Genomic DNA, 115,343 nt, shown 5'->3' with positions numbered 1-115,343 from the left:
GAGTTCCAGATTGCTTCCTATGCTTTCAACTCCCGTTTGCGTACCCTCGCACATAACGATGAAACACATACCTTGTCGCCAAAGGAAAACGAGTTGCTGCACATGCTGTGCGAACATAAAAACGACTTGTTACCCCGCGAGCTGGCACTGAAAAAAATATGGGGTAGTGATACCTATTTCAATGGCCGCAGTATGGATGTCTACATCGCCAAACTACGCAAGTACCTGAAAGACGATCCGGATATCGAAATCGTGAACATCCATGGGAATGGATTCCGGTTGGTGGTTAAGGAGTAGAAATATTTACGGATTTTGGGGTTTTGTTTCAATAGGAGATTTCTTGCTGAAACAAAATCCCAAAATCCGTAAATCAAAAAATCTCAAAATAACAAGGTGTTTTCCCCCCTGAACGGGGTTTTCCCTAAGTGGGTGTAGGCTTTTTCTGTTACTTCTCTTCCCCTTGGCGTACGCTTAATAAAGCCTTCCTGGATCAGGAACGGCTCATATACTTCTTCCAGCGTACCCGCTTCTTCACCTACGGCGGTAGCGATGGTGGTAATCCCTACGGGACCGCCTTTAAAGTTTTCAATGATCACCTGGAGGATACGGTTATCCATTTCATCCAGGCCATATTCATCCACATTCAATGCTTTCAGGCTGAGCTGTGCTATTTCAAGGTCAATAACACCATTGCCAACTACCTGTGCAAAGTCGCGTACGCGGCGCAGCAGGGCATTCGCAATACGGGGCGTCCCCCGGGAGCGGCGCGATATTTCAGCGGCAGCATCAGAGGTAATCTTTGTATGGAGTAATCCGGCGGCACGCCAGATAATCTTTTGCAGGATGGCGGAGCTGTAGTACTCGAGCCTTGACTTGATACCAAAACGCGATAACAACGGCGAAGTAAGCAACCCCGAACGCGTTGTAGCACCAATGAGGGTAAACGGTTGCAGGTTGATCTGTATAGAACGGGCGTTAGGACCGCTGTCTATCATAATATCTATACGGTAGTCTTCCATGGCAGAATAGAGGTATTCCTCCACCACAGTACTCAGCCGGTGTATTTCATCAATGAACAGTACGTCTTTATCTTCCAGGTTGGTCAGCAAGCCGGCGAGGTCGCCCGGTTTTTCAATCACTGGTCCCGAAGTTTCGCGGATGTTTACGCCCAACTCATTGGCCACAATACGCGACAGCGTGGTTTTTCCCAGGCCCGGCGGGCCATGGAACAATACGTGGTCAAGCGCCTCTCCCCGCATCTTGGCAGCTTTGATAAATATTTTCAGATTATCAATAATCTGATCCTGCCCCGAGAAATCAATGATCTCCCGTGGACGGATACTATTTTCAAACTCTTTCTCAGCGGCGCTGATCTTGTTTTCTTCTGGTCTTAAAGGCTGATTGGACATAATACTTCTTCAAAAATAAGCAAATAAAATCTTGCGGTTTTGTTATTTGGATAATTGCTTATTTTGCCTGGTAATCAATGCCTGCACATCAACCAAAATATTGCACCAAAGAAAAGATGTAAACGACTTATATGAAAGGAGTATTGTTATTATTACTGGCAACAGGCAGCTTTGCCATGGCCGGTTACACACAACAGATCGGGCAAAAGGAAGTATCCCGTATTATTCATACCCTGGCTGCCGACGATATGGAAGGTCGTCTGCCGGGAACACCCGGCGGCAATAAGGCAGCCACCTTTATCAGCGATGAATTTCAAAAGTGCGGTTTGCAACCATTGCCTGGTGAAGAGAGCTTGCTCCAATCATTTACCAAATACAGCCTGCAACCGGTTAGCGTTACGTTGAAGATTAATGGCGAAACAAAGGACTGGCCTGTTATACCGGTGGGTACTGCACGTGATATCAACTGGGAAAGCGATAGCGGTTACGCCGTTGTACATGCAAAAGATCCGGGGACACTGATGCGGGTTTTAAAGGGCAACAGGCTGAAAAAAAATACACTGGTATGGCTGGACCCTTCTATGGCCGGCTATCTCGGCGGATTAAGCGCCACTTTCTCCGAACATTTTCGTGATAGTGAAGAAGAGATAACGATGGACACACTGGCTGCGGGACAAAAACAGGTAGTGCTGGTATTTGAAACGGAGCCGGTGGCAGATACTGCCAGCTGGTCCATAGCGGTAACGCGGGAAATCCGAAAACAGACGTTTACCAATGTGGCAGGCATGATCAAAGGCAGCAGCAAGCCGGATGAATATGTGGTGTTTTCGGGGCATTATGATCATCTCGGCATATTGCCGGCTGTAGCGGGCGATACCATTGCCAATGGTGCAGATGATGATGCGTCCGGTACTACGGCGGTGATTGCGCTGGCGAATTATTTTAGCGGGCAGCACCCTGCGCGCTCCCTTATTTTCGTGGCTTTTACGGCGGAGGAAATGGGTGGTTATGGATCCACCTATTTTTCCCGGCAGCTGGATCCTGCAAAAGTAGTAGCGATGTTTAATATTGAGATGATTGGTAAGGAATCCCGGTTTGGTAAGAACAGCGCATTTATTACCGGATTCGATAAATCAGATTTTGGTCCTATCCTCCAACGGAACCTGAAAGGCTCCGTTTTTCAGTTTCATCCCGATCCATATCCGGAGCAGGATTTGTTTTACCGGTCAGACAACGCTACCCTGGCTAAACTGGGCGTGCCCGCACATACGATCTCTACAACGCAGATAGATAAAGATGAATTTTATCATACGGTAGATGATGAAGTAGAAACACTGGATATTACAAATATTACAGACATCATCAAGGCGATTGGAGTGAGTGCGGGGAGTATCGTTGATGGCACGGATACGCCTACACGAATTAAACCGGACTCATCAAAGTAATGATGATCATATGATGATCCGGTTATAGTAAACACAGCCGGATCATTATTTTAAAATTAATATACGACCCATATTTTTCCCCGATTTCTACTTATTTTTACTACAGTATTTTCCCCGTCAGTTATTTTAAAACCATATCAAAATGAAAACCGGAATCTTACATTTCTGTGGTGCCATCGGCATCGCATCCATGGTGCTTACATCTTGCTCCAGCAACGATATGGCATCACCTGATCAACCAATCGACAACACGGATGCTGCGAGCATTAATTATGAAATTTCGGCAGTCAATCCAACATCCACATTATCACCTGATGCTTCAGGGCGCTTGTCTGTCATCACTGGTGATGCAGCGATGGCAAAAGCTGCATCGGGCGGTTTTGATATTACGTGGGACACTGCTACAGCCCGTTTGAGAGAAATACGTTTTGATGCAAAACGTGGTAAAGATGAACTGGAATTTAAATTGAAGACAGACCGCCTGGTAGACCTGAAACAGGTACCTGCGGTATTGGGCGCTATCAAAATTCCCAAAGGCACTTATCAACAGGTAAAAGTATATGCGAGAGTAGAAGGGGATAAAAAAGATCCTGCTGTAAGATTGAAAGGCTTTATTACCTGGGATGGTAAAAAGATTCCAATGGAAATCCTGCTTTCGGGTATTATTGAACTACAGGCTAAAGGAAAAGATGTGGTAGTTACAGACACCAACATCGAATGGAAAGGACACCTGAAAATTTCTATGGATCTCATCCTCACCAAGCTACAGGTGGGCGACTTTACCGGTTCCTTTGCCGGCGGTAAATTACAGATCAGCATAGATGTAAATGGTAACCTTCATAACAAGGTGGTGGATGCACTGGAAAACAGCATGTCTGTAGAACATACACACGACTAGACCAGGATTAATGGATTAACAGGATTTAAAAGGATTTGACGGGGATGATCTCCGTCAAATCCTTTTTTATTTTAAATGTTTACCGGACAATTAATGGGTGTATTGGTTCAGCTGTAAAATGAGATCGGGGTCAGGGCAATTCTGGAGATATTTATCCCGCTCACTATAGCGGCATACACCGGGATAATCTCCCCTGAAATGCTGGATGTCTTCAATCAGTTGGAAGTGCAGATGTGCCGGCCAGCCCCCGTTTTCAGTGGTTGTACCAAAGTGGGCGAGCAGTTGTCCGGCCGCTACGGGCATATTTTCGTATAGCCCCTGTAGGTTAGAAATGCTGAGATGTCCGTAAAGGGTATGAAAGGTATGACCATCCAGTTTGTGTTGCAAGACGATGGTAGCGCCGTAATCCCCGAAATGATCATTGAAACGGAAACTGTGTATATGTCCGTTCAGCGGTGCATATACCTGGGTACCTACTGTTCCCCATACATCTATACCGAGGTGCAGTCTGCGCGGTTCTTCGCCGGCATCAAAATGAGGGCTTACCGCATAAATGGTACGATGCTCACAGTAGCCACCAATGCCCAGCCTGCAACCACTTTCAGCAAGGGTCTTATCAATATAGCTGCAAAATTTATGAATGTCGGTGAGGATGTTTTTGGTAAGCGTAGTATTGTTTGCCGTAAAATCCATTACCAGCAGTTGTTCATCCGGTTGTAAGAGAGAAATAACCGGTTTGAATGTAGACTGATATTTCTTTAATACTTCCTGTAACATATTATTTGGGCTTGACTTTCATCTAAATATAAATATTAATTCGTGTATAAAATAATTGCAGGGGCAGGGAATGTCCTTTTTGGCGTTTCTATCCTACCTGCATTTACCATTACACGCTGCTTATTCTTTCTTTAATAAAAATGCCCCCGGCATTACCGAAGGCATTTTATTGAATTTATCCAGTCATTTTCGTTTATACGACTACGTTAATCATCCGGCCTTTTACGATGATCACTTTTTTAGGAGGTTTGCCATCCAGCCATTTCTGTACAGCTTCGCTTGACAATACTTCCTGTTCAATGGCACTGTTTTCAGCATCGAGGGAAAAGCCCATTTCAGCGCGTGTTTTACCATTGATGGCAATCGGGTAGTTAAAGGCGCTTTCTTTCGTGTATTGCTCGTTATATACCGGGTACGCTGCATTCAGGATGCTTTCCTGGTGTCCCAGGGATTGCCACAGCTCTTCGCAGAGATGCGGGGCGTATGGTGTCAGTAAAATTAACAGCGGCTCCAGGATACTGCGCTTGTGGCATTTCAGGGTAGCGAGTTCATTTACACAGATCATAAACTGGCTCACAGCAGTATTGTAGGAGAAGCTGGAAGTATCTCCATCTATCTTGTGGATGGTTTTATGCAGGATCTTCAGTTCTTCCGGCTTGGGCGCTTCGTCACTGACAATGAAACCTTTGTTTTCATCGGAAAACAGGCGCCAGAGTTTTTTAAGGAAGCGGTGTACTCCTTCAATACCTTTGGTATCCCAGGGTTTGGATTGTTCTACCGGGCCCAGGAACATTTCGTACATACGGAAAGTATCGGCACCAAACCGTTCTACCAGTTCATTCGGATTCACGGTATTGTACTTGCTCTTACTCATTTTCTCTACCTCTGTACCGCAGTGGTACTGGCCATCTTCGAGGATAAAGGTAGCTTCACTGTAGTCAGGCTTCCATTTTCTGAATGCTTCGGTATCTAACGTGATCCCATCAACGAAGTTGACATCCACGTGCAGTTTATCCGTTTGGTACTGGTCTTTCAGACCGGCAGATACAAACTGGTGTGTACCATGAATGCGGTATACAAAGCGGGAAGATCCCTGGATCATACCCTGGTTGATCAGTGATTTAAACGGTTCGTCAAAACTGAGATGCCCCAGGTCAAACAGTATTTTGGTCCACATACGGGAATACAGCAGGTGACCAACGGCATGTTCGGTACCGCCTACGTATACATCCACCTGGTTCCAGTAGTCGGTGGCTTTGCGGTCGGCAAAGGTGGTACTGTTGTGTGGGTCCATGTAGCGGAGGAAGTACCAGCTGCTACCTGCGTAACCGGGCATGGTATTGGTTTCCCGCTTAATGCCGGGGGCTACGTTTACCCAGTCGGTTACATTGGCGAGCGGGCCCTCGCCTTCTTCTCCCGGTTTATAATTTTCCACATGCGGTAATTCCAGCGGCAGGTCTTTTTCGTCCATAGCGTAAGGAATACCGTCTTTGAATATAATGGGGAAAGGTTCGCCCCAGTAGCGTTGACGGCTAAAGCCGGCATCGCGCATTTTATAGTTGATCTGGCGTTTGCCGATACCCAGTTCTTCCAGTTTGGTGATCACCAGGTCCATAGCAGGGCGCATGTCCATACCATCGAGGAAGCCGCTGTTTTGCAGTTTCGCATCTTTGGTGGAATTGGCTTCTTCGCCGTTGAATGCATCTCCGATGATGTTGGTGATGGGAATATTAAAGTGATGGGCGAAGCCAAAATCGCGCTGGTCGCCGCAAGGCACCGCCATGATGGCGCCGGTACCGTAGCCGGCCAGTACGTATTCTGCGATCCATACCGGTATTTCACGGCCATCAAACGGATTGATGGCGTAGGCGCCGGTAAAGCAGCCGGTGATCTGTTTCACGTCGGCCATTCTTTCGCGCTCAGAGCGGCTTTGCACGTATGCGAGGTATTGCTCGATAGCGGCCTTTTGTTCCGGTGTGGTGATCTTTTGCACCAGTTCATGCTCCGGTGCAATGACCATGAAGTCTACCCCAAAAATAGTATCCGGACGGGTCGTATATACTTCCACGTAGTCGGGGGAGTTTTTCAGGGCGAATTTTATTTCAGCGCCCTGGCTTTTGCCGATCCAGTTGCGTTGCATTTCTTTCATGGCTTCGCTGAAGGCTACTGTTTCCAGTCCTTCCAGGAGGCGGTTGGCATATTCTGTAATGCGCAGGAACCACTGGCGCATTTTCTTTTTAATAACGGGATGTCCACCGCGTTCGCTCACGCCATTGATCACTTCATCATTGGCCAGTACGGTTCCCAGGGCAGGGCACCAGTTTACTTCGGCATGGGCGAGGAAGGCGAGGCGGTACTGCATCAGGATGGCCCGCTGCTCTTTTTCGGAGTAGCTTTGCCATTCGGCGGCAGTAAACTGGATAGTGCGGTCGCCGGGACAAGTGTGGGCGGCATTTCCTTCTTTTTCAAAAAGGGCCGTGAGGGTGGTCAATGGTTCCGCTTTCTGGCTGGTTCTGTTGTACCAGCTTTCAAAGATCTGTAAGAAGATCCACTGTGTCCATTTGTAATAGGAAGGATCGCTGGTGTTGACCTGGCGTTCCCAATCAAAGCAAAAGCCGATATTATCCAGCTGTTCGCGAAATGATTTCATATTTGCCGCGGTGGTAACGGCCGGATGCTGGCCCGTTTCCATGGCATACTGTTCTGCCGGCAGGCCGAAAGCATCGTAACCCATGGTGTGCAGCACATTATAGCCTTTCAGCCTTTTATAACGTGCATAAATATCCGTAGCAATATATCCCAGGGGATGTCCTACATGGAGGCCCGCACCGGAAGGATAAGGAAACATGTCCAGTACATAACACTTCGGTTTTGGGCTGTCATTACTTACCCGGTAAGCATGAGATTCCTGCCATTGCTGCTGCCACTTTTTTTCGATTGCCCTGAAATTGTATTCCATATTAGTTGTAGATGAACAGTAACCGGGCGGATCAAAACAATAGATCCGGCCATTACTGCGTTATCAGTTAGAATTTTAAAATTTTGTTATGTCTGTTCAGCAAAATAATGTTAAAATCATTAATACACCAATGTCATCCCCCAACATCTTTATATATTGCTGTTTTGTTTGCATAATCCTGTGGATTACAGGGTCGGGCTGGCAAAATTAAACACATAACTACTAATTTTTACTATTTTCGCCGATAAACTGCAGATTAATGGCGCAATCCGGGAAATCATCAGCAAAGAAGTCGAAACCATCGTACCTGTACTCCATCATCGGAGTGGCGCTGGTATTATTTTCACTGGGCACATTGGGCCTGGTGGTAATACATGCCAGTAAGCTCAGCAAGTATTTTAAGGAAAGCATTGAGGTACAGGTGATTTTAAGAGATAATGTAAAAGAAAACCAGGCAATGGCCCTGCGCGACTCTATCGCACATAAGCCATATATCAAGTCAATCGAATATGTTTCGAAAGACATGGCTGCCAAGCGTTTTCAGAAGGATTTTGGAGAAGACTTTATCCAGTTGTTGCAGTATAATCCGCTGTACGCCAGTATTAACATAAAGGCCAATGCCAATTATGTGAATAACGATAGCCTGAAGATCATTGAGAATAACCTGACGAAACAGAGTATTGTCAGGGAGATTTCCTACCAGCGTACGCTGGTGAGCAAGCTCAATGAGAACGTGAATAAAATCGGGACGGTGATTCTCATCATCAGTTGTTTGCTGGTGCTGGTGGTGATCTTCCTCATTGATAATACGATCCGCCTGGCCATGTTCAGCAACCGTTTCCTGATCAAAACCATGCAAATGGTGGGCGCTACCCGCGGGTTTATTGCCAAACCATTTGACCTGCGCAGTATTGCCAACGGCGCTATCAGTGCGCTGATCGCTATTGCAGGTCTCATTGCTATCCTGTCGTTTGCCGATAAGGCACTGCCGGAACTCAATGGGCTGCGCGATAACCTGATGATTGCCCTGTTATTTCTCGGCATGCTCGTTACCGGCATCGCTATTTCCTTATTCAGTACACACCGCTCCGTCATGAAATACCTGCGGTTAAAACTGGATGATCTGTATTAATTTAAAATCTTTAACTGAAGATCTATAATAACCAACATTATGGCTAAAACAACTATCAAACCCGCTGTTACAAAGGATGCACATGATGCAGTGGTAGACAGCCGCCCTATTTTCCCTAAAGAAAATTATAAATTCATGCTGGCTGGTATTGCCGTGATCGTGATAGGCTTCCTCCTGATGATGGGAGGAGACAGTAATGATCCCAATAGCTTTAAACCGGAAGAAGTATACAGTTTCCGCAGAATCACCCTGGCGCCGATCGTAATCGTGCTGGGCCTGCTGGTAGAGGTATACGCTATTATGCATCGTCCAAAAACGAAAGCATAAGCCGGCCGGATAGCAATATTTAACAGCGATGATCCCTCATCGCTTTTTTTATCACTTTTAACCATACTTGCGTCCATGAACTTTTTTCAGGCTATTATTATTGCTATTGTGGAAGGGCTGACGGAATTTCTTCCTATCTCCTCCACCGGGCATATGATCATTGTAAGCTCTTTGCTGGGCATCGGGAAAGATGAATTTACCAAACTGTTTGAAGTCGTGATACAGCTGGGCGCCATCCTCGCCGTAGTGGTATTGTACTGGAGAAAATTCCTGGTGTTTGATAAGAACCGGCTCAATTTTTACCTGAAGCTGATCGTAGCGGTAATACCCGCTCTCATCTGCGGTTATTTATTCGGTGATAAGATAGATATGATGCTGGAAAGTCCGCTTACCGTAGGGGTTACCCTGTTGCTGGGAGGTATTGTATTACTATTTGTAGATAACTGGTTTAAAGACGCCACCATCGATACAGATGAAAAGATAAGTATGTTTGCTGCCCTGCGCATTGGCTTTTTCCAGTGTCTGGCACTGGTGCCCGGTGTAAGCCGTAGCGCCGCCTCCATCATTGGCGGTATGCAGCAGAAACTGACCCGTAGTGTGGCCGCCGAATTCTCCTTTTTCCTGGCAGTACCTACCATGGCAGCAGCCACCGGCTATAAACTGTTGAAAGGAAGAGAACTGCTGATGGCCCACCCCGAAAACCTGAAACTATTGCTGGTAGGCAATATTGTGGCTTTCATCGTTGCCATGGGCGCTATTAAATTCTTTATCGGCGCCTTAAAGAAATATGGTTTTAAAATGTGGGGATACTACCGCATAGTAGTAGGCGCCATTATTATAGGCGCGATATTGATGGGGTATAACCTTGAAGCATAAAAATATTTACGGATTTTGGAATTTAGAGATTTAGAGATTTTGTTTCCGGAAAGGATTTTCCACTGAAGCAAAATTCATAAATTTCTAAATTCCAAAATCCGTAAATATTTTATCTATCCTTTCACTGCCAGCAGCAGCTCCAGGTCAGTATATTTCAGTTTGAACTTTTCACTTAGATGGTAGTTGGTCAGGGCGCCTTTATAGAGGTAGATACCGTTACGTACACCACGTTTGATCCATACCAGGTTTTCAAAACCGCCATCATCAGATGCTTCTATGAGCAGGGGCATCAGTACATTGCTGATAGCTTCAGAGGCAGTACGGGCAAAGCCGGAAGGGATGTTAGGGACACAATAGTGTATCACATCATACTTTTTAAACACCGGATTTTCGTGGCTGGTAATCTCTGATGTTTCGAAACAGCCGCCGCGGTCAATGCTGACATCTACGATAACGGAGCCGGCTTTCATATTGCTGACCATCGATTCGCTGACAACAATAGGCGTACGGCCACTTTGGGAGGATAATGCTCCTACGGCCACATCTGCATTACGCAGTTGTTCCGCCAATACTTTAGGCTGTATGACGGAGGTAAATACCCGCACCCCGATGTTGTTTTGCAGGCGTTTCAGTTTGTAAATATTATTATCAAATACTTTTACGGAAGATCCCAGTGCCAGTGCAGTACGGGCTGCAAATTCCCCTACGATACCTGCGCCGATGATCACCACTTTGGTGGGTGGGATACCGGTGATACCGCCCAGCAGAATGCCTTTTCCCCTGTTACCGTTACCCAGGTACTGGCCGGCAATGAGCATCACTGCACTGCCCGCAATTTCACTCATCGCCCTTACGATAGGATAAGTACCCGCATCATCTTTCAGGTTCTCGAATGAGAGGAGCGTAATGCGTTTATCCATCATTTTCTGCACCTGTGGCGCTTTTAAGGCAGCCAGGTGGATAGGGGAGATGACGATCTGGTGCGGATGGAGTAATTCAATCTCTTCATCGTTCAGCGGGGCTGATTTCACGATGAGTTCTGCCTTGAATACTTCTTTCTTATCATACACAATTTCAGCACCGGCTTCTGAGTAGTCGGTGTCATAATAATGCGACCCGTCGCCTGCTTTATGTTCTACCACTATATGATGTCCTTGGGCAGCCAGAATGCTTACTGCGTCGGGCGTCAGGGCGATACGGTTTTCCTGGAAAGAGGTTTCTTTTGGGATGCCGATATATAAACGGGAATTCTTTTGTGGTATATCCAGCGTTTCTTCCAGTGGTGAATAAGTAAAGCCAGCACTCACTACAGGTTTTTGCCTTTGCTCCATATACGGTCAGTATTGTTTTTTCTGTGTTAGTAAAGATACATTATTTGTAAGATGCAGCGATTTCGCGTAAAATCCTTTTCTGATCGGGTAGTACTTCCAGTTGCAGATGCACGGTATCCGGCGGTAGCAGCGGGGCAATCACCCCCGGCCATTCCACAAAACAGATGGCATCCTGGTAAAGGGTATCTTCTACACCTGCACTGATGGCGTCATCTTCATCGCGCAGCCGGTACAGATCCAGGTGGTAAATACGCCGGGGCTGTCCCTGTGCATCCCGGTAAGCATATTCATTGATGATCGAAAAAGTTGGGCTGGCGGTGGCATCCTGTACGCCCCGGGCGGCGCATAAAGCTTTTATCAGCGTTGTTTTTCCGGCTCCCATCAGGCCATCAAGGGTAAATACCTGTTTGTCAGCATAATATTGCCAGAAAGCAGCGGCTGTTTCCGGTAATTGTTCCAGCGTAAATGTCCATTGCATGAACAAATTTAGGGATTTAGTTATTTAGATATTTGAAATGCAGCAAAGATCTACCCGGAAATCTCCGCTATTTTCATCCGCTGCATTTCAAATATCTAAATTCCAAAATCTCAAAATCCCTAAATGCTTCGGTGTTGCATTAATATTTGCTGTACATCCCCCACCAGTGGATACCTTTGTAATAAGGAAAAAGAAGACAATGACACCAATCAGTTGCAAAGTAGAAGGGATGCATTGCACCAATTGTGCACTCAGTGTATCGAAGTACCTGGAGAAAAAAGGGATGCAGGACGTACATGTCAGCTTCGCTACAGAAGAAGTGAGCTTTGTGGCGCCCGCAGAAACCGATTCCAAAGAAATTCTGGAAGGGATCAACCAGCTGGGCTACCGGGTGGTGCATCCGGATGATGCGCCGGTGAAGGCCTCCTTTTTCTCGACCCTCTCCTTTAAATTCTTTTTCTGTCTCCTGTTTACCTTCCCTTTGCTGTTGCATATGTGGGTAAGCTGGTCGTGGTTGCACCAGCCATGGGTGCAGTTTGGGCTTACCCTGCCGGTATACCTGGTAGGTATGTGGCATTTTGGGCGTAGTGCTGTCCGTTCTATCATGAATGGGATGGCCAATATGGATGTACTGGTATCACTCGGCGCTTCGGCTGCTTTTGTATACAGTTTCGTGGGTACGGTGGTTTATGGCAATCCGGATTACATGTTTTATGAAACTACGGCGGCTATCATCACCCTGGTTTTCCTGGGTAATATGCTGGAAGAAAAGTCAGTGAAACAAACCACTACGGCTATCGCTGAACTGGCCGGTATGCAGGTCACCACCGCAAGGCTGATCAACACGGATCACGGACATGAACATATCAATGAAGTAGATAACCGGATACTTCGCCCCGGCGACTGTGTACTGGTGAATACCGGTGATAAGATTCCCATGGATGGAACAATCTACTGGGGTAGCGGACATGCCAATGAATCCATGATCACCGGTGAAAGTACGCCGGTAAGCAAACAGGAAAAAGATAAAGTAATCGGGGGCACTCTCCTCGAAGATGGCAGCATAAAAGTATATATCACCGCTACCGGAAAGGATACGGTACTTTCTTATATTATTGAACTGGTAAAGCAGGCGCAGAGCGACAAGCCACCCATGCAACGGCTGGCAGACCGGATCAGCGCCATTTTTGTACCGCTGGTACTGGGTATCGCCTTGATTACTTTCCTGGGCTGGTACTTTATAGGACACACTACGCTGGCTACTGCCATGATGCGGAGTGTAGCCGTACTCGTTATTGCCTGCCCCTGTGCTATGGGACTGGCTACACCGGCTGCTGTGATGGTAGGACTGGGGCGTGCCGCCCGGAATGGCATCCTGATTAAAGGCGGCCATACGCTGGAAATGTTCAAGAACATCAAACAGGTGGTATTCGACAAAACCGGTACACTGACTACCGGCAGGTTGCAGCTGGGCGCCTATGAGCATCCCGGTATGCCTGAAGACGATTTTAAGAAGATTGTATATAGCCTGGAAAAATATTCTTCCCACCCCATTGCCCGCTCTATTGCTACCCTGTGGAAAGCCGCCGGGGAAGTGCCTTTACAGCAGGTACGGGAACACAAAGGGCTGGGTATGCGCGCCAAAGACAGCAACGGAAATGAGTGGCAGCTGGGTTCTTTCAAAATGACGGACGGACTGGCCACAGATGATAGTCATAGTCTGTACCTGGTAAAGAACGGGCAACTGGCCGGCTGGATCGACTTCATTGATGAAGAAAGACCGGAAGCCGCCAAAGTAATCCAGCAATTACAACAGGCAGGTATCAAATCAATTTTACTGAGTGGAGATACCCACCGCAAATGTTATGAACTGGCAGAGAAGCTGGGTATTACCGAAGTGTATGCCGAACAATCACCGGAACAGAAGCTGCAGCAGATCGATCGCTTCATGAAAATAGCGCCTACCGCCATGGTGGGTGATGGGATCAATGATGCGCCGGCACTGTCCAAAGCAACAATCGGTATCTCTCTCAGCGACGCCACCCAGGTGGCGATGCAAAGTGCGAATGTAGTATTGCTGAATAATAATCTCGGCACCCTGCCGCTGGCACTAGGACTGGGTAAACATACTTATCTCACTATCAAACAAAATCTTTTCTGGGCATTTATTTATAACGTGGTAGCGATACCGGTAGCAGCCCTGGGATTTCTAAACCCCATTGTGGGCGCCGGTATCATGGGCCTTTCAGATGTAGTACTGGCCATCAATTCTGTCAGGCTGCGTTATAAAAGCGTTCATCGCTAATGGCGATTAGTGCGTCCTAAATAGTAAATTGCGAACGCACCATACATGATGACGATTTGAGTACACCCGTAGCTATACTGCAACAGTACTGGGGATATGACCAGTTCCGCTCTTTACAGGAAGATATCATTGATGCTATCCTGGCAGGGCAGGATACCCTTGCTTTGTTGCCAACCGGCGGTGGTAAATCTATCTGCTTCCAGGTACCGGCTATGATGAAACCCGGTATGTGCCTAGTGATAACACCGCTGATCGCATTAATGAAAGACCAGGTAGCCAACCTTAAAAAAAAGGGAATTTCCGCCTATTCTATCTATTCCGGTATGCCCTACCAGGAAGTGGAAAGAGTGCTGGAATCCGCCCGTCGTGGTGGTTGCAAGTTCCTGTATGTATCTCCGGAAAGATTACTGAGCAAACTTTTTCAGACCTATTGCGATGGGCTACCGGTGAACCTGATTGCAGTAGATGAAGCGCATTGTATTTCGCAGTGGGGATATGATTTCCGTCCTGCTTACCTGCAGATAGCGGATATCCGCAGTTTCTTTCCCGGCACGCCGGTGCTGGCGCTTACGGCGTCTGCAACGCCTAAAGTGCAGACAGATATCTGCGATAAACTGCTGATGAAAGATGCGAAAGTCTTCACCAAAAGTTTTGCCCGCTCCAACCTGTCTTACAGTGTACTTGAGGAAACCACTAAAATTGATAAAGTAAAGCATATCCTGGACCGCGTGCCCGGCTGTGGGATCATCTATTGCCGCAACCGTAAACGCACCAAAGAAATAGCCTCCCTGCTGGAAATGCAGGGCATTGCTGCCAGCTATTATCACGCGGGCCTGCCACAGACCGAACGTGCTGCCCGGCAGGAAGCCTGGATCAACAATGAAACACGCATTATGGTATGTACCAACGCTTTTGGTATGGGTATCGATAAACCTGATGTGCGTATCGTGGTGCATTATGATATGCCCGATGGCCTGGAAGCATACTACCAGGAAGCCGGCCGCGCTGGTCGCGATGAACAGAAAGCTTATGCGGTGCTGCTGTATAATGAGCATGAACTAACGGACATGCACGAACGAATTGCGCTGCAATTCCCCACACTGGAAGAGATCCGTGAAGTATACCAGGGCATTGTAAACTACCTCCAGGTGCCCGTTGGCAGTGCGGAAGGGATGTATTTCGATTTTGATATCAACGATTTTGCGAGAACATTTCAGCTCAACCTGACGGTGGCCTATAGCGCCATCCGCCTCCTGGAACAGGAAGGTGTACTGCAACTGAGCGAAAGCGTTTTTCTACCCTCCCGCATAGAATTTATTACAGATAAAGAATCGCTGTATGCATTTGAAAGCGCCTATCCTGCGCTGGAAGAGATCATCAAAACTTTACTCCGCACCTACGAAGGTATCTTTGATCATTCGGTACCAGTATACGAAAGACAGATAGGCCGGATTATGCTGATGGAAGATGACGACATCGCTGCACAGCTGCACCAGCTTCATCAGTACGGTATCCTTCGTTATCATGCCCGCCGCGATGAACCGCAGCTATCTCTCTTGCAGGAACGGGTATCTGCGCAGCATTTGCGAATCAATATGGCGAGGATAGAGGTGCGCAAGAAAGTATATACAGACAGGCTGCTGGCTATGTTTGCCTACGCCCGTAACAGGGATACCTGTCGTACACAACAACTGGTAACCTATTTCGGGGAAACAGACAGTACACCCTGCGGTGTGTGTGATAGCTGCCTGAATAAAAAGGCCAGCCCATTGGATGCCGCTGCATTCAAGCGTATATCCGATAACGTTATCTACCAGTTGAATGACCAGCCTTTATTATTGACAGAATTATTAAGCAGGATGCCTGACGTGAGGAAAAGCGACCTGCTGGCCGTACTCCGGTTCATGAATGAAGAGGGACTGCTGAAAAGAGATGCGGAAGGAAGATTAACAGCAGCTTAAACTGATAGCTCAGTTTAGGCTGCTGTCAGTTTTTTTATAGTGCTACTACTTTTCCTGTTTTGCTGCTTTCAACGGCCGCTTCAATTACGCGTATAACCTTGATCGCATCCTGTGGTGGTACAGGGTTGGCGGCATTGTTGACCAATGCTTCATAGATACCCTGGTAGTAATCCATGTAGTTACCGTTCGTACCGGGTAAGTATTGTTTTACGATTTTACCATTGATTTCGGTATGCAGTAAACCCCATTCGTGTGGTGCTTCTGCGCCCCAGTCAGGACTGTTGGGAAACAAGCCTCTTTGAAGTTGTGCTTCCTGGATGTCTGACTTTGTTTTGATAAAGGAACCGATGCGGCCATGCAGCTGATAAGCGGGTAATGCTTCGCGTACGAGGTAGTTACATTTAACGCGCACACGTAGTTTATCGTAGTAGAATACCAGTTCAAAATAGTCATCTACTACAGAGTCCTTACGGATGATCCGGATATCTGCCCATATGGATGTTGGGGTACCGAATAAAGTGAGCGCCTGATCAATCAGGTGGGAGCCCAGGTCGTAGAGTGCGCCGGTGCCGGGTAATCCGCCTTCTTTGTGTTTCTTGTAGCTCAGTTCTTCCTTGAAGCGGTCGTAGTGAATTTCCGCTTCGAGTATATCTCCCAGTAATCCATCATTGATTACCTGTCGTACTATTTTGTAATCGCTGTCATAGCGGCGGTTATGATAAACGCTGAGCAACAGTTTTTTCTCTTCGGCAAATGCGGCGAGTGTTTTACCTTCTTCAGATGTTACGGTGAAGGGCTTTTCTACAATCACGTTCTTGCCTGCTTCCAGGGCTGCTTTTACATAATCGAAATGCGTGTAGTTAGGCGTGTTTACTACGATGAGTTGTAGTTCCTTATCTGCCAGCATGTCCTCTACGCTCGTATATACTTTAACGTTAGGGTAGCGTTGTTTCGCTATATTTTTACTTCTTTCTACAACGGCTGCAAATTCAAAGCCCGGGTTTACATGCAGAAAGGGTGCATGAAAAATTTGTCCGGACATGCCAAAGGAGCAGATGCCCGTTTTGATAATTTTGCTCATATTTTTATTGTTTGAGATACCGCCTGGCCACAGTTGGACCAGGTATGATTATATGTTAAAACCAACTCTTTTTACTGCTTTTTCCACCAAGCCCCAGTGCACCCAGCAGGCTGCGCGTGATAATGTTGGCGGCCGTACGGCCAGCCTGTTTCATAGCGGAGCTTTCCAGTACCTGTTCGAACATGCCTTTTTCTTCTTTGCCTTTACCTGTTTGGGCGGCTGGTGCAGCGGCTGTTTTCTCCGCAGCGTCCTGCAATTTCGCTGTCAGTATTTCATAGGCGCTCTCGCTGTCAATTACCTGGCTGTATTTTTTCACCAGCTTGGAATTGTTAACAAGACCGTCTATTTCAGCGGGTGTTAATACATCCATACGTGACCGCGGCGAAGTGAGCATGGTGGCTGCGAGCGGAGTAGGCACCCCTTTTTCATTCAGGCAGGTAATGAGGGCTTCCCCGATACCTATCTGCGTGAGCAGGTCATCTGTTTTGTAGAAGTCGGACAGCGGATAGTTCTCTGCTGTTTGTTTGATGGTTTTACGATCATTGGCCGTAAAGGCGCGCAGGGCGTGCTGTACTTTTAAACCCAGTTGTCCCAGTACAGATGCGGGAACATCCATCGGGTTTTGCGTACAGAAGAAAATGCCTACGCCTTTGGAGCGGATCAGTTTTATGATGGTGTCTATCTGTTTGAGCAGTGCGTCGCTGGCTTCGTTGAAGATCAGATGTGCTTCATCTATAAACATAACCAGCTTGGGTTTGTCCATATCACCTTCTTCTGGAAGGGTGGCATACAACTCCGCCAGCAGGCTAAGCATGAAGGTGGAAAAGAGTTTCGGGCGATCCTGGATATCATTTACACGGAGTATGGAGATCATACCACGGCCATCATCGCTGATACGCATCAGGTCATCTACTTCAAATGATTTCTCTCCGAAAAATAATTCGGCGCCCTGTTGTTCCAGTTCTATGACTTTACGCAGGATGGTGCCGGTGGAGGTGGTAGATATTTTCCCATAGTCCTTTTCCATGTCGGCTTTACCTGCATCACTGCAATACTGTAATATTTTCTTGAAGTCTTTCAGGTCGAGGAGCGGTAGTTTGTTGTCGTCGCAATATTTAAACAACATGGCTACCAGGCCGCCTTGCGTGTCGTTCAGCTCCAGTATTTTAGTGAGCAGGACAGGTCCGAATTCACTAACGGTAGCGCGTAAACGAACACCTTTTTCCTGGCTCAGAGACAGCAGTTCAGAAGGGTAGGCCGCTGCGCTCCAGGTGCCACCTATTTTCTGGTATCGTTCTGCTATTTTGGGGTTGTCGGTGCCGGCGGCAGCAATGCCACTCAGATCACCTTTGATGTCCATCAGTAGTACGGGGACACTGGCATCGCTCAGACCCTCGGCAATGATCTGTAGGGTCTTTGTTTTACCGGTACCTGTGGCGCCGGCAATCAGCCCATGACGGTTCATCATTTTCAGTGGCAGGAATACATCAGCGCCGGTCACTACTTCACCATCCAGCATAGCACAGCCCAGTTTGAAATGCTCGCCTTTAAATGTATAGCCGTTCTTTATAGACTCCAGAAATGCATCTTTATTGGCCATGGTGTGAATTTTTTATGAAGATAATAAAAAGCATGGTGTGATTCCAGCCCTAGAGATTTTTTGATTTTGGAATTTTTTGATTTTGAGATTTGAAATGCAGCGGAGATTTATATTGATGATCTCCGCTGCATTTCAAATCTCAAAATCAAAAAATCTCAAAATCAAAAAATATTATTAAAGCTCGCTCAGCGCAAAGGTATTGCCTGCACGGATGCCTTTTTCTGTTTGTTGCAGGACGCAGCATTCTATAGCCGGATCGTGTTCAAAAAACAGCACATATTGTTTGTCTGCCGCTTCCTGTAAAAAGCTTTTCTTTTCGGTGAGGGTGGTCAGCGGAAACATATCATAAGCCATTACATAAGGCAGCGGGATATGTGCCACAGAGGGCAGCAGATCAGCCATATAGACAATCGTTTTATCACGGTAGCTGATCTGTGGCAGCATCATGGCATCTGTATGTCCATTGGCGAAGCGGATAGAGATATTATCCGTAAAAGAGATACCCTCGGTATGGTCAATAAATTTAAGCTGCCCACTTTCCTGTATGGGCAGGATATTTTCTTTCAGAAAAGATGCTTTCTCGCGGTCATTGGGGTGTGTAGCCCATTTCCAGTGATCGGCATTACTCCAGTACGTAGCATTTTTAAAGGCAGGCACCAGTTTGTCTCCCGTTCTTATAATGCTGCCGCCGCAATGATCAAAATGGAGGTGTGTTAAAAAAACATCGGTAATATCATCCCGGTGGAAGCCATGTGCAGCGAGGGATTTATCCAGTGTGGCATCCCCGTGCAGGTAATAGTGACTAAAGAATTTTGCATCCTGTTTATCGCCGATACCATTGTCGATGAGAATGAGCCGTTTCCCGTCTTCAATCAGTAAACAGCGTGCGGCCCAGGTACATAAATTACGCTCGTCTGCCGGGTTGAGTTTATTCCAGATGGACTTGGGCACTACGCCAAACATAGCGCCACCATCGAGTTTGAAGAATCCGGTTTCTATGGTGTATAATTTCATGATAAAGAGTTTAGTATTTTAATATTTGGTTATTCAGGTATTTAAAAAATAACTAAATACCTGAATAACCAAATGCTTAACTGATTTGTTGCTGCTTCCGTAACGCAGATATAATCCAGGTAAGCCCGATAACAAAAAACACTACCAGTGCCAGCACGGAGTTACGCATGTCATTGGTCAGGTCATCAATATACGCAAAAGAGAACATTCCTATTACAATGGATAGCTTTTCGGTAACATCATAATAGCTGAAGAAGCTGGCTGTATCTGTTGTTTCCGGCATCAGTTTCGCATAAGTGGAACGACTGAGTGATTGTATGCCACCCATTACCAGTCCTACGGCGGTTGCCAGCAGGTAGAAGTGCATGGCAGTCTGCATTTTATATCCGGCGATACAGATGCCTATCCATATGATGACAACGGCAATCAATACACGAAGATTTCCAAACCGGCCCGAAAGCCTTGCTATACTCCATGCACCGGCGATAGCCACCACCTGGATGATCACCACGGTGGCAATGAGCTTATCAGCAGGCAGGTGTAATACTTTGCTACCGAAGATGGTAGCGGCCATCATAACCGTTTGTACACCCATGCTGTAAAAGAAAAATCCCCGCAGGAATCTTTTTAGTACCGGCATCACCTTTACCTGTGCATATACTTTACGTAATTCGGTGAAGCCGTCTGTCAGGGTGCTGCCGGAATGTTTGCTTACCGTGCCTTTGCTGGTAGGTAGCCTTGCAAAGGTGATCTGTGCAAAACCTATCCACCAGATACCAACGAGTAAAAAGGTGAGTTGTACCGGCTTTACATCGTCCATACCAAATGGCTTGATCACAACGAGGGCAAAACCTATCAGCTGCAACAGCACACTACCTGTATATCCCATACTGAATCCCCGGGCACTTATCCGGTCACGGTCTTCGGGCGCTGCAATTTCAGGAAGATAGGAGTTGTAGAAAACGAGGCCACCGCAATAGCCTATGGTAGCGAGCATGAAAGCAAATACGCCTAACCCTAACGTGCTTTTATCAAAGAAATATAAAGCACAGCAGGAAACAGCTCCCAGTAGCGTAAAGAAACGCAGGAAATTCTTCTTGTTTCCCCTTGTATCTGCAATAGACGACAGGATGGGAGAGGCGATGGCTACGAGCAGAAAGGCCGCGGCCATGGTGTAGTTGTACAGGGCGGAGTTGACAAAATGCAATCCCAGGAAAGAAACATGTTCATCTGTAACCGCTAAGAAATAAATAGGGAAAAAGGTAGTAGTGATTACGAGGTTGTATACCGAGTTAGCCCAGTCATACATGGCCCAGCCATTAATCACTTTTTTACTCGCAGTCTGCATAAAGCGTACAGCTATTGGTTATTAGCCGATAACGAAGATAATAAAAGAATATTTTGGGATTTTTTGATTTTCGAATTTTGAGATTTTGTTATTTAATATCAGTGGCAGACCACCTTTGAAACCAAATAACAAAATTCCAAAATCAAAAAATTCATATATCACTTGTAGTCCGTTATATGCAGGTGGTGTTTGCACATGAAGTATTCCTGTTCATCGTTGGAGCTTACAATGATGAGGCGGTTGCCGCCATATTCATTGATCAGTTGCTGATAGAGTTGGATACCGGCAATGTCCAGGTTGGTGCAGGGTTCATCCAGCAGGAGTACCGGTACATCTGAGAAGATGGCCAGTGCCAGCTTGATACGCTGCTTCATACCGGAAGAAAAGTTGCGTAGCTGCTTTCCGGCGGCTTTTTCAAGTCCTACCAGTTGCATGGCTTTAGCGGGTGTGATGCCGGGAAGAAAGTTTTTGAACTGGAGGTGGAAGGTGATGATTTCAGTGAGGGTGAATTCTTCTACCAGTTCAAGATAAGGGGCTGCAATGGCACAATACCGGAAAAACGCATCGGGAGAGATGGGTTTTTCCGGTGTGCTGTATAAAAGGGTGCCTTCATTGTGTTGAATAGCGCCGCTGATCACCTGTAATAATGTTGATTTCCCTGAACCGTTAGGTCCCAGTATCGCATAATGTTGCCCTTCACTAAAGGTGAGGGTTACACGACGAAAAATCCAGTCGTAATTAAAGCGTTTACCGATCTGGTTAAGAGATATCGTCATTGGTACGGGAAGTATAACCTCGCATAATTCCGCGGCCGGACTCACGTATGAAGGAGAGTATTTCATCTCTTTCATCAGTAGCAGGAAATTCTGCTTCAATGATGCTGATGGCTTTGGATAATTTATATCCTTTTACAAATATCACACGGTAAATATCCAGGATATGATTGATTTTTTCCAGTGAATAACCCCTTCTTTTCAGTCCTACGGAATTTACACCCACATAAGACAGCGGCTCGCGGGCTGCTTTTACAAAAGGAGGTACATCTTTACGCACCATGGAGCCACCTGTAACAAAGGCATGATCGCCTACTTTACAAAATTGCTGAATGGCCACCATACCCGCCAGTACTACGTTATTACCAACGGTAATATGACCGGCGAGGGTCGTGTTATTGGAAAATACGCAGTAGTTACCTACTTCGCAATCGTGTGCAATATGGCTGTATGCCATGATCAGGCAGTTATTGCCGATGATGGTCTTCCATTTGTCTTTGGTGCCACGGTTAATGGTCACATATTCACGGATAGTAGTATTGTCTCCTATTTCCACCGTTGTTTCTTCACCCGCAAATTTCAAATCCTGGGGGATGGCAGCAATGACTGCTCCCGGAAAGATGCGGCAGTTTTTGCCGATCCGGGCTCCTTCCATGATAGTAACATTGGAGCCAATCCAGGTGCCGTCGCCGATTTCTACGTTTTTGTGAATAACGGTGAACGGATCAATTTTTACATTAGGCGCAACTTTGGCGTCCGGATGTATGTATGTAAGCGGGTGGATCATTGCTGTGATTTGCCTTCTCTTGTTTTTATAATTTGTGCTATCATGTCGGCTTCCGTCGCTACTTTATTGCCAATGAAAACCGTTCCCCGCATTTCTACAAGACCTCTTCTGATAGGGCTTAACAGCTCCATTTTCAGTATCATGGTATCTCCCGGAACAACTTTCTGTTTAAATTTACAGTTGTCGATTTTCAGAAAATAGGTATCATAGTTCTCCGGATCAGGAACGCGGTTCAGCGCCAGGATACCACCCACCTGCGCCAGTGCTTCCAGTTGTAATACACCCGGCATTACAGGGTTTCCAGGAAAGTGACCCTGGAAAAAGTGTTCATTAAAGGTAACATTTTTGATTCCTACCACACGCTCTTCACCCAGTTCGATGATTTTATCTACCAGCAGCATCGGATAACGGTGCGGCAGCGTTCTTTCAATACGTGGGGTGTCAAATACAGGTGGCTGGTTAGGGTCGTAAACAGGTACGTCCTTATTGTGCTTGTGCTTTTTGATATATGCCTTGATCTTACGGGCAAACTCCACGTTGGAAGCATGACCGGGACGGTTAGCGATGATATGTGCCTTGATAGGATAACCAATCAGGGCCAGATCGCCGATTACGTCCAGTAGTTTATGACGGGCAGGTTCATTCGGGAAACGCAGCTCAATGTTATTGAGGATGCCTTCACGTTGTACGGCAATGGTTTCGCGGTTAAAGGCTTTTGCCAGGCGCGCCATATCGTCTTCATTCACGGCCCTGTCTACGACTACGATAGCGTTGTTGATATCGCCGCCTTTGATCAGGTTGTTGTTCAACAGGTATTCCAGCTCATGCAGGAAGCAGAAGGTACGGGAAGAAGCTATTTCTGACCGGAACGCCTCAATCCCCTTCATTTTAGCGTGCTGGGTGCCCAGTACAGGGGAGTTAAAGTCGATCAGGCAGGTAACGCGGTAATCCACGGCAGGCAGTGCTACCATTTCCACTTTTTTCTGCTCGTCGTAATAGCTGATGTTGGTATCTATGGTGTAATAGATCTTTTTTGCGTCCTGATCCTGGATACCGAGTGCTTCAATTGCTTCAATGAAAGGCAGGGAGCTGCCATCCATGATAGGAATTTCGGGGCCATCCAGTTCTATCAGTACGTTGTCCACACCGGTACCTACCAGGGCCGCCAGCAGGTGTTCTACGGTGCTTACGCGGGCGCCGTTATGTTCCAGCGTGGTGCCGCGTGCCGTATCTACTACATAGTCTACATCCGCTTTAACAACTGGCTGGTTGGGCAGGTCTGTACGTTGGAATTTAATACCAAAACCGGGCGATGCCGGTTTCAGGATCATGTTTACACTGGTGCCTGTATGCAAACCCACACCCGAAATGCTGATATCGCCTTTCAGTGTGTGCTGATTTTGCATCTGTTGATTTTCAATCATATTAACTAATATATAACTGTTTTATCTTCAATATGTTACACACCTGCCCTTTCCTGGAGCAGTTGTCTAACCATTTCTTCCAATTCCTTTACTCTCTTTTCAAGGTCCGGCAAATTTCTAAAAATTGCCTGACTTTTTAGGGAACTTTTATAATCGTACGCCGGAGAACCGGTAAGAGAGGTGTTAGGAGTGGTGACAGACTTGGACAAACCGCTCTGTGCATTGATCTTGGTGCCATCCGCAATATGGATGTGACCCACCATACCTACCTGTCCGCCGATCACACAGCTCTGGCCTATTTTTGTACTGCCGGAAACGCCTGTTTGCGCTGCTATCACGGTATTGGTGCCAATGTCCACATTATGCGCTACCTGGATCAGGTTATCCAGTTTCACACCTTTGCGGATCACGGTAGATCCCATGGTAGCCCTGTCGATAGTTGTATTAGCGCCTATTTCCACTTCATCATGGATCACCACATTACCGATCTGGGGTACCTTTTTATAGGAGCCATCCGGCTGCGGCGCAAAGCCAAAGCCGTCGCCACCAATTACACAACCTGCATGCAGGATCACCCGGCTTCCAACAATACAGTTATCGTATACTTTCACACCGGGATATAATACCGCGTCGTTATTTACGATCACATTATCGCCGAGATATACGCCAGGGTATATTTTTACGTTGTTGCCAAGCACTACATTTTCACCGAGGTATGCAAAAGCACCCACGAAAACGTTGTCTCCCATCTTTACAGACTGGGGAATATATGATGGCTGCTGGATACCGGATTTGTTACCGGTCAGGTAACGGTATTGTTCCAGCAGCAGGGCGAAGCTGCTATAAGCATCTTTCACCCGGATAAGGGTAGCATGGATAGGCCGCTCTATCACCAGGCTTTCATTGACGATCAGAATGGAAGCATTGGTGGTATATATGAACTCTTCATACTTAGGATTGGCAATAAAACTGAGCATCCCTTCACCAGCCTCTTCGATCTTGGCGATGTTGCTCACTTTAACGTCCGGATTTCCCTCCAGCTTACCATCTAACATGGTAGCTAACTGTAATGCGCTAAACTGCATAATTTAAATTTGTAATGTTTTCCAGGCTACTCCGGATTGTATAAACTTATTCTTTAACATCTTAATGTTTAAGAAAACGTTGTTAGCCTAGATTTTTGGATGACAAATGTAGAATTTTTTTACCGGTATAGCCAGCGTATGACTAATCAGTGCATTGTCGATGGAGGAAATGTCTTTTACAGTTCCATCTTTAAAAAGGATATTGATCTTTTCATCGTTTACATTATAGGCCCGCAGGGAGGCTACATCTGAAAACACGAAATAATCAAGATCGGTTTGCTTTATGTCCCATTTTTGTGCCACCTGTTGCCGAAGGTGGTCGAGGATGCTGGTGTCAAACGGTTCATTATTAAGTACCACTTTGAATAAATCCCTGTTTATTAGCCATTTACACAATAGCGACAATACGCTGTCGCTATGTGTGGCCCACACTTTTATTGCACCCATCAGGTCATAGTCGTCCAACATGCAAAACAAACGCAGGCAATCCGGCTCCCGCTCAAAATTGTTTTTGGTAACGGTATTGTACAGAAAATATTCCAACGCAGGTGAACAGAACAGTTGTTGCCCGTCCTGTGCCAGTGCTTTGGCCCTTACCAGTATCTTTACCAGCATGTTTTCCGCACTCAGCACCGTTTTATGCAGATATACCTGCCAGTACATGAGGCGGCGGGCTATAATAAACTTCTCTATTGAATATATACCTTTCTCCTCCACCATCAGCTCCCCGTGATGTACGGTGAGCATTTTTATAATCCGGTCGTACCCGATAGTACCTTCGGCTACACCCGTGAAAAAGCTGTCGCGGTTCAGATAATCCATCCGATCTACATCTAACTGGCTGGAAACCAACTGATGCAGGAATTTCTTATGATACCTGCCATTAAAAATATCGAGGGTCAGCGACAAGGCGCCATCCATCTGTTTATTCAGGTCCTCCATCAGCCACTGGGATATTTCCTCGTGAGACACCCCCTCAATAATACCATTCTCCAATGCGTGCGAATACGGACCATGCCCGATATCATGCAGCAGAATGGCCATTTTGGCGGCTACTTCTTCTTCTGTGGAAATTTCCACGCCCTTGCTTCTCAACTCCTGCAGCGCCATCGTCATCAGATGATACGCACCCAGGCTATGATGAAAACGCGTATGCATAGCACCAGGGTACACAAGATGAGCCAGCGCCATCTGGTGTATACGGCGAAGCCGCTGGTAATATGGATGGGAAATGAGGTTAAAAATCAACGGGTGATCTATGGTAATAAAGCCATACACCGGATCATTAACAATTTTTCGCTTGCGTTCGGTCATTGCATCAAATTAATCAATCTGGGATGTTATCGCATCCTAAATCCTAAGTGCCAATATGCAAAACTACACTATGAATTAATTATATGTATTTTTTTTACTTATAATGACGCTTTTAATCTTCTAAACCCCTATTACAGTAAAAAAACAGTTGGTAGGTTACAGGTATGAATGGTCGTGTGTGCGAAGGTAAATAACTTTAAGACCCGCCCCGCGTTTTGCCGCTATCATTTTAACAGGATATTTTCTTTTTAACATATAATTACCGGCAAATGATCGACGGGGAACGATTTTTGCCAAAAATAAAGGGTAATTTTCTTTTTTAGGAACCTTTAAAACGAACTATGAGCCAGATAAATATACTTTGGGTAGATGATGAAATAGAGTCTTTAAAATCACAGATCATTTTTTTGGAAAGCAAAGGTTATAAGGTATCTGCCCTTACAAACGGCTACGATGCCCTGGAATTCCTCAAAGAACAGGTAGTGGATGTAGTACTCCTGGATGAGTCCATGCCCGGCATTACCGGCCTGGAAACGCTGGGAAAGATCAAAGAGATCGATCAGCAGATCCCGGTAGTGCTGATCACCAAAAATGAAGCGGAAAACGTAATGGACGACGCAATCGGCTCACAGATAACAGATTATCTCATCAAACCCGTTAATCCTAACCAGGTATTATTATCTCTCAAAAAAATAATTGACAACAAAAGGCTGGTAGCAGAAAAAACTACCATCGCCTATCAACAGGAGTTCCGCTCCCTGTTTATGGCGCTCAGCTCCAACCCCGACTATAATGAGTGGATGGACATCTACAAAAAGCTAGTTTACTGGGAAATGGAAATGACAAAGGCCAACAGCCCCGAAATGCTGGAGGTATTCCAGACCCAGAAAGCCGAAGCCAACACGGAATTTGCCAAATTTATCAGCAGAAACTATTCCGACTGGCTGCATCCAAAGGCAAAAGAAGCTCCCGTAATGTCGCATACCCTGTTCCGCGACAAAGTACTCCCCAACCTGGACCCGGAAGTACCCAATGTGTTTTTACTGATAGATAACCTGCGGCTGGATCAATACAAAGCCATCCTGCCCATTTTCCTGGAATCATTCCGGCTCATGGAAGAAGATACTTTTTACAGTATCCTCCCTACCAGCACACAATACAGCCGTAACGCCATCTTTGCAGGCATGTTGCCCATAGATATTGAACGGAAGTTTGCCGAAGAATGGCGGAATGATGATGAGGAAGGCGGTAAAAATATGTATGAAGAAACCTTCTTTGCCGCACAGTTGAAGCATCTGAAGATGGATCCCCGCTTTTCCTACACTAAAGTAACCAACCATGCGGATGCCCAGCATATGCTCAATAATATCCACAACCTGCTGGATTACCCGCTGAGCATCATTGTATATAATTTTGTGGATATGCTCAGTCATGCCCGCACAGAAATGGAAGTGCTCAAGGAACTGGCCAGCGATGAAACCTCTTACCGCTCCATCACCGCCAGCTGGTTTGAACACAGCCCCCTGCACCAGGCACTGAAACGGCTCAGCGATAAAAAAATTAACCTGATCCTGGCTACAGACCATGGCAGCGTACGGGTGAAAACACCGGTGAAAGTGATCGGCGACAAACAAACCACCACCAACCTGCGGTATAAACACGGCCGTAACCTTAACTACGACCCCAAGGAAGTACTGGCGTTCAGAGACCCGTCAGAAGCCGGTCTGCCAAAGCCCAATGTCAACTCTTCCTACATCTTTGCCCGCGGAGACGGGTACCTTTGTTATCCGAATAATTACAACTATTTTGTAAACTATTACCGCAATACCTTCCAGCACGGCGGTATTTCACTCGAAGAAATGATTGTGCCGGTAGCCAGGTTCGTGTCCAAGTAGTTCTCAACGTATCTTTGCGCGAACTTTTAATTATTTTTGTCAGATGAATATCAAGATCACACCGGGTAACCTTACCAAGCTGGAAAAGATTTTTGATGACGCCAAATATGTGCTGCGTTTCGAAAAAGGTACTTTTACCTCCGGCTATTGCATCCTTGAACATAAAAAGGTGGTAGTGATCAATAAATTCCTCAACCTGGAAGGGCGTATCAATACATTACTGGATATCCTGACCACCCTGCCGCTGAACGAGGAACTGCTGACAACGGAATCACACAAATTATATAAACAGATCCTCAACAGTAAACCAGTGCCGGATGCATCCGAAAACACGGATACATTGGAAGAAAATGCAGAATAGGTAAAAAAGACAAATGATATCGGGATGAAAGTTACATTTCTTGGAACAGGCACATCGCAGGGAGTACCGGTAATAGCTTGTAGTTGTGAGGTTTGCTCTTCTTCCAATCAAAAAGATAATCGTTTAAGGAGTAGTATTTTAATTGCGACGAATGAAGGAAATATTGTAGTAGATACCACCCCCGACTTCCGCTACCAGATGCTGCGTGCAAAAGTGAAACACCTGGAAGCCGTACTCATCACACATTCACATAAAGATCATATTGCCGGTATGGATGATATCCGCGCCTTCAACTATTTTCAGCGGGGCGCTATTGATATCTATGCCACTGAATTTTCACAGCATGTGATCATGCGTGAATTTGCTTACGCATTTACGGAATATAAATATCCCGGCATTCCGGAGATCAACCTGAAAACTATTGATGACCAACCTTTCCAGGTAAGCGGACTAACGGTAACGCCTATACAGGTAATGCATCACAAGATGCCGGTCATGGGTTTCAGGATCGCTGATTTTACCTATATCACAGATGCTAATTTTATAGCACCGGAAGAAAAAGAGAAAATCCACGGCTCAAAGATCCTGGTACTGAACGCTCTCCGCCGCGAAAAACATATCTCCCACTTTACGCTGGAAGAAGCCATTGCACTGGGCAAAGAACTGGAAGTACCACAGGTGTATCTTACGCATATCAGTCACCAGCTTGGGTTGCATGATGAAGTGTCGAAAGAGTTGCCGGCCGGAACGGCACTGGCTTACGACGGCCTGACGATAGAAATTTAATACCATTTAGTTTCCATTAACATACTCCTGCTTGCGGTCCTTTATTTTTGGGTAGAAATTGTTAACCCATGTGGAAGGATGTTGCAAAAGAATATTTCCGGTTCTCAAAGCGGGAACGTGCCGGTATCCTGGCCCTGCTTGTTCTGATGGTGGCTACCTGCGGCGCACCGGAGCTGCTTTTTTATTTTCAGCGTGTACCCGTTCCCGATACTACCGCATTCCGGGCAACCGTACAGGCATTTGAAGCACAGTTAACAGCGCCGGTAGCATTACCCTTGTTTAATTTTGATCCTAACACCTTGTCTGTGGCTGGCTGGCAGCAGCTGGGGGTAAGTGCGCGTACAGCAGGCACTATTCAGCAATACCTGTTGAAAGGGGGGCGTTTCAGACAGCCGGCAGATCTGCAGCGGATCTATGGCTTATCTCCTGGTTTATGCGAACGGTTATTACCATTTGTACAGATAGCAGACAGGAAATTTCCGGGAGATGACCGGCCTTTTGTCCGTAACTATGCACATAACACCTGGAACAGGCATGATAGCGCCCGCAATCAGTGGAAAGACTATAAAAGAGATAGCAGTGTGCGCAGGTATGGTCCCAGGAAAATGACAACGGGTTTCCTGGATATAAATACTGCCGATACCCTTTCCTGGCAGGCATTGCCGGGCATAGGTCCCGGCTTTGCGCGTCGCCTGGTGGCTTTCCGCGACAAGCTGGGCGGATTTTACGCTATAGCGCAGGTAGGCGAATGCTATGGCTTAGCAGACTCCACATTTCAAAAAATTCAACCTTTGTTGCGGATAGGTGATAGTTCTCTAAAAAAACTGGACCTTAACCTCGCAGATGAGAAATCTTTGGCAGCTCACCCGTACATACGCTATAAACTGGCCCGTTTGATTGTACAGTATCGCAGTGCCCACGCGGGTTTCAGACGTACAAACGAGCTCCTGAACCTGCCGTTGGTGGATGAGATTATTTATCGTAAAATTGAACATTACATTGAGATCACTTTTTAAACCTGCGCGTTATGAACTTTGAGCCTACGGATATGCAACAACAGATTGCGCAAATGATCCGCGATTTCGGAAAAACAAACATACAGCCACACGTGTTGGAATGGGATGAAGAACAGATATTCCCTGTTGCCCTGTTTAAAAAACTGGGTGAATTAGGACTGATGGGCGTTTTGGTGCCACAGGAGTATGGTGGCAGTGGTTTGGGATACCTGGAGTATGTAACCGTGATCAGTGAAATTTCCCGTATCTGTGGCGCTATAGGATTGAGTGTAGCCGCACATAATTCTTTGTGTACCGGTCATATCCTGCAATTTGCCAATGAAACACAGAAGCAGCACTACCTGCCTAAGCTGGCATCTGCGGAGTGGATTGGCGCCTGGGGGCTCACAGAACCGAATACCGGTTCTGATGCCATGAATATGAAATGCGTGGCAAAACAGGAAGGCGACGACTGGGTGATTAATGGTACCAAATGCTGGATTACACACGGCAAAAGCTGTGATGTAGCCGTTGTGATAGCACGTACCGGCGAGGTGCGTGATAGTCATGGTATGACTGCGTTTGTAGTAGAACGGGGTACGCCGGGTTTTAGTGGTGGTAAGAAAGAAAACAAGCTGGGTATGCGGGCATCTGAAACAGCAGAAATGATCTTTGATAATTGCAGGATACCAGCGGCCAATATGCTGGGAGGCGTTGGGGATGGCTTTATACAGTCCATGAAAGTGTTGGATGGTGGCCGTATTTCAATCGCAGCACTGTCACTTGGTATTGCGAAAGGTGCGCGGGATGCGGCTATTAAATATGCAAAGGAGCGTTACCAGTTTGATCAGCCTATTGCTAATTTCCAGGGGATTTCTTTTAAGCTGGCAGATATGGCTACAGAGATTGAAGCCGCTGAGTTGCTTACTATGCAGGCTGCGGATATGAAGAACCGTATGGTGCCGATGACGCAACAGGCGGCTATGGCGAAATATTATGCATCGGAAGTAGCAGTGAGGGTAGCGAATGATGCGGTGCAGGTTTTTGGAGGATATGGCTATACAAAGGATTTTCCGGTGGAAAAATTCTACCGGGATGCAAAATTATGCACCATCGGAGAGGGAACTTCAGAAATTCAGAAAATTGTGATTGCGCGGGAAGCATTGAAATAACAGGGGATACTATATCGATTTTGCAATTGATCCTGATATAATTGTAAGAAGATTGTTTTTTTAAATTAAAAAAATATACGCTACGAACCGTTCCTTGTTTTTTGACAAATAAATGAAATATTAACCCTTTAGTGTTATGTATTATTGCAAAAGGAACGTTAAATTTGGGTTAATTCATCACTCTTTACCGTTTATCAACCTTCACACAAAATCAAAGAAAGATTTGAAACAAACTTTACCCAAAAGAAAGGCACCTTAATCGGGTGCCTTTTAATAAAATAAGAGCAGCACTTCAACGTATTTTCACCAATAGTAAGAAGAGATTAAGATCTGTCATCCACGTTACGTTTTTTATCCCGTAATTCAGTGTTTATACTGATACCTGTAATTAGTATCCCTATTAGTTTTGCATCATAATTCTTTAGTATGTTCTCAAAAATTTTAAAGTGGGCCGGCATTGTTGTGCTGGGCCTTATTGTTGTATTAGTCATCGCTTTTGGTGTCTTCTCTTTCCTGTTTAATCAACATGCAAATAAGCAATACGCGATTGATGTAAGGGAGATAGAAATCCCTACGGATTCGGCTACTATTGCTGCGGGTGCGCATCTCTTCACCATTAAAGGGTGTGCGCATTGTCATGGTACGGATCTGGGCGGAAAGGTATTTGTGGATGACCCACCGATCGGGCGTTTTGCAGGTAGCAATCTTACCTATGGTAAAGGTGGCTTACCGGCGAGCTTTGATAATAAAGCCTGGTTAACCGCTATGCGGCATGGAGTGAGCCCGGCAGGTAAAACATTAATGCTGATGCCATCACCGGATTTTGTTAAGTTATCTGACCAGGATATCGGTGCTATCATTGCTTATTGTAAGGCACAACCTAAAGTAGACAGGCCTACCATCCCTTTCAAAGTAGGGCCTATGGGAAAAGTGCTGTCGGTATTAGGAAAGGTGCCGTTATTTCCCGCAGAGGAGATAGACCATACTTATAAACAACCAGCCGATGTTGTAAAAAGTGCCACAGCCGAATACGGTGAATATTTATCCGTATCCTGTATAGGTTGTCATAAGCCTTCCCTGAAAGGAGGCGATAACCCGATACCAGGCGGCGTTCCTGTGGCAAACATTACGTCAACAGGACATGTAGGCAAATGGTCGGAGGATGGTTTCATTACCGCGTTGCGTACCGGCAAAACACCGGAAGGCAAGCAACTGAAAAACGAAGATATGCCCTGGGGTATGACAGCCCAATACACAGATGTAGAATTGAAAGCGTTATATCTCTATCTGAAGAATTTATAAAAACAAAAACACCCTTCCGCATCATACGGAAGGGTGTTTTGTTTTAATTACTTTACCAGTACATCACGAAAAGGTTATGCACCTTTTTTATCTTTATTGAAGAAATCCGATACTTTATCCTTCGCATCTTCTGCCCAGTCTTCAGCTTTATCTTTTACATTTTCCAGAAAATCTCCGGCCTGATCCAGCAAGCCTTCTTTTTTCGTTTCTGTTTTATCGGACATGCCTGCAAACCAATTGTCTACAGTACCAGCAATAAATGGGGGCAGCTTACCTTTCACATATTCCTTGATCACCTCTATTGACTGAGCAGCCTGTTCAGTAGTAAGACCGGCTTTTGCCTGTAATTGTTGAATGAGTTCCTGCATAATAGTGGTTTTATTATAGTTACAAATCAGACCAGGATTAAACGGATAAAAAGATTAAACCTGATTGATCCGGGTCCTGGTCTACGCTACTTTCAATTTAATAAGCGTACTCTGTTCCAGTTTGGCCTGAGCATACTCTTTAGAAAGTACGAAAGTAGTTTCATTGGCAGAAGGCAATTCATACATTGCATCGCTCAGGACCACTTCACAGATGGAACGCAGACCGCGTGCCCCCAGCTTGTATTCCATGGCTTTGTCTACAATATATTCGATGGCATCCTGTTCAATCTGAAGATCAATATTTTCTATGGCAAACAATTTTTTATATTGTTTAACCAGGGCATTTTTAGGTTCTGTCAGGATCGCTTTCAGCGTATCCCTGTCGAGAGAGTTGAGGTAAGTAACCACCGGCAAACGGCCCAGTAATTCCGGGATGAGGCCAAATGATTTCAGGTCCTGGGAATTCACATACCGGAGGATCTGTTTCCTGCTTTCTTCTTCTTTTTCCTTGTTTACCGTAAAGCCGATAGAATGGGTTTGTACCCTTCTGCCGATGATCCTGTCAACGCCATCAAAGGCGCCGCCACAGATAAACAGGATATTATGTGTATTCAGCTTGATTAATTTCTGTTCAGGGTGTTTACGGCCACCTTGCGGTGGTACCAGTACTTCAGCGCCTTCCAGCAATTTCAGCAATCCCTGTTGCACACCTTCACCACTCACATCACGGGTGATGGAAGGGTTATCATTTTTACGGGCTATTTTATCAATTTCATCGATATAAACGATCCCTTTTTCAGCGGCTTCCACATCATAGTTGCATACCTGCAGGAGGCGGCTGAGGATACTTTCCACATCTTCACCCACGTAGCCGGCTTCTGTAAATACGGTAGCATCCACGATAGTGAAAGGAACGTTTAATTGTTTGGCAATGGTTTTTGCCAGCAGGGTTTTACCGGTACCGGTTTCGCCGACCATGATGATATTGGATTTTTCGATTTCCACTTCATCATCGCCAACCTGCTGATTGAGTCTTTTGTAGTGATTATATACCGCTACTGCCAATATTTTCTTTGCATCGTCCTGACCGATAACATATTCGTCCAGGAACTTTTTCATGTCCATTGGCTTGGCCACTTTGGGCATCACATTAGGAGCCGGTGCAGGAGCAGCATTCTTTTTGCCGGGAGCGAATAACTCCTGGTCAATGATTTCCTGCGCATTAGCCACACAGTTTTCACAGATATGTCCTTCGGCGCCCGCTATCAATATCTGTACTTCATCTTTGGAGCGGTTACAAAAGGAACAGCGAATTTTTGATTCTTTCATTTCGGAATAAATTATTTTTCGACGAACCTATCTTTTTCTTTGCCTGTAAAAAACAACATTACAGGGCTACAAATTTACGCTAAAAATCCCGGGGGATTTAAATAAAACAGTCCCGACAAGGCCGGGACTGTTAAAATATGACCGGGATTTGAAGGAATAAATCCTAAAAATCTGTTAAATCATGGTTTACTGAGGCGTATCCAGCTGTTTCTTAGGATTTTTCTGTAATACGTCATCGATGATGCCGTATTCTTTAGCTTCCTCAGCGGTCATCCAGTAGTCACGGTCAGAGTCTTTCTCTACTTTCTTGATGGTTTGTCCACAATGGGTAGCGATGATCTCGTTCAGTTCTTTTTTCAGTTTTACGAATTCACGTGCTGTGATTTCAATATCAGAAGTCTGACCTTCTGCACCGCCGTGAGGCTGGTGAATCATTACGCGTGCGTGTTTCAGGGCAGTACGTTTTCCTTTGGTACCTGCTACGAGCAGTACAGCGCCGAAGGAGGCGGCCATACCGGTACAGATAGTAGCTACTTCAGGAGAAATGATCTGCATTGTATCATAAATACCCAGGCCTGCGTAAACGCTGCCTCCGGGGCTATTGATGTACATCTGTATATCACGGGTACGGTCGGAAGACTCGAGGAACAACAGTTGCGCGGTAATTACGTTTGCCACGTAGTCGTTTACGGGATCTCCCAGGAAAATAATACGATCAGCCATCAACCTGGAGAAAACGTCCATCTGTGTCATATTCATCTGGCGCTCTTCAAGGATATAAGGAGTCAGGCTGTTGATCTGATGGCTTTTAGCATAGCTATCTACTACCAGGCTGCTGATTCCACGATGCTTGATGGCATATTTTCTGAATTCATCGTTATTAATGTTCATGATGGTGATGTTTATGAGGTAAATTAACAAAATCTTCTGCTTTGATTTCCTCTTCTTTCACGTTCACCTTGCCTTCAGCCCATTCAAACAGCTTGGCAGTGATCATTTCACGATAAGTCTGGTCTACAAATTTTTCATCCTGTAACAGGCGATCCAGGTAGCTATCCAGCCATTCTGCTCCATCAGCAGCGGCGCCACCATAATAACCCAATACTTTTTGTTTGGCACTTTCTCTCAGATCTTCGAAAGAAACTTCCAATTTATTATCACGAACCAGTTTATCGCTGATCAGCGTCCAGCGTAGTTGATGGTCGAAACTCGGGAATTCTTTTTCGGCTTCTTCGGCAGTTTTTGGTTTTTCACCACCTACCTGTAGCCAACGTTTCAGGAAATCCTTTGGTAACTCAATCGGCGTTTCATGTACCAGCACTTCAAACAGGTCGTTGTGCAGGTGGTTGCGGCTTTCGGAGTCCCAGTATTTGGCGATTTCTTCTTTCAGTTTACCACGGAAAGCTTCTTCTGTAGTGATGCTTTCGGCAGGATAAACTTCTTTGAAGAATTCTTCATTCAATTCTCTTTTATCAATCAGGGTCACTTTAGTGATGGCCAGTTTGAAATATTTTTTTGCCGCTGCTTTATCATCCGCTTCAAAGCCGAGATCTTTCAGGATCCAGCTCAGGCGCTGTTCATCAAAAGAAGTAGCGAGTTGCAATACGATGCTGTCACCAATTTTTTTGCCTTGCAGTTCAGCCTGGATAGCAGGTGTGAAGTATTTAACGAGCAGGGCGTTTTCTTTGTTGATACCACCTTCTATTACATTACCCTTTTTATCTGTTTCTTCGAAAGTAACGTTGATAACGTTGTCTTCTGAAGTAACGGTTTCAGGTTCTGTGGTTTTGCCACCTTTCAGCTGTAAACGCTGAATTTCATCGTCCACCATTTCTTCGGTAACGATTACTTTATATTTGGTGAGGGTGGTTTTATTATTTTCCAGCGGGGTAACGTTGAAAGTAGGTTTCAGGCCTATTTCAAATTCGAATGCATAGTCAGCAGGTTTGCTGAAATCGAGGTCTTTAGCAGTTTTTTCCAGGGAAATCGGTTGACCGAAGAGTTCCAGTTTTTCTGCCTGTACATAACCCATCAGTTCTTTTTCTACAGTTTTCAGCACTTCATCGCCAAAAATAGCAGGACCGTGCATCTTCTTTACCATACCTGCAGGTACCATTCCTTTACGGAAGCCGGGTATGTTCGCATTCTTGCTGAATTGCTTTACTGCTTTGTCAAAATTAGGAAGATAATCTTCCTGGCTCACTTTCACAGTGATCTTATCGTTCAATAAACCAATGTTTTCTCTGGTAACGGTTGCCATAATTTGATTTGTATAAAATGTTCTTTAAGAAGCAATAATGATTCCTTGTTTGTTTTCCTGCCATGAAGTCACCATTTGACGAAGGAATGGCAGGAGAAATAAGCTGGTAAATTAGTGAAAATGTGTCTGAACAGGCTTGCAGGTGATAATGAAGAAAGGAGAAGCGGTACTATCACATTGCCATATTGACACAATGCCACGTATATTACAATCGGACCCCTGATTCGCTTTTTAGTGTTTTTTGATAGTCTAAATCGCTGACCATAAATCACATGCAGCTATAATTTCTTTTTAAGCGTTTGTTTTTTATTTGCGCAAAGGTAATGGATATTTTGGTGTAATCTGGGCTAAAAAAGGCTGCCTCCTGCTTTTGAGACAGCCTTTTTTGTATGACAGCTTTGTTAAAAATCACAGAAGGGTATTATTTATCAGGTTTGGGGCGCCCAATAGGTACAGGAGCCTTCTTCCGCTACAGGGCCCTTGAAAAGCAGGCACCCGCCGCATTTTCTTCCTGCTACCGGAGGTTTGTAAAGATTGCACAGCTTACAATGTTTTTCAGGATCGGGCCCGCTTTCTGTGTACCCCAGCTTTTTCCTTGCTGCCAGGTCTGCTGCTGATAATCTTGTATAATCATCGCAGGAGGCCACCTCTTCTTCTTCCGTTTTCACTTTCTTGCCGCCGTTGCCGCAACCTGTCGCCAGCAACCCGCCTGCAAACAGGAGGATGCCGGAGGAACAGGCGTTTTTCAGAAACAAACGGCGCGTATACTCTTGGTTTTTCATTATGCTTATTTTATGCTTACTTTTTTTCCAGCGATGCAGACAGGTTGGCGGCAGCCTCCTTTACTGCCGGCGCAGTGCTTTGCTGTAAGGCGGCCAGCGAACGTGCGAATGTGGCGTCGGCTGCACTTTTATTTTTTGTGGCTTTTAACCCCGTGGTGGTGCCATGGAGGATAGCCACCTGGTACGATTCATCCAGCTGGGCTGCCAGCGCCAGCAAGCCGCTTACTTCCCCGGTTGTATTTCTCGCTGCGATGGCATGTGCAAACGTGGTGAGATAACCACTTTTGTCTGATGCTGTTCCTTTCTTTAAACCACCCCTGGTGAGGAGGTATTGCAAAAAGTCCATGGAAATACCTGCATCAGCACTGAGTATGGCAGATTGAAACCATTTGTCTGCCGCATATTTTTCCAGCACAGCGGCCATAGCAGGCAATACTTTGGCGGTAGGGAACTGGCCCAGGCAGAGCGTGGCCTGGAAAGCCACGAGTGGCACGCTGTCAGCAGAAAGTTGTAGGAGCAAAGGCAAACAGGCAGGATAACGTTCTGATAAAATAGCCCCGTGTTCCCTGATGCCGGCGGCGCTGTCTTTCATCGCCTGGCTCACTATTTCACTGTTCAGTGCATCCAATCCTTCCAGCGTGTACAGGGCATGCAGCCGTGCGCGGGGATCAGTGGCGGTATTGAATAACTCTTTCAGCAATGGAATGGCGGCAGGGTCTTTTCGTTCAACTAACAGGCGTTGTGCATTGGAACGCCACCAGCGGCTGCTGTTTGCCAGCAGCGCCACCAGCTCGTTCGTTTTTTTGTTGTGGAGATCAGGATGCAATGCACCCGGTGTTTTTGCATTGGTGGGAATGATCCGGTAAATACGCCCGTACTGGTTGCCCAGCATAAAATCCATGTCTTCTTTGAGATCGTCGGGAATGGACACGGGTGTTTCAATATGTTGCCGGTACATGTCCACAAGGTAGAGCCATCCATCCGGTGCGTTGGTGAGGTTTACAGGGCGGAACCAGGTATCATCTGAAGCTATAAACTCTCTTTTTGATGCTGAATCAGCACTTCTGGCAGCGAAAAAGGGCCCGTTTCCAAGCATGTCAATGCGGTCGCGGTGTACGAGATTACACGATACTTCTGCGGTAAATATAGACCCATCATATTCCTGTGGAAAGCCTGCGCCATGGTAATCCGTTCCGCCGGAAGCACCGGTAAAATGACCGGCAGCATATTCTTTTCTGCCAAGACCTTGTTCATCGTATGCTTTCTGCCGGCGGGCAGAGCGTTCTGCACGCCAGTAGGGAGAAGCCGTGAGCTGGTAAACTACCGGCGTGTCTTTGTAAATATTCTCAGCGCCCTTGTAAGCAGGCAGAAAGTTGTGCCGGTGCAGGTAACGCCAGGGAATGGGAGCCGTTTGAATGTGCAGGGTGTTTTGTGTAAAGAAACGATGACCATAATCATCCATGGCAAGACCAAACTGTCCACTGCCCGATTCTACTTCAAACAATCCCTTGTCCAGCCTGAAACGGAAATCGCCCCCGCCAACGGATATGGCAGGCGCCTCCCGTTTCCTGTTAAACTTTACCGTTCCTTTCTGCCCGTTGTTGTTAGCATATATCCAGTTATCCACTCCGTAGCGGAGACTGGTGATCTGCGCTTCTGAATTATCATCAAAAAAGCCGGTGAATAATATTTCTGTACTGTCTGCCCGGCCATCGCCATCGGTATCTTTCATGAAAAGGATATCAGGAGCGGCTGTTACCAGGAGACCCTGCTGCCAGGGGAGTATGCTGGTACCGCTGGGCAGGCCTTCTGCAAAAACAATGGACGTATCAATGCGGCCATCGTTGTTGAGATCTTTTAACTGTCGGATCCTTCCGTGTCCCTTCCCTTTTTCAGGCTTGTAGGGATAGTCGCCCATTTCAATAACGAAACAGTTGCCTTGCTCGTCAAACACCATTTCCACGGGGTCTTTCACATATGGTTCTGCTGCAAACACTTCTACCCGGAAGCCATCTGCCACATCAAATGTTTTGATAGCTGCTTCCGGCGTAAGCGGGCCTTTATACCTGGCGCCGCTGCATCCGCAAAAAAGCGCCACTGTTGCGGTTGTAAAGAGTGTTTGTATGAGATGTCTGTTCTTCATGCTTTTTTCTTGTGTTAAATATTCAGGAAATCCCTAACAGAAAGGGTTGGGTATTTTTACGAGATCCTGTATTTCATTCCCTGCGTGGTTAAACCGGGCAAGTGTATAAATATTTCCCGCCGTGTCTATCGCAATGGAATTTACATACGTGGGTCTTCCGCCATCGGCGTAGAATACAGCGCCATGATCTGTATAAGTGCGGGTGGGCAGGTGATAGGTTACCACGTGCAGGTTCTCAATTCCTTTGGCACCACCTTTTGAAATCTGGCTGGCGCCTGTAACTCTTTTGCCTCCTTCGTAAACGGGGCCGCCTGTGAGGTAGTAAATGGTTTCACCATCGGGGCCAAGTATAAAACCGAGATATCCATAGCTGAACTGGTCGTACATACCGCTTTGCTGCGACAGTGCGGAAGCAATGCGGTCTACAATTTCCACCTTCTTTCCGGCAGGATCGAAACGGAATAAGTAGCCGGAATTTCCATGCACACCATAAGCTACTTTCTCCGGTGCATACCAGAATATTTTACGCCAGTTATAGCCCATACTACCGGGACGGGTAGGATCATATGTTCCGAAATAATCGATCTTCAGATTTACCCCTTCCATCTTTTCCAGGGCTGCAGCATCGGGGTGATATGAATAAATAGCCCCTTCAGCAGTAGAAAAATAAACATCTCCCTTATCCTGGTCTATAAACATAGAGCGGCAGATAGCGCGGTAATCGTCGCCTGGGGTGCCTGCTTCGCTTCGCGCACAGGTTGCGCCGAGGTTTTTTAATTCTCCTGTATCTATGTTGTAATGGATGAAATAGCCCGTTGGCCAGGTAAGTGCATATAGTTGCTTTCTTTCCTTATCCATGGTCATGGTAATGATGCCTTCACCATTTGGTGCAATGGCGAGGTCTTCAAACTTGCCGCTGTGCAGGTCGTATGAAAGGAAATGACCGCCGGGGTATAGTTTGTAGCCTTCCAGTGCATGCACATGCAGGCGTTCCATGCCATCAATCATTTCATATACACCTATATGGGAAGCAAAATATAGTTTACCGTCGCTTTCATGAAACCGCACATGGCTCTTGCCCTGGGGAATGGTGGCTTTACCTTTCTCCCCGCATATTTCCGTGAGGTCTGCCAGCAATACTGACTGGTTTTTATTGGGATCATATGCACAGATCTGCCCGCCTTTATCGTATGATTCTGATGACAACACATAATAAATCCTTCCATCACTTGCTGCGGTGATAGCATTGTAAGTATCGTGGGCCAGTTCAAAACCGGAGTAGTGGGATGTTGCTGTCAGTGTTTTATCTTTAATAGTATCTACTGAAATCATTTGCACAAGTTTGTGTTTGGATAATTTTTCTATAAGCGGAATAATCGCTGCGCATTTTTATACAGGATCTTTTTTACGGCTTTTTTATCTGGCGCCAGTTTTCTCACTTCCGCCAGGGTACCGGCTCCCGAGCAATCTTTTACCTGACCCGTAACATCAATGCAATCACTGCCATACATGAGTTTGTCCTGGTGTTTTTTCAGGAACATCTTTGCATGTTCTTCATCACGGGTGAAGGCATTCAGTCCTGAGCCGGCAGACAGATCTGCGTACACGTTAGGGTAATCGCTCAGGAGGCGGTCAGTAATGCCGCCGGGTGTTATTTTGGTTTTGGGATATAACCCTTGCTGCTCTGTATAGTTTTTGTCTATATTGGCCCACCAGGTTTGTGCATGACCAACGAAGTTTACTTTCGGATATTTTGCCAGCATATTATGAAAGCGGTCCAACCCGTAGTTGTACATATGAATTTGCCAATGCATGAGTACAGGTACATTGTAGGCTTGTGCCAGTTCATATATCTTTTGCATTTCCTTTGAATCGCAGTCCACCCCGAATTTCAGTTCGCCGATCACTACTGCGCCCAGTTTGAGGTACTTTTCAATTTCCGCTGTGGCATTTGGTAGGTCGGGGACTTCATTGGCGCCGAACCATAATTTTCCGGGGTATTGCTTTGCAAGCTGGTAGCAGGCTTCATTTCCACCGGCTTTGGCTTGCAGGCCATTGGCCTTTCCATCATGTGTAGATGGCCTGTTCACCGGCGTGCCCGCAGGCAACATGATGGTTTTTGTTACACCCAGCGCCTGTTGATGGAACATGAGATCGGCATCAGCACGTCCCATGTAACCGATATGCTGATGAATGTCTATGATCTGTTCTGCATCAGGTGCCGGCATCGCTGCGCCTTGCAGTTTTAAAGCCGTGCCGGCCAGCAGTATGCCTGCTCCTGCAATAAATTCCCTGCGTGATAACGGCATTTTACTCATGTGGATGTTTTGTTTTTATAGTGTTATAGGACGAAGAGGAATCTGTACCTGTTTTGCCAGCCTGATGACTTTCTGCAAAATGATGGATTCCGTTTCGGTGGACCATGGGGAGGGCAAGCCATATACCATACAGGCGGTCATGCCCTCGTATCCGCCTTCTCTCAATATTCTTGTAGAAGGGATGTAAGACATCACGTCGTTACAATAGCCCATCACAAAAGTGTTCAGCCCGAAAATTTCTTTCAGTTTAATGCTGTATTCCACTACCAGTTCTCCGCCCAGTCCGATTAAGGGTTGATCGTCAAGAAGCCATACCTCAATGGGGTAGGGGTAATCCGGCTCACGCTGTTCTCCGCTTTTTACTTTTGCCAGCATGCGTGCCGCCCAGCGCCTGGGATAGCCGTCTGGGCCACTGGTGGCCAGTTGCGTCAGTTTTGCTTCATCCGGAAGTGTGCTAAAAGGCAGGCGCACTTCTGCATAGGCCGTGGAGATCTTTGGTTTCAGCTTGCGCATGTCTTCTTCCAAAACCCGCTCTACTGCTGCTGCCAGCTCTTTTCCATACTGTTTTGCCAGCGGCTCGGTACCACGGGGTAGCGGGTTCTGGTCTGCACCGGCACCCTGGAAAAACAAAGCAATGGTGCCGGGATATGTTTTTTCCAGTTCTAACATGGCAAAGCCGGGGTAATCGCCGGAGAATTTATATTCACTTAATACAGTAGCGTGGCAGGCATAACCGAAAGCTACTGCCTTCAGTTTCCCTTTTGCATCCTGTACTTTTATTACCGGCACCGCGTAATCATTGGGACCGCTGAGATCTGAAATCCAGGGTATCAGTCCGGCATTATTGTTCCGCCGGTTTACCTGGAAGCGTGTAACACCATTCTCTACAAACAATTCCGCTGGTTCCAGGTCGCGGATAGCGTCGCCTACCAGCGCAACGATTTTGGTTTCAAGAGTGGCGGAATATTGGTTGATGAGGTTGATCTGTTCCTGGTTGAGTGGATAAATATCAGAGAGTGCTGTTTCCAGTACCGGTCCGGAATGTGTGTGGGAGCTGTTTAGCATGATCTGTTCGCGCAGTAAACCGAATTTTGTTTTTAGTTGATCCCGGATGCGGTCGGACATTGCTTTGGGAATGCCCAGCAGATCTGTTGTAACTAATACTGCTTTTTTACCGTCGGCATCTTCTATTATCAGGGCCTTTGCCCATAGGTCGTGTATCTTGCCTTCAGCGGGATGGGTCCTTGCCGCAAAACCGGCCATCCACATGGGTTTAGCGGGAGTGATGTTTACGCGTGCAGCACCTGCTTTCCATCCTTTTTCCTTTGCAGCCAGCGGAGATGCGAGGAGGATAAAAAAGAACAGGCATATAAACCCTGGTTTCAATTTTTTCAATTGAAAAATGTAGCGGATACTCATAGTCATCAATCGTTTATTTTTTTTCGGCCAGTTTTATTTTCTCTGCATGCTGATGTATCCGGGAAATGGCTGAAGCAATATCGTCCATGTCTGTTTTGGGTCCCAGCAGCATATTTTGTGTGAACCATACGGCTTCTTTGCACAGCTGTTCATTCTCCGGGCATTTGTTTTCTGCTACATACTTTTCAAAGTTGAGTTGTTCCTTCGGGTAGGAGTTCTGATAGGCTTTGGATTCAAAGGCATCTTTCAGGAACAGCTGGTCGTTCAATACGGTATATCCGCCGGAGCAGGGGATACCTTCCGCCCTGAGTGCTTTCAGGAATTCCTCACGCGGTAATCCTTTAAACGCTGCCTGGTTGTACCGGAAGGGGAATAAGTGGAACGCACTTCTTGTTACTTTATCATAGAGTTTATAAGGGCGGATGCCGGGGATGCCGTTTATCAGTGATTTGAGATAGGCGGCATTGTTGTTACGGATGGTGGTTTCGCCATCCAGCCGTTTCAGTAGTGAAAGCCCGATGGCTGCCTGGTATTCTGTGAGCCTTACTTTGGTGCCCTGCATGGTGCTGCCGGCGCTTATTGCGCCCACCATGGTGCCGTAAGGGTAGCCGTAGTTCTGGTAAGAAAAGCAGCGGTCCATAAACGCGTCATCATTGCTTACAATGGCGCCGCCTTCTCCGATGGCGAGGTTCTTGGAATTCTGAAAGCTGAAGCAGCCTGCATGTCCGATGGCGCCTACTTTTTTATGATCGTATTCTGCGAGGTGGGCCTGGCAGGCGTCTTCAATAACAACCAGGTTATGTTTTTGTGCGATGGCCATGATGCGGTCCATATCTGCCGGTTGGCCCAGGATGTGTACGGGTAAAATAGCCTTGGTGCGGGGAGTGATCTTTGCTTCCAGTTTGTCAGGATCTATCTGGTAGGTGTCAGGATCAATATCTACAAATATGGGCATAGCGCCGTTGGAAAGCACAGCACTGATCGTGGCGATAAAGGTATATGGGGGAACGAGTACTTCATCGCCGGTTCTGATGTTGAGCTGGTTCAGCGCCACTACCAGGGCGTTGGTACCGTTTACAACTGCCAGGCTTCTTTTAGCGCCCAGGGCTGCTGCCCATTCTTTTTCAAATTCGGTGACTACGGCGGCTCTTGACCATATCCCGCTGCGGATTACTTCTATGACTCTTTGTTCGTCGGTTTCGGGTTTCCAGATGGGCCATTTGATCCATTGGGCGGGGCGTACCGGTTGTCCGCCCAATATTGCGGGAGTATTGATGTTGCCCGGTCCGCTTAGGTGAAACGGTACGGATGCGCGTAAAGAGCCTCCCAGAAAGAGCCCTGCGGTAAGCATGCCAGAGGATTTCAGAAAAGATCTGCGCGGGTTGGAGGCGCCTTCTGGTGAGTGATGCGTTTTCATGTATGCCGGGTTTAATTTTTTATGAAGGAAAATTAAGTATCGAAGTCACTGCTCACATATTGTTGATGTTTGCTGTTTACTTTCATCCGCGGGTCCGCTGCATGATGGATCGTTCACTGTTCTGCTGGTACTGCCGGAGGATCGGTGTCTTCAAAAGCAGTAGAAATGCTGGTTGATCATCTTTCTAAAATCTAATTTACATATTTTTACGGGTGCGTGCCCGTAAATTTTTAATTTTTTCCAATTTCTTTGTTTTTATCCTTATTTACCGGGATGTTTTAAGTCCTTTTGCTATTGTAAAATTCAATATGGTAGCTGTTTTAAACCAATTGTGAAGAAAATCTGGGCTGCTTACTTTTCGTAAGAGGTGAAGTTTTCCCGGGTAATGATATCGATGGGCATATAATTCATCTTTTCCACGGGAGTGGCAAAAGCAATGTGCTGGTATAGTGCCATTACGCCTTTGTATGCCTGTTGCACGGGCTTCTGACAGATAAGAAAATCAATGGTACGGTCGTGCAGGTAGTCAATATTCTCTTTCAGGAAATCGTATCCCACCAGTATAATTTTGTGCTGTAGGCGCTGTATATAGCCTGCCACTGCGGATACCCTGGAATTGGTAACAAAGATCACCCTGATATCTTTATGCAGTTGCAACTCTTTTGAAATACCGGCTTCAATGGAAGCATGGTCAAGGCGGTGGATATTTCGTTTGATGATGATGTGTTCCTGTCCGTGTTCTTTATAATACGCTCGGAAGCCTTCTTCTTTCCTTAGCAGGTGGTGGTCATTATCAATTTCTTTTGAAATATTTACAATCAGCACTTTATCATTATCACGCAACAGGTAGCTGATCAGGTGGGCAGCGAGAAACCCGCTCTGGTAAAGGTCCGGACCAATATAGCACAGGTTGTTGCGACCGGGTATATCAGAGTCCATGAACACATAGGGAATGCCCAGCTTATCGCAGCTGGCTATAAACGCCATTGATTCTTCCATGAAAGAAGGCGCCAGCAGTATACCATCCGGCTTCATTTTAAGGATGGCATTTGCCTGCTGTACGAACGATTTTTTATCGTCCTGGTCGTAAAAATATTTATACACCTTTACACTGAACTGCATCACTTCCGCTTCGGCATCCTCAATGCCTTTCAAAGGGCCTTCCCAAAAGCTGGTTTCATCGGAGCTTTGGGGAATGAGGGTGGCAATATGTATCACTTTCCGGGAAGCCAGGCGCTGTGCATGCAGGTTTGGCTGGTAGTTCAGTTCTGCAATGATGGTATTGATCTTGTCGCGTGTTTTGCCGGAAACGCCTTTTCGTTTATGGATCACCCTGTCCACCGTAGCCCTGGATACGCCTGCTCTTCTTGCGATTTCTTTTACGCCGGCCTGTTCGCTGGTTTCTTCTTTTTTCATAGCAGCATTTGTGATACAATAATATAAATATAGGCTAAAAGCGCCTGCCTCCGCTTACATACCGGAGTTGCTGACAGGTTGATTTTATATATTTATAAAGGGGAGAGGCCCGCGTTTCAGGGCATAAAAAAAGGGGAAAATTTTTCAATTTTCCCCTTAAATGTCCGGGTGGAGGGACTCGAACCCCCATGCCTCGCGGCACCAGATCCTAAGTCTGGCATGTCTACCAATTTCACCACACCCGGGAGAATAAAATGTAAGAACTTTTGTTATTGACGCGCCCCTGAGGGCCGCGTGCTAATATATAAAAAGATCAACCTTTCTTCGTCAAAAAGGATTGCAAAGGTATTGTTTTCTTTGAATTAACAAAATGATTTTTGACCGGAGAAAGCCTTTGGCAGTTGCCTGACCATGAGATGGAGCAACTGCCAAAGGTATTTTGATACTATTGTTGTTTTGCTTTATAGCCATTCAGGCCATAGAACAAAATATAGAGATAACATGCAACCGGTATCAGGAAAGCTATTTGCCAGGTACCATGATCTTTCAGGAACCCCTGTGCATAGGAAATGATCGCGCCTCCGCAGATAGCGGTGGATAGCAGTCCTGATGCAGCGGTGGTACGCTGGCCTACGCCCTGAACAGACAAGGAAAAGATAGTGGCAAACATCACGGCATTACACAAGCCAACGGCAATCATTGTCCATACCGCCAGCATACCGGTGGTATTTACCGAAATGAGGATCAGCACTACTGCCAGGGCAGCGCATACCGATAGTACCATAGCCGGTTTCAGGACCCGCAACAAACCCGCGCCCATCAATCTGCCTACCAGCATTCCTCCCCAGTAGAATGCCACATAATTATTGGCTGCATTCTCCGGGATACCCAGCAGATCTACGATGTAATTAGTAAGAAAGGTACCGATGGACACCTCTGCACCCACATACATAAAGATGCCAATGGTACCGAATTTGAGCTGGCGGAAGGAAAAAATACTGCCTTGTTTCCCCGTGGGTAATGTTTGTGCATTGTTCACTGTGCTAATAACGGGCAAGGATAAACGGGAAACGGCAAAAGCAATGATGAGCAGCAATGCTGCAATGCCCAGATAAGGATAGCGCACTGCCTCACTGGAAGCGCCTGACTCCTGTAGCCGGGATAATATAAAATGTGCGCCGAATAACGGTGCTACGGTAGTACCGGCAGAGCCGATACCCTGGATGAGCGTTAGCCTTGCTGATGCTGTTTTAGCGGGGCCCAATGCCGTGATATAAGGATTGGCGGCCACCTGCAAAATCACAATGCCAATAGCAATCACAAATAACGCAGCCAGGAAAAGGATATATTGATGAAATACAGAAGCCGGGTAAAAGAGGAGTCCTCCAAATGCCGCTACAGCAAAGCCTAATACCATTCCGTTCTTGTAACCGGTCCTGCTCACAATCTTCCCCGCAGGTACTGACATAATACCATAGGTAAGAAAGAAATAGAACTGTACCAATGACGACTGCGAATACGTTAGCGTGAATCCTTTCTTAAAAAAAGGCACCAGCGTATCATTCAGACAGGTGATGAAACCCATCATGAAATACAGGACAGCCAGGGAAATCAGTGCAGGCATATACGACTGCTTACTATCTGTATGAGATGTAGTATGTACTGCCTCAGAAGTGGAAATAACCGCCATAATTAACTTACTTGAGTGGATAACGATTCTTTTTTAGCTGCTATCTGCTGTAATGTATTCCAGCCCTGATAAAGCCCTCTGGGTACGTGGAAACAACCTTTCCATTTACCGCCTTTTAATTGTAACAAAGGATCTCCCTGCCTGTTAAGATAGCCAAACCATTCACCATTTTCAGCATCGGGGAAATGTGACCAGGTATAGGCATGTACTTTTTCGAACCATTCCCAGCAACGTTCATCGCCGGTATGCAGATAGCCTTTGAGTAAACTGATGATGGTTTCAATATGCACCCACCATAATTTCTGATCCCATTCCAGTTGTTGTGGAGGTGCGCCTTTTACATCCAGGAAATAGAAGATGCCGCCGTTTTCCTTATCCCATCCGTATTCCAGGATGGAAAGGGTAATATCTTTTGCTTTTATGATCAGGTCCTGGTTGTTGTTGCGGGTAGCCAGGTCCATGATAAACCACATGGCTTCGAGGCCGTGACCCGGATTGATCAGTCGTCCTTCAAAGGAGTCGGAGAACTCACCATCCGGTGTAATGTTTTCGAGGATCAGCCCCATTGATGGCTGGTAGAAAATATCCATTACAGAGCGGATACCGTTGCTGATAGTGGTTTCCACTACTTCCTTGTCCAGCAGTGTTTCCATTTCCAATACGAGGTTGCAGAGGATCATGGGCAGTGCAAAATTCTGCAGCGGCCTGGTGCCCGGAAAGGCTTTGGAATACTGGCCTTTCGGGTTTTCCTGTCTTTGCAGGATATTATGAAAAGTGTCGGTAGCAATTTTGCTGTATGCTTCATTGCCGGTAGCCTGGTATAATTGTCCATAAGCCATGGCAGCGAAGCAATCGGAGAAAATATTGCAGGGCTGAATCAATGGATCACCGGTGCGGGTGAGTGAAAAGTACCAGTTGCCTGCTGCATCCCGGCCATGCTTTTTCAGAAATTCGGCGCCCTGGATAGCGCAATCCAGCCATTCCTGCTTTTGCTCCACTTTGTTGTACAACATGCTGAAACACCATACCTGTCTGCATTGCAGCCATATGAACTTGTCTGTATCAAATACTTTTCCTGTTGTATCCAGACAGGTAAAATAGCCTCCGTATTGTGGATCCTGTGAGTTTTTTAGCCAAAACGGTACTACATCATCTAAAAGATTGTTTTTGTACAACGCCGCGTATTCTTCGTATCGCATATTTATTTTGATTGATTAAATGTTTTGAGGTATTATCCTTCTAAATTAGAAAAATAATTTTATTAATAGGTAATACTAATTAATAAAATTTATTTATCATCGCTAAATAGTAAATTATTTTTTGAAATGAGTCTTTTCTGAATTTTAAGCTGATTTTTGATGGGGTCTTTTAAATAAATATTACGTAAGGGGCTTACATTAGTGCGTTATTATCGCTAAAAGTATTCGAATTGATATGGGTAAAACCTTTTTTGAAGAACTCAATAATGAAAATCTTACCGGGGTAGCCTATAAGAATATTAACCTGAAGAAGGCCGCCCTGGGCTACTTTGCCAATACCGGCAATGCCACCATTGCAGATATGTGCAAGGAACTGAACCTCAGTGCCCCCAAAGTAACCACCCTGTTGAATGACCTGATCCGGGACGGCCTGGTAAAGGATTATGGTAAAGTAGAGTCTACCGGTGGCCGCAAACCCAACTTATACGGCCTGGTACCCGACTCCGCTTTCTTTATCGGGGTGGATGTAAAGCAGGACCACCTTAACCTGGGCCTGTCTGACCTGCAGAAGAACCTGGTCCACACCTCGGAAGGATTGCCTTATAAACTGGACAATAACCAGGAATCGTTGGAGGAGCTATGTCACCAGATCAACCACTTTATCAGTGAGCTGCCGGTACCCAGAGAAAAAATCCTCGGCATCGGCATCAACTTATCTGGTCGGATCAATTATGCCTCCGGCCATAGCTACAGTTTCTTTTATTTTGATGAAGCCCCACTAAGTAAAGTCATAGAATCAAAAGTAGGCATCCGTGTTTTCCTCGAAAACGATTCCCGCGCCATGGCCTACGGTGAATTTTGTTCAGACTCCGTACACGGCGAACGCAACGTATTATTCCTGAACCTGGACTATGGCATCGGCATGGGCGTATTGATAGACGGACAACTGTACTATGGTAAATCAGGCTACAGCGGGGAAGTAGGGCATATCCCTTTATTCGATAACGAAATTATCTGCCACTGTGGTAAGAAAGGATGCCTGGAAACAGCCGCTTCCGGCTGGGCGCTGCTACGCATGTTCCGGCAGAAGTTGAAAGAAGGCTCCTCTTCCATGCTGACGCGGAAATACGCGTCGCCGGAAGATATCCAGCTACACGACATCATCCAGGCAGCTAATGACGACGACGTACTGGCCATAGAACTGATTGCAAAAATAGGGGAGAACCTGGGCCGCGGTATTGCTATACTGATCAATATCTTTAACCCTGAACTGGTGATCCTCGGCGGCAGCCTGGCCGCCACAGAAGATTACATCCGCCTCCCTATTAAAAGCGCCGTTAATAAATATTCCCTGAGCCTCGTGAATAATGATACCAAACTCCGGATCTCCCGGCTGGGTGAGCGCGCCGGCATCATTGGCGCCTGCCTGCTCGTGAGAAACAAAGTGTTGATTAATTAGGACCGTTTCCAGAATATTTGGGTATTTAATTATTTAGAGATGTAGCTATTTTGTTTCAGTAATACATATACCACTGAAACAAAATAGCTACATCTCTAAATCACAAAATCCGTAAATACTTTTTATTTTTTCTTCTTGAAAAAGGAAAACAGGCTGTTGTTGCCTTTCCATGCAACTTTTTTGGCGATGGCGGGTTGGTAGCCGGGATCATTTTCGAGGATGCGGTCAATTATTTTTTTACAGGCAGTGATGTTGCCTTTGCCTTCATATGCGAGGGCTATTGTATAATTAAATCCGGATGATTCGTTGTCCCATCCCCAGTTCATTTTCTTGTATACCTCTACGCATTTGAGGCCATATTCAATACTGCTGTCATATTCCTGTACACCCAGCAATGCTTCTGCGAGGAATGCATATACGCCAAACCTATTGTTGGGAGAGTTGTCTGACTCATCGCCATCGGCCATGATATCAAGGGTTTGCATCATATCGGTGATGGCTGCCCTGTACTTGCCCAGTTTCAATGCTGCCTTTCCCCTGAAGTAATATATTTTCATGCGGGATACTACCGGCAGCTTGTCGATACCGCCAATGGATATACGATTATTGATAGCGCCGATGCAATGTGCGTACTGGGCATTATCAAAATAGAGATACATCAGGTTGAAGTAAGCATCGCTGTCATCGGGCTTTTCCACGAGATGGTTTTCCAGTGCCTGGATCCTTTCTGCAAGATCATCTTCACTGGCTGTTTTGATAAAGGCGCGGCCGGTTTTGATACGGTCTATGTTATAGGTGATGGTATCGCGGTCGTAATCTTCCAGGTCTTCCATATCCCGGGAGATCCAGGTATCATATTCTTCCAGGATCTTGTTGTACAGGCTCAGTGCCTCCTCGTGGTGATCGAGTGTAGTGAGGTCTTCTATAATCCTTTCATGAATGGATACATAGTACATTAATGGCAGGCTGCTGCGGAAAATAGCCAGGATATTTTTCCGGTCGGTGATGGCTTCCTCCAGTTTGTTCAGGCTGTGTAAGGCGTCGGCCCTGGATTCCAGCTGTTCCCAGAAGGCGGACATGTTATACCCGATTGTATGTATGCGCACGGCTTCTTCAAAATCACCCAGTTCAAACAGGGTGATGCCGTAGTTATTACAGCACATGGCAAAGTAGTGCGGGTGGCCCGCGTAGGAGGTGCCTTTATTTTCAAACCAATAAGGGGAGTAAAGATCAAATGCTTTTTTGTAGAGGAATTTTTTTAGTTGCAGCAGCGGTAGCCTGGTGGCCTCGTCACCATAGAGCTGCATGATTTCACTGCAGATGATGCCGGCGGTGTACCAGTCGTACGGGATGCTGTAATCTGTATCCGGCCAGCTTTCGGGGAAGTGTCCGTTGGCTTTGTAACTGGCATAATACCAGTGTACAATAGTGGAAGGATAAGGCCGTGAGGCAATCGCTTTTTCATAATAAGGCAGCGATTCTCCATAGCTACCGATATTAAAGAAGGCGGTAGCGGTATAGTGGTAGAAATAAGGCTCACCGGGGTTCTGGGCGATAAACCGTTTGCCGGTGGAAATCTGTTCAAGGGTTCCTTCGTCATCATCATCTCCATAAAACTCATTCCAGAGATCTATGGTACCCCAGCAATATTCTTTGGCCAGTGCCGGATGTTGTAATCCTTCGTCCAGCAGTTCCTTTACTTTCCGGAGGAGTTTGAGCAGTTCTGCTTCCTCCTGTTCGCCGGCGGTGATCATCAGGTGCAGCATGTCAGCTGCAAAATCATAATCGGCCATCTCCAGTGCAAAGTGTATGGTAGAAAGCGTGCGGTTGTTATATACCGTATAGGCAAAGGCTTCCCGGTAAAACCCTAATGCCCGGGTTTTATCATCCAGGTGAAAGTAAACATCTCCCATGCGTGTATAACACTGGAACAGCGCCACATTCAGCTGGGGGAGGTCGTCATGATATAATGATCTGTATATTTCCTGGCTCTGTTGCATGTCTGCCAGGGCCTTCTCTGTTTCATTCTTGAGTATCCATACCTGGAAGCGGTAAAGCAGGGCTTTCGTCATCAGCTCCTCATCGCCACCATCCAGTAGTACCTGGCAGTCGCTGATGGTCTCGTCTTCTTTGTGCTCCATTACATTGGCGCCCATATAAGCCCTGTGAACGCGTGCCTGTATGTGTTTGGGGTCGTATGATAATGCTTTGCTGAATGCCGCGTAAGCGGCGTCGTATGCTTCAATGGCGGCTTCGCTGTTTTCAGCCGCTTTGGCTATTTCCAGCTTGCATAAGCCCATCAGATGCCACGCGGGTGGCTCTTCTGCATGATCTTTCAAGTAGTTTTCCAGTTGTGCTGCCGCTACCGTGTACGCCTGTTCATGATACAGCCTTTCCAGTTCTTCTAAATACATATACCTTGATATTAGGACATGCAATTTATCAATATTGGATCATGGAATACCTACCTGCCAAATAAAATCTGGATATTATTACCCGGAAATGATTTTTATACAACACCCGGTTGTTCAATTTTTCCCTCCAGGATGCTGCTGAGTTTATGACTCAGTTCACGGAGACTATTGGGTTTCGTGAAGAAGCAGGCAGCTCCTAATGCATGGGTTTCTTTTTTATCAGATTCGTGCGAAGATGTGGTGTAAATGACAACAGGGATGTGTTTCAGATGGTCTATTTTCTGCATCTCTGCCAGAAATTGTTTACCATCCACACGGGGCATATTCAGATCAAGGAAAATAAGATCAGGTACAAGGTTCTTTTCAAGTTTCTCCAGTGCGTCTTCTCCGTTGATGGCCTCATTATAAATAATATCAGGTACAAGTTCTTTTAACACGTCACCAAATATCATCCTGTCATCTACATCATCATCAATCAAAAGCACAGAACTGTATTTGCAGCTATTGAGCATAATAATTTTGAATAAAGACAAATCTATGAATTTGTTGTTATTTTCTTATCATTATAATTCAACTTATATTACCAGTCGTAATGAATCCCTATAAAGACATTATTTTTATAGATCATAAAAATTAAACAAGCTCAGGCGGATGAAAAAATATTTTATACAACTGCCATTGCCGCGGAAATTATTACTGATAGCACTCGTACCACTTATTTGTCTCATTTATTTTGGTGTTCAGATCTTCAACAGGCAAAATAATGATATCCGGAATATAGATTATCTACTGAAGCAGGTAAGCAATGCTGCTACCATTATGAAGGTAGCAGATGAAATCCACCTGGAGCGCCGCTATAGTGTGAACTATGTATTGGGTAGCAGTACGGAAGGGGATCTGCTCCTGCAACGCGCCAAAACAGATCTGGCGATTGATGCCGTGAGAAATAAACTGACGGATACTGACAGCCGCTTCTTTCAATACAGCCTGCTCAGTACACTCCATAAGAAGAGATTGGAGATTGACAACAAGAATATGCCACACCGGGAAGTGCTGGACTATTATTCAAATATCATCTTCCGGCTGAATAACCTGTCAAGAACCAGTACGCCCAATATTTCTATCCTGGAAACATTAGAACGGGACCTGAATACACAATTCCTGCTATCGCAGATGGCCGCCTACCAGGGTATGATCCGCATGGATCTTTACTATTTCATGTTGAAGAAAGAAGTATGGCCCGAAGATTTTGCGCGGATAGAGAATAACTATGAGATGTATGCATCACTGCGCACAGAGTTTATAGATAAGGCTTCTCCTGCTACCGTTAAAGAATTCGGCGCCATGGAGCAGTCCAACGAGTTTAAGATCACCAATGATTTTATCAGTAATGCGATTAAAACAAGAAAGATAGATACGTTGTTTAATTCTGATTCCTGGTGGGACAATTCCGCTATTGCCACCGACCAGTTGAAACTGTTGCAACGGTCTATTATTGACAAGGTGAGCAGAGATGCGAGCACCATATCCGAAAAAGAGAATCAGCTCAAAACCGTGTACCTCGTATTCCTGGTACTGATTGTTGTGTTGGTGATCGTGTTCCTGTGGTTTACCATCACTACTATTACGGCAAGCCTGGACATCCTCCGGACAGCCGCTGGGAAGATAGCCAGGGGCATGACTGGGATTGATCCGGGCATTCACAGCAAAGATGCTATTGGCAGCCTGGCGAAGTCCTTCGTGCAGATTGACGAAACCAACCAGGAACTGGCTGAGGCAGCAGACAGCATCGGTAAAGGGAATTTTAATATTGATGTGAAAGCCCGCAGCAGCAATGATCTGCTGGGTACTGCCATCGTACAGATGGCTACCGATCTGAAAACATTACGTGGTACACAGGAACAAAAAATATGGGTGCAGACAGGATTGACCCGCATTAGCGAAACACTGTTGGCGGAAAGGGATATGACAACACTTAGCAATGATGCACTCACCGACCTGGTACAATATACGGGTGCACAAACAGGGGTGTTGTATGTACGGCAGGCGGGTGAGCTGCATTTCGGGGCAGGTTATGCCTTGTCAAATGAATATCCCGCGCCAGCTATAATACCTGCCGGCAAAACATTGCTGGGACAGGCTATCACGCAACGTGATCCCATATATTTGCAGGAAGCGCCGGATAGTTTTTTACATATTGCCGGTGTCATTGCTTCCACCCAGCCGGGATATGTACTGATCATCCCGTTGATCCATGCCGGTATTGCAGAAGGTGTGATAGAAATAGGGTCCTTGTTTCCTTTTTCAGAAACTGTGATAGACTACGCAAAACAGGCATCGGTCAATATTGCGGTGGCTTTGCAAAGCACAAAAAGCAGAACGAAATTACAGGAGCTGCTGGAGGAAACACAGTCGCAGGCAGAAGAATTGCAGGTGCAGCACAGTGAGCTGGAAAGCCTGAATGTAGAGCTGGAATCGCAAACACAGAAGTTACAGGTATCAGAAGAAGAACTGAAAGTACAACAGGAAGAACTGATGCAATCCAATGCTGAACTGGAAGAAAGAAGCCGCCTGCTGGAAGAAAAAAATCAGATTATCGTAGAGCGCAGCCTGGACATTCATAAGAAAGTGGAAGAGCTGGCACTCAGTACCAAATACAAATCGGAGTTCCTGGCGAATATGTCGCATGAACTGCGTACCCCACTTAATTCTATCCTGCTCTTATCGCGGCTGCTGTCAGAAAATAATGAACATAACCTCAATAGCGACCAGGTAGAATATGCACAGGTGATCAACAGTTCAGGAAAAGGATTGCTGACGCTGATTGATGAAATCCTGGATCTGTCAAAAATAGAATCGGGTAAGATGGAGCTGGATTATAACCCGGTGTACATCGCCAATATCCTCTCTAACATGCAGGCATTGTTTGAGCCGATTGCCCGTGAGAAAGGGCTGTTGCTACAACTGGTTACAGCTCCGGGATTAGCGCCTACTATTGAAACAGACCAGAGCAGGTTGGAACAGATCCTGAAAAATTTATTATCCAACGCATTGAAATTTACGGCCAGGGGTTCTGTTACCCTGAAAGTTCAACCGGCTGAAACCAGCGATAGTATTTGTTTTGTGGTGAAAGATACTGGTATCGGTATCCCTGTTGATAAGCAGCAGGTGGTTTTTGAAGCCTTTCAACAGGCGGATGGTTCTACCAGGAGAAAGTATGGTGGAACGGGCCTGGGGCTTTCTATCAGCCGTGAGCTGGCCAAATTGCTGGGTGGACAAATAAGTCTGCATAGCAACGAAAATGAAGGCAGTGAATTTTCTATTACAGTACCCATTGCACGCAAGTCGTCGCCGGTGGTGGTGAAACCGGTAGTGGTACCACCTCAGGGGCCAACAGAAACCTATTTAACCAACGGCGCTCCTGCCAGGGAACCTTATCTTTCTGCCACAATCCCGGCGGATATTGAAGATGACCGGGAAGCAGTAAACGCGGGCGATGCGGTGATCCTGATTGTAGAAGATGATACGCATTTTGCCAAAGCGTTGCTCGACTTTACGCGGAGACGCGGCTATAAAGGTGTGGTGACCGTACGTGGCGACCAGGCCGGTGAGCTTGCCCGGAAATACACGCCTATCGGTATTTTACTGGATATACAACTGCCGGTAAAAGACGGTTGGCAGGTCATGGAAGAACTGAAGAATGATCCGGTTACCCGGCCTATCCCGGTACATATCATTTCCTCTATGGAAGTGAAAAGGGAAAGTCTGATGAAAGGGGCTGTGGACTTTGTGAGTAAGCCGGTGACCATAGAAAGCATGCAGCTTATTTTTGAAAAGATAGAGTTTGTACTGCGCCGCTCTGCTAAAAAGGTACTGATCCTGGAAGAGAATACGAAGCACGCCAAGGCATTGGCTTACTTCCTTAGTAGCTACCAGGTGAGTTCCGAGATCAGTAATAGTGTGGAAGAAGGTGTACAACTGTTACAGCAGCATAATGTAGATTGTGTGATCCTGGATATGGGTATCCCCGACCAGCGTGCCTACGAAGCACTGGAAATGGTGAAAGGAATAAAAGGACTCGAAAATCTTCCTGTTATCATCTTTACCGGTAAAAGCCTTTCCAGGGCGGAAGAACAACGCATCCGGCAATATGCGGATTCTATTGTGGTAAAAACAGCTCACTCCTACCAGCGCATGCTGGATGAAGTATCATTGTTCCTGCACCTGGTATCTGAGAATGCACCGGCGCCCCTGATGGGCAATGGAAAGATGGCGTTACTCAATGAAGTATTGAAAGATAAAACCGTATTGATTGCTGATGATGATGTACGCAATATCTATTCACTCACCAAGGCGTTGGAGAAACACCAGATGAAAGTGTTGTCGGCTATTGATGGTAAAGAAGCGTTACAGCAGTTGAAGGAGCAGGCGGTGGATGTTGTGCTGATGGATATGATGATGCCGGAAATGGACGGCTATGATGCAATTGCGGCCATCCGCAAACAGCCGGCTCTTGCCAACCTGCCGGTGATAGCGGTTACCGCAAAGGCCATGATGGGAGACAGAGAGAAGTGTTTGCAGGCAGGTGCATCTGATTATATTTCCAAACCGGTGGATGTAGACCAATTGCTTTCATTACTACGGGTATGGCTATACGATAAAGGAATGAAATAATTATGGAACACAAACAAGTACTGATAATAGACGATGATACCCGCAATATTTTTGCGTTGAAAGCGGTATTAAATTCCAGGAACATTGCTTGTCTGTCGGCTACCACAGCCGCTGAAGGGTTACAGTTACTGGAGCAGGATCACCAGGTAGGCGTAGTGTTGATGGATATTATGATGCCGGACATGGATGGTTATGAAACCATTGCCGCGCTTCGCGCCAATACAAAAAACAGGCGGTTACCGGTTATTGCTGTTACAGCACAAGCCATGGTGGGCGACCGGGAAAAATGCCTGGAAGCCGGCGCTGATAATTATATTTCCAAACCCATTGATGTAGATGTGTTGCTGGCGCAGATACAACAATATTTATCGGTATAAATGTGATTAGAAATCATGTTAGTGAGCAGGAAGTAGAAATGCTGTTGAATGATATACTGGAAAGATATGGATATGATTTTACTGAATATGCGCACGCTTCCATCAACAGAAGGGTGAACCATCTTTACCAGTCGGACCGGTTTCCCAGCTTCGCGGAGTTCCGCTACCGCATCATCTCCGATCCTGAATATGCCATGCGCTTTGTGGAAGAGATTACGGTAAATGTAACAGAGATGTTCCGTGATCCGCATTTTTACAGCGCATTAAAGCAGGCGGTATTGCCGGTACTGGCTACTTATCCGTTTATCCGGATCTGGCATGCTGGCTGTTCTTCGGGAGAAGAAGTGTATTCGCTGGCTATCTTGCTGAAAGAAGCCAACCTGCTGCACAAATCAGTGATCTACGCCACGGATATCAATACCAGTGTGCTGGAAAAAGGACGCAAAGGCATTTTTCCTATTTCACAGATGCAGCAATATTCCCGCAATTATATGCAGGCAGGCGGTTTGCAGGATTTTTCCGCTTACTATACGGCTAATTATGAATATGCAAAATTCAGCGAATACCTGGGAGAGAAGATTATTTTCTCTCCGCATAACCTGGTTACTGATGGTTCTTTTAATGAATTTCAACTGATCATCTGCCGGAATGTGTTGATCTATTTTAATAAAAACTTACAGGATAAAGTACTCAGATTGTTCTGTGACAGCCTGGAACAGCTGGGTTTCCTGGCACTTGGTAGTAAGGAAACGCTTAACTTCACCACGGTAGTCAGGCAATTCAAACAACTGGAAAATAAAGAGAAGATCTGGCGTAAAAATCATCTGTAAGGAAAAATCATGGGCTCTATGACAACTGCATCGCACCTGGTGCTAATAGGAGGTTCTGCGGGAGGTTTGCAGGCCATTTTAAAGTTTCTGCCGCTACTTGATATCCGGTTGAAAGCCGCCATGATCATTGTGTTGCACCGGCAAAGCCACTATGACTCTTTGCTGACGGAACTGTTGGCCGTTAAAACCCACCTGCCGGTGAAGGAAGCCGAAGAAAAAGAAGCACTGCTGCCAGGTGTTATTTACATTGCCCCGGCAGATTATCATTTGCTGATAGAAACAGACCACACTTTGTCGCTCGATTACTCCGAGAAAGTGCATTTCAGCCGTCCCAGCATAGACGTTACTTTTATATCTGCTGCAGCTGTGTATGGCGCAAAGCTGGCAGCAGCACTGCTTTCCGGCGCCAATACGGATGGTGTGGAAGGACTGATAGCAGTGCATGAAGCCGGTGGCACTACACTGGTACAGGATCCGGACACGGCGGAGGTGGACTACATGCCCCGGCAGGCTATACAGTCGGCCACCATAGACCGTATCCTCCACGCGGAAGAGATGGCGGCATTTATTAATCACTTTGCAGATGAAGATACCCACCAGGGTACGGTTATTGAAAATATATCTTAGTAATACCTGTTTAGTATGATCCTGATTGTAGACGATAAGCCGGAAAATATATTATCCATGCGAAAAACACTTGAACTGTATAAGTTTGAAGTGGATACGGCTTTGTCCGGCGAGGAAGCGTTGAAAAAGATATTGAAACACAGTTACACACTGATCATCCTGGATGTGCAAATGCCCAGTATGGACGGCTTTGAGGTAGCAGAAGCTATTTCCGGTTACAGCAAAGCAAAAGATATTCCCATCATTTTTCTTTCCGCAGTAAATAAAGACAAACGCTTTATTGTAAAAGGCTATGACTCCGGCGGCATCGACTACCTCACCAAACCGGTGGATACCGATGTGCTGCTGATGAAAGTAAAAACATTCTCCCGCCTGTACCAGCAGTCGCAGGAACTGAAACTGATGCATCAGTCGCTCCGCGACGAAGTGGAAGTGCGCAAGCTGGTGGAGATAGCCCTCAGCAAAAAAGTAAATGAGCTGCATACCACGCTGGAAGTACTGCCACAGATAGCTTTTACCCTTACTACAGATGGACGTATTGAATACGCCAACCGCAACTGGTTTAAGTACGCAGATAATATTGCACAGCTACCGGAAACACTGCCCATGGATAAAAGTATGCAGGCATATCTCCGGGAAGCGATTGAGCTGGGCATGCCGCTGGAAAAAGAAGTATACCTGAAAGATAAGCTGGATAAGAGTTACCGCTGTCATCTGCTGCGGGTAATACCGGTGCGGGAGGGAGAAGGAATTGCAAAATGGATCGGTACTTTTACAGATATAGGCCACCAGAAGCAGGCAAATGAAATACTGGAACAGAAAGTAAAGGAACGGACAGAAGAACTCATCGAGATCAACAAATCACTGGAAGCCAGTAACCACGATCTGCAACAGTTTGCCTCAGTAGCTTCCCATGACCTGAAAGAACCGTTGCGCAAAATTCAGCTTTTCGGGACCATTTTACGCGATAAGTTCCTGCGGACGGACCCAAATGCCCTGTCGTACATGGAGCGGATTGTAGGCTCCTCTGAACGCATGGCGCGGTTGATCAATGACCTGCTGAGTTACTCCCGGTTATCGGTTACAAATATCTACGAACTAACAGATCTGAATGTGGTGGTGGATGAAATTCTCAGTGACCTGGAACTGACCATCATGGAGAAGGATGCCGCTATACATGTGGCAAAAATGCCTCAGATTGAAGTGGTGCCCGGACAGATCAGGCAGGTTTTTCAGAACATCATCAGCAATGCGTTGAAATTTACGCGGGTAGACATGGCGCCGGAAATCAGCATTACGGCCGAACTGGTAGCGGAAAATCTTCCTGGCAGCGACGTACAGCCCATGGGGCCCTATTGTCGTATCACGATCAGCGATAACGGGATCGGCTTTAATGAAAAATATCTCTCTAAAATATTTACCATCTTCCAGCGGTTACATAATTCTGAATTGTATGAAGGAACGGGTATCGGGCTGGCCATTGCGAAAAAAGTAATTGATAAACACCAGGGTGTGATTACTGCCAGCAGTACGGAAGGGGTGGGTACTTCGTTTATTATTGTGCTGCCGGTACAGCAGGCCAGACAGGTAAACCCGCAACCATAAATAAAAAAAAGTCCGGTCAGAGACCAGACTTTTTTTTGGTGGAGGATAACGGGCTCGAACCGTTCACCTCAAACATGCCATGCTTGCGCTCTACCAGATGAGCTAATCCCCCAATTCCCCTTTCAGGAGTGCAAAAATATATTTTTTCCGGGAAAACCCAACATTTTATAAAAAATCTTTGAAGATTCCTTCTATTGTTTCTCTTAATTCCCGTAGCAGCAAAGGTTTCCGGAGTAATTTAATTACCAGCGGATTAGCATTTGTACGGGTAATATCGCTATAATCAAGTGAAGAGGATACCATAATGATATGGCATTGTGATTTAATTTTGGCCGGATAGGAATCAAAAGCATGTAAAAATTCAAAGCCATCCATTTCCGGCATCTGGATATCCAGTAAGATAATAGTGGGCGGAATTTTAGGTAAGGTAATGTTGGAAGATAAAAATTCCAGCGCCTTGTTGGCATTTACAAATGAAAGTACCGTTCTGCTGATTTGTTGAAAGGTAATCAACTTCTCATGCAGTAATAAATCAATCTCATTGTCATCTATCAATATGACACGCAGGTCAGGTATCGAATTCATTTCTATTGGGGATGGTAATTTCAAATTGAGTGCCTTCGCCGTATTTTGACTCTACATTGATGGTTCCGCCAATTTTATTCAGGGCCTCTTTTACAATGTAAAGCCCTATACCGCTGCCGGGCTTATTGTTATTTTTGGAACGGAAAAACATCTTGAAAATATTATTCAGATGCTCACTCAGAATACCGATGCCGTTGTCACGAATACAGATCGTAGCTTTATGCGGTTCTACTTTTACAGCCAGGTTAACCATTGGGTCCGTTTCGTCCGGATTCTGGTATTTAACAGCGTTTGAAATCAGGTTATTTAAAATTACACTTATCCGGAAAGTATCGCCACGGAAATCGATCTCCTGCTCTACCTGCGTCTGAAAACGGATATCCGTATTCTGCGGCTTGAATGCAATGATACAATCACTCAACAGGTTATTAAAATCTATCTTTTCATATTCTACTTCCAGCCGTGTGTTCCGGTAGTATTCGATGATCTTTTGTATAAATCCATCCAGCTTTAATACGCAGGATTCTACCATGACCATATAGCCGTTAGGATCTACAACAGAGTTATCCAGCCGGGAAAGGTTAATGATCCCAAGTACAGACATCAGTGGAGAACGCAGGTCATGAGAGGTGGAATAAATAAAGCGGTTTAATTCGTCGTTCGTTCGCTCCAGCTCTTCAATTTTTTCACGCAGCTGCTTGCGCGTGCGATATATCTCATACGCGTTGTTGATGGTTTTGTGCAGCTCATTCTCGTCCCACGGTTTCTTGATATAAGAGAAGATATGTCCTTTGTTGATGGCATCGATGATGTCATCAACATCAGTATATCCTGTGAGCAATACGCGCATCGGATCGGGAAGGGTATCTTTTATCTCATTAAAAAACTCCACCCCCGTAGATACCGGCATTTTCTGGTCCGCTATGATGATGTGTACCATAATCTCCTTCAGTAACTGCTTGCCTTCCTGCGCTGAATTGGCAGTGTAGATCTCATAACTTCTGCGGAACGAAGCTTTAAATGCATTCAGATTATGGAGTTCATCATCTATGTATAATATTCTTATACGGTTTTCTTTCATTGAGGGTACTAACTTATGGTTAAGACTGATGATTGAGTATGCTGAGTGGTAAATATATAATAAATTCTGCTCCTTCCCCCGGAGCGGAGTTTACAATGATCTTACCCTTGTGTTTTTCTATGATGCTGAATACGATAGATAACCCCAGACCAGTACCTTCTCCTACATCTTTCGTGGTGAAGAAAGGGTCAAATATTTTTTCCTGTACAGCCTGGGACATACCAATGCCGGTATCTTTGATGGTAATAACGATGCGATCATTTTCCTTTTTGGTAGAAATAGAGATAGACTCGTTGTGATGCTCTTTTTTGGTTTTGATGGCATTCAGTGAATTAGAGAAGATATTCATGAACACCTGGTTTACTTTACCGGCATAACACTCTATTTTGGGCAGGTCTGCGTAGTCCTTTATAATATTCACATAAGGTGGAATGCCGTTCCGGAGCAATACCAGCGTGGAATCGAGCCCTTCGTGGATGTCGATGGATTTTACATCGCTTTCATCGAGGCGGCTGAAAGTACGCAAGCCTTTTACGATTTCTGCGGTACGGGCAGCGCCATCTTCAATACCTTTTATGAGAGATGCTATTTCTTCATGAACATAGTCAATATCAATTTCCTTTTTGAATAAGGCAATACTGGCCAGTTCCTGCTGTATGTCCGGATGCCCGGCCAACTGATCATAACGGTTCAGCAAACTTTGCAAGTCTGCAATATCCAGTTTCAGCGGCTTTATGTTAGAAGTGACGAAATTGATCGGGTTGTTGATTTCGTGTGCGATACCTGCTGTAAGCTGACCAAGGGATGCCATTTTTTCTTTTTCCACCAGCCTCATTTGTGCATCTTTCAGGTTGGTGAGTGCGGTGTTCAGTTCCTGGTTAGTGGCTTGCAGGTCTTCTGTCCTGTCTTTTACTTTAGTTTCCAGTATGATATTCTGTTCTCTTACCAACCGCTCATTTTCCAGGGAAACGGCCAGTGCCATCTGCTGCGAAGCTTCTTTTTCTGCTTTGAACACATTGATCTTATGCGCCAGCGCAAAGGAGAGGAGGAGTACTTCCAGCCCTGAACCTATTTGCAGTGCATAATAAGTAAAGTTGTTATAAGGCAGTATGTTGAAATTACGCAACACAAATATGAAAATACTGATGAGGAAGATAGACCAGGCCACCAGGAAAAAGCGGGCGGCGCTGATACCTTTCCTGCTCACTTTATAAGCCACAAAAAATGCTGCGATAGCGGCCAGAAATGCATCCAGCTGCACAAAGATCTGTGCAAAAGTATACATGTTCAGGAAGGTCGGTATAAAGCATAAAGCGTACAGGGTGATGCAGATATTCATCAGTCTGTTGCCGGCCGGATAGTTCTGTTGCGTATGCAGGAACTTTTTGATGAAAGCCAGTGCGGTGATCCCGTTTAGTATAGGCACCAATACGGTGGCGTGCATGGCCAGCCAGGGACTTTCCGGATAAAGGAACCGGAAGGAATAACCCTGTAGTGTTGCCTGTGTGAGCCCTACGCAGATGATATAGCTGACATAAATAATATAGCTGTTATCCCTGGTAGAAATATAAATAAACAGGTTATAAAAAGTCATGGCGAGAATAACGCCTATATAGATGCCAAAAATGAGTTCGCGGTTGTTGTTCTTCTCATAGAGCTGTTCAGGAGTACCGAGATAAACAGGGAGCTGCAACTGTTCTCCTGCCCGCACTTTCAGGTAGTATTCCCTGGAAGAATCCGGCTGGATGTTTAAGAGGAACTGATAGTTCTGGTGATCAAATTTCCGGTTGTGGTACGAGGTGAATTCACCCATCCGTGTGGCCGTATATCCTCCATCCGGTAATGGCTCGTATAAAGTAATGTCGTCAATAATAGGGTATTCCACTTCCAGCAACAGTTGTTTCTGGGATGATTTATTTTCGATGGTAAACCTTGCCCACTGTGTATATGGAGTGATCTGAAGGTTAGGGACTTCCTGTTTGGAAGGCTGGAAGGATTGTTTTTTTATGCTGTCGATGCCAAGTGAATTGCTTTTATCGGTATAGAGTTCCATATGTCCCCCTATTTGCAGCAATTGCTCCGTGTTGGTATAAACTACCTGGCGGGGTGTTGTTGCAAAAACGGCCGACAGGGCCATAACAGACCATAGTACCACAATCCTGAACATCTTAACGGCTAAATTATATGATGATGAAATTTATATTATTTTTTGAAATCCCGCAATGTTTCCCGGAGATCAGATCTCCAGGCTCTGGGGATGCGTTACGGGCGGAAGTTGCAGGTCGTAATTAACTTCATAGGAACCTTTGGGGCCTACTTCTGTTTTCGTTTGTATTGGATTGGCACGTAGCTCCGCAATCAGCTCCTGTTCTTTCGGGTCGGCATGTACCAGGTTGTAACAATCATTTATCACCATAGCAGTAGCCAGGAAATCGTCTTTCGGATAAAAGAAAGTTCCCTTATTCCCTAATGATTCATCAATGATAAACCCAACGCGTTTGCCTATACGGGTAGTAATAGGTGCACACAATACATGAAATACATCAATAGGTAACTGGGCGGCCAATACCACGCCTGCTCTGGCGAGTACCTGGCTGCCGATGCCCATACCTGCTACTTCCTTTGAGTTCCACATGCCACAGATTTCAGCACTACCTTTCTTGATGTAAGAATAGATCTTGGAATCATATTTCCCGATAGCAGATTCGATAGGCAGCGGTAAAATACCGTCCGCTACCTGTACCCGCGCGCCACCGTATGTTTTGGTGCGTGTTTCGTCTTCAACAATAATAACAACCGTGTTGTCATGCTGCATCCAGTCTGCACTACCTGACGTAATCTGAGCGATACCGTAATATATTTCCAGTAGCCTCATGTGGCCGGTATAAAATCTCATACAAGCTTCAGGATCCGTAGGTGCCCTAAATGCTCTTACATTTATCATGATATTGCGAAATGGCGCTTATACAAGGCATAAGTATGTTAAACAATCAATTGTTCGAAATCAATGTAGTATCGGCCTGAGCTCTTTAGCTGATCCAGTAATACCCTGCGGCAGGTATCTGCAACAATAGCGCCACCTAACACCACGGATGAGGCCAGTTGCGGCCACGTCGTAATGGTTTTCCCGATTTCACCCAGGGAAAATTTCATTCTGGGCGACATGTCATCAATCGCTACCATTGGTCGGAAAATGGGGAGCTTTTCTGCATCTGTCAAGCCTTTCAGACCGGCAATGTCCAGATCCGGAATGAAGCCATGCAGCAGTGGTCTGTCCGGCTCCAGGTCAAAGCGTTCAATATCTACCATGCCCCTGTCGTTCAGTTCCATGATCACAGGAATTCCTAATGATTTCGCTTTAATCCTGCTTAATATCTTCATGTCTATGCCATCGCACTCTTCAACAAAAATATCCAGGTTACCACCATCGGTGAAAAAGCTGTCGAGGTTGTCTTCTGTCATACCGTCCAGGTAACATTTTACCTGCAGGTATGGATCCAGTTCTGCAATTTCACGGGCAGCCAGTACCGCTTTTGATACCTGTATATTATGTACACCCGTGCGGATGCGGTTCATATTGGTCAGTTCCACCTTATCAAAATCCGCCAGCCTCAGCTCTCCGCATAAACGCTCCATAGCCAGGGTGAGTGCAATCGACTGGCCCACAGATAAACCCACAATACCAATCTTCTTTTTTGATAGCATTGCTATTTCTTCTGTCGTAATCTTGTGCCGGTTGCGACTGGTGCGTAATTCAATAAAATCAGCTTCTTCTACGAGGTGTACCACACGGTTGCTCCATGGGTAATATACCCATACGCCAAACTCCTCCATGGGGAGGTCGCCTACATATTCGCTGATTTTTTGCTCGGACTCTTCGGGTGTAAGTGGCCGGGTGGGATGCCTGATCTTCATCAATTCACGTAGTTGTGAATGTAGCTGATCGTGTATGCGTATATGTGAATGAGATGCCAGTAAAGCCGCTAATGCTTTATGGTCTTGTTCGCGATTCAGATAATAAAAAACAGGCTTATAGTCATTTGGTTCATCCTGCTGTTTCCGGAGGTATTCCTGTATCATGCTCTCTGCTTTAACGGGTAAAGGTTATGCTTAATATTCATTGCTTCAGGTAGCATTCGTCAATTTCAATGTGCAAATCCAAAGCCTCACTACCCTAAGTAGCTGACATGTTTAACATATAATGGTTGTTTATACTGGCTAGTGGCGGGTTAATTAACAGGGGTATTCATAAGCCTGTTCTGCCCGGGATAAATGTAAATATGTCTGGCAATCATAAAATAATCACAATTAACATTCACATGAATGTAAAGGTAAAATAGTAATTATTATTAATAATAAAGCAAAACTTTCCTTTATTTTGATAATAAATTACTGCTTTTACCAATTTTTACTTCGTTATAGTATCACTTTAAATTCTTTTATAACAAATAAGATTGGTGTAAAATTTGTTGCTTTTCAAGTCACTATGCGTATCTTCTATAAAGCTATAATATATAAACACTAATAATATGAACAAGCGAGATTTTATTAAGCTGACCAGCCTTGCTGGCGTAGCTGCGCTGAGCGGCCCTTTAAGCAGCTTTGCAGCTCCGGCACTTTCCAGAAAAACAGGCTTCACTGATCCTAAAGCTCCTTTTGTATTACCTCCGCTGCCTTACCCCTATGATGCGCTGGACGCAAATATCGATAAGCTGACCATGGAAATCCACCACGACAAACATCACGGAGCCTATGTAAAAAACCTGAACGATGCGGTGAATGGTACTGCCTTCGCCACGCTTACACTGGAAGAAATATTGCGTAAAGTGACGGAAAAGGATAAAGCCATCCGCAATAACGGCGGTGGTCACTATAATCACTCCCTCTTCTGGACATTGCTCACTCCCAATAAAACATCCCCTTCGGATAAGCTGAAAACAGCTATCAGCAGTGCTTTCGGATCATGGGAGAAATTCCAGCAACAATTCAATGATGCCGGTAAAACACAATTCGGATCAGGATGGGCATGGCTCATCGTTACACCCGGTAAAAAACTGGCTGTCATCAATACACCCAATCAGGACAATCCCCTGATGCATAACATCGTGAAAGAAAAAGGTACCCCCATCCTGGCACTCGACGTATGGGAACACGCTTACTACCTGAAGTATCAGAACAAACGCCCCGATTATATCAACGCTTTCTGGAATGTGGTAAACTGGAATGAAGTAGAGAAACGATATAATAGCGCAGTATAGAATTTAGGGATTTATTTATTTTTTGATTTAGATATTTAAAATGCAGCAGAAGATCTACGTGAAAATTTCTTTGTAAATCTCTTCTGCATTTTAAATATCTAAATCAAAAAATAAATAAATCCCTAAATATTTATTGTTGTTTCCTTTTAAAAAATACAAACCCGTTCTTTTCTCCGATTACTTCCAGGTTAGGGTGCTGCCTGTATTGCTCGCTATCTGTGATGCGGCAAATGAAAAACGCAGGTTTGTCTATCTGACCATTTAACAGCCAGTCTGTATCGTAATAGTTCTTGTTGGTATGGGGTAATTCCCTCGAATAGAAGTGCTGTGCATAGCTGTGATACCCTAACGCTTTCACATATACGTCTTTTCCCTGGAGGGAGATAAAAAAGTCGATCGCAGCTCCCTGGGAATAACGCTCTACTTTAGGTACGAAGTGAACAACTGTTACCTGGATCACCAGGATCGTGCTCACAAAAAGACAAATGAGTCCGTTAGTGGTTTTATGTCGGATCAGCAACACCGCACTGATAATGACCAGCAGGATATAGCCGATACCGTAGCAGGCTTCCGCAACAGACCACTGCACCTGCGCCTGGAGGTTGGCTACCGCAAACTTGTCGCCGATGTAAGGGATCAGGTGGTCTTTATAAACACCTACCAATGGTAAAAGCGCGATGGCTATTCCCAGTACAATACCGATGAATAACAGCAGGGCGATATTCCATCCGCGCAGGCGTAACCTGCCTTCCGCCAGTTTGTATACCTGGTGCGCTGCCAGGAACGACAGCGGGAAATAACAAAGGGAAGAATAATGTACGATCTTGGTTTTCACCACAGAGAAAAGGATCAGTACTACCCAGAACAATACCCACATCCATATTTTAAAATCTTTCATTTCGCCCGCAGCAGGCGTAGCGTAGATCGATTTTTTTCTTCCCTGGAAATAGGTGAAAAGGAAGATACTGGCCGGAAAGCAGCCGATCAGTAGTACAATCCAGTGATAAAAGAAAGGGCCTCCGTGGCCGGCATCTTCTGTTGTCAGCAAACGGATCTGATAAGCAACAAATTCATTTACAAACCCCCAGCCATGGGCTATGATTTCATACCCAAACCATAATAGGGTGGTGAAGCAGGCAAAGAGTGCGATCAGCCCTATATGCGACAGCCGGATGCTGATTTTACCTTTGTTCCATATCCAGTATACCAGCAGCGCGAGTATCGCTACCAGTATGGCTACAGGTCCTTTGGTGAGTACCGCCAATCCGAGGCAAAAACCACTGAAAATGGCCATGCGGAGGTGTTTGCCGGAATAGGCAATACGCGATGCAAAGTAAATAGCCAGGAAAATAAAGAAGTTGAAAGTAGGATCAATGATGCCCGACTTGAAATAAAAATGAGGTAACCAGGAACCTGCATATACCAATGCCCACCACAAACCGAATTTTTCATCGGCCAGCTTTTTACCGATGGCAAATAAGGTGACGAGGGTGGCAATACCAATGATGGCATTAGGAAAACGGGCGGCAAAATCATTCACGCCGAATAGCATCATACTACCTGCCTGCATCCAGATGAATAAAGGTGGTTTTTCCCAGAAAGGACGGAAATCAATCTGTACCTGGCTGAAGTTATGGCTAACAATCATTTCCCTGGCTGCTTCCGCAAAATTTATCTCATCCCAGTCAAATAAGTGAACCGCTCCCAGAAAAGGTATGAACAGTAAAGCAGCCACCAGGGCAATCAATAGGTATTTCATTCCAACAATTTAAAAATTTCTTAGCTATGCCGTTGTTGTATTGGCTTTCATCACGGCTTCTGCACACAGCTCCGGTGCGGAGGCTGAATTACGGAATCCGAAGAACCCATATACAAGAACAGTACATAGTGTGCCCACAATACTACCTACATATACATCCACAAAAAAATGTTGTGCCAGGTAGATGCGGGAGTAGGCTGCGCTGAGCGCCAGTCCTATAAACAGTAATCCCAACTTTTTATTGTTTAACATAAGGGTCAGGAAGCTGAACATGCCAAAGGCAACAGCAGAATGTCCGGATGGGAAACTGCAACTACCGTGTACAGTTACCCATTTTACGGTGTGTACCAGGGTACCGGCCTCGTCACCAAAATAGCTAAGGGGCCGGGGGGCGTTAAAATAATGTTTGGCTATCTGTATTATGATGGCCGTCAGTAGAAAAACGGCCAGGCCAATAAAGAATAACCTGAACTTCTGCATGAGTAGTATCAGGAGCAGGATCGCTCCAAACATAATACCATCGCCGAGGTAGGTAATACCCGTTACCAATACATCCCCCCAAAAGGAATGTTCTCCGTTAATACTGAGAAATAATTCCCGTTGGCTGTAGGTGGCCAGCAGTATTCCTCCCACTATAATCCATAGGGAGAAGGGCAGAAAGAAGTAGGCGTTCTTTCTGAACAGTGTAAACAGCGTTTTCAAGTCTGTACGTTTTTGTTAAGTTGTAGGTTGTTTTCTAAAGCTTCGTAAGAACTTTCTTATTTTTTGAATAATGCGAAAATAAAATTCTTTATTGAATAATTGTGAATCATTCATGGCTTTTACAATCAAAAAGCCTGCAAACGGCAACAGGACCATATTTGAGAGCCACATTCCCGACCAGGTATGCATTACACCACTTCTTGCCATCTTTTCTCCTACCATGAAGAAAATATTAAAGATCACGAAAAAGATCACTGCAAACACCAGAGGAGTACCCAAACCGCCTTTTCGTATAATAGATCCAAGGGGAGCGCCTATGAGGAACATAACAATACAGGCCGCTGCCAGTGTGAACTTGCGCTGCCATTCCACCTTAAACATGAGGATGCTGGTATGTTTGTCTTCAAATTCTTTTGTGGGTGTTTCCAGCGCACTTTGTGTTTCACGGATATTTTGTTCCGATCTTTCCAGTACACTGCGGCGGCTTTTTTCCGGGATCATTTCTTCAAAGTCCTTTACTTTAAGTGGGGGAGCGGTAGCTACCCAGCCGGTATCTTTCCATCTGGCAAAGGGGAATCGCATGGTAACGTAGGCGTTCACGGTTTTGCTGAACTGATTTTCTATTTTTTGCAGGGAATCGATGGCTACATCCAGCTGCCGCACATTCAGCATCTGCTGGTTGGAGGCAAACAGGTCCATGTTCAGGCGGTTAAAGGCAAATGAACTCAGGTCAAATGCCTTGCTGTATTTTTTGAACCCCAGCCGGATCATATCACCGGGCACGGTGTAGCCGCGGTTACCTCTTTCCTCATAACGCCACCCGTTATCGAGGATAAAGTACAGAAAGCGTTTGTTGGCCGTTAGCACCATCTGTCCTTTCTCTGCCAGGATAATTTTGTCGCCGCCACCGTTCTGATGATCAAAGATCATTACCTGGTGAATGGTCTGGTTATCCTTATCTTTTTGCGCTACTTTAATGGTATAGCCGGGAATATCGCGGTAAAACACACCTGCCTTGATGTTAAAGGCGGGTTTTGAGTTGGTAATATCGTAGAGTAAAGATTTTGCCTGCAGATTGGCCACCGGGATCACATAGTTGGCAAATAAAAACGCGAGAAAAGCAATAACCGTACACACAAACAGCAGCGGCCGGATAAAACGGAGCAGGGAAATGCCGGAAGATTTCAGTGCCACCAGTTCAAAACTCTCACCAAGATTACCGAAGGTCATGATGGAAGACAGCAATACGGCCAGGGGAAGGGCCAGTGTCACCAATGTGGCGCTGGTATAGGCGATGAGCTGAATGATCACACCGGTATCCAGCCCTTTACCCACCAGATCATCCACGTATTTCCACAGGAACTGCATGACCAGTACAAACAATGTCACAAAGAAAGTAGCAACGAATGGACCCAGAAATGTTTTTATAATTAGTTTGTCGAGTTTTTTCACTGATAAGACTTTTTATTCCGGGATTTACTTATTTTTTTATTTTGGAATTTAAAATGCAGCGAAGACCGATATCGTGCATAAAATATAATCTTCGCTGCATTTTTAAATTTCAAAATTTCAAAATAAACAAATAAATAAATCTCAAAATCTTTGTAAAGTTAGTACGATTTCACAAAGGAGTGTTAAGGTGCGTCTGAAAATACCGTTAAATTATATGGAAAATTTTTATTTATCGCCGGAGGAGGCTTCTATCGTGTATAGCCCTCATTTTATACAGTTGAAGAATAGTGCGATGGAAAAGGTGATGGTAATGATGGGCAGGCTGCAGGAGGAACTGGCGGAATATGACCGGGGATCGGATTTTCCTTTTGAGCCGGAATGGCTGCAGCAGGGGCCTAAGATTTCGAAGGGGGAGCAGTACAAGCAATTACCCTGGGTGATGCTGGATTATCCGAGATATTTTAGCAAAAAGGCGGTATTTGCATTCAGAACCATGTTCTGGTGGGGGCATTACTTTAGCTGTACCCTGCACCTGGCGGGAACTGTAAAAGAAACATTCAGGGAGGCGCTGGTTGATGGATACACGAAACTGGCTACAGCCGGGTTTCAGGTATATCAGCAGGAAGATCCCTGGGAACACGATTTTGAAAACGGGAATTACAAGTTCATAGGCGATGTCAGTTTTGAAGACTGGAAGGAAATGGTCGACCGGTATAGTTTTATTAAACTGGCCAAACCATTTGCACTGGAGCATTGGGGTGGAATAATTACTGAAATAGTGGCGGCTTATGCAACCCTACTCAGTTTGTTGAACAATAAAGGCCGGGCTTAATTTCCGATACGGTGAAAGAGATCTTTCACCTGGTAGTCCCATAATTGACTCTGGTCTGCGATTTCTTTCTTTTCAGCGAAATCTTTTACCACCAGGATAGTCATATTGGTTACTTCCGAAATCTGTATACGGAACTCAAAATACTCCTCTTTTGGCGCGTGTAGCCAATGTAGCCGTATATATTCATCTTCCTCCTGCTCCAGAATTTCCGCTTCTTCCGCAGTGCCATTCCATGAAAAGGAAAAAACATTATCCCTGAAATCAACCCTGTCTGCGAACCATTCCTGCAATCCGGCAGGGGTTGACAGGAATTCATACAGGATACCGGGTGAACACCTAACCGGGAATTCTAATTCATAAAGCACTTTCTTAGACATCTCTCAAATAATTAGTAAATCAATATCATCCAGTTGCAATTATAGAAAATATTTTAGTCTGTCAAAATAATTTACGGTTTTTTTTTAATTATTCTTATAAAACTTTATACACTTTAGCTTAAATGTAGATATTAATAAAAATATTAATGTTAATTATTCATATATGGAAAATCACTACCCTGTGCCCGGCTCATGGCCGGTTCAGTGTGAAATAACAAGCTCGTAAAGATCAATCGATTTAATTTGAAAATGATTTAAAAACTATAGATTTTTTTTGGCCGGCATCTAAAAAAAGTTATTTTTGTCAGGCATTCATCAAATCTTAACTTTTTATTAACCTGTAACTGTTCCGACAATATGTCAATGCGCCAACTTAAAATCACTAAATCCATTACCAACAGGGAGTCTCAGTCTCTGGAAAAGTATTTACAGGAGATTGGGAAAGTGGATTTAATTACGCCGGAAGAAGAGGTAAACCTCGCTATCCGGATCAAGCAGGGCGATCAGAGGGCATTGGAAAAGCTAACGAAAGCTAACCTGCGCTTTGTGGTGTCCGTTGCCAAACAGTATCAGAACCAGGGTCTGTCGCTCAGCGATCTGATCAATGAGGGGAACCTGGGGTTAATTAAAGCTGCTCAACGTTTTGATGAAACGCGCGGTTTTAAATTCATATCCTACGCCGTATGGTGGATCCGCCAATCGATCCTGCAGGCTTTGGCTGAACAATCCAGGATTGTTCGCCTCCCGCTCAACAAAGTGGGCCTGAGCAACAAGATCAGTAAAGCGTATTCCCAGCTGGAACAGGAATTTGAAAGAGAACCATCCCCTGATGAACTGGCCACCATCCTCGAAATCAATACAGACGAAGTAGAAGCCACCCTTGGCGTTGCTGCCCGTCACGTATCCATGGATGCACCGTTTATTGATGGAGAAGACAATTCCCTGCTGGATGTGCTCGCAAATCCAAATGCCGTGAGCGCAGACGAAGAACTGGATCACCATGATTCACTCCGCCGTGAAATTGAACGCTCCCTCTCTACTTTAACAGACCGGCAGAAAGATGTGATCATGCTGTACTTCGGCATCGCCGTAGAACATCCCATGTCACTGGAAGATATCGGCGAAAAATTTGGCCTGACCCGCGAACGCGTACGCCAGATCAAGGATAAAGCCATTACAAAACTCAGAACTACCTCCAGAAGCAAATTGCTGCGGAATTATCTTGGATAGCTATTAAACTTTTTATACCCGTCAGGGAAGATAAAAGCGGAAAACCTGCTTTTATCTTCCCTGATCTTTTTTATTCCGCTCACACTTTCTGCTTTCGACCAAAAACAATACTTTTGCAGTCCGTTTAAAATACCAACAATGTTTGAATCATTATCAGAGAGACTGGATTCCGCGTTTAAGCAGCTTAAAGGGGAAGGCCGTATCTCCGAAATAAATATAGCAACTACTGTCAAAGAAATCCGCCGTGCTTTGGTGGATGCGGATGTGAACTATAAAATAGCCAAGGAATTTACTGATAGGGTAAAGGACAAAGCCATGGGTGAAAAGGTGTTGACCGCCATTTCTCCCGGACAGCTCATGGTAAAGATCGTTCAGGACGAACTGACCGAGCTGATGGGTGGTACCGAAGCCGAATTTGATAGCAAAACAAATCCTTCCGTTGTACTCATAGCAGGTTTGCAGGGTTCAGGTAAAACTACCTTTTCCGGTAAACTGGCTAATTTCCTCAAAACCAAGAAGGCGAAAAAGCCTTTACTGGTAGCGGCAGATATCTACCGCCCGGCAGCGATTGACCAGCTGAAAGTGCTGGGAGAGCAGATCGGGGTGGAAGTGTACAGCGAACCTGAAAATAAAAATGCGGTTGATATTGCTCAAAATGCGATCAAACACGCAAAAGCTAATGGTTTTAACATCATTATCATCGATACGGCCGGTCGTCTGGCAGTGGATGAAATGATGATGAAAGAAGTAGCCGATGTGAAAGCAGCGGTAAATCCACAGGAAATCCTGTTTGTGGTTGACTCCATGACCGGCCAGGATGCGGTAAACACCGCTAAGGCCTTCAATGAGCGCCTCAATTTCACCGGGGTAGTACTTACTAAGCTGGATGGCGATACACGCGGCGGTGCGGCCCTTACGATCAAATACACCGTAGAGAAGCCCATCAAGTTCGTGAGCATGGGGGAAAAACTCGATACCCTCGACGTATTTTACCCTGAACGTATGGCGCAGCGTATCCTGGGCATGGGTGATATCACCACCCTGGTAGAACGCGCGCAGGCCCAGTTTAACGAAGAACAGGCCAAAAAGCTGGAAAAGAAGATCCGTCAGAACCAGTTTGATTTTGATGATTTCAAGGAACAGCTGCAACAGATCAAAAAGATGGGTAACCTGAAAGATCTGATGGGTATGATCCCCGGTGTGGGAAAAGCCGTGAAGGACCTGGATATCAGCGACGATGCATTTAAGGGCATTGAAGCCATGATCAACTCCATGACACCTGCAGAGCGCGGTAACCCGGATGTAATAGACGGCAGCCGCCGGAAACGCATTGCAAAAGGCAGCGGAAAGGACATCCAGGACGTGAATCAGTTCATGAAACAGTTTGAACAGATGCGGCAGATGATGAAAATGATGAATAAGTTTGGCGCTGGTGGCAAGGGTTTGAAAGGAATGGTGCGATAAAATCAGCTTCTCAATAAATATTTTTTTGCAAATATCAATTTACGGATTACATTTGCATCCCTAATTAAACAATATTTCCTAACTCGCAAAAAATAACTCGACTTATTTATGCCAGTAAAAATCAGACTGCAGAGACATGGCGCGAAGAAAAGGCCTTTCTATTTTATCGTAGTAGCCGACGCACGCGCCCCAAGGGATGGTAAATTCATCCAGAAAATCGGGACTTACAACCCGTTAACAGTTCCAGCTTCTATCAACATCGATACTGAAAAAGCATTGCGTTGGTTGCAGAAAGGTGCACAACCTACTGACACTGTTAGAAGAATTCTGTCATTCAAAGGTGTATTGTATTTGAAACACCTGTTAAGAGGTGTTACCCTGAACCTGTTCGACGAGCCTACTGCTTACCAGAAGTTTGCACAATGGCAGGCCGAACACGAACAGAAAGTTTCTGCCCGCCGCGACGGTCAAAGGAAAGCTAGAGTAGCTGCCCCGATCGTTAGAAGGGTAGAAGAAACTCCTGCTGCTCCCGCTCCGGTTACAGAAGCTCCGGCTCCTGAAGCTACAGAAGGAGAAGGTACAGAAGCATAAAACGGCAACGTTTTAACAATACCTGAAAAAGGAAATATTTGCACCGCAAATATTTCCTTTTTTAATTTCTGTACAGCTGGTGACAGGCCAAAAAATAATGCTTTTGCCTTCCGCCAGCACCAAATTTGAAGGCTGTTTTACAGCCCAAAGCTATTTTATGAGCAATTATTTCAGTATCGGCAAACTGGTGTCGGCCCATGGATTACAGGGAGAGCTGCTTTTAAGGCACAGTCTTGGCAAAAGATCGGCCCTGAAAGGGGTAACCGTTGTATTCCTGGAAGAGCGCAAAAAAAGCTTTATTCCCTACTTTGTGGAGCAGGTGACCATCAAGGACGCTGAACAGGTGTATATCAGGCTGGAAGGGGTGGATTCAAAAGAAGCTGCCCAGAAACTGATGCCCGGACAGGTATACCTGCTGGAGGAAGACTTTAAACAGCAAACAGCCTCTTCCGCCCCGCTGGCACTCCTCGGCTTTACCGTCATGGATGCACAGCATGGCCTCCTGGGTACTATCGAGGAAGTGATCGAAATGCCCATGCAGGTGCTGGTAAAGGTGCTGATTGAAGGAAAAGAAGCCCTGCTACCCATTAACGAGCAATCACTTGTAAAAGTAGACAAGCAAAACCAGGTAGTACACCTGGACCTGCCGGACGGGCTGATTGAACTATACACCAGCGTTTAAATATTCTTTGATTTTTTGATTTTTGTATTTAGAGATTTGGTTTTCCGGGGTATCTCCGCTGCATTTCAAATAACTAAATGAAAAATAACTAAATCCCAAAATGAACTTATGCGAATAGACATCATTACTGTGTTGCCTGAGCTGCTGGAAAGTCCGCTTTCCCACTCCATCATGAAGCGGGCACAGGCAAAGGGGCTCCTGGAGGTGCATCTGCACCCGCTCAGGGATTATTCCAGCCTGAAGCACAACCAGGTGGATGATTACCAGTTTGGCGGCGGCGCCGGGATGGTGATGATGCTGGAGCCTATTGTCAATGCTATTGAGTCTTTACAGGCAAAAGTGCAGTACGACGAAATTATCTACCTGACACCTGATGGCGAAACGCTGAATCAGCAGATGGCTAACCAGCTATCGCTCAAAGGCAACCTGCTGATGCTATGCGGGCACTATAAAGGCATTGATCAGCGTATCAGGGATCATTTTATCACCAAAGAGATCTCTATAGGTGATTATGTGCTGTCTGGCGGAGAGCTGGGCGCGGCTGTGCTGGTAGATGCTATCGGCCGCCTGTTGCCAGGGGTGCTGAATGATGAAACCAGTGCCTTATTCGACTCTTTCCAGGACAACCTGCTGGCTCCGCCTGTATATACCAGGCCGGTAGAGTTCCGTGGCTGGAAGGTGCCGGATATCCTGCTGAGCGGGGACCATAAAAAAATTGAGGACTGGCGTCACCAACAGGCGGTGGAACGTACAACGGAGCGCCGTCCGGACATATTGTAAACTAATGATTTAGAAATGTTATTAATGGCAATATCAGCTAATCACAAGATTTATCACGGATTAATTTGGTAAATGCCGTTTCTTAACTTACTTTTGCACTCCCATAAATATTTGAAAGATGAACGCAATTTCGTTTGTTCACGAACAACTGACAGCTAACAAACAGTACCCGAAGTTTAAAGCAGGCGACAACGTCACTGTCAATTATAAGATCGTGGAAGGTAATAAAGAAAGGATTCAGTCCTTTAAAGGTGATGTGTTAAAAATCCAGGGTACAGGATTTACGGCATCCTTCACTGTTAGAAAAATTTCTGATGGCATTGGTGTGGAAAGACTGTTTCCATTTTACTCTCCCAACATCGATGGTATCGTGTTGAACAAGGTGGGTAAAGTAAGAAGAGCGAAACTTTTTTATCTGCGCGAACGTGCTGGTAAGAAAGCCCGTATCAAAGAAAAAAGGGTTTAGTATAAATACAGGGAAATTTGTTAAAAGCGGGACCATTCCGGTTCCGCTTTTTTCGTGTTCTTAAAATGGTATTAAAAACGACAAGATCACGGTTAGACAGATAAAAAAGCGGATTTTATAATTTATCTTTGTTGCCTTAACTTAAATAAACATTTGAGAAGATGACTGCTGTTTTTGTAAAATCATCGTTTTTAATTCTTCAGGATATAGGTATGTCTGAACTGCTTTTAATCGCTGTCGTAGTGTTATTGCTGTTTGGAGGTAAAAAGATCCCTGAATTAATGCGTGGCCTTGGTAAAGGCATCCGTGAGTTTAATGACGCCAAAAACAACGTGCGCCAGGAGATTGAAGAAGGTATGAAAGAAAGACCTGTTCAACCAGCTACTACTGATACAGCTGTAGACACAACGGTACCTGCCGTGGAAACGCACACATCTGCATCTGCTACAGATGAAAAACATAACGCATAACCTGGTAGGACTCCGGTAAGGAGATTTATCCTGATTTATTCAATTTTTAACTGGTTTAGCTTTGACTGAATTCAGCAGTATAATTACTTTCCAAAAAGCATTATACGCCGGCAGTACAAGCTGTACGGAGAGGGTACGTTATTACCTGGAGCGTATAGCACAGCTAAAACACTTAAATGCCTTCCTGGAAGTTTACGAGGATGAGGCCCTGGAAAAAGCGCGCGAACTGGATGAACGTATAAAAAACGGGCAACCAGTTGGCGCATTGGCCGGTGTGGTGATAGGCATTAAAGATGTAATCTGCTATAAAGGCCATAATGTAAGTGCCGCTTCCAATATACTGGAAGGGTTTACTTCCCTGTTTTCAGCTACAGCGGTGGAAAGACTGCTGGCAGCGGATGCTATTATCATTGGTAATCTCAATTGCGATGAATTCGCTATGGGGTCTACCAATGAGAATTCTGCTTTCGGTCCTACGTTGAATGCACTGGATCCTACCCGTGTGCCGGGTGGTTCTTCCGGTGGTTCTGCGGTAGCAGTGCAGGCGGATCTGTGCCAGGTGAGCCTGGGTAGTGATACCGGCGGGTCTGTTCGTCAACCGGCAGATTTTTGTGGTATTGTAGGCCTGAAGCCCACTTACGGCCGTATTTCCCGCTACGGATTGATCGCTTATGCCTCTTCTTTTGACCAGATTGGCATTTTTGGCAAGAATATTGCCGATGTGGCCGCAGTATTACAGGTCATGGCAGGACCGGATGAGTTCGATAGTACTGCTTCCCAACAGGAAGTTCCCGATTACCAACAACATCTCTCAAACAATAAATCCTTCAAATTCGCGTATTTAAGGGATGCACAGTATCACGAGGGGCTGGATGCGGAAATGAAGGAAGGATACATTGATTTCTTCGAAAACCTCGTGCAACTCGGCCATGTCGTTACAGGCAAGAGTTTCGAGCACCTGGATTATGTAGTACCCGCTTATTATGTGCTCACAACGGCAGAAGCATCTTCCAACCTGTCGCGTTACGATGGGGTGAAATATGGGCACAGAACCGCAGAAAAAGACCTGGATCTGACTGATTTTTACAAAAAAAGTAGGTCTGAAGGGTTTGGAAAAGAAGTAAAACGTCGTATATTACTAGGGACTTTCGTTCTCAGTGCCGGTTACTACGACGCTTATTATACTAAGGCACAACAGGTTAGGAGATTAGTAACAGACAAACTCAACGACATACTGGAAGAATATGACGCCATCTTAATGCCAACGGTGCCGTCAACCGCATTTAAATTAGGAGAGAAAACAGACGATCCTATTGCTATGTACCTGGCAGATATTTATACGGTATTAGCAAACCTGGCCGGGGTTCCGGCCATATCAATTCCACTGAACCAGCATTCAAACGGGATGCCATATGGGGTTCAGATTATCACAAAGAAGTTCGACGAAGCGGCCTTATTAAACATTGCTCATCAACTGATGACAATCGAACGGGCTGCTATTGTTTAAAATAAAATTTATGCAAAAAATCTTTTTACTGTTGCTGTTGCCGGCCTTGTGTTTAGGGAGTGTAGAGGTAATGGGTAGCAATAGCGTACCTAAAGAGACGGTGCCTGCCACAGCAGCACCAGACACCAGTATCATAAAATTGAATCGTAAGGTACATTTACCAAAAGATACAGTTGTACATATTTCCCCTACCTCTATCGCGGTAAAGAAAGCAGCAGAAAGCCTGCCCAACACGATCGGCAGCCCGAAAGTGTATGAACAGATCAATAACAATCTTGTTGCCGGCTATGTAAATAACTACGCCACCAGGTACAGTCAGCATCTTCAGATAATGATCGAAAAGGGACAACCCTATTTCGCTATGGTGGAAAAAGTTTTCCGCGAACACGGTATCCCCGAGGAAATGAAATACCTCGCAGTCATAGAATCCAGCTTTAATACCAATGCACGTTCAAGGGTAGGAGCGGTAGGCGCCTGGCAATTTATGGCCGGTACTGCCCGCATCTTCGGTTTGAGCGTAGGTAAAAAGGTGGATGAAAGAAAGGATTTCTATAAATCTACCCTGGCTGCAGCACAGTTTCTCAACAAACTGTATGATCAGTTTGGTGACTGGTTACTGGTAGTAGCCGCCTATAACTGCGGCGCCGGCGGCGTACAACGCGCTATGAAAGCCAGCGGCCGTGAAGATTTCTGGGGTATGCAGTATTTCCTGCCCGCAGAATCACGTAATCATGTATATAAATTTATCGCTACCGGTTATATCCTCGACAGATTCAACAACTTCTTTGGTGTAAGCGACGATAACACTTTGGCCGCACAGCCCACTGAAAACGGAAGCTTTGCTGCTCCCGTTGCAAGAGGACCATTGACAGAAGATGAAATCTTCAGTACCGTAGAAATAAATGTTACCGGCAAATACAGATTGGAAGCAATTGCTAAAAAACTGGATATGTCAGTAGCCCAGCTGGACCGCTTTAATCCCGGTTTTGCCAAAGCGATGGCAAGCCCCGAGAACAACTATGACCTGCGTATTCCCCAGGAAAAGATGAAACAGTTCATGGCTGAGAAAGATGAAATGCTGAAAGAATCTGTACAGCTGACCCTGGATGATAAGGCAATAGGCGTGGATAAAAGCAAATTTCCGCCTCCGGCGAAAATGGCTGTAAAAAGCCCCGTAGTTAAAAAAGCTACCACCACCCGGCATCATACAGCTACAAAAAAACACACCGTTGCCAAGAAGCATACAGCTACCAAAAGGCCAATTGCAAAAAAGTAATCAGTTATTCAATATGAAAAAATCCCGTGTCGGCTCAGCAGACACGGGATTTTTTATGTTTTATATAGATAGATAACTACACCGCCAATATTCCTTTTTTCTTTTCACAATAGGCTACGAGGTCCAGTATAGGCCCGGTCATCAAGGTGGTAGTCAGTGCCATTAATACCATCATAGCAAATATTTCGGGAGATAAAATACCAAGATCGTAGCCAATATTAAGCACCACCAGTTCCATCAGACCGCGGGTATTCATGAGCGCCCCTATAGATACTGACTGCTTCCATGACTGTCCCATCAACCGCGCTGTAAGGGTGCTGCCACCAAATTTCCCAACTACCGCCACCGTCATGATCATACCAAACACCACCCACAAATGCCCCTGGTTAAGAAGTCCTACCTGGGTTCTTAAACCCGTATACACAAAGAAGATAGGGAGTAATAGCAAAACGCTTACATCTTCCAGCTTATCTGTCAGCAGTTGTTTGATACCAGCCTGCTGTGGCATGATCACACCTGCCAGGAACGCGCCGAATAAGGCATGGATACCAATAACCTCCGCCAGCCAAGCAGCCACGAGGAGCACAAAAAATACCAGCGATATAGCCGCTTTCTGCTGGCCTTTTGCAATTTGCCTGTTTATGGTTTTATCCAGCCAGGGACGTACCAGCATCAGCATAAACATGACAAAAACAATGGCGAGTACAATGGTGACAACGGCGCTCAATACTCCGCCGGCTTTTACGATAGCCACCACCACAGCCAATATACACCAGGCGGTGACATCATCTGCTGCGGCGCAGGTAATAGCCATGGTACCCAATGGCGTACCGGTCAGCTTTCTTTCCTGAACAATACGTGCCAGCACCGGAAATGCGGTAATGCTCATGGCGATGCCCATAAACAGGGCGAAAGAGAGAAAACTTACCGATGCAGGTGCAAAGCCGGTAAAGAGGAAATAGGCCAGCGAAACGCCCAGGAAAAAGGGTATAATGATGCTGGCATGACTGATCATGACCGCATCATGTGCTTTATTCCTGATTTTACTGATGTCCAGCTCCATACCTACAATGAACATAAAAAAGGCCAATCCTATCTGGCTGAGGAACTGTAAATTCCTTAAAGAGTCGGCAGGAAACAGAAAGGAGGAGAACGACGGTGTAATCCAGCCCAGTAAAGAAGGGCCGAGTAACACGCCGGCAATGATTTCACCTACTACTGCCGGTTGTTTTACTTTATTGGCCAGGATGCCAAACAGGCGGGAAGCCAGCATGATCATAATGATCTGTAACAGTAACAGGCTAAGCGGATGTTGCAGGTTATCCAGGTATTGCCACCAGGAACCTGTACCTGGAGTTGCTGTTATTGTGGTAGCAGTACCTGCGGCAGCGGTGGTTGCAACGACCACTTTCTGCTTAACAGGCAGCAATTGCCCCTGTTGCAGTATCACCCAGATCAATGCTGCAAAAATGCCAATGATAACAGGATAGAAGAGGAGGCGTTTTTTCATATTGGGGGTATAATGAGAAAGAGATTTTGCTATTTATGTATTTAGATATTTCGTTTCAATGGTAGATTTTCCACTGAAGCTAAATATCTAAATAACAAAATAACAAAATCTCTCAATTATGCGATGGCTGCGATTCCGGGCAGTTCTTTTCCTTCAAAGAACTCGAGCATAGCGCCACCACCGGTAGATACATAGCTTACTTTATCGGCCAGTCCGAATTTATTGACAGCTGCAACAGAGTCGCCGCCGCCTACCAGTGAAAACGCTCCTTTTTCAGTAGCGGTAACGATGGCATCAGCAACACCTTTGGTACCTGCCTGGAAAGCTTTCATTTCAAACACGCCCATTGGCCCGTTCCATAAAATGGTTCTGGAGGCCTGGATGGTCTGGCTGAAAAGTGCGATGGACTTAGGTCCTATGTCGAGGCCCATCCATCCGGCGGGAATATTATCGTTGGAAACAGTTTGTGTGGCTGCATCTTCTGCAAATTTATCCGCTGCAACGGAATCAACAGGGAGTATCAGTTGAACACCTTTTACAGTAGCTTTCTCCAGCAATTCGTTGGCCAGGTCCAGTTTGTCGTTTTCGCAGAGTGAGTTGCCGATTTCTTTACCCTGTGCTTTCAGGAAGGTAAAAGCCATACCACCACCAATGATGATGTTATTGGCACGATCCATCAGGGTTTCGATGATCAGTATTTTATCGCTTACTTTCGCGCCGCCAAGGATAGCGGTGAAAGGAGATTCGGCACTGTTCAGTACTTTCTCTGCATTGGTTACTTCTGCTTCCATGAGGAGACCGAACATACGGTCTTCCGGTGCGAAGTATTGTGCAATAACCGCTGTGGAAGCGTGTGCACGGTGGGCGGTACCGAATGCGTCATTTACATATGTGTTGCCCAGTTTAGATAGTTGTTCTGCAAAAGTGGCATCGCCTTTTTCTTCCTGTTTGTGAAAGCGCAGGTTTTCCAACAGCAGTACTTCGCCCATTTGCAGGTCAGCAGCGGCTTTTTCAGCAACGGGACCTACGCAGTCTTCCGCAAACTTTACGGTAGTGCCGTCCAGCAGGGAGATGAGGTGGTATACGAGGTGTTTTAAGGAATATTTATCGGTAGGGCCATCTTTAGGGCGGCCAAGGTGGGACATGAGTATAACGGCGCCGCCATCTTTCAGGATCTTTTTGATGGTAGGTACAGCAGCACGCATACGGTTATCGTCGGTGATGTCGAATTTATCGTTCAGGGGGACGTTGAAATCCACGCGTACCAGGGCTTTGCGGCCATTGAAGTTATAATCGGAGAATTTACTCATAAAGCTCAATTTAAATAACGGAAAGGTTAAGTCAATAAAAAAAACCGCGGATCCACAGCACAAAGCAAGTATTCAACCAAAAGTTATCTGGCATATTGCTGCTATGGTGTAGTTCCACGGAATATAAAGTCTCCCGGTTTGCACCGGGAGTACTTATATAATTATTTGCTGATCAGACCGGCGAAGTACTTCACAGTACGCACCAGTTGTGATACATAGCTCATTTCGTTATCGTACCAGGATACGGTTTTAACCATCTGGTGTTCGCCTACGGTGATCACTTTAGTTTGCGTAGCGTCAAACAGTGAACCGAAGTTGATACCGATGATATCAGAGCTTACAATTTCATCTTCGGTATAACCGAAAGATTCATTGGCAGCTGCTTTCATGGCTGCATTCACCTCATCAACCGTTACTTTTTTGTTGAGGATGGTTGTCAGCTCAGTTAAAGAACCAGTGATGGTAGGAACGCGTTGTGCATTACCGTCCAGTTTACCTTTCAGTTCAGGCAAAACCAGGCCGATTGCTTTTGCAGCACCGGTACTGTTAGGTACGATGTTGGCAGCAGCAGCACGGGCGCGGCGCAGATCACCTTTGGGGTGCGGAGCATCCAGGGTGTTCTGGTCGTTGGTGTAAGCGTGTACAGTTGTCATTAAACCGGTAGCGATACCATAGGTATCCTGCAATACTTTAGCCATTGGAGCCAGGCAGTTGGTGGTGCAGGAAGCGCAGGAGATAACAGTTTCGCTGCCATCCAGAATCAGGTGGTTAACGTTGAACACGATCGTTTTCAGATCGCCGGTAGCAGGAGCGGATATTACTACTCTTTTTGCGCCGGCAGTAATGTGTGCAGCAGCTTTGTCTCTGTCAGCAAAGAAACCGGTACACTCGATCACTACATCAACACCATGGTCTTTCCATGGAATCTGAGACGGATCCCGCTGTGCGTATATCTTCACATCTTCACCGTTCACATTGATTGCATTTTCAGAATGTTTAACATCTGCATCAAACCTACCCTGCGCCGAATCGTATTTCAGCAAATGCGCCAGCACAGTAGGGCTGGTGAGATCATTGATAGCTACCACATCAATGCCGGGCATTTTGTAAATCTGGCGGTATACCAAACGGCCTATGCGACCGAAACCATTAATACCAATTTTGAGAGTAGTTCCCATTTTACATCGAGATTTGAGTATGAAAAAATCGAGAGCGAATTTACAATCAATACCACTATTAATCAATATAAATTTAGGGTAATGAAAATTTTTTTGGAAATACGGGGGAAGATCATACCTTTGCAATCCCAAAACGACACGCCGCGTTGGTCAAGGGGTTAAGACGCCTCCCTTTCACGGAGGAATCACGGGTTCGAATCCCGTACGTGGTACAAAAAAGGACTTCTGCAAAGAAGTCCTTTTTTAATTTACCCCATACCCTGCACCTCCTTCCTGTTTTTCTGCTCCGGGAAGCACACAAAACCCTTACTTTTAAGTGTCATTACCATAATTTATAATACGCTTATGAAGAGCAAGCAAGCCGTCGGTATTTTACTAAGCCTCCATCCGCTTCAACGTATCCTTGTTAGCCTGGGGCTCACATTCATCGTTTTTATCCTGCTCCTGGTCACTGGAACAACTTTCAGCCTGCTGGTATTCTATATGTTGTTGTGGGATGTTTTTGCACTCTCTTATATTGGTACCGGCTGGATCGTATTCTTTAAACGTCCGGTAGAGGAGATCCGGAAATGGGCCCGCATTGATGACGGTAGCCGCGCTTTTGTGACGGTTATCGTATTACTGGCTTCTTTTGCCAGCATGATCACCGTATTATTACTGATGCTTTCTCCTGAAGCAGGCAGTATTGCCAGAACTATTTATTTACCGGTAGCAATTGGTGGTATGCTGGCTTCCTGGTTTATGGTACACACTACTTTTTGTTTTCACTATGCAAACCTGTTTTATGATGATGATGAACAGGATAGTACCCGGCATGCAGAAGGACTTAGTTTTCCGAAAGAGAAAAAACCGGATTATCTTGACTTCGCTTATTTTTCTTTCGTAATAGGCATGACGTTCCAGGTGTCGGACGTGGAAATTGATTCGCGCATCATCAGGCGCACCGCACTTGTACACGGACTGCTTTCTTTTGTTCTCAACACTTTTGTAGTAGCCTTAACAATAAACCTGATAGCCGGATTAAAACACTGATGAAGCGATAAGACAAAGCATTTTATATAAGAATGGAAAAAAATTTTGTGATGTAAAACATTTCCCTATCTTTGCAATCCGAAACAAAAAACGCCGCGTTGGTCAAGGGGTTAAGACGCCTCCCTTTCACGGAGGAGTCACGGGTTCGATTCCCGTACGTGGTACAAAAAAGGATCTCTGCAAAGAGGTCCTTTTTTCATTTTATAGCATGTTTTCCTACCAGTTGCATCCTACAATCCGCACATTGATGATAGTTGTTTAAAATCATCATAACATTTAGTACATTTAATACATACCGCTATTTTTTCCCAGACCGCGATGATAGAAAAGTGGATTAAGGCAAATGAACAACGATGGCATCATGCAGCCAGGTACACTTTTTACCTGCTGTTGGTGGTACTATATATTGGTAAGGCAAAAGGACAGCAACCTCATGTATCCTATTACTTTAAGCATCTTGATATTAACAGTGGTTTAGCAAGTAACCACGTATCGGCTATATTGCAGGACCGTAAAGGTTTTGTGTGGATTGCCAGCACTGCATTACAACGCTACGATGGTACCAACCTTGTTACCATTGCCAATTTCGATCGGGTACCAGGCTCTATTTACTACGATGATATCTGTTTGTGCGAAGATACCAAAGGCCGTATCTGGATGGGCACCCCTGATAACATTCGTGTATACGACCCCGTTACAACGCTTATTAGAACACTGAAGGTAGATAACATGCCCGACCTTCCACAGGGGCTGCAATGCAGCAATATTGTGCAGGACAGGGATGGTGTGATATGGGCCACCACCCTTGATGGGCTTATGCGCTTTGATGAAAAAGCTTTCAACTTTAAAAGAGTAACGACCATACCCGAAGCCGAACGGAAACAGATGAAGGATGCCATCATGGAAGATGAATCAGGTAACCTCTGGATCAGTGGTGAGAACAAATTGTTTATCCTGGATCGTCAACGGAAGCAACTATTCAGCCCAACTAATAACCCGCAACAGCTGCCGGTATTAACCATCCCCAACAGCTTCAAAAAGATATTTACAGATCCGCAACACCGCGTATGGCTGGCTGGCCGCAGGGGCAAATTGTATTGCTACAATCCTGCTACCCGCCAGCTGATGGATTATGATTTTTTAGCGCCCACACCCGCAAAAAAAGGCATCTCCCCTAATGAAAACTGGAATGCCATTTTTGATGTGATGGCCGACGGTGAAAAAAATGTATGGGTAGCCACAGAGAAAGCAGGCATCTTCCGCCACAATGAAAACACCCGGGACTTTGATGTAAATATCACAGCAGATAATAGCGATGAACGCGGCTTCAGCTACGACTATGAAACCAACTGCTTTTTAAGTGACCGCGAAGGACACCTGTGGATAGGCACGGATCATGGTATAAATATCCTTAGCCTGCATAATAAAACATTCCGTCTGCTGGACCACAGAACCTCCTTTCCGAATACCTCCGCTAAACTTCCCATGGGGGAAATAACCGGCCTTATGCAGGCCACTAACGGTGACGTATATGTGGGCTACTGGGGAAAGGGTTTCAGCCGGTTATCCTCACAACTAAACCTGATCAAGAACTATGTACATAATGTACGTGACCCATTACATGCTTTGCCGGAAGAGCGCGGCCTGGTGTGGAGTTTCGCCGAATTGAAAAACGGGACCATCGTCGTCGGACAGGAGAGTGGGAACCTCTCTTTATTCAATCCCGCAACAGGGGAATTTACCGCACATCTCTCTTCACCGGCATTATGCGAACAAACGCCATTGTGCCTGCTGTCGCAAAAGGATACTATCGTCTGGATCGGGCTGTATAAAAGAGGACTGTCCAGCTGGAACCCGGAGCAAAATACTTTTTACCACTACAATGAACTGACAGATTCGCTAAGACGACCGTTGTCTGTTATGCAGATAGTACCGCAGGATGACTCTCTGCTGTGGCTCGGCACCAGCGGCGGCGGACTGATACTCTTCAATACACGCACGAGGAAAATAGCCGCCACACAATCTTTCAAATGGGATTCACATTATTATACCAATATCACCTCCCTGCGCAAATACAACGACAGCATGCTGCTGGCCGGTACTGATCATGGTTTGTGGATCTTTAATACCATCAGGAAAACGTATCGCCCACTCAGGATCAACGGGCAGCTGTTTGATGAATGGGTGCTCAGTATGCAGGAAGATGTGCCCGGCAAAATATGGTTTACTACACAGTATGGATTCTACCGGCTCACTATACCAGGGGAAAAACTGGAAACATTCGTTCAGGCAGATGATATCATCGACAACGACCGGAAAGTACGCCGCCGCATTGTAAAGATGCAGGACGGACATTTGCTTGTGGGTGCCTCCGATCACTTTGTATCTTTTGATCCCACAAGTCTCCAGGTGGCGCCACCGCCACCCGATGTAACCATTGTAAGCCTGAAAGCACTGGACAGCAGCGTGCTGATAGAAGCGGCACTGCATGGCGGTGCACCCGTGATGCTTACCCATAAACAGAATTTCATCAGTATAGAATTTAAAAGCCTGCAATATCATCGCGAAAAGATCCGGTACTATTATCAGCTGGAAGGTGTGGATGAAAACTGGGTGAGCGCGGAAGATATTCTCTTAGCCAAATACACCAACCTGGCGCCAGGCAGTTATAGTTTCCGGGTAAGGGCTGTAAATACCGCGGGTACCTTTTCTGATCATATCAGTGTACTGCAATTATATATAAAGCCGGCTTTCTGGCAAACGCCCTGGTTCCGGCTGTTATGCCTGCTGATAGCTGCTGCGCTCATATACCTGTATTTCAGGTTGCGGATTTCCAGTATTAAAAGAGAAGCCAGGCAGCGCACTGCCATACAACAACAAATGGCGCAACTGGAAATGACCGCCCTGCGTGCACAAATGAATCCGCACTTCATCTTTAATGCGCTCAACTCCATCCAGACATTCATGATGAAAAACGAAACAGAGCAGGCATTGTCCTACCTGGGCCGCTTTGCCCGGTTGATCCGCAACGTACTGGATAATTCACAACTGAATAATATTACTATTTCACGGGAAGTAAACATGCTCACCAACTATATGGAGTTGGAAAAGCTGCGCTTTGCCGACCAGTTTGAATACCACATCATCATTGATCCGCAACTGGATGCCGATATGGTGGAAATACCCACCATGATCATCCAACCCTTTGTGGAAAACGCTATCTGGCACGGACTACTCCACATAAAAACAAAAGCGAAACTGATCATCACTTTCCAGGTAGTAGATGACCGCGTATTGTGTACGGTAGAAGACAATGGTGTGGGCAGGGAAAAAGCAACCGCCCTCAAAAGCATGAATAAACAAAGACATCACTCCCGCGGCCTGCAAATCACCCGCGACAGGCTACACTTATATAACAGCATGTTTAATGTTGCTGCCAGCTTCGATATTGAAGACCTGACAGATGGAGCAGGAAATGCTACCGGAACAAGGGTTAATTTGTGGTTTCCGCTTGTGGAAGAATGACCAGGATTTAACAGATAAAAAGATTTATAGGATTGAACAACGAGATAGGAGCAAAAACAGTTACCTGTATTGTTATCTCGTTGTTCAATCCTATAAATCCTTTTATCCTTTAATCCTGGTCTATTTCAGTCCTATTTCAAAATGCCGCTCCGGAATTTCTATATCCAGGAAGCCTTTTTTAATGAGCCAGTTGCGGAAGATCTGTTGTACATCATATTCTCCGTGTACCAGGAATAATTTCTTTACATCTGCGGGGTGCTGACATGCCAGCCATTGGCTGAGGTCTTCGTAGTCGCCATGTGCGCTCATGGAGCGGATGACGCCTACTTCCGCATTTACCTGGAAGCGGGTGCCATAAATGGAAACTTCTTTCGCACCGCGCATCAGCCGGCCACCGAGCGATTGCGGCTCGCAATAACCTACAATGAGGATGGTGTTTTGTGCTTCGTCAATATTATTGGCGATGTGGTGTTTTACACGGCCTGCTTCCGCCATGCCGGATGCTGAAATGATCACGCAGGGCTCTTTGCGGAAGTTCAGACTTTTAGATTCATCTACTGTTTTAATATATCGCAGCCCCGGAAAATCAAATGGATCATCATCTCTTTTCAGGAGGTCAGATACTTCTTTGTTAAATACTTCCGGGTGTGCTTTGGTAACGGCCGTAGCTTCTGTGGAGAGCGGGCTGTCTACGAATATATCTACTTTGGGCAGCTTGCCTTTCAGTTGTGCATTGTTAAGGGCATACAGCAGTTCCTGTGTGCGGCCCACGCTGAAAGCCGGGATGATGAGTTTACCTTTTTTCTCTACGCAGGTTTCCCTGATATAACGAAGCAGTTCATCATCAGCAGGAGCGGCGTCAGCATGTAAGGTGCTGCCGTAGGTAGATTCTATCAGAATATAATCTGCCTGCGGGAAAGTAGCGGGTGATTTCAGGATCGCATCATTGTAACGGCCAATGTCGCCACTGAAAGAGATCTGTTCTGTTTTCCCGTTTTCTGTAATACGCAGGTGTACGGAGGCGGCGCCTACAATATGTCCTGCATCGGTAAACATCAGTTGCACGTCGGGATCGATGTTAGTCCAGGTATTATAGCCGGTGGGTTTCAGCGATCCGATAGCATTCTTTGCATCGTCTACAGTGTATAATGGTTCTATGTAAGGGCGTCCGTCACGGGCTCTTTTTTTGTTGGTGAATTTCACATCATCCTGTTGTATTTCTGCGGAGTCCATCAGGAGTATTTCGGTCATGTCGCGGGTAGCCGGTGTGCAGAAGATGTCGCCATCATAGCCTAATTTAACCAATCGCGGAATCAGCCCGGAGTGATCAATGTGTGCATGGGAAAGTACCATGTAGGTGACTTCCTGGGGGTCGAAGCCGAAGTCGCGGTTCAGTTCATCTGTTTCCTGGCCCATGCCCTGAAACATACCGCAATCCAGCAGGATCTTTTTACCATTCTTAAGTGTGATAAGGTGCTTGGAACCCGTAACGGTGCGGGCCGCGCCATGAAATGCTATTTTCATATCAGTGTTTTAGGGTGAGTGATGATCACCATTTACGATTTACCTTTAAAAGACCAGGTGATGGCGAAAGAGGCAATTAATGTGCCTTGTTTGTCATGACCTTCACTGTTGACGGTTATGGTTACTGCCTCATGTTCGTTGAGCGCCCTTTCTATGGCCGCTTTCAACGCAGGCAGTTCTGCACAGGTGAATAAAGTGAGACCGGTTGCTTTCTTCACAAAGGTGGCCTTCATATCGGTAACAAGCATGGATACACGTTTCGGTGCACTGCGCACATACATGATGGCAGGTAAGCCTGTACTCATTTCCGCTGCCATAGCAAGACAGGCGAAGTAAGTAGACTGGAAGGGGTTTTGTGATAACCAGCTATAAGGTACGGAAGTAATACAGCGGTCTGCTTGCAGGGATTGTAATCTTACACCGGAAAGCCATGCGGAAGGCAGCTTCCAGCACAGGTAGGCTGAAAACTTAAACGGATGTTGTGCAAACTTCATAAAAGATTGCACAACATCTGTGTTGAGTGTGATCAAGCCTTTTTCCATAGCGGGGCTATTCATTGATATAGTTGGATGGCAATAACGCCGCCGGTGACCATTGTTTCAGGAATGTTGCCAGCTTCTTCTTATCATATGAATCTGCTGATTCCAGCAGGCCGGAGTTTTGTGTGTGCAGGCGGTTGCCTTTTGCATCCAGGATTACGAGTACCGGGAAACCGAAACGCTGCGGGTATCCCAGCTCTTTCAGGATGGGCAGGTTTTTATTTTCCTTGCTGTAGTTAAGATGATATACTACATAGTTCTTTTCCACAGCAGCCTTTAATTCCGCATTATCTTCAATGAACTTATACAATCGCTTGCACCAGATACACCAGTTGCCACCTATTTGCAGTAATACATGTTTGTTTTCTACCGCTGCCTGTTTTACAGCGGCAGCCATGTCTGCTTTTGCATCAGCAGCGGGGTTGTAAATGTGCTCCAGGTCATGTGTTTGCGCATGCACCGCCGGAATGGCGAAAGCAATGCCCAGCAACAATGTCCATACATACTTCTTCATAAAAAATCATTTAAACTGCGATCTCTAATTTACACTATATTTCGCACATAGGACTGTATCGCATTTTGTGCGTTGCTGCTGTCAGCCAGTTGCAAAGCAATGATATCTTTCAGCTGCTGTTGTAATGCCGGTGCATACACCGGTACACATACTTCGATGCGGCGGTACAGATTTCTGTTCATCCAGTCGGCGGAGCCCATGTATACTTCTTCCTGTCCGTTATTGCAAAAGATAAACACCCGCGCATGTTCCAGGTAGCGGTCTACGATCCGGATGACGCGGATATTTTTGCTTTCCGCGATACCCGGTACGAGGCAGGAGATACTGCGTACGATCATGTTTATTTGTACGCCGGCTTCACTGGCTTCATACAGTTTGGCGATCATCGTTTTCTCCTGGAGGTTATTTATCTTGATGTGGATAAACGCCTGTTTGCCTTCCCGTGCATGCGCAATTTCCCGGTCTATTAAAGCCGTAAACCGGTCTGTCATATTGAACTGGGCAACAAGCAGGTGTTCAAAGTGAAGAAAGTTATAGGCTGTTGGTTGTTCGCGGCTCTGCAGATAGAGGAATAACAATTCCATTTCACGTGTAATACCGGTGTGGGCGGTAAATAACACATGATCTGTATAGAACCGCGCAGTGCTTTCATTGAAATTACCGGTGGCTATCAATCCGGAGTAATCCCATTGATAGCCGCGCCTGCGCTTTACCAGTGCGGTTTTGGCGTGTACTTTCATACCGGGAATACTATAGATGATCTTTACGCCGGCCTCTTTCATCTTTTTAGACCACCGTATATTATTGGCTTCATCAAAGCGGGCTTTCAGTTCTACGAAAACCGTTACCTGCTTGCCGTTCCTGGCGGCGCTGATGAGCGCCTGTGCTATCTGCGAACTGGATGCAATGCGATATAGTGTTACATAGATTTCCTGTACATCCCCGTCAATGGCGGCTTCATTAAAGAAGCGCAGAATATGATCGTATTGCTGATAGGGGAGATGGATCAATATATCTTCCTGCTGGATGAGGTCCAGCATATAATCGGTTTTAGCAGTTGTCGGGTTTTGTGCCAGTGCTACACGGGGATATAAAGCATCTTTCAACGTTGCCGGCATGGGCAGGTCTGCGAGGTCTTTCAGGTTGTGGTAGCGGCCACCCGGTATCATTTCATCTGTGGCTACATCAAACTGTGCTGCCAGGAAATGAAGTACGGGTGTGGGCAGTGCGGCATCATATAACAGTCGCGTAGGCACGCCCAGCTCACGCTTACGGATCAACGTTTCTACCTCTTCGAGGATATCGCCTTTGATCTCATCCATGTCCATTTCTGCATTCCGCGTGAGCTTAATGCTATGACTGCTGTGTACTGCATATCCCGGGAATATATAGGCGAGATGTGCGCGGATAGCATCATCGAGAAAGACGATGCGGAATACGCCATCTTCACCGGGCAGGGTAATAAAGCGGTTTAATGCAGCGGGGATGTTCACGACTACATATTCTCTTTCGGATGCATTTCCCTCCGGGATCAATGTCACTACGAGATATAAAGCATTGTTTTCGGGAAAGAGTTTTTTCTCCTGGTTGTTCAACCATACCGGTTGCAGATAGGCGAGGATATTTGTCAGGAAATAATTACGGGTACATGTTTTAACGATTCCCTGTACATCCTGGTTGTAAATCAGTTCCACACCCTGTTTCAACAGGGCCGGCATAATACTGCCGGTGAGGATCTGTCCATATTCTACCTGCTGCCGGTTTATTTCCTGCAACACCTGTTGTAAGGTATCCGGGGTAAGGGCTTCATCACTACCGGCATCGGGATCTTTTTCCAGCACGCGGTTAATAGCCAGTACGGCCGGCATCCGCACCCGGAAAAATTCATCGAGGTTGGAAGAGAAAATAGAGAGGAACCGGATACGTTCGTATAGTGGTACCCGTTCGTCGCCTGCCATTTTCAACACCCGGTAATTAAACGACAACCAGCTGAGGTCGCGGTTATATAAAGGAACACCCATGCGTAGTTATGCTTTTACCGGAAAAAAGATAGCGGCGATCATAAACGCCAGTACAGAGGCGATCAGCCCAAACATGAATATATTATAAGAGATGCGCAGCAGTTTATATTTATGACCCAGCACCACACCCAGGTTATACACGTCTTTGGTCATACTGCCATAGAGGAAATCTGCATCTTCCATCATCTGTCTCATTCCCCACTCATATTCGTCTAGTTTCATCTTATAAAAATTACCAAAGAATAAGAGGTTGGCATTTTTCTTTGAAATATCCTCGCGTGTAAACGTACCACTGGTTACGTTCGGTCGGGTAGCCAGTACAGAGAAGATAACGGTAGTAACGGAGGTGAATAAAAAGATCACAGATGGAATGATCATATTGGGATAGTCTTCCAGTCGCCTTACCAGTACGGTGAGCATAAAGGAAATGATAATGGAATTGACCGAGATCATGATATGTGCTTTGCTGTCGGCCATAGAACTCAACCTGATATGATTGGTAGAAGTGATCCTGAACATGGTTTCTACACCGCGTTCGGGTTTCTTCGCTTTCTTCTCTTTTACTTTTTCTGTATTGCCAACAGCCGGACTATCTGCAACCACGCTGGTAGTTTGTGCTTCTCCTGATTTTTTCTCCAGTTTCTTTTTCAGCTTTTCCAGGTTTTCTTCTTTTTGTTGTTTGGTCAATGTCTTTACGTAGTCTGTCCAGTAGTGATGTTCGCTCAGGAATTTTATATTATTCGTGAGCCAGGCGGTAGCTGGAATTTCGTGTTGATATTTCAGCTCCAGTTCATGCCTGAGTAATTTGTTGCGGTTAGGAAATTCCTTTGAGCCCAGGTGGAACAAGTCAGCATCACAAACGATCTTTTCCAGCAGGTTATGTGGCGACTGCGGCATTTTTGTAGCCAGGATGGCGCCCTTTACCATTGCCTGCATCGCTTCGGAAGCATGCTGCTCCTGTAAAAAGCGGATCGCTTCCCCGGCGCCGTTTTCCTCATGTACATTGCTTTCTCCCAGCAGGTAACCGGCATCATGAAACCAGGCTGCTATATAGGCAGCCTGCAACTCATCGTCCTGCAGATTGTAATGCGCTGCTATCTGCGCAGCGGCCTGTACTACCTGTTGTGTATGTTCCAGATTATGATAAACCAGGTCGGGTCGGGGATGTTGCTGATATTGAGCTAAAACATAATCCCGTGCGGCGTCTATGAGGGTGCTGTTTTGCATATAGTAGTAGTAATTCGTAATTCAAACTAAGTTACTGCATTTTTGATTTAAATTTATGGCATAAAGCCGCTGTATGAAGGTACGAACGCTACTGTTATTTGGATTATTGTTCCTGTCGTGCAACAGCGATAGAGAACAGAAGCTTTATTCATCTCCTTCAGGTTACAACCTGAAGGAACCGGTACGTTTCCGCGTAAGGGAATCTATGCAGGAGATTTCCGGTATTGTACTGAATCCTGATGAACATAATATTATTGCTATCAATGACGAAGAAGGAAGGGTATATAAGATAGATGTAGCTGCCACCGGTCCTTATCCTTCCTATAAGTTTGGCAAGAACGGAGATTATGAAGATATCTGTCGTACAGATAGTGGCTGGTTTGTGCTAAAGAGCAATGGCTCTCTGTACCAGGTGGATGGCTTGTTTACCGACAGTGTTTCCAGCACTCATTTTAAATTCCCGAAAAAGGGGAAGCGTGAATTTGAAACTACTTATTACGATAGTTTGAGAAATAGTATTGTCCTGATATGTAAGAACTGTAAAGATGATAAGGAACAGGGTATTACCAGTGCTTACCGTTTTGATCTGGCTACCAAAACATTTGACACGGCTTCTTTATATCATTTTAATAATAAAGAGATAGCAAACCTGGCAGGAACTGATATGCGTTTTTTTAAGCCGTCAGCGGCAGCGATACATCCTGTTGAAAAGCGTTTATATATCATTGCATCTGTAAACAGGTTACTGGTTATTGCAGACCTGGAAGGGCATATACAGGAAGCCTATAACCTGAAACACCGGCTATTTCCACAACCGGAAGGACTTGCCTTTCATCGTAACGGGGATATGTATATTTCTAATGAAGGTGATTATGATGGTCTTGCCCATATTCTTAAATTCACTTATAAGCACAAATGATCAACCGGAAACTTCTTTGTATAGCGGTATTATTATGCATCTGCAACAGCATCTTTGCACAGGCGCCCGCAGTAGTGAAACGTATTATCCTTATCGGTGATGCCGGCGAGTTGCACAGCAACGGACACAATTCAGTAGTAGATGCAGTACGCAAAGCATATGATTTACAGGATGACAGGAACACCGTGTTGTTCCTGGGAGATAACGTATACCCACTGGGGTTACCCGATTCTTCCAGCAGCAGGTATCCCACCGCCAAAGAAATCCTGGACTACCAGATCAACCTGGTGCGCGGTACCAACACAAGAGGGATCATCATTCCCGGTAATCACGACTGGAATAAAAGTAAGCCCAATGGCTGGCAGGTGATCCGCAACCAGCAACGCTATGTAGATTCCCTGCACCTCGGTAATGTGGAGTTTCTGCCGAAAGGTGGCTGCCCCGGCCCCGTGGAAGTGAAGCTGGCGGATAACATTACTTTAATTGTGATGGACAGCGAATGGTGGGTGTTCCCTTATGATAAACCGGGAATGGAATCTGATTGCGATTGTAAAGATAAGGATGATGTATTGGCCAGGTTGTCGGAAATAGTAGCCATGAATCGGAATAAGCTGATCATTTTTGCTACCCATCACCCTTTCCGCAGCTACGGCATTCATGGTGGATACTATACGATCAAGCAACATATTTTCCCGCTTACCGACCTGCGGCCCTCATTGTATGTGCCTTTGCCGGTAATAGGCTCTATCTATCCCATCGCCCGCGGCGTATTTGGAACACCCGAAGATCTTCCCCATCCAAAATACCAGCAAATGGTGAAAGGCGTGGAAGACGCGCTGAAACCACATGGCCCGGTGGTATTCGTGTCCGGACATGATCATACCTTGCAGCTGATAAAGGATCAGCAGAACAACTATGTAGTAAGCGGCAGCGGTGCTAAAAATAACCGCGTGAAGAAAGGAAAGAAGTCGTTGTTTGCCACTTCTGAAAATGGTTTCAGTGTACTGGAAATGCTGGCCGACAGCACCGTACGCGTGCAGTATTTCCTGGCCGACAATTTAGCTACACCGGTATTCAGCAATAACCTGCTACGGATGCAGGAGTTATCACAACAAGGATTTGTTTATACCCAACCGGAAGCGTTACCGCCCTATGTGACCATGAAGGCGGATTCACAATACAGCCGGATCAATAACTTCCACCGCTTTCTTTTAGGAGAGAACTACCGCAAAGTATGGAACACGCCCCTTAAATTTCCGGTGATAAACCTGAAAACAGAAAAGGGCGGATTGACAATTTTAAAACGCGGCGGTGGTCAGCAAACGCGCTCTCTCCGGCTGGCAGACAGCACCGGAAAGGAATATGCAATGCGCTCCCTGAAAAAATTCCCGCTGGCAGCTATTCCTGAACTATTGCGGGAAACAATTGCGAAGGAAGTAGTGCAGGATCAGATCTCTGCTGCCAACCCCTACGCACCGCTGGCTGTAAGTGTATTGGCGGAAGCTGCCGGTGTGCCGCATACCAATCCGTCTTTTGTATACCTCCCTGCGGATTCGGCCCTGGGCATCTACGCCAAAGACTTTGGTAATGATGTATACCTGTTTGAAGAAAGAGAGCCGATGACAGGTGATAAAGATAAAACGTATAACACACCAAAAGTATTAGAGAAGATATGGGGAGATAATGATGCCACGGTAGACCAGAAATCAGTATTGCGTGCGCGCATCCTGGATACCTATATCATGGACTTTGACCGTCATGATGATCAATGGCGCTGGTACCGGGAACTACACAAAACGCGGGAGATCTATTACCCCGTTCCCCGCGACCGCGATCAGGCGTTTTTTGTGAATGAAGGCTTTATTCCCCGCCTGGCTTCCAAGCCCTGGCTGATGCCTGCTGTACAAGGCTTCCGGGATTATATTCCGGACATCAACAACTTCAACTTCAGTACCCGCTACTTTGATCGTTCCTTCCTCAATGAGCTGGAAGAAAAAGACTGGAAGAAACAAACAGATAAATTCTTAAGTAAGATGACCGACAGCGTTATCGCCGCTGCGGTAGCTGCTTTCCCGGATACCGTGCAATCACTCGTAGGCCCCATGATGTTACATCGCCTGGACGTACGCAGAAACATCCTGGAAAAGAATATGCTGAAATACTACCGTTTCCTGGCGAAAGGTGTGGACGTTCCGGCTACGCAAAAGAATGAACTCATTACTGTTGACAAACAGGCTGGCGGCGCTGTTGCGCTGAATATCTTCAAGATCAGTAAAAAGGGTGCCATACAGCAGAACACCTATTCCCGCACCTTCGATCCCCAGGTTACCAAAGAAGTGAATGTATACGGACTGGGTGGCAATGACCGTTTTGAAATCAGGGGAGATCACGGCACACCCATTCGCATCCGCCTGATAGGCGGCAGTGATGCGGATACTTATATAGACAGTACCACCGTAAAGGCGGGTAAACGGATACGCGTATACGATCAGAAAAATGGAAAGGATTCCTTTGCATTAAGCAGCAATGAACAACGCCGCTTATCCAATGATCCGGAAAATATCCGTTACAACCGCAGCGCCTTCCAGTTTAATAAAACATTTCCCATGCTGGCTGGTGGCTATAACCGGGATGACGGTTTGTTGCTGGGAGTGGGATTACAACTCATCCGCCACGGTTTCCGGAAAGAACCTTTTTCTGCCAAACACCTGTTCACCGCTACGCATGCACTGGCTACAAGGGCCTGGAACTTCCGCTATGAAGGAGAGTTGACGGATGTTATCGGTAAATCAGATCTGTTGTTATTTGCAAGAGCGAAGGCGCCGAATAATACCATCAACTTTTTTGGTTACGGCAATGAAACCGTATTTGATAAAAGTGGGGGAAAGAATATTTCTTACTACCGCGCACGTTTTAACTTATACACCGCAGAAGCTTTGCTGAGAACAAGTTTCGGTGATCATCTCAGTATATCCTATGGCCCGGCTATTAATAATTACGCTTTTAATAAAGATGAAAATCATGGCCGTTATATCACCCGTTTCCAGGATAATAAACTGGATTCTGCGAGCATCTACGGTAATAAATCTTATGCAGGCGCCAAGGTAGTAGCACAAATAGATACACGTAATAACAAGATCATTCCTACCCGTGGCATCCTGTGGGCAACATCTTTTACAGGCAATAAAGGATTGAATGATAACAGCCGCAATTACATGCAGCTGCAATCAGACCTGAGCCTCTACATGAGTTTCCGTATCCCTGCTAATTTTGTTATCGTGAGCCGTTTGGGTGGCAGCAAGATCTGGGGTGATTATGAATACTTCCAGGCCGTTACCATAGGCGGTACACAGAACCTGCGCGGTTACCGTAATTACCGCTTTGCAGGTGGTGCCGGCGTGTACAACAATACAGAAATACGCGTAAAATTATTTGAGCTGAAAACATACTTACTGCCGGCAACCATCGGACTACTTGCCTTCAACGATATAGGACGTGTATGGCAGGATAATGAAACATCGCACGTATGGCATGATGGCTATGGCGGCGGTGTATACCTGGCGCCTATCAATGCACTTATTATTACTGCCGTGGTAGGACATTCCAAAGAAGAAACGGTTCCCTATGTAACGCTGGGATTCAAATTCTAACATTATTTATCCTTCCAGGTTCACTGTCACGCGTAATGCCTTTAATCCGCTTACGCCCTGTAACTCTTCCAGGTCAAGCATTTCAACATCAGGAAGCAGGACGTTTTTACTTTGCAGGAAGGAAATATATTTTTTAAATTCTTCCATTTCGCGGGGATAGGAGTATACCATGGCGATGGTGCCGGGTTGTGTTAATCTTTCTCCGGTACCGATTACATGTACTTTATCAATCCGTTTCTTAATGATTTCATAGCGCACATTATACGCGCCTTCCACATCAAACCTGCGTTCATCACTGCGGAAGCTGATGGTAATAGGTGCGCTGTGCATAAGGATCATCTGCGTGGTTTGCAATGGGATCTTTAATTGCGGTCCTAATTTATGTGTGAGCCTTGCAATATTAGCCATAGTGGAAAGCTGCCACAGGCGAAGGTTACGGAGATAGAGATGATCAAACTTCTTTGTCTGCGCAATAGATTGACCTATATAAATAGTGTATTCCACTCCATCGGTGCGGTACTTTTCAAAGTAACAAGGGAATGACCGCTGGATATAACCCCGTTCTTTTTCGAGGTACTGACTGATAGCATCATTGATGGTAGCCAGGCTCTCTTCATATTCTCTCCGGTGATGGAATACATGTCCTTCCGCTTTATCCATCCGCTCAAAGTAATGTTCTAATACGGGTTTCAGTGATTCGCTGCCTTCACATAAATGTTCCAGTATCGGTTGTATTTCCTGGTCCATGAATTCATTTACTTTCAGGTCTTCACCCGCCTGAAGATTATGGCTCAGGTTATTGAGCATATCTTCTGTTTTAAATTGCAGCTCTTCCAGCAGTGGCAGATGTATTTCCTCACTGATTGTTTTGAGCGTGTCGCGGATAAGCTCCAGTTGTTCCTGTAAATCTTCCCGGATGGCATTGCCTTGCTGTACGGATGAATTACGGATATCTATGGCGCCATACAGCGGATATACTTCTTCAAAACTGATGTTCTCTATATCTTTTCTTTCTTCCGGCGGCGTTAGCAGATAATTCCAGGCGGCATCGGTAAACTTCCATTCCACCGCAGATTGCAGTGCGGTAAACTGATCCCTGATCACTTCATTCAGGCGGTTGTCGAGGATGCTCATGCTGCGGTTCAGCATCAGTCCCAACAGGGAATACGTGTTTTCCAGCTTCCACAGTGGGTCGGATGATAGCGCATTTGCTGTGGAAGAGGCCAGTTCCAATACCCCCAGTATTTCCTTTTTGTGGGTAATGGGGAAGAGGACAAAGCTTTTGATATTTTTTATAGGGAGAAATTTCAGGAATCCATGTTGCGCAATACTGGCATCATTTACATCCGGGATGATCAGCGGGATGGGCTGACGTTCCACATGTTCCAGCATCATCTGGAAGAAGTGTTGCTGTTGTTTTTTATTGCCGATACCTAAAATAGGGTCGATATTGGTAAACTGTTCTTCCAGCACATTTTTACCGTTCACTTTGGGAAAGGGAACGAGGTGTGCGGTGATATCCGGAATCCCCAGGATGGTAGGGATCATTTTCTCCAGGGTGCGATAGCTCTCCAGTTCATTACTGGAGCGCATATTCATCACCAGGCTCTTGATATTATTAATGATTTCTGTTTGCGTAACGTCTTCTACGGTCCATATAACAAAGCCTTCCAGGCTGAACATGGAAGGAGGTATTAATTCCTGTATGGATTCCGGCGACATCTGGTAAGAGCAGAAACTGTTATAATCCAGTTGTGGTATTTCTCCTTTCACTTTCACATCTACAAACCTGGGATCTACATTTACTTTCACATACCTTTTGCCACCTTCCGGTGTTTCCAGGGTGTGAATAATATCGTTCTGATAGTTTACCGGGAAATGATAGATCCTGTCCAGGATCAGTTTGTACAACCAGGTGAGCTTGTCCTTTTTTACTTTGGAAGCCGAAATCCCATAAGGAACAGCTGAGAGTTGAGTACCATCTTCTGTAAAAAGTTTTTTAAACAGATCAGAATAATAAAAGATGGCAAAGTTGAAAGGAACACCGATACCATAAATATCCCTGCTGGAATCTGTGGTAATGGGGAAGATAGCGGCCGTCAGCAGATCCAGGTAGTCCTTGAACCGGGTAAGGTCAGCATGACGGGATATCGGGAGGAGCGTTTCAGGATTGCTCTCAAATTTCTGAATAATGAGTTTATAGAAAGACGAACGCGGGTCAAGATCATTCTGCACCTTTTCCTTTAAAAAACGGAGGAAGGGAACAAATGAGATATTTGACTCTATTAACTTTTCGTCGTTAAATACACCGGGGTGCGCAGTTAAAACCTTCATAATCAATGTCGAATTTACTGATTTTCGAATCTTTTGATTTCATTCCCGGTCGATCTATCTACCGGAAAAATCAAAAAAAGAAATCGTATTACAATTTACAGTAAAAACAGTGCAGGAGTAACGGGGGGCGGGATAGTTACGCAGACGTAAAGGTCGGACAGATATTTTAAATTTTAGGATTTTTTTATTTTCTTATTTAGATATTTTGTTTCAATGGAAGGTATGCTCACCGAACTAAATACCTAAATAAGAAAATAAAAAAATCCCAACATTTTATTGGAGTTCGATCTGGTTTCTCAGCAGATCATCCAGTGTATCGCGTTTACGGATAAGGTGTGGCTTACCGTCTTTTATCAGTACTTCCGCTGGTTTCAGGCGGGAGTTGAAGTTGGAGGCCATTTCAAATCCGTAGGCGCCGGCATTATAAAATACCAGGTAATCGCCTTCTCTTACTTCATGCAATTTTCTATCCCAGCCAAAAGTATCTGTTTCGCAGATATTACCAACCACGGTATAGATGCGTTCTGTGCCTTTAGGGTTGGAAATGTTGCGGATCAGGTGGAAAGCATCGTAAAACATAGGTCTGATCAGGTGATTGAAGCCTGAGTTGACGCCTACGAATACGTTGGCAGTTGTTTGTTTGATCACGTTTGCTTTCACTACAAAGTAGCCGCATTGGCTTACCAGGTATTTTCCTGGTTCAAACCAGAGTTGTAGCGGACGCTCGTATGTTTTAGCAAAATTATTAAATGATTCAGTCAGCTTTTTGCCGAGCAGGTCGATATCTGTTTCCGGATCGCCTGGCTGGTAGGCCACTTTGAAGCCGCTGCCCAGGTCAATAGATTCCAGGTCGGGGAAATGTTGTACCATTTCAAACATAATCTCTACACCGCGCAGAAATACATCCACGTCCTTGATTTCAGAGCCGGTATGCATGTGCAGGCCGGTTACTTTCAGCTTGGTAGACTTCACAATCCGCTCGATATGGCGCATCTGGTGAATAGAGATCCCGAATTTGCTATCAATATGCCCGGTGGAGATCTTGAAGTTTCCACCCGCCATGATATGCGGATTCAGTCGGATACAGATGGGGTAACTACCGCCGAATTTATGTCCGAATTGCTCCAGGATGGAGAGGTTATCGATATTGATGATCACACCGAGGTCTTTGGCAGCAATAATTTCCTGCAAGTCCACACAGTTAGGCGTGAAGATGATGTTTTTAGGATCAAAACCCGCTTTAAGCCCCAGCTGTACTTCTTGTATAGATACCGTATCCAGTCCGCAACCAATGGAATTGATGTACTTCAGGATATTGATATTGGTCAATGCCTTACAGGCGTAGAAAAAGCGTGTATCAGACTTATGAAAGGCTTTTTGGAGCTTATCATATTGAGTTTTAATCTTTTCCGCATGGTATATGTATACCGGGGTACCAAATTCTTCCGCTATTTTCACCAGGAAATCGGTCGCAAGTACGTCGCTTTGTTTAGGCATTGATCTATCCTTGATTTATGAATGAGAACGCAAAATTACTACGCAAAAGTGAGATTTTGTAGAAAAAAGCATCAGGGACATAAATGGTATGCCTACAGGAAGCCGAATTATACCCAATTTCCCCTTTTTTGACACCAGAACTCCCTTTTTTGACCTCAAAGCCTCGTGGTTTGACCTAAAACATGGAAGTTTTGACCTCTGAACCTCAAGTTTTGACCTCCGGGGTCAAAACTCCTTCCCAAAAAATACCACTTCGATATTTTGAGCAGGTGATTTTGACCTTTGAGCCAGGAGCGTTGACCTTAAAGGTCAAAACTTTGAGTTCGGAGGTCAAAGGTTGGGGTTCGGAAGTCAAAACAGGAGGGTATTTAGTATTGATATGGTATCTTTATTACCAATTATCAAATTTGTAAGTGAATGGATTCATACCGGTTTGACAGAACTGCCTTTAAAATCAAGACATTTGCCGAATCTGATGCGGACAATGTGGATCTCAGTTTACCTTTAAGGGAGCGTTTGCGGCAGGCGTATTATCTTATATCCAAAGCGTATGGCTTTGATGTAAATAACCCACCGAGGATGGATAAGACGGTTTTTTCATATAAAAAACTAAATAAGTAGTGTAATGGGATCCATATTTAATGAGGATTTTAGAGATTTTATCCGCGCTTTAAATAATCAGGGGGTAGATTATATACTGGTCGGAGGCTACGCTGTTATCCTACATGGTTACAGGAGAGCAACCGGAGATATGGATGTATGGGTAAATAGCACAAAGGATAATTATTTAAAACTTACCAGGGCTTTTGCAGAATTTGGTCTCCCTCTTTTTGATATGACCGAAGATAAATTTTTAAATACAGAGGAGGCAGATGTCTTTTCGTTTGGCAGATCACCCGTAGGAATAGATATTTTGACAAAATTGAAAGGCGTAGATTTCAAAGAGGCTTACAGCATCTCTCAAATATTTGAAGACGATAATTTGAAAGTCAGATACCTGCACCTGAACAGCCTCATACAAGCCAAAAAGGCTGCTGGGCGCCATAAGGATTTGGATGACATTGAAAAACTGATCGCTGGGAAGTAATATCCGTGGCAACTGAATCACTACCAGGTGATTCTTATTAATTGTCTGAGCAGTGGTCTTTATGACTCTCTTTCCCTATTCTTCTTCTCCCTCCATAAACCCTTCAATATTCCGTCTGTCTTTCTTGGTAGGACGTCCAATCTTGCTTTGCCGTTTACCTGTCTGGAATACAGATGCAGTAAAGGCGGGCGCCAGTTTATCTTCTTCCGGGGTGTTATCTATGTAGTATTTGATGGCTTCAGGATAGGCTACCCGGTTGGATAACAGCCCTGTTACTTCGATCACCCATTTACGGGATTCATGCTTTATTTCGAATTTATCGCCTACAGATACGGGTTTGGCGGCTTTTACAGAAGAGCCATTCAGTTTCACTTTACCACCATCGCAGGCATCGGAAGCCTGGCTGCGGGTTTTGAATATCCGGATGGACCAGAGATATTTATCTACACGTACTTTTTCAGTATTACTCATAGTTGAGCTTTTAGAGATCAGCTGTTAGTTCTTGGCCCATAACCGCGATGGGTAAAGGATAAGAACTAACAGCCAACAACTTTTTATTTACTCATTTCCGCAAAAAACTGGTGGAAATAAGGAATGGTTTCAATGCCTTTGAAATAGTTGGCTAAACCGTACTTCTCATTTGGTGAGTGCAGGTTATCGCTGTCCAGACCAAAGCCCATCAATACTGTTTTCAGGCCCAGTTCCTTTTCAAACAGTGCTACGATAGGAATGCTACCGCCGCCGCGAACAGGAATCGGTTCTTTACCGAAAGTGGTATTGATGGCTTTGTGCGCAGCTTTGAATGCAACAGAATCTATCGGCGTTACATAAGGACTGCCACCATGATGCTTCGTCACTTTTACCTGTACGCTCTTAGGTGCGATGGCGGTAAAGTGTTTGGTAAACAGGTCGGACACTTCATTCCAGTCCTGGTTAGGAACCAGGCGCATGGAAATTTTGGCGGATGCTTTGGAAGGCAATACCGTTTTGGAACCTTCGCCGGTATAACCGCCCCAGATGCCGTTTACCTCCAGGGTAGGACGGATGCCGGTTCTTTCGATGGTGCTGTATCCTTTTTCTCCCCACAATTCGGCTACGCCGAGGTCTTTCTTATACGCTTCTTCGTCGAAAGGAGCGGCGTTGAGTGCGGTTCTTTCTTCCGTGGTCAGGTCTTGTACCTGGTCGTAGAAGCCTGGGATGGTCACATGGTTGTTATCATCATGGAGGGAAGCGATCATTTTAGCCAGGATGGTAGCCGGGTTAGCCACTGCGCCGCCGTACACACCACTGTGCAGGTCGCGGTTAGGGCCGGTTACTTCCACTTCCATGTACGACAGGCCACGGAGGCCGGTATCGATGGAAGGGTTTTCCAGGCTGATCATGGAGGTATCTGAAATGAGTACTACGTCTGCTTTCAGGCGTTCCTTGTTTTCTTTCAGGAAGATGCCCAGGTTAGCCGAACCCACTTCTTCTTCCCCTTCAATCATAAATTTGATGTTGCAGGGAATCGTATTGGTTTTGTTCATCACTTCAAAAGCCTTTACATGCATGTAAAACTGGCCTTTGTCGTCTGCACTGCCACGGGCATAAATGTTCCCGTCTTTGATAACGGGTTCAAAGGGGCCGCTGTTCCACAGCTCCAGCGGGTCTGCCGGCTGTACATCGTAGTGGCCGTATACCAGTACCGTGGGTAAGGAAGGATCTATTATCTTTTCTCCGTAAACGATCGGATGTCCTGCGGTGGGGCATACTTCTACCTTTTCTGCACCGGCTTCCACGAGGCGCTGTTTAACCGCTTCTGCACACTGTTGTGTATCTCCGTTATGACTGGAATCCGCACTCACAGAAGGAATACGTAACAATGTCAGCAATTCGTCCAGGAATCTGTCTTGGTGTTTAGCCTGGTAATCTTTCCAAACTTGCATAATTCAGGAAATTAAGTTCACAATGTGGTGCAAGTTAAATTAACATTTACGGATTTCTTGATTTACGGATTTAGGAATTAAAAAAAAACGCAGCGAAGACAGTCTTATATATGACAATCTTCGCTGCATTTTAAATCTCTAAATTCGTAAATCAAGAAATCCGTAAATATTTATGAAATCAGCTTCTGTCTCACAAGAAACTCCAGTTTCTCGTTGACATCCAGTAGTTTAGCGGTAAGTTCTTTGTTTTCTTTCCGGAGGGAGTATACTTCAAACGCTTTATCTATATTATGTTTGAGTTCTTCCTCGTTCCAGGGTTTGGAGAAGTATTTATATACCTGGCCTTTGTTGATGGCATCTACGACGGCGTTAATATCGGCGTAGCCGGTGAGTAGCATGCGGATGGGTTCGGGGTATTTTTCCAGGATAGATTCAAAAAACTCTATGCCTGTCATTTTTGGCATGCGCTGGTCCGAGATGATGATATGAAACTCCTGTTGTTCCAGTAACTTCTCCGCTTCTTCAGCGGATGTAGCGGTAACTACATTGTAAAGTCTCCTGAAAGAAGCCTTAAAGGCGTTCAGATTATGTATTTCATCATCAATATAGAGTATATGGATGTGTTGAGCACTCATTTAAGAAGACTTAGTTCCAAGTTAGTAATAATAAATGAGTTAGAAACAATGTAATCCCTGATAAAGGTTTGATACCAATCTCCTCCAGTCACAAATAAAAGTTTTATAGAAATACTATCACGATAAAATGCACAGTAAAGGTACATATAAACATAGTGCTTTAGAACGATTTTTTCTAGGATGAATGAACTTTTTTTTAAATTCATCGTTTCCGTAAGCAATAGCTATTTACTGCCATAGTTTCCATATTTTCGTGGAGTTATGAAAAGGGGACGTTTACCGTTTTTTTGGGAGCGTTTACCGTTAAAATAGCGACTTATACCGGAAGACGTCAAAACAGGAACAGGTTTTGCACCATTGCCGGCACTTAAAACTTAAATTAAAACTCAGATGAAAACAGGCATCATTGTAATTATCGTTGTCGTATTATTAGGCATGTTCGGTTGTAACAAGTACAATGGATTAGTGAAACAGGATGAAAATGTGAAAAACCAGTGGGGAGTAGTACAAAGTTCCTACCAACGCCGGACCGACCTGATCCCGAACCTGGTTAGCACAGTTAAAGGTGCCGCCAACTTTGAAACAGAAACCCTGACCAAAGTAATGGAAGCCCGCGCCAGCGCAACACAGATCAAGGTAAATGCCGATGATCTTACACCAGAAAAACTCCAGCAATTCCAGGCTGCACAGGGTCAACTGAGCCAGGCACTGGGCCGTTTACTGGCGGTATCTGAGAATTATCCTGATCTGAAAGCAAATGCCAACTTCCAGAACCTGCAGGTACAACTGGAAGGCACTGAAAACAGGATCAACCAGGCACGTAACGACTTTAACGGCGCAGTAAGAGGGTACAACAGTACCGTACGTACCTTCCCGAATAATATTATTGCCGGTATCTCTGGTTTCAAACAGAAAGCATATTTCGAAGCAGAAGCTGGTTCCGAAAAAGCCCCGGAAGTAAAGTTCTAAATCTTTAACTAACCCGGAACAGAAGAAAGAGATTTACGATTTTTTGATTTATGAATTCAGAGATATGAAATGCAGCGAAGAGATAAGCGGAGATATATGCTGATCTCCGCTGCATTTCATATCTCTGAATTCATAAATCAAAAAATCGTAAATCCATAAATATTACGTTATGCGCATTTTTCCTTTTAAACGAAAAGAGATTTTTTCCGAAGCGGAGAAGAATAGGTTGGTGCAGGCTATACGTATAGCAGAACGGCTTACTTCGGGTGAAATCAGGTTGTTTGTTGAAAACCATTGCAGTTATGTAGATCCATTGGACAGGGCAAAAGAAGCTTTTCTTTCATTGGGAATGGAGAGAACGAAGCAACGCAATGGGGTATTGGTGTATGTGGCCCTTAAAGACCACCAGTTTGCCATCCTGGGCGACCAGGGTATTCATGACAAGGTGGGCGATGATTTCTGGCAGGACGAAGCGGCGTTGTTGAGAAGCCACTTCCAGAGCAATCGGATCATTGATGGTATCGAAGCATGTATCAAGGAAATAGGAGAGTCGCTCCGCACACATTTCCCGCATGAAACCGGCGATAACAATGAACTGTCGGATGATATCGTCTTCGGCAATTAAAGGCCACTCTTTTTAAAACGATTTTTAGCTTATTTAAAATGAGGATATTACGCTGGTTCTTACCGGGATTATTGTTGATGGCAGGTTTGTTGGCAAACGCACAGCAAATTCCGCCCAGGCCCAATCCTCCAACATTAGTAAACGACTATGCCGGTGTATTGCTGAAAGGCGAGGATGATGCACTGGAACAAAAGCTGGTCGCCTATTACGACTCTACTTCTTCGCAAATAGCGATCGTTACCCTGAAATCAGTAGGGGACTACGATATCAGCCAGGTAGCCATAAAAATTTTACGCGATTGGGGAATAGGTACCAAAGGCAAGAACAATGGTATACTAATCCTTGTTTCAATTGAAGACAGGAAGATCAGGATCGAAACCGGTTCCGGCATGGAAGGTGCGGTACCGGATATCATAGCAAATCAGATCATCACACAGATCATCAAGCCGGCTTTCCGGGAAGGCCATTATTACCAGGGACTTGATGGCGCCGTAGATGCCATTCAGAAAGCAGCAGCAGGAGAATATAAGGCAGACCCAAGACAAAGCAAGCCAGGGATCAGCCCCGGTGGAATCTTCTTCCTCATTATGCTTATCGTGATCATTGTTTCGGTGATAGGCCGTGGTGGTGGCGGTGGCGGCGGTGGAAGAGGCGGTACTACCTATAACAGAAGAGGCGGTTGGATCTGGCCCGTGCTGGGTGGAATGGGAGGCTTTGGTAGCGGTGGCGGCGGTGGCTGGTCCGGTGGTGGAGGTGGAGGCGGCTTCGGCGGTTTCGGAGGAGGCTCCGGCGGCGGCGGTGGCGCCAGTGGTAGCTGGTAACAGACCATTGAAAACTATTTTATGTCATACTTGCATGTGTTAAACGGAGATGCTACCCTTACCTTGTTCCGGCAAAGTAAGGTGCCAGGGGATATTGTAGTGTGTAGGGAGATGATGAGTGTAGGAAAAGTAAAGTATACAAAAGACCCTTCCACATTCTTTGCAAGCCGTGCCAAACATCTCGGTTTTCATTTCGGAATAGACGAACAAACTTATTATACCAATGTAGTACAGGAGCTGGAGAAGTTACAACACTCCGGCTCCTATGATGAAGTGATCCTTTGGTTTGAATATGATCTTTTTTGCCAGATAAATATGCTCTTCGTCCTTTATTATCTGAAAAGCACTGTCAAAATATTACCCCGCATCAGTATCATTGACCTTCCACACCATCCCGACGTAAAAGATTTTGAAGCATTACTGGAACAACGTGTGCAACTGCAACCCGCAGACCTGCAACTGGCGGAAGATGCCTGGGATGCTTATTGCTTAAATAGCCCACAGGCACTTGAAACAATCAGAAAGCTCCCTCCCGGAAACCTGAAACATCTCCCCGAAGCTATTCACGCACATCTGAAAAGATTCCCCAGCGTGGAGGATGGGCTGAATGTCATTGAAAAATATTTTCTGCAAAAGTTATTGATGGGAAAGTACCGCTGGTTCGACCTCTACACTCTTTTTTGGAATGACATGAAGATCTATGGCTATGGTGATTTCCAGCTCGATATCCTGATTAAAAGGATGGCTGCGGTGGGAGTTATCCAGGAAGAAGCCCAGATGTTAAGTATCACCAGCCTGGGAAGGGAAGTGCTAAGTAAAGAGGAAAACTATCTCGATTATGTGCCGCTGCAACATCGTTGGGTTGGTGGTGTCAGGTTGGCGAAATCGCCCTGGCGGTGGGATGAAGCCACAGATAGCCTGACCAGGATTGACCAGGAATAGACCAAGATTAAACGGATTAAATGGATTACCCAGATGGGTGTAGAAGATTTGATAGATAGATAGATAGATAGATAGACAAAGTGTATATAAAAGAGAAACAATTGTTGATCTTCTAATTTATCTGGCTAAATCTTCTACACCCATCTGGGTAATCCATTTAATCCGTTTAATCTTGGTCGTTGGGGTGGATGGACTCCGATGCTTTGAGCATCAAATCAGCCTGTTCATTGAGGCTATCTCTTTCTGTACCCGTAACACGGGTGGCATCCGTTGATTTCTTACGGGAGATCTCCTGTAACCAGTTACTGATATAAGTACTTACCTGTGGATTGTTGAACTGTGATGTCATGGCTTTTATCTGCGAAATACCATGTACTACAGCTGGTGTATTATTTATTTTAGATAAGAAGCCCAGGTAGTCGAAAGCCGCGTTCAGTTTGTCCTGACCGCTGGTTTCATCAAACTTGGTAGCTACAAAAGTAATATCGGCGGGATTGCCTTTCTGGGCATAAACTGCAGCAATAGCACTCACCAGTTTACCTTTGGTATCACTTTCCAGTTGTTTGGCAATGGTATATGCTTTCTCTACATCGAGTGTAGCCAAACCTTCCAGGCCGGCAGCTTCCACACCATAGGATTTATCTTTGGTGGCGGCTTCAAATAAAGCAGTGTATTGTGCATCTTTCAGATCTCCCAGTTGTTTCACGGCCGCTGCGCGTACCAGTGCATGAGGGTCCTGTTTGGCCATTTCCACCAGCGTGTTGAGGGTAGCTTCTTTTACCGCAGTATTTTTCAGATTGAGCGAACTGGCAGTATAAGTGCGCAGACCATGATACTTGTCTTTCAGCGCCAGCTGTAGCAACTTCACGGCTTCGGGGTTATTGCCCTGTGCTTCTATAGCTGCTTCAATAGCAATACGACGATCCAGGTAATTAGGTGCATGCGTATATTGGTAAGCGTAAGTAGAGAATGCGCGGTGATCATCTTTCTTGGACAATATCACCTGGTCTGCATCTACATTTACCAGCTCCGGTTTGGTAGCGTAGGAGTAGGTGAAAGAATCCACGCGGTTCTCCATCGTAATCTTATGCCGCTCTTTTTTGCCGCCGGCATAGATGTCAATAGCCATGGGTAATTGCCATACTTTGGTGTCCTTCTGAATCTGTTGTAGGATGACTGTCACCGTTTTTGCGCCGTCATTATACTTGTAGCTGATATCCAGTTCCGGGAAGCCCTGACCAAAATACCACTGGTTGAAGAACCAGTTCATATCCTGACCGGTTACCTCTTCGAAGGCCAGTCTGAGGTGATGCGCCTCTGTAGCCTTGTAGGCGTTGGCTTTCAGGTATACATTCAAGGATTTGAAAAATGCAGCATCACCTACATAATTGCGCAACATGTTTAAGATGCGGCCACCTTTCTGATAGCTCACCTGGTCAAACATATCTTCCTTGTCGTGATAATGAAAGCGTACCAGGTCCTTATCACCGGCGTATTGTACCATGGACATATACGATATCGCTGCATCGTAGCTATGTTCATCGGCCGCATCTTTACCATATTTATGTTCCAGCCACAGGTATTCGCTATAGTCAGCAAATGATTCGTTGACAGTGAGGTTACTCCAGGATTCAGCAGTGGCCAGATCACCAAACCAGTGATGGAACAGCTCATGGGCAATCACTGCTTCGTTGTAATTGTTGTTGTCCAGCAGTTCGCGGTCGGTCTTCTGCATAAACTCTCCGTGCAAGGTAGCGGTGGTATTCTCCATTGCGCCGGATACGTAGTCGCGACCGGTGATCTGAGAATATTTTACCCAGGGATAGTCATAGTCCAGTATTTTGGAATAAAAGGTGAGCATCTCCGGTGTATTACCAAAAATGGCCTTTGCATATTTTTCGTATGGTTTCTCTACATAGTAGTTTACTTCCTTTCCGCGCCAGGTATCTTTTACAATGGCATAATCGCCTACGGCCATCATAAACAGGTAAGGGGAGTGGGGCAGGTCCATTTTCCAGGTATCTGTACGGGTGCCGTCAGCATTGTTTTTCTGGCTAACCAGTTTACCGTTGGAGAGGGTCACGTATTTCTTTTCCACGGTCATGCTGATCTCTTCGGTACATTTCTGATTGGTTTTATCAATGGTAGGAAACCATACAGAGGAGCTTTCCGTTTCGCCTTGTGTCCATATCTGGGTTGGTTTGTTGGGTTCCGTACCGTCAGGATTGATAAAATATAAGCCTTTGGCATCCGAAATAGCGGCGCTACCTTTGGTTTTCAGCTCATTAGGCTTGGCGGTATAACTGATGTAGATGATATATTTTTCTGTAGCACTATAACTTTTATCCAGCCTGATGTGCAGTTGAAGGCTGTCGTAGCTGTATTTTAAAGGACTGTTTTTTCCGGCTTTCACCACCGACACCTCTTTGATATCCATTCCTTTGGCATCCAGTGTGAGGGAGTCTGTAGCATAAAAGTGAGGTTTCAGGGTAATCCATGCTTTGCCGTAGAGGTATCTTTTGGCATAGTCGAAACGTACATCCAGCTTGGTATGTACAAGGTCATTTACCTTGCTGGCAGATGCACGATAGATTTTAAGGGCGGGGTCTTCCTGGGTAGCAGGTTCGGTTTGCGCCATCAGGGAAGTGGTCATTCCCAGTCCGGTCATTCCTCCGATCAATATGCTCAGTAAGGATTTCTTCAGGTGTAGATTCATGTAGAAGTCTGTTTTAAACAAATATATCAGCTTGTGATTTTATGAAAGGTCAAATTTAAACAAATGGGCTAATATTGAGGTAAGTGGTTAAAAATGCTATTTTTGTTATGCCTACAGGCCGATAAACAAGCAATATGATCAAAGCAATTGTGAATGACAAGTCTACGTTTACCATTAACCCGGGAGCAGTTATTACCTGCAATAACCAGGAAGTGGATTGGTCTGCGGCCCAGCTACCCACCGGTGATTACAGTATTATCATGGATGGGCAAAGCTACCAGGCGCAGGTACTGAAGATAGACAGGGATACGAAAACAGTCGTGTTACAGATCAATCAGCGGCAATATGAAGTGGCGATTGAAGAACCGATAGATCAGCTACTGGCATCCATGGGGATTAAAGATGCGCTGACAAAAAAAATAAATGATATCAAGGCGCCCATGCCGGGATTGGTATTGAAAGTACTGGTAACGCCGGGGCAGGTTATCCGCAAAGGTGATCCTGTATTGATTTTAGAAGCTATGAAGATGGAGAATGTTTTCAAGGCAACCACCGATGCCGTAGTAAAGGAAATTAAAGTAGCAGAACGCACCGCCGTAGAAAAAGGGGAAGTGCTGATAGTGCTGGAATAATATTTGCACAAGGACAGTTTTATACCAAATTTAGTATGCAGCTTAAATACAGGACAGTATTATACATTTTAGCATGCTTGTTTTTATGTGGCCATGTATGGGCGCAGGATCAGCAGCATTATGTATATATCCAGAGTGAAAAAGGACAACCGTTTTATGTAAAGCTTAATGGCAAATTGCTGAGCTCTACAGATCGCGGTTATATCATATTGCCCCGGTTAGAAAGCGGTACTACCCCGCTAACAGTGGGATTCCCAAAGAACGAAGGCCCTGAGCAAAAGTTTTATGTGAAGATCGCCAGGAACGATCAGGGCTATCTGTTGAAGAAAGCAGGGGAATCCGGTTATACCTTATATAACCTGCAAACCTTCCGGGAAATAAAAGCCGACAATGGCGACGGAACCGCAGCAGCCATAGCCGCCGCCGAACCGGAACCTGAACCGGCACAGGTAGCAGATGTTGCCGCCTACACCACAGAAGATACCGCCCGCAAGGAAATGATGGGCAATCTGCAAAAAGACCTGGAAACTACTTTTG

At 45.5% G+C, this 115,343-nt stretch carries 95 protein-coding genes and 4 tRNA genes (2 of these 99 running past the window's edge); 45 read left to right on the top strand and 54 right to left on the bottom strand.

The genetic code is table 11. The annotated features are described in order from the left end of the window. Positions 1-297, top strand: the final stretch of a protein-coding gene (locus ABQ275_RS21310; protein WP_349315157.1) for a response regulator transcription factor. 405 nt of this gene lie to the left of the window's left edge; only the last 297 of its 702 coding nucleotides appear in the window; its start codon lies off the left edge, out of view; the stop codon is at positions 295-297. An 83-nt stretch (positions 298-380) separates the two neighbouring features. Here ABQ275_RS21310 and ruvB read toward each other — a convergent pair whose 3' ends face one another. After that, the gene (gene ruvB, locus ABQ275_RS21305; RefSeq protein WP_349315156.1) at positions 381-1,409 is read right to left on the bottom strand and encodes a Holliday junction branch migration DNA helicase RuvB; all 1,029 of its coding nucleotides are present in this window, start codon (positions 1,407-1,409) and stop codon (positions 381-383) included. Between the two features lie 131 nt (positions 1,410-1,540). Here ruvB and ABQ275_RS21300 point away from each other — a divergent pair, with 131 nt between their 5' ends. Both ABQ275_RS21300 and ABQ275_RS21295 read left to right on the top strand, forming a co-directional pair. Then, positions 1,541-2,854 (top strand): M28 family peptidase, encoded by a 1,314-nt coding sequence (locus tag ABQ275_RS21300; RefSeq protein WP_349315155.1) that lies wholly within the window; start codon positions 1,541-1,543, stop codon positions 2,852-2,854. 142 nt (positions 2,855-2,996) lie between these two features. Continuing rightward, positions 2,997-3,752, top strand: a complete 756-nt coding sequence (locus ABQ275_RS21295; protein WP_349315154.1) for a hypothetical protein — start codon at positions 2,997-2,999, stop codon at positions 3,750-3,752. A gap of 90 nt (positions 3,753-3,842) precedes the next feature. On the opposite strand, the gene ABQ275_RS21290 is transcribed toward ABQ275_RS21295, so the two are convergent. Together ABQ275_RS21290 and leuS are read right to left on the bottom strand one after the other, a co-directional pair. Beyond that, positions 3,843-4,529 (bottom strand): peptidoglycan DD-metalloendopeptidase family protein, encoded by a 687-nt coding sequence (locus tag ABQ275_RS21290; protein ID WP_349315153.1) that lies wholly within the window; start codon positions 4,527-4,529, stop codon positions 3,843-3,845. A 193-nt stretch (positions 4,530-4,722) separates the two neighbouring features. Then, the gene (leuS, locus tag ABQ275_RS21285) at positions 4,723-7,488 is read right to left on the bottom strand and encodes a leucine--tRNA ligase (RefSeq protein WP_349315152.1); all 2,766 of its coding nucleotides are present in this window, start codon (positions 7,486-7,488) and stop codon (positions 4,723-4,725) included. Between the two features lie 259 nt (positions 7,489-7,747). On the opposite strand from leuS, the gene ABQ275_RS21280 reads away from it, so the two are divergent. The 3 genes from ABQ275_RS21280 (at position 7,748) to ABQ275_RS21270 (ending at position 9,823) form a co-directional block, all read left to right on the top strand. After that, complete coding sequence (locus ABQ275_RS21280; RefSeq protein ID WP_349315151.1) at positions 7,748-8,620, top strand: permease-like cell division protein FtsX; 873 nt, start codon at positions 7,748-7,750, stop codon at positions 8,618-8,620. Between the two features lie 39 nt (positions 8,621-8,659). Continuing rightward, on the top strand, positions 8,660-8,947 hold the full coding sequence (locus ABQ275_RS21275; RefSeq protein WP_349315150.1) for a DUF3098 domain-containing protein: 288 nt from the start codon (positions 8,660-8,662) through the stop codon (positions 8,945-8,947). 75 nt (positions 8,948-9,022) lie between these two features. After that, positions 9,023-9,823: an undecaprenyl-diphosphate phosphatase gene (locus ABQ275_RS21270; protein ID WP_349315149.1), complete on the top strand. Its 801-nt coding sequence runs from the start codon at positions 9,023-9,025 to the stop codon at positions 9,821-9,823. A 113-nt stretch (positions 9,824-9,936) separates the two neighbouring features. On the opposite strand, the gene ABQ275_RS21265 is transcribed toward ABQ275_RS21270, so the two are convergent. Continuing rightward, positions 9,937-11,154, bottom strand: a complete 1,218-nt coding sequence (locus ABQ275_RS21265; RefSeq protein WP_349315148.1) for an alanine dehydrogenase — start codon at positions 11,152-11,154, stop codon at positions 9,937-9,939. A 40-nt stretch (positions 11,155-11,194) separates the two neighbouring features. After that, positions 11,195-11,632 (bottom strand): tRNA (adenosine(37)-N6)-threonylcarbamoyltransferase complex ATPase subunit type 1 TsaE, encoded by a 438-nt coding sequence (gene tsaE / locus ABQ275_RS21260; RefSeq protein WP_349315147.1) that lies wholly within the window; start codon positions 11,630-11,632, stop codon positions 11,195-11,197. Positions 11,633-11,831: 199 nt separating this feature from the next. On the opposite strand from tsaE, the gene ABQ275_RS21255 reads away from it, so the two are divergent. Both ABQ275_RS21255 and ABQ275_RS21250 read left to right on the top strand, forming a co-directional pair. Next, positions 11,832-13,937, top strand: a complete 2,106-nt coding sequence (locus ABQ275_RS21255; RefSeq protein ID WP_349315146.1) for a cation-translocating P-type ATPase — start codon at positions 11,832-11,834, stop codon at positions 13,935-13,937. A 56-nt stretch (positions 13,938-13,993) separates the two neighbouring features. Next, positions 13,994-15,898 carry an ATP-dependent DNA helicase RecQ gene (locus tag ABQ275_RS21250; RefSeq protein WP_349315145.1) on the top strand — a complete coding sequence of 635 codons (1,905 nt, stop codon included), beginning with the start codon at positions 13,994-13,996 and terminating at the stop codon, positions 15,896-15,898. Between the two features lie 34 nt (positions 15,899-15,932). Here the strand turns inward: ABQ275_RS21250 and ABQ275_RS21245 are convergent, their stop codons facing one another. From ABQ275_RS21245 to ABQ275_RS21205, 9 genes are all read right to left on the bottom strand, one after another. Beyond that, positions 15,933-16,979, bottom strand: coding sequence for a Gfo/Idh/MocA family oxidoreductase (locus ABQ275_RS21245; protein ID WP_349315144.1), 1,047 nt, complete (start codon positions 16,977-16,979; stop codon positions 15,933-15,935). 55 nt (positions 16,980-17,034) lie between these two features. Then, positions 17,035-18,579 carry a helicase HerA-like domain-containing protein gene (locus tag ABQ275_RS21240; protein ID WP_349315143.1) on the bottom strand — a complete coding sequence of 515 codons (1,545 nt, stop codon included), beginning with the start codon at positions 18,577-18,579 and terminating at the stop codon, positions 17,035-17,037. Positions 18,580-18,753: 174 nt separating this feature from the next. Further along, positions 18,754-19,593: an MBL fold metallo-hydrolase gene (locus tag ABQ275_RS21235; protein WP_349315142.1), complete on the bottom strand. Its 840-nt coding sequence runs from the start codon at positions 19,591-19,593 to the stop codon at positions 18,754-18,756. Positions 19,594-19,669: 76 nt separating this feature from the next. Further along, positions 19,670-20,941 carry an MFS transporter gene (locus ABQ275_RS21230; RefSeq protein WP_349315141.1) on the bottom strand — a complete coding sequence of 424 codons (1,272 nt, stop codon included), beginning with the start codon at positions 20,939-20,941 and terminating at the stop codon, positions 19,670-19,672. A 158-nt stretch (positions 20,942-21,099) separates the two neighbouring features. Further along, the gene (locus ABQ275_RS21225) at positions 21,100-21,717 is read right to left on the bottom strand and encodes an ATP-binding cassette domain-containing protein (protein WP_349315140.1); all 618 of its coding nucleotides are present in this window, start codon (positions 21,715-21,717) and stop codon (positions 21,100-21,102) included. Then, positions 21,701-22,501 (bottom strand): acyl-ACP--UDP-N-acetylglucosamine O-acyltransferase, encoded by an 801-nt coding sequence (gene lpxA, locus ABQ275_RS21220; RefSeq protein ID WP_349315139.1) that lies wholly within the window; start codon positions 22,499-22,501, stop codon positions 21,701-21,703. The genes ABQ275_RS21225 and lpxA overlap by 17 nt, the downstream gene beginning before the upstream one ends. Then, positions 22,498-23,907 carry a bifunctional UDP-3-O-[3-hydroxymyristoyl] N-acetylglucosamine deacetylase/3-hydroxyacyl-ACP dehydratase gene (locus tag ABQ275_RS21215; RefSeq protein ID WP_349315138.1) on the bottom strand — a complete coding sequence of 470 codons (1,410 nt, stop codon included), beginning with the start codon at positions 23,905-23,907 and terminating at the stop codon, positions 22,498-22,500. Before ABQ275_RS21215 ends, lpxA begins: the two co-directional genes overlap by 4 nt. Positions 23,908-23,960: 53 nt before the next feature. Continuing rightward, positions 23,961-25,010: a UDP-3-O-(3-hydroxymyristoyl)glucosamine N-acyltransferase gene (gene lpxD / locus ABQ275_RS21210; protein WP_349315137.1), complete on the bottom strand. Its 1,050-nt coding sequence runs from the start codon at positions 25,008-25,010 to the stop codon at positions 23,961-23,963. Positions 25,011-25,097: 87 nt separating this feature from the next. Beyond that, complete coding sequence (locus tag ABQ275_RS21205) at positions 25,098-26,324, bottom strand: HD domain-containing protein (RefSeq protein ID WP_349315136.1); 1,227 nt, start codon at positions 26,322-26,324, stop codon at positions 25,098-25,100. A gap of 341 nt (positions 26,325-26,665) precedes the next feature. On the opposite strand from ABQ275_RS21205, the gene ABQ275_RS21200 reads away from it, so the two are divergent. The 6 genes from ABQ275_RS21200 (at position 26,666) to ABQ275_RS21175 (ending at position 32,835) form a co-directional block, all read left to right on the top strand. Then, positions 26,666-28,219, top strand: a complete 1,554-nt coding sequence (locus ABQ275_RS21200) for a response regulator (RefSeq protein ID WP_349315135.1) — start codon at positions 26,666-26,668, stop codon at positions 28,217-28,219. A 43-nt stretch (positions 28,220-28,262) separates the two neighbouring features. Then, positions 28,263-28,580: a hypothetical protein gene (locus tag ABQ275_RS21195; RefSeq protein WP_349315134.1), complete on the top strand. Its 318-nt coding sequence runs from the start codon at positions 28,263-28,265 to the stop codon at positions 28,578-28,580. 24 nt (positions 28,581-28,604) lie between these two features. Beyond that, positions 28,605-29,366 (top strand): MBL fold metallo-hydrolase, encoded by a 762-nt coding sequence (locus ABQ275_RS21190; RefSeq protein ID WP_349315133.1) that lies wholly within the window; start codon positions 28,605-28,607, stop codon positions 29,364-29,366. A 68-nt stretch (positions 29,367-29,434) separates the two neighbouring features. Further along, on the top strand, positions 29,435-30,382 hold the full coding sequence (locus tag ABQ275_RS21185; RefSeq protein ID WP_349315132.1) for a helix-hairpin-helix domain-containing protein: 948 nt from the start codon (positions 29,435-29,437) through the stop codon (positions 30,380-30,382). 11 nt (positions 30,383-30,393) lie between these two features. Then, entirely contained in the window at positions 30,394-31,533 is a 1,140-nt protein-coding gene (locus ABQ275_RS21180; RefSeq protein ID WP_349315131.1) for an acyl-CoA dehydrogenase family protein, read from the top strand. Between the two features lie 426 nt (positions 31,534-31,959). Further along, the gene (locus tag ABQ275_RS21175; protein WP_349315130.1) at positions 31,960-32,835 is read left to right on the top strand and encodes a cytochrome c; all 876 of its coding nucleotides are present in this window, start codon (positions 31,960-31,962) and stop codon (positions 32,833-32,835) included. Positions 32,836-32,909: 74 nt separating this feature from the next. On the opposite strand, the gene ABQ275_RS21170 is transcribed toward ABQ275_RS21175, so the two are convergent. The 14 genes from ABQ275_RS21170 to ABQ275_RS21105 all read right to left on the bottom strand — a co-directional run bounded on the left by ABQ275_RS21170 (position 32,910) and on the right by ABQ275_RS21105 (position 49,176). Beyond that, the gene (locus tag ABQ275_RS21170) at positions 32,910-33,203 is read right to left on the bottom strand and encodes a hypothetical protein (RefSeq protein ID WP_349315129.1); all 294 of its coding nucleotides are present in this window, start codon (positions 33,201-33,203) and stop codon (positions 32,910-32,912) included. 81 nt (positions 33,204-33,284) lie between these two features. Continuing rightward, the gene (gene clpX / locus ABQ275_RS21165; protein WP_349315128.1) at positions 33,285-34,532 is read right to left on the bottom strand and encodes an ATP-dependent Clp protease ATP-binding subunit ClpX; all 1,248 of its coding nucleotides are present in this window, start codon (positions 34,530-34,532) and stop codon (positions 33,285-33,287) included. A gap of 186 nt (positions 34,533-34,718) precedes the next feature. Next, on the bottom strand, positions 34,719-35,423 hold the full coding sequence (gene clpP, locus ABQ275_RS21160) for an ATP-dependent Clp endopeptidase proteolytic subunit ClpP (protein ID WP_349315127.1): 705 nt from the start codon (positions 35,421-35,423) through the stop codon (positions 34,719-34,721). Beyond that, positions 35,413-36,792, bottom strand: coding sequence for a trigger factor (tig, locus tag ABQ275_RS21155; protein ID WP_349315126.1), 1,380 nt, complete (start codon positions 36,790-36,792; stop codon positions 35,413-35,415). Before tig ends, clpP begins: the two co-directional genes overlap by 11 nt. Before the next feature lie 428 nt (positions 36,793-37,220). Further along, a complete protein-coding gene (locus tag ABQ275_RS21150) occupies positions 37,221-37,574 on the bottom strand; it encodes a hypothetical protein (protein WP_349315125.1) in 354 nt (117 codons plus the stop codon). Between the two features lie 16 nt (positions 37,575-37,590). After that, positions 37,591-39,717: a PVC-type heme-binding CxxCH protein gene (locus ABQ275_RS21145; RefSeq protein ID WP_349315124.1), complete on the bottom strand. Its 2,127-nt coding sequence runs from the start codon at positions 39,715-39,717 to the stop codon at positions 37,591-37,593. A 33-nt stretch (positions 39,718-39,750) separates the two neighbouring features. Next, a complete protein-coding gene (locus tag ABQ275_RS21140; RefSeq protein WP_349315123.1) occupies positions 39,751-41,049 on the bottom strand; it encodes a hypothetical protein in 1,299 nt (432 codons plus the stop codon). A 29-nt stretch (positions 41,050-41,078) separates the two neighbouring features. After that, a complete protein-coding gene (locus ABQ275_RS21135; protein WP_349315122.1) occupies positions 41,079-42,035 on the bottom strand; it encodes an amidohydrolase family protein in 957 nt (318 codons plus the stop codon). 15 nt (positions 42,036-42,050) lie between these two features. Further along, positions 42,051-43,460: a neutral/alkaline non-lysosomal ceramidase N-terminal domain-containing protein gene (locus tag ABQ275_RS21130; protein ID WP_349315121.1), complete on the bottom strand. Its 1,410-nt coding sequence runs from the start codon at positions 43,458-43,460 to the stop codon at positions 42,051-42,053. Positions 43,461-43,467: 7 nt separating this feature from the next. Then, positions 43,468-44,871 carry an aminotransferase class I/II-fold pyridoxal phosphate-dependent enzyme gene (locus ABQ275_RS21125; protein WP_349315120.1) on the bottom strand — a complete coding sequence of 468 codons (1,404 nt, stop codon included), beginning with the start codon at positions 44,869-44,871 and terminating at the stop codon, positions 43,468-43,470. Between the two features lie 351 nt (positions 44,872-45,222). After that, positions 45,223-46,287, bottom strand: coding sequence for a substrate-binding domain-containing protein (locus tag ABQ275_RS21120; RefSeq protein ID WP_349315119.1), 1,065 nt, complete (start codon positions 46,285-46,287; stop codon positions 45,223-45,225). Positions 46,288-46,450: 163 nt separating this feature from the next. Next, positions 46,451-46,532: transfer RNA gene (locus ABQ275_RS21115), tRNA-Leu, on the bottom strand. A 200-nt stretch (positions 46,533-46,732) separates the two neighbouring features. Next, entirely contained in the window at positions 46,733-47,977 is a 1,245-nt protein-coding gene (locus ABQ275_RS21110) for a sugar MFS transporter (RefSeq protein WP_349315118.1), read from the bottom strand. 2 nt (positions 47,978-47,979) lie between these two features. Continuing rightward, positions 47,980-49,176, bottom strand: coding sequence for an AGE family epimerase/isomerase (locus tag ABQ275_RS21105; protein ID WP_349315117.1), 1,197 nt, complete (start codon positions 49,174-49,176; stop codon positions 47,980-47,982). A 235-nt stretch (positions 49,177-49,411) separates the two neighbouring features. Between ABQ275_RS21105 and ABQ275_RS21100 the strand changes: the two genes are divergently transcribed. Beyond that, complete coding sequence (locus tag ABQ275_RS21100) at positions 49,412-50,635, top strand: ROK family protein (RefSeq protein ID WP_349315116.1); 1,224 nt, start codon at positions 49,412-49,414, stop codon at positions 50,633-50,635. 122 nt (positions 50,636-50,757) lie between these two features. On the opposite strand, the gene ABQ275_RS21095 is transcribed toward ABQ275_RS21100, so the two are convergent. Together ABQ275_RS21095 and ABQ275_RS21090 are read right to left on the bottom strand one after the other, a co-directional pair. Beyond that, positions 50,758-53,049, bottom strand: a complete 2,292-nt coding sequence (locus ABQ275_RS21095) for a hypothetical protein (RefSeq protein WP_349315115.1) — start codon at positions 53,047-53,049, stop codon at positions 50,758-50,760. 95 nt (positions 53,050-53,144) lie between these two features. Next, a complete protein-coding gene (locus ABQ275_RS21090; RefSeq protein WP_349315114.1) occupies positions 53,145-53,534 on the bottom strand; it encodes a response regulator in 390 nt (129 codons plus the stop codon). A 166-nt stretch (positions 53,535-53,700) separates the two neighbouring features. On the opposite strand from ABQ275_RS21090, the gene ABQ275_RS21085 reads away from it, so the two are divergent. Genes ABQ275_RS21085 through ABQ275_RS21065 form a run of 5 tightly spaced genes read left to right on the top strand, consistent with a single transcriptional unit; the run spans position 53,701 to position 61,162 of the window. Further along, on the top strand, positions 53,701-57,723 hold the full coding sequence (locus tag ABQ275_RS21085) for a response regulator (protein ID WP_349315113.1): 4,023 nt from the start codon (positions 53,701-53,703) through the stop codon (positions 57,721-57,723). 2 nt (positions 57,724-57,725) lie between these two features. Continuing rightward, on the top strand, positions 57,726-58,100 hold the full coding sequence (locus tag ABQ275_RS21080) for a response regulator (RefSeq protein ID WP_349315112.1): 375 nt from the start codon (positions 57,726-57,728) through the stop codon (positions 58,098-58,100). Between the two features lie 2 nt (positions 58,101-58,102). After that, complete coding sequence (locus tag ABQ275_RS21075; RefSeq protein ID WP_349315111.1) at positions 58,103-58,930, top strand: protein-glutamate O-methyltransferase CheR; 828 nt, start codon at positions 58,103-58,105, stop codon at positions 58,928-58,930. A gap of 18 nt (positions 58,931-58,948) precedes the next feature. Then, positions 58,949-59,557 (top strand): chemotaxis protein CheB, encoded by a 609-nt coding sequence (locus tag ABQ275_RS21070; RefSeq protein WP_349315110.1) that lies wholly within the window; start codon positions 58,949-58,951, stop codon positions 59,555-59,557. Positions 59,558-59,614: 57 nt separating this feature from the next. Continuing rightward, on the top strand, positions 59,615-61,162 hold the full coding sequence (locus ABQ275_RS21065; protein ID WP_349315109.1) for an ATP-binding protein: 1,548 nt from the start codon (positions 59,615-59,617) through the stop codon (positions 61,160-61,162). Between the two features lie 36 nt (positions 61,163-61,198). On the opposite strand, the gene ABQ275_RS21060 is transcribed toward ABQ275_RS21065, so the two are convergent. The 6 genes from ABQ275_RS21060 to ABQ275_RS21035 all read right to left on the bottom strand — a co-directional run bounded on the left by ABQ275_RS21060 (position 61,199) and on the right by ABQ275_RS21035 (position 66,908). Continuing rightward, positions 61,199-61,274 (bottom strand) — tRNA-Ala (locus ABQ275_RS21060). 53 nt (positions 61,275-61,327) lie between these two features. After that, positions 61,328-61,747: a response regulator gene (locus ABQ275_RS21055; RefSeq protein ID WP_349315108.1), complete on the bottom strand. Its 420-nt coding sequence runs from the start codon at positions 61,745-61,747 to the stop codon at positions 61,328-61,330. Further along, entirely contained in the window at positions 61,731-62,828 is a 1,098-nt protein-coding gene (locus ABQ275_RS21050; RefSeq protein WP_349315107.1) for a hybrid sensor histidine kinase/response regulator, read from the bottom strand. The genes ABQ275_RS21055 and ABQ275_RS21050 overlap by 17 nt, the downstream gene beginning before the upstream one ends. Positions 62,829-62,847: 19 nt before the next feature. Further along, entirely contained in the window at positions 62,848-64,995 is a 2,148-nt protein-coding gene (locus tag ABQ275_RS21045) for a 7TM diverse intracellular signaling domain-containing protein (RefSeq protein WP_349315106.1), read from the bottom strand. Positions 64,996-65,064: 69 nt separating this feature from the next. Then, positions 65,065-65,703: a hypothetical protein gene (locus ABQ275_RS21040; RefSeq protein WP_349315105.1), complete on the bottom strand. Its 639-nt coding sequence runs from the start codon at positions 65,701-65,703 to the stop codon at positions 65,065-65,067. A gap of 107 nt (positions 65,704-65,810) precedes the next feature. Further along, positions 65,811-66,908 (bottom strand): Rv1355c family protein, encoded by a 1,098-nt coding sequence (locus tag ABQ275_RS21035; RefSeq protein WP_349315104.1) that lies wholly within the window; start codon positions 66,906-66,908, stop codon positions 65,811-65,813. A gap of 449 nt (positions 66,909-67,357) precedes the next feature. Between ABQ275_RS21035 and ABQ275_RS21030 the strand changes: the two genes are divergently transcribed. Next, positions 67,358-68,086: a superoxide dismutase gene (locus ABQ275_RS21030; protein ID WP_349315103.1), complete on the top strand. Its 729-nt coding sequence runs from the start codon at positions 67,358-67,360 to the stop codon at positions 68,084-68,086. 130 nt (positions 68,087-68,216) lie between these two features. Here ABQ275_RS21030 and ABQ275_RS21025 read toward each other — a convergent pair whose 3' ends face one another. Genes ABQ275_RS21025 through ABQ275_RS21015 form a run of 3 tightly spaced genes read right to left on the bottom strand, consistent with a single transcriptional unit; the run spans position 68,217 to position 71,999 of the window. After that, positions 68,217-69,845, bottom strand: coding sequence for a glycosyltransferase family 39 protein (locus ABQ275_RS21025; protein ID WP_349315102.1), 1,629 nt, complete (start codon positions 69,843-69,845; stop codon positions 68,217-68,219). Positions 69,846-69,869: 24 nt separating this feature from the next. Further along, on the bottom strand, positions 69,870-70,547 hold the full coding sequence (locus tag ABQ275_RS21020) for a phosphatase PAP2 family protein (protein ID WP_349315101.1): 678 nt from the start codon (positions 70,545-70,547) through the stop codon (positions 69,870-69,872). A 15-nt stretch (positions 70,548-70,562) separates the two neighbouring features. Then, a complete protein-coding gene (locus ABQ275_RS21015; protein ID WP_349315100.1) occupies positions 70,563-71,999 on the bottom strand; it encodes an LptF/LptG family permease in 1,437 nt (478 codons plus the stop codon). Between the two features lie 214 nt (positions 72,000-72,213). Between ABQ275_RS21015 and ABQ275_RS21010 the strand changes: the two genes are divergently transcribed. Further along, positions 72,214-72,831, top strand: coding sequence for a hypothetical protein (locus tag ABQ275_RS21010; RefSeq protein ID WP_349315099.1), 618 nt, complete (start codon positions 72,214-72,216; stop codon positions 72,829-72,831). Here ABQ275_RS21010 and ABQ275_RS21005 read toward each other — a convergent pair. Continuing rightward, positions 72,828-73,208, bottom strand: coding sequence for an START-like domain-containing protein (locus tag ABQ275_RS21005; protein ID WP_349315098.1), 381 nt, complete (start codon positions 73,206-73,208; stop codon positions 72,828-72,830). The two genes, ABQ275_RS21010 and ABQ275_RS21005, sit on opposite strands and share 4 nt — an antisense overlap. 363 nt (positions 73,209-73,571) lie before the next feature. Here ABQ275_RS21005 and ABQ275_RS21000 point away from each other — a divergent pair, with 363 nt between their 5' ends. From ABQ275_RS21000 to ABQ275_RS20960, 9 genes are all read left to right on the top strand, one after another. Next, on the top strand, positions 73,572-74,438 hold the full coding sequence (locus ABQ275_RS21000) for an RNA polymerase sigma factor RpoD/SigA (RefSeq protein WP_349315097.1): 867 nt from the start codon (positions 73,572-73,574) through the stop codon (positions 74,436-74,438). 138 nt (positions 74,439-74,576) lie between these two features. Continuing rightward, positions 74,577-75,902 carry a signal recognition particle protein gene (ffh, locus tag ABQ275_RS20995; RefSeq protein ID WP_349315096.1) on the top strand — a complete coding sequence of 442 codons (1,326 nt, stop codon included), beginning with the start codon at positions 74,577-74,579 and terminating at the stop codon, positions 75,900-75,902. 108 nt (positions 75,903-76,010) lie between these two features. Beyond that, entirely contained in the window at positions 76,011-76,493 is a 483-nt protein-coding gene (rpsP, locus tag ABQ275_RS20990) for a 30S ribosomal protein S16 (RefSeq protein ID WP_349315095.1), read from the top strand. A 157-nt stretch (positions 76,494-76,650) separates the two neighbouring features. Continuing rightward, positions 76,651-77,175 (top strand): ribosome maturation factor RimM, encoded by a 525-nt coding sequence (gene rimM, locus ABQ275_RS20985; RefSeq protein WP_349315094.1) that lies wholly within the window; start codon positions 76,651-76,653, stop codon positions 77,173-77,175. Positions 77,176-77,283: 108 nt separating this feature from the next. Next, complete coding sequence (gene trmD / locus ABQ275_RS20980; RefSeq protein ID WP_349315093.1) at positions 77,284-77,955, top strand: tRNA (guanosine(37)-N1)-methyltransferase TrmD; 672 nt, start codon at positions 77,284-77,286, stop codon at positions 77,953-77,955. Positions 77,956-78,073: 118 nt separating this feature from the next. Further along, entirely contained in the window at positions 78,074-78,421 is a 348-nt protein-coding gene (rplS, locus tag ABQ275_RS20975; RefSeq protein WP_349315092.1) for a 50S ribosomal protein L19, read from the top strand. 212 nt (positions 78,422-78,633) lie between these two features. Further along, entirely contained in the window at positions 78,634-78,891 is a 258-nt protein-coding gene (locus tag ABQ275_RS20970) for a twin-arginine translocase TatA/TatE family subunit (protein WP_349315091.1), read from the top strand. Between the two features lie 61 nt (positions 78,892-78,952). Next, on the top strand, positions 78,953-80,398 hold the full coding sequence (gene gatA, locus ABQ275_RS20965; RefSeq protein ID WP_349315090.1) for an Asp-tRNA(Asn)/Glu-tRNA(Gln) amidotransferase subunit GatA: 1,446 nt from the start codon (positions 78,953-78,955) through the stop codon (positions 80,396-80,398). Between the two features lie 10 nt (positions 80,399-80,408). Continuing rightward, positions 80,409-81,674 carry a lytic transglycosylase domain-containing protein gene (locus ABQ275_RS20960; RefSeq protein ID WP_349315089.1) on the top strand — a complete coding sequence of 422 codons (1,266 nt, stop codon included), beginning with the start codon at positions 80,409-80,411 and terminating at the stop codon, positions 81,672-81,674. A gap of 76 nt (positions 81,675-81,750) precedes the next feature. Here ABQ275_RS20960 and ABQ275_RS20955 read toward each other — a convergent pair whose 3' ends face one another. The 3 genes from ABQ275_RS20955 to gap all read right to left on the bottom strand — a co-directional run bounded on the left by ABQ275_RS20955 (position 81,751) and on the right by gap (position 85,672). Further along, a complete protein-coding gene (locus ABQ275_RS20955; protein WP_349315088.1) occupies positions 81,751-83,184 on the bottom strand; it encodes a cation:proton antiporter in 1,434 nt (477 codons plus the stop codon). 116 nt (positions 83,185-83,300) lie between these two features. Next, positions 83,301-84,494 carry a phosphoglycerate kinase gene (locus tag ABQ275_RS20950; RefSeq protein WP_349315087.1) on the bottom strand — a complete coding sequence of 398 codons (1,194 nt, stop codon included), beginning with the start codon at positions 84,492-84,494 and terminating at the stop codon, positions 83,301-83,303. A gap of 161 nt (positions 84,495-84,655) precedes the next feature. Continuing rightward, a complete protein-coding gene (gene gap, locus ABQ275_RS20945; protein ID WP_349315086.1) occupies positions 84,656-85,672 on the bottom strand; it encodes a type I glyceraldehyde-3-phosphate dehydrogenase in 1,017 nt (338 codons plus the stop codon). 140 nt (positions 85,673-85,812) lie between these two features. Between gap and ABQ275_RS20940 the strand changes: the two genes are divergently transcribed. The 4 genes from ABQ275_RS20940 to ABQ275_RS20925 all read left to right on the top strand — a co-directional run bounded on the left by ABQ275_RS20940 (position 85,813) and on the right by ABQ275_RS20925 (position 90,229). Further along, positions 85,813-85,884 (top strand) — tRNA-Glu (locus ABQ275_RS20940). A 133-nt stretch (positions 85,885-86,017) separates the two neighbouring features. Next, positions 86,018-86,704, top strand: coding sequence for a DUF1345 domain-containing protein (locus tag ABQ275_RS20935; protein ID WP_349315085.1), 687 nt, complete (start codon positions 86,018-86,020; stop codon positions 86,702-86,704). A gap of 92 nt (positions 86,705-86,796) precedes the next feature. Next, positions 86,797-86,868: transfer RNA gene (locus ABQ275_RS20930), tRNA-Glu, on the top strand. A gap of 154 nt (positions 86,869-87,022) precedes the next feature. After that, a complete protein-coding gene (locus ABQ275_RS20925; protein WP_349315084.1) occupies positions 87,023-90,229 on the top strand; it encodes a two-component regulator propeller domain-containing protein in 3,207 nt (1,068 codons plus the stop codon). Positions 90,230-90,349: 120 nt separating this feature from the next. On the opposite strand, the gene ABQ275_RS20920 is transcribed toward ABQ275_RS20925, so the two are convergent. Genes ABQ275_RS20920 through ABQ275_RS20900 form a run of 5 tightly spaced genes read right to left on the bottom strand, consistent with a single transcriptional unit; the run spans position 90,350 to position 96,054 of the window. Further along, positions 90,350-91,753 (bottom strand): MBL fold metallo-hydrolase, encoded by a 1,404-nt coding sequence (locus tag ABQ275_RS20920; protein WP_349315083.1) that lies wholly within the window; start codon positions 91,751-91,753, stop codon positions 90,350-90,352. A 32-nt stretch (positions 91,754-91,785) separates the two neighbouring features. Beyond that, on the bottom strand, positions 91,786-92,295 hold the full coding sequence (locus ABQ275_RS20915) for a DUF4442 domain-containing protein (RefSeq protein WP_349315082.1): 510 nt from the start codon (positions 92,293-92,295) through the stop codon (positions 91,786-91,788). A gap of 7 nt (positions 92,296-92,302) precedes the next feature. After that, positions 92,303-92,806, bottom strand: coding sequence for a thioredoxin family protein (locus ABQ275_RS20910; RefSeq protein WP_349315081.1), 504 nt, complete (start codon positions 92,804-92,806; stop codon positions 92,303-92,305). A gap of 29 nt (positions 92,807-92,835) precedes the next feature. Further along, positions 92,836-94,827 carry a polyphosphate kinase 1 gene (gene ppk1 / locus ABQ275_RS20905; RefSeq protein ID WP_349315080.1) on the bottom strand — a complete coding sequence of 664 codons (1,992 nt, stop codon included), beginning with the start codon at positions 94,825-94,827 and terminating at the stop codon, positions 92,836-92,838. 6 nt (positions 94,828-94,833) lie between these two features. Then, positions 94,834-96,054, bottom strand: coding sequence for a Pycsar system effector family protein (locus ABQ275_RS20900; protein WP_349315079.1), 1,221 nt, complete (start codon positions 96,052-96,054; stop codon positions 94,834-94,836). A gap of 73 nt (positions 96,055-96,127) precedes the next feature. Here ABQ275_RS20900 and ABQ275_RS20895 point away from each other — a divergent pair, with 73 nt between their 5' ends. Then, positions 96,128-96,973: an SdiA-regulated domain-containing protein gene (locus ABQ275_RS20895; protein ID WP_349315078.1), complete on the top strand. Its 846-nt coding sequence runs from the start codon at positions 96,128-96,130 to the stop codon at positions 96,971-96,973. Continuing rightward, a complete protein-coding gene (locus ABQ275_RS20890) occupies positions 96,970-100,623 on the top strand; it encodes a BamA/TamA family outer membrane protein (RefSeq protein WP_349315077.1) in 3,654 nt (1,217 codons plus the stop codon). The genes ABQ275_RS20895 and ABQ275_RS20890 overlap by 4 nt, the downstream gene beginning before the upstream one ends. 6 nt (positions 100,624-100,629) lie before the next feature. Here ABQ275_RS20890 and ABQ275_RS20885 read toward each other — a convergent pair whose 3' ends face one another. Beyond that, positions 100,630-102,957, bottom strand: a complete 2,328-nt coding sequence (locus ABQ275_RS20885; protein ID WP_349315076.1) for a hypothetical protein — start codon at positions 102,955-102,957, stop codon at positions 100,630-100,632. A gap of 273 nt (positions 102,958-103,230) precedes the next feature. Further along, positions 103,231-104,454, bottom strand: a complete 1,224-nt coding sequence (lysA, locus tag ABQ275_RS20880; protein WP_349315075.1) for a diaminopimelate decarboxylase — start codon at positions 104,452-104,454, stop codon at positions 103,231-103,233. A 182-nt stretch (positions 104,455-104,636) separates the two neighbouring features. Between lysA and ABQ275_RS20875 the strand changes: the two genes are divergently transcribed. Both ABQ275_RS20875 and ABQ275_RS20870 read left to right on the top strand, forming a co-directional pair. Next, positions 104,637-104,867 (top strand): hypothetical protein, encoded by a 231-nt coding sequence (locus ABQ275_RS20875; protein ID WP_349315074.1) that lies wholly within the window; start codon positions 104,637-104,639, stop codon positions 104,865-104,867. Between the two features lie 212 nt (positions 104,868-105,079). Further along, the gene (locus ABQ275_RS20870) at positions 105,080-105,541 is read left to right on the top strand and encodes a DUF6036 family nucleotidyltransferase (RefSeq protein ID WP_349315073.1); all 462 of its coding nucleotides are present in this window, start codon (positions 105,080-105,082) and stop codon (positions 105,539-105,541) included. 75 nt (positions 105,542-105,616) lie between these two features. Here the strand turns inward: ABQ275_RS20870 and ABQ275_RS20865 are convergent, their stop codons facing one another. The 3 genes from ABQ275_RS20865 to ABQ275_RS20855 all read right to left on the bottom strand — a co-directional run bounded on the left by ABQ275_RS20865 (position 105,617) and on the right by ABQ275_RS20855 (position 108,101). After that, positions 105,617-106,012, bottom strand: coding sequence for an RNA-binding S4 domain-containing protein (locus ABQ275_RS20865; RefSeq protein ID WP_349315072.1), 396 nt, complete (start codon positions 106,010-106,012; stop codon positions 105,617-105,619). Positions 106,013-106,095: 83 nt separating this feature from the next. After that, a complete protein-coding gene (locus tag ABQ275_RS20860; RefSeq protein WP_349315071.1) occupies positions 106,096-107,466 on the bottom strand; it encodes a dipeptidase in 1,371 nt (456 codons plus the stop codon). Positions 107,467-107,636: 170 nt separating this feature from the next. Continuing rightward, positions 107,637-108,101, bottom strand: a complete 465-nt coding sequence (locus ABQ275_RS20855; protein ID WP_349315070.1) for a response regulator — start codon at positions 108,099-108,101, stop codon at positions 107,637-107,639. 390 nt (positions 108,102-108,491) lie between these two features. Here ABQ275_RS20855 and ABQ275_RS20850 point away from each other — a divergent pair, with 390 nt between their 5' ends. From ABQ275_RS20850 to ABQ275_RS20835, 4 genes are all read left to right on the top strand, one after another. Beyond that, positions 108,492-109,070 (top strand): LemA family protein, encoded by a 579-nt coding sequence (locus ABQ275_RS20850; RefSeq protein WP_349315069.1) that lies wholly within the window; start codon positions 108,492-108,494, stop codon positions 109,068-109,070. 169 nt (positions 109,071-109,239) lie between these two features. After that, positions 109,240-109,695 (top strand): TPM domain-containing protein, encoded by a 456-nt coding sequence (locus ABQ275_RS20845; protein ID WP_349315068.1) that lies wholly within the window; start codon positions 109,240-109,242, stop codon positions 109,693-109,695. A gap of 38 nt (positions 109,696-109,733) precedes the next feature. Continuing rightward, positions 109,734-110,516: a TPM domain-containing protein gene (locus ABQ275_RS20840; RefSeq protein WP_349315067.1), complete on the top strand. Its 783-nt coding sequence runs from the start codon at positions 109,734-109,736 to the stop codon at positions 110,514-110,516. 21 nt (positions 110,517-110,537) lie between these two features. Then, a complete protein-coding gene (locus ABQ275_RS20835; protein WP_349315066.1) occupies positions 110,538-111,458 on the top strand; it encodes a DUF1835 domain-containing protein in 921 nt (306 codons plus the stop codon). 166 nt (positions 111,459-111,624) lie between these two features. Here the strand turns inward: ABQ275_RS20835 and ABQ275_RS20830 are convergent, their stop codons facing one another. Then, positions 111,625-114,174: a M1 family metallopeptidase gene (locus ABQ275_RS20830; RefSeq protein ID WP_349315065.1), complete on the bottom strand. Its 2,550-nt coding sequence runs from the start codon at positions 114,172-114,174 to the stop codon at positions 111,625-111,627. Between the two features lie 134 nt (positions 114,175-114,308). Here ABQ275_RS20830 and ABQ275_RS20825 point away from each other — a divergent pair, with 134 nt between their 5' ends. Both ABQ275_RS20825 and ABQ275_RS20820 read left to right on the top strand, forming a co-directional pair. Continuing rightward, a complete protein-coding gene (locus ABQ275_RS20825) occupies positions 114,309-114,806 on the top strand; it encodes a biotin/lipoyl-containing protein (protein WP_349315064.1) in 498 nt (165 codons plus the stop codon). 77 nt (positions 114,807-114,883) lie between these two features. Then, on the top strand, positions 114,884-115,343 hold the 5' end (the start) of the coding sequence (locus ABQ275_RS20820; RefSeq protein ID WP_349315063.1) for a DUF4476 domain-containing protein. It continues 1,028 nt past the right edge of the window; the window shows 460 of its 1,488 coding nt (coding positions 1-460); the start codon lies at positions 114,884-114,886; the stop codon falls past the right edge of the window.

The sequence above is a fragment of the Chitinophaga sp. MM2321 genome (assembly GCF_964033635.1).
Classification (GTDB): domain Bacteria; phylum Bacteroidota; class Bacteroidia; order Chitinophagales; family Chitinophagaceae; genus Chitinophaga.
The sequence above is the reverse complement of the archived record's forward strand: the minus strand, read 5'-3'. Positions and strand labels throughout refer to the sequence as shown.

Bases quoted from the DNA above. Each gene is read 5' to 3' on its own strand.
- ABQ275_RS20830 (WP_349315065.1), bottom strand. From the start codon at position 114,174: ATGAATCTACACCTGAAGAAATCCTTACTGAGCATATTGATCGGAGGA.
- ABQ275_RS20865 (WP_349315072.1), bottom strand. From the start codon at position 106,012: ATGAGTAATACTGAAAAAGTACGTGTAGATAAATATCTCTGGTCCATC.
- ABQ275_RS21175 (WP_349315130.1), top strand. From the start codon at position 31,960: ATGTTCTCAAAAATTTTAAAGTGGGCCGGCATTGTTGTGCTGGGCCTT.
- ABQ275_RS21000 (WP_349315097.1), top strand. From the start codon at position 73,572: ATGCGCCAACTTAAAATCACTAAATCCATTACCAACAGGGAGTCTCAG.
- ABQ275_RS21235 (WP_349315142.1), bottom strand. From the start codon at position 19,593: ATGAAATTATACACCATAGAAACCGGATTCTTCAAACTCGATGGTGGC.
- ABQ275_RS21055 (WP_349315108.1), bottom strand. From the start codon at position 61,747: ATGAATTCGATACCTGACCTGCGTGTCATATTGATAGATGACAATGAG.
- ABQ275_RS20850 (WP_349315069.1), top strand. From the start codon at position 108,492: ATGAAAACAGGCATCATTGTAATTATCGTTGTCGTATTATTAGGCATG.
- rplS (WP_349315092.1), top strand. From the start codon at position 78,074: ATGAACGCAATTTCGTTTGTTCACGAACAACTGACAGCTAACAAACAG.
- ABQ275_RS20955 (WP_349315088.1), bottom strand. From the start codon at position 83,184: ATGAAAAAACGCCTCCTCTTCTATCCTGTTATCATTGGCATTTTTGCA.
- ABQ275_RS20885 (WP_349315076.1), bottom strand. From the start codon at position 102,957: ATGAAGGTTTTAACTGCGCACCCCGGTGTATTTAACGACGAAAAGTTA.
- lysA (WP_349315075.1), bottom strand. From the start codon at position 104,454: ATGCCTAAACAAAGCGACGTACTTGCGACCGATTTCCTGGTGAAAATA.
- ruvB (WP_349315156.1), bottom strand. From the start codon at position 1,409: ATGTCCAATCAGCCTTTAAGACCAGAAGAAAACAAGATCAGCGCCGCT.
- tig (WP_349315126.1), bottom strand. From the start codon at position 36,792: ATGGCAACCGTTACCAGAGAAAACATTGGTTTATTGAACGATAAGATC.
- ABQ275_RS21135 (WP_349315122.1), bottom strand. From the start codon at position 42,035: ATGAGTAAAATGCCGTTATCACGCAGGGAATTTATTGCAGGAGCAGGC.
- ABQ275_RS20915 (WP_349315082.1), bottom strand. From the start codon at position 92,295: ATGGAAAAAGGCTTGATCACACTCAACACAGATGTTGTGCAATCTTTT.
- ABQ275_RS20875 (WP_349315074.1), top strand. From the start codon at position 104,637: ATGGAAGTTTTGACCTCTGAACCTCAAGTTTTGACCTCCGGGGTCAAA.
- trmD (WP_349315093.1), top strand. From the start codon at position 77,284: ATGCGAATAGACATCATTACTGTGTTGCCTGAGCTGCTGGAAAGTCCG.
- ABQ275_RS20920 (WP_349315083.1), bottom strand. From the start codon at position 91,753: ATGAAAATAGCATTTCATGGCGCGGCCCGCACCGTTACGGGTTCCAAG.
- ABQ275_RS21070 (WP_349315110.1), top strand. From the start codon at position 58,949: ATGACAACTGCATCGCACCTGGTGCTAATAGGAGGTTCTGCGGGAGGT.
- ABQ275_RS21280 (WP_349315151.1), top strand. From the start codon at position 7,748: ATGGCGCAATCCGGGAAATCATCAGCAAAGAAGTCGAAACCATCGTAC.
- ABQ275_RS20925 (WP_349315084.1), top strand. From the start codon at position 87,023: ATGATAGAAAAGTGGATTAAGGCAAATGAACAACGATGGCATCATGCA.
- leuS (WP_349315152.1), bottom strand. From the start codon at position 7,488: ATGGAATACAATTTCAGGGCAATCGAAAAAAAGTGGCAGCAGCAATGG.
- ABQ275_RS20935 (WP_349315085.1), top strand. From the start codon at position 86,018: ATGAAGAGCAAGCAAGCCGTCGGTATTTTACTAAGCCTCCATCCGCTT.
- ABQ275_RS21255 (WP_349315146.1), top strand. From the start codon at position 11,832: ATGACACCAATCAGTTGCAAAGTAGAAGGGATGCATTGCACCAATTGT.
- ABQ275_RS21050 (WP_349315107.1), bottom strand. From the start codon at position 62,828: ATGAAAGAAAACCGTATAAGAATATTATACATAGATGATGAACTCCAT.
- ABQ275_RS21150 (WP_349315125.1), bottom strand. From the start codon at position 37,574: ATGAAAAACCAAGAGTATACGCGCCGTTTGTTTCTGAAAAACGCCTGT.
- ABQ275_RS20840 (WP_349315067.1), top strand. From the start codon at position 109,734: ATGAGGATATTACGCTGGTTCTTACCGGGATTATTGTTGATGGCAGGT.
- ABQ275_RS21270 (WP_349315149.1), top strand. From the start codon at position 9,023: ATGAACTTTTTTCAGGCTATTATTATTGCTATTGTGGAAGGGCTGACG.
- lpxD (WP_349315137.1), bottom strand. From the start codon at position 25,010: ATGCAGTTTAGCGCATTACAGTTAGCTACCATGTTAGATGGTAAGCTG.
- ABQ275_RS21145 (WP_349315124.1), bottom strand. From the start codon at position 39,717: ATGAAGAACAGACATCTCATACAAACACTCTTTACAACCGCAACAGTG.
- ABQ275_RS21095 (WP_349315115.1), bottom strand. From the start codon at position 53,049: ATGTATTTAGAAGAACTGGAAAGGCTGTATCATGAACAGGCGTACACG.
- ABQ275_RS21170 (WP_349315129.1), bottom strand. From the start codon at position 33,203: ATGCAGGAACTCATTCAACAATTACAGGCAAAAGCCGGTCTTACTACT.
- ABQ275_RS21275 (WP_349315150.1), top strand. From the start codon at position 8,660: ATGGCTAAAACAACTATCAAACCCGCTGTTACAAAGGATGCACATGAT.
- ABQ275_RS21080 (WP_349315112.1), top strand. From the start codon at position 57,726: ATGGAACACAAACAAGTACTGATAATAGACGATGATACCCGCAATATT.
- ABQ275_RS20870 (WP_349315073.1), top strand. From the start codon at position 105,080: ATGGGATCCATATTTAATGAGGATTTTAGAGATTTTATCCGCGCTTTA.
- clpP (WP_349315127.1), bottom strand. From the start codon at position 35,423: ATGAACATTAATAACGATGAATTCAGAAAATATGCCATCAAGCATCGT.
- ABQ275_RS21300 (WP_349315155.1), top strand. From the start codon at position 1,541: ATGAAAGGAGTATTGTTATTATTACTGGCAACAGGCAGCTTTGCCATG.
- ABQ275_RS20855 (WP_349315070.1), bottom strand. From the start codon at position 108,101: ATGAGTGCTCAACACATCCATATACTCTATATTGATGATGAAATACAT.
- ABQ275_RS21040 (WP_349315105.1), bottom strand. From the start codon at position 65,703: ATGAGGCTACTGGAAATATATTACGGTATCGCTCAGATTACGTCAGGT.
- ABQ275_RS21010 (WP_349315099.1), top strand. From the start codon at position 72,214: ATGGAAAATTTTTATTTATCGCCGGAGGAGGCTTCTATCGTGTATAGC.
- ABQ275_RS21180 (WP_349315131.1), top strand. From the start codon at position 30,394: ATGAACTTTGAGCCTACGGATATGCAACAACAGATTGCGCAAATGATC.
- ABQ275_RS21195 (WP_349315134.1), top strand. From the start codon at position 28,263: ATGAATATCAAGATCACACCGGGTAACCTTACCAAGCTGGAAAAGATT.
- rimM (WP_349315094.1), top strand. From the start codon at position 76,651: ATGAGCAATTATTTCAGTATCGGCAAACTGGTGTCGGCCCATGGATTA.
- ABQ275_RS21295 (WP_349315154.1), top strand. From the start codon at position 2,997: ATGAAAACCGGAATCTTACATTTCTGTGGTGCCATCGGCATCGCATCC.
- ABQ275_RS21225 (WP_349315140.1), bottom strand. From the start codon at position 21,717: ATGACGATATCTCTTAACCAGATCGGTAAACGCTTTAATTACGACTGG.
- ABQ275_RS21215 (WP_349315138.1), bottom strand. From the start codon at position 23,907: ATGCAAAATCAGCACACACTGAAAGGCGATATCAGCATTTCGGGTGTG.
- ABQ275_RS21130 (WP_349315121.1), bottom strand. From the start codon at position 43,460: ATGACTATGAGTATCCGCTACATTTTTCAATTGAAAAAATTGAAACCA.
- ABQ275_RS20825 (WP_349315064.1), top strand. From the start codon at position 114,309: ATGATCAAAGCAATTGTGAATGACAAGTCTACGTTTACCATTAACCCG.
- ABQ275_RS21245 (WP_349315144.1), bottom strand. From the start codon at position 16,979: ATGAGCAAAATTATCAAAACGGGCATCTGCTCCTTTGGCATGTCCGGA.
- ABQ275_RS21045 (WP_349315106.1), bottom strand. From the start codon at position 64,995: ATGTTCAGGATTGTGGTACTATGGTCTGTTATGGCCCTGTCGGCCGTT.
- ABQ275_RS21030 (WP_349315103.1), top strand. From the start codon at position 67,358: ATGAACAAGCGAGATTTTATTAAGCTGACCAGCCTTGCTGGCGTAGCT.
- ABQ275_RS21240 (WP_349315143.1), bottom strand. From the start codon at position 18,579: ATGGCCAATAAAGATGCATTTCTGGAGTCTATAAAGAACGGCTATACA.
- rpsP (WP_349315095.1), top strand. From the start codon at position 76,011: ATGCCAGTAAAAATCAGACTGCAGAGACATGGCGCGAAGAAAAGGCCT.
- ppk1 (WP_349315080.1), bottom strand. From the start codon at position 94,827: ATGGGTGTTCCTTTATATAACCGCGACCTCAGCTGGTTGTCGTTTAAT.
- ABQ275_RS21065 (WP_349315109.1), top strand. From the start codon at position 59,615: ATGCGAAAAACACTTGAACTGTATAAGTTTGAAGTGGATACGGCTTTG.
- ABQ275_RS21290 (WP_349315153.1), bottom strand. From the start codon at position 4,529: ATGTTACAGGAAGTATTAAAGAAATATCAGTCTACATTCAAACCGGTT.
- ABQ275_RS20960 (WP_349315089.1), top strand. From the start codon at position 80,409: ATGCAAAAAATCTTTTTACTGTTGCTGTTGCCGGCCTTGTGTTTAGGG.
- ABQ275_RS21025 (WP_349315102.1), bottom strand. From the start codon at position 69,845: ATGAAATACCTATTGATTGCCCTGGTGGCTGCTTTACTGTTCATACCT.
- ABQ275_RS21005 (WP_349315098.1), bottom strand. From the start codon at position 73,208: ATGTCTAAGAAAGTGCTTTATGAATTAGAATTCCCGGTTAGGTGTTCA.
- ABQ275_RS21205 (WP_349315136.1), bottom strand. From the start codon at position 26,324: ATGACCGAACGCAAGCGAAAAATTGTTAATGATCCGGTGTATGGCTTT.
- ABQ275_RS21185 (WP_349315132.1), top strand. From the start codon at position 29,435: ATGTGGAAGGATGTTGCAAAAGAATATTTCCGGTTCTCAAAGCGGGAA.
- ABQ275_RS21230 (WP_349315141.1), bottom strand. From the start codon at position 20,941: ATGCAGACTGCGAGTAAAAAAGTGATTAATGGCTGGGCCATGTATGAC.
- ABQ275_RS20845 (WP_349315068.1), top strand. From the start codon at position 109,240: ATGCGCATTTTTCCTTTTAAACGAAAAGAGATTTTTTCCGAAGCGGAG.
- ABQ275_RS20890 (WP_349315077.1), top strand. From the start codon at position 96,970: ATGATCAACCGGAAACTTCTTTGTATAGCGGTATTATTATGCATCTGC.
- ABQ275_RS21190 (WP_349315133.1), top strand. From the start codon at position 28,605: ATGAAAGTTACATTTCTTGGAACAGGCACATCGCAGGGAGTACCGGTA.
- lpxA (WP_349315139.1), bottom strand. From the start codon at position 22,501: ATGATCCACCCGCTTACATACATACATCCGGACGCCAAAGTTGCGCCT.
- ABQ275_RS20950 (WP_349315087.1), bottom strand. From the start codon at position 84,494: ATGAGTAAATTCTCCGATTATAACTTCAATGGCCGCAAAGCCCTGGTA.
- ABQ275_RS20910 (WP_349315081.1), bottom strand. From the start codon at position 92,806: ATGAAGAAGTATGTATGGACATTGTTGCTGGGCATTGCTTTCGCCATT.
- ABQ275_RS21120 (WP_349315119.1), bottom strand. From the start codon at position 46,287: ATGAAAAAAGAAGAAACCAGCGAACAGGCCGGCGTAAAAGAAATCGCA.
- ABQ275_RS21110 (WP_349315118.1), bottom strand. From the start codon at position 47,977: ATGGCGGTTATTTCCACTTCTGAGGCAGTACATACTACATCTCATACA.
- ABQ275_RS20895 (WP_349315078.1), top strand. From the start codon at position 96,128: ATGAAGGTACGAACGCTACTGTTATTTGGATTATTGTTCCTGTCGTGC.
- ABQ275_RS21125 (WP_349315120.1), bottom strand. From the start codon at position 44,871: ATGAAAACGCATCACTCACCAGAAGGCGCCTCCAACCCGCGCAGATCT.
- ABQ275_RS20860 (WP_349315071.1), bottom strand. From the start codon at position 107,466: ATGCAAGTTTGGAAAGATTACCAGGCTAAACACCAAGACAGATTCCTG.
- ABQ275_RS20970 (WP_349315091.1), top strand. From the start codon at position 78,634: ATGTCTGAACTGCTTTTAATCGCTGTCGTAGTGTTATTGCTGTTTGGA.
- ffh (WP_349315096.1), top strand. From the start codon at position 74,577: ATGTTTGAATCATTATCAGAGAGACTGGATTCCGCGTTTAAGCAGCTT.
- ABQ275_RS21100 (WP_349315116.1), top strand. From the start codon at position 49,412: ATGGGTAAAACCTTTTTTGAAGAACTCAATAATGAAAATCTTACCGGG.
- ABQ275_RS21265 (WP_349315148.1), bottom strand. From the start codon at position 11,154: ATGGAGCAAAGGCAAAAACCTGTAGTGAGTGCTGGCTTTACTTATTCA.
- ABQ275_RS21140 (WP_349315123.1), bottom strand. From the start codon at position 41,049: ATGATTTCAGTAGATACTATTAAAGATAAAACACTGACAGCAACATCC.
- gap (WP_349315086.1), bottom strand. From the start codon at position 85,672: ATGGGAACTACTCTCAAAATTGGTATTAATGGTTTCGGTCGCATAGGC.
- clpX (WP_349315128.1), bottom strand. From the start codon at position 34,532: ATGAAAGAATCAAAAATTCGCTGTTCCTTTTGTAACCGCTCCAAAGAT.
- ABQ275_RS20900 (WP_349315079.1), bottom strand. From the start codon at position 96,054: ATGCAAAACAGCACCCTCATAGACGCCGCACGGGATTATGTTTTAGCT.
- ABQ275_RS21085 (WP_349315113.1), top strand. From the start codon at position 53,701: ATGAAAAAATATTTTATACAACTGCCATTGCCGCGGAAATTATTACTG.
- tsaE (WP_349315147.1), bottom strand. From the start codon at position 11,632: ATGCAATGGACATTTACGCTGGAACAATTACCGGAAACAGCCGCTGCT.
- ABQ275_RS20835 (WP_349315066.1), top strand. From the start codon at position 110,538: ATGTCATACTTGCATGTGTTAAACGGAGATGCTACCCTTACCTTGTTC.
- ABQ275_RS21035 (WP_349315104.1), bottom strand. From the start codon at position 66,908: ATGATACAGGAATACCTCCGGAAACAGCAGGATGAACCAAATGACTAT.
- ABQ275_RS21105 (WP_349315117.1), bottom strand. From the start codon at position 49,176: ATGCGATACGAAGAATACGCGGCGTTGTACAAAAACAATCTTTTAGAT.
- ABQ275_RS21200 (WP_349315135.1), top strand. From the start codon at position 26,666: ATGAGCCAGATAAATATACTTTGGGTAGATGATGAAATAGAGTCTTTA.